This is a genomic window from Nostoc sp. (assembly GCF_036917535.1).
GTDB lineage: Bacteria > Cyanobacteriota > Cyanobacteriia > Cyanobacteriales > Nostocaceae > Nostoc.
This window is the reverse complement of record NZ_JBALDA010000044.1, coordinates 57,672-156,810: the sequence shown is the minus strand read 5'-3', so window position 1 is coordinate 156,810 and position 99,139 is coordinate 57,672. Positions and strand designations below refer to the sequence as shown.

Genomic DNA, 99,139 nt, shown 5'->3' with positions numbered 1-99,139 from the left:
TAATTAGTAATGATGGGCAAAACAATGCTTTGATTAAAACTTATTTTGATGGTTATTCGTCGCAACTGAAACTCAATGGCATCAATCCTAGCCAATTGCAAGCTAGTGATTTTATTTTGAGTACAGGAACAGATTTGAATTTGTAGATTTAAAAAATCCTGATATTACTCTGAGTAGTAGCAATTTTAGTCTGATTGCCTAGTAAGGCTTCGTTAAAATTCCAAATGCTCATATCATAAGCATTTGGAATTTTGCAGATTTGTCAAATATGCAAAGGTAGGAAAAAAGCGTAGGCAAACTGAGTCAAAAGGTAAAAATAAAAACAAATAATGATAAATTTCCATAAACGTATAAGAAGTAAGATTATACTTGATAAAGTAACTATCCGCGCAGCAAAATAATAAAAAGTTATAAATAGTGAATTGTGATTTTTAAAATGAAATCATCAGGGTGTATTAACCCTCTTTTGTTACTCTCGGAAAACAATAATCTCAGCCAAATTCTGAGACTTGGATTTAATCGGGGTTTGAGGCTTTACTTTCTAACAGAAACTAAAATTTATAGACAAAAAGTAGAAATTAAAGCTCCGTAACCGTTTGAGCGATTAGATTCTCCCAAAGTGACAAAAGAGGGATTAAAGTAAAAAATATTGCCTATCCACTAATTACCTTTTTTTATGACACTTTCTCCAAATCAAGTTTATCCCGTTATATGGCACAACGACTCGGTGTCACTAATCGATCAAACGCGCTTACCCAACGAATATACCTTTGTGGAAATTCACCGCAGTGAAGATATGGCGCGGGCGATTAAAACTATGATTGTGCGAGGTGCGCCTGCAATTGGTGTCGCTGCGGCTTATGGAATGTATCTTGGTGCAAGAGAATTTGAGACAAGCGATCGCCACGAATTTTTGCAACACTTAGATAAAGTAGCCGAGATGTTGCGTTCCACTCGTCCGACAGCGGTGAATTTATATTGGGCAATTAGCCGGATGCTGAAAGCCGCTTACGAAACGCTGGGAACGGTAGAAGACATCAAGCAAACCCTGTTTCAAACAGCCCAAGCAATCAATGCTGAAGATTTGCAAACCTGTCAGGCGATCGGCGACAATGGTTTAGCAGTTTTACCGTCTACCCCAGAAAAGCTGACGCTGCTTACTCACTGCAACGCTGGAGCATTAGCTACTGCTGGATATGGCACTGCTTTGGGTGTTGTGCGTTCTGCATGGAGAGAAGGACGTTTAGGACGGCTTTTTGCTGACGAAACCCGTCCTCGCTTACAAGGTGCAAAACTCACCGCTTGGGAATGTGTGCAAGAAGGGATTCCAGTGACATTAATTACTGATAATATGGCAGCCCATTGCATGAAACAGGGTTTGATTCATGCTGTAGTTGTGGGTGCCGATCGCATTGCTGCTAATGGTGACACTGCCAATAAAATTGGTACGTATAGTGTAGCGATCGCAGCTAAAGCCCATAATATACCCTTCTTTGTGGCTGCGCCCCTTTCCACCATTGATTTTGAATTAGCCGATGGCAGCAAAATTCCCATTGAAGAACGCGAACCAGCAGAAATTTATCAAGTTGGTGATACCATTCTCACACCTGCGGGTGTAGATTTTTACAACCCAGCTTTTGATGTCACTCCAGCTGAGTTGATTACAGCCATCATTACAGAGAATGGAGCGATCGCACCAGGGGAGTTGGTGAAATCACGGCTAAAGCAAGTAGTATAAATCATTAAGAGACTTGCAAGAAAATAAAATACCAATCAAGCTGGGATAATAGCTTTTAGCGTACTGGATTAACCTAGATAACTAATGCTGGCATCTTACTAAAAGTTATTTAGGAAATCTCAGAGCATTGAGACTTAGACAAATTGCAGAAATATCTGGAAGTGAGCGATGAGCAAGTATTGTGAGCAGCGGCGTTGTCGATGTTATCACCAGTGACTAGTAATGGTGTAAATTTTTTAAACGTTCATTTGTTAAACAGCAACTGACAGTATACTCTAAAGTTTATTAAGACACATAATACCGTAAAAACACCAAGGTTAAAATTTCTAGCCTGCAATGATCTCTTGGTCGTTGTTTTTAACCTCAAAGCGCAATAGTTTTCGTCCCAGTAGTGTATTGAAGCACTAGTTAATTGCGCGAGTTTACTGCTATCACATCTCAGCAATATTTGCAGAAAACAGAAATTAATTGGAGGTACGTTTGTGAAATTATCTAAACTGTTTAAAATTCTATGTTTCACAACAGCATTTGCGATTTCATCACCATTTACGTTGCTGATTCAAGAAAACAAGGCTCTGGCAGGTGCAGGTACATCTGTCCTTAATACAGGTGAGTTCTTATCCCCTGGTCAATATTTGATTTCACCTAATCAGCAATATACAGCTGAACTGGAAGATGATGGAAACTTTGTTCTTTATGATTCATCTAACTATGTTCTCTGGGAATCAAATACTTTTGACACAGAAGTTAACAACATTGTCATGCAATACGACTGCAATTTAGTCATTTATGATTCTAATGCAATCCCCACCTGGGCAACTTTTACTGCAACTAACTCTAATTGTAGTCTCAATGTTCAAGATGATGGTAACTTAGTAATTTATACAGGTGATAATGTTCCTGTATGGGCAAGTGGAACAAGATTGAGAGATTAAAGATAAGCTGCTTTGCTTAATGCTAAATTGGCTTGTTAGTAAACCACAAATCTTTGAAAACTAACTTAAAGACAGACGTTTCAGCTATCCTAAATTAGGAGTATTCACCATTGATAATAGAGCGTTCCCTTTAAGCAAGCTTTGGGGATCGCCTGAAATCCCAACTAATAGGTTGTTTTTCGGGAAGATGTCGGGAAATCAATGTGATTACGACATTGGAGTGTTTTAACCTAAAGACACAAGAACTTTAGGGATTAAGTGACTCGCTAACGGAAGTGCGATCACTTGCATCTTGTGTTGTTAGGTGTTTCATGACCCTGATGCAAACAATCGCACTAGTACAGCACCGCGTAAATAATTGGACTTTGGATAAAAAAGTCCAATTTCTTGAAAATCACTAAAAATTCCCAGCAAGCGTCTTAAAATGAATTCTCTTGCTAGTCTTCTAAAGAAGACTAGGAAAACCTGAGTTCGGCATAAGCTCAAGCCCTCATTACGTCGTTGCTTAATTTTGGGATCTGTCAACCTGCTTGCGTCGTTTCAGCGAGTTAACGTTGAATAAACCTCTTTAAGCCGAACTGAGGTTAAGAAAGGGTTTGAGTCCACTTGAATGCACTTTATCTATAAGAAAGAGAAATTTATTTTTGGGCAGGCTAGGGAGCTAATTGAAAATGCTGCAATATCTCAGGTTAAGAGGCTTGAAGCTAGCGTGTGAATTCGATTCGCTAGGGCTTAAGTTGACACCAGTGCATTTAATCAAAATGCTGAATAATTGCTTCGGCAAATTCAGAACATTTTAAGGGTTCAACTGGCGGTTCTAACAACCGGGCTAAATCGTAGGTGACTTGACTACTCGCGATCGCATCGCTTAAACCTTTCTTAATTAGGTCTGCGGCTTCTTGCCAACCCAAAAACTCCAGCATCATCACACCAGACAAAATCACTGAACCAGGATTAATCCGATCTAAACCGGCGTGTTTGGGTGCAGTACCGTGGGTAGCTTCAAATATGGCACAAGCATCACCAATATTTGCCCCTGGCCCCATTCCCAATCCCCCAACAATGGCGGCGGTGGCATCAGACAAGTAATCGCCGTTCAAGTTCATCGTCGCCAAAATTGAATACTCATCCGGTCTGGTTTGGATTTGTTGAAAAATACTGTCAGCAATCCGGTCATTCACCAAAACTTTATCTTTCCATTTTCCCTCGCCGTGGGTTGCCCAAATTGAGTTAAGAACAGTTTCAACTTCCTTGACAATTTGCGCTTTCTTCTCCTCAGTGAGACTATCAAACCCAGGATCAATCTCGCGGGCGTTTTCTTCCAAGGAAATATTTAGATTTTTTTCCTTGTTACTCAAAATCCAAGATTCTCGTTCAGTGACAGTACAGGCGCGAAATTCGCTGGTTGCTAGTTCATAACCCCAATCACGGAAAGCGCCTTCGGTGTACTTCATGATGTTGCCCTTATGCACCAAAGTCACCTGTTGCTTGTGTTTGGGCAATAGCAAAGCGTTTTTGATGGCACGTCTGACTAGGCGCTGAGAACCAGTTTTGCTGATGGGTTTGATGCCAATACCAGAATCAAGAGGAATTCGTTTTTTCCCATGTTCTGGGGTGGCAGGGATTAGTTCTTCATTAAGAATTTTAATTAAGCGATCGCCGATTTCGCTACCTTGTCGCCACTCAATGCCTAAATAAATATCTTCCGTATTCTCTCGATAAACAATAACATCTAGCTTTTCGGGATTTTTGTGGGGTGAAGGCGTACCTGCATAGTAACGGCAAGGACGCACACAGGCATACAAGTCAAAAATTTGCCGCAGTGCTACATTTAAAGAACGAATTCCCCCCCCAACGGGAGTAGTCAAAGGCCCTTTAATAGCGACACCATATTCTTCAATTGCTGTGAGAGTATCTTGAGGTAAATATTGATAAGTACCGTATAAATCGCAGGCTTCATCGCCAGCGTATACTTTGAACCAACTAATTTGACGCTGACCCTTGTATGCTTTGGCTACCGCAGCATCTAACACCTTTTGGGTAGCAGGCCAGATATCTATACCTGTACCATCGCCCCGAATAAAGGGGATGATTGGATTTTCTGGTACGATTGGTTCACCATTTTTGAAAGTAATTTTTGCTCCAGTTGCGGGGGGGGTAATCTTGTCGTACATCGTTCACACACTCCTAATCGATACGCTGCTATTCAAAAAATCCTTATGTGGCAGGCTTGTATATTTTGCTATGTCTTTTGTTCACCAAGCCATAAGGCACAGATTTTCCCCCTATTCCCCTTGTACATTATTTGGGGATTAAATGTGGGATTCAGTGAAGCGATCGCAATTTTGTACGATCAAAAATAGTAAACTACTTTTCGCTATCAGTGCTTCACTTTAAAGAATGCCCGATAGCTTACCGCTCTTTCACTGACCGCTAAAACGAGAATGGCATGACAGACCCAATGATTTTATCAGGCCCTGCAAATGACATCGACTCCCTCCGACAACCATTAATCGCTGGGTCTGAAAGAGTCCAACAACAGATAATCCCACAGTTAGCTGAGTTGGGTAATGAGGGATTAGACGTGTTAATGGAATTTTTACTAAAACGACGTGAGAATCCACCGACTTGGGTTGATGGCAAAGCTTACCAAGTCCTTTATAACTCTGATGCACCTCAAGCCAAAGAATTTCTACGATCGTGTTTTCCTGAGGGAATTGTACCTCTAAAATCAGAATGCGGGATTAACTACAATTCTTTGCAACAGCTACTCGCTGCTCAAGACTTCCAAGCCGCCGATCGCGTCACCATCGAAAAAATGTGCGAACTATCAGGGCCAACGGCTGTACAACGAAAATGGTTGTATTTTACTGAAGTAGAAAATACTTCGTCTGTTGACTTACAAACCATTAACAACCTATGGTTAGTCAACTCCGAAGGTAAATTTGGTTTTTCAGTGCAGCGAGAAATCTGGTTGAGTTTAGGTAAAAATTGGGAGAATTTCTGGCCGAAAATTGGCTGGAAAGCGGGTAATAACTGGACGCGATACCCTAACGAGTTTACCTGGGATTTAAGTGCGCCTAAAGGTCATTTGCCTCTTTCTAATCAACTTCGGGGAGTACGAGTTTTTGCTTCTTTACTCTCTCACCCAGCTTGGTCAAAGAATCCAGAAAAATAATTTTGAGCTTACGGACAAATAGACTATGATCAATCCCACCAACAGAGAATTCTACGTCATTATTGAACGGGATGAAGATGGCTACTATGTCGGAGAAGTACCTCAGCTACAAGCCTGTTACAGTCAAGGAGAAACAATTGATGAGTTGATGGCTAACATCAAAGAAGTAATTGAGCTTTGTTTAGAAACAAAAAGTGATGAAAAAATACCAGAATTTATAGGTATTCAAAAGGTAGTACTTTAATGCCAAAACTACCAGTTTTAACAGGTAAAACAGTTATTAACGCCCTTGAGAAAATAGAATTTCAGGCGGTGCGTCAAAAAGGCTCTCATGTACAAATGGAACGTGAAGATGGGCGCTTAGTAACTATTCCTGTTCATGCTGGTAAAACAATAGGTAAAGGATTACTACGCAAAATACTACGCGATGCTGAACTGACCAGGGAAGAGTTTATCGCATTGCTGGAATCATAGAGTTGGGAAGTTTTTTACCAATTCCAAAAGCACAATACCAAATTAGATAATGGCCAACGTTCGTCTAGAAGATATTAAGCGTAGATTCAATAACGTCACTGCTATTGAGGACATTACCTTTGAAATTCCTGATGGCGAGTTTTGGGTTTTAGTCGGGCCATCAGGTTGTGGTAAGTCGACAATTTTGCGAACGATCGCTGGTTTAGAAACTGCTACATCTGGCAAACTTTATATTGGCGATCGCTTGGTAAATAATATCCCAGCCAGACAACGGGATGTGGCAATGGTGTTCCAAAACTACGCTCTCTATCCTCACATGAGTGTGGCGCAAAATATCGGCTTTGGCTTGGAAATGCGGAAGGTTGACCGAAAAATCATTCAAGAGCGGGTGATGAATGTGGCACGTTCGCTTTCTCTGGATCGCTTGCTAGATCGTAAACCCAAACAACTTTCGGGGGGACAGCAACAAAGAGTAGCATTAGGGAGAGCGATCGCTCGTGAACCACAAGTGTTTTTACTTGATGAACCTTTATCTAATTTAGATGCCCAATTGCGCGATGATACCAGGGCAGAATTGAAACAGTTACATCAACAATTAGGTATTACAACTATTTACGTCACCCACGATCAAGTTGAAGCAATGACTTTGGCTGACAAAATTGTCGTCCTAAATCGAGGACGTATTCAACAAATTGGCGAACCCCAAACTATTTATGCAAATCCTGCTAATCAAATGGTGGCAAGTTTTTTAGGCAGTCCGCCAATGAATATTTTGCCTGCAATCTATCAAAATAACGGTTTTGATGTGAGTGGACAGTTATTAGCGATTCCAGCAGTTGTAAATGAAAAATTACAGTTGCGTCAAGGATATAGTCTTGATTTAGGGATTCGTCCAGAGCATATCAAAATCAACACTGACTCAGAACGGGCTAAACCCCCCGCTACCGCTAACAATACTCAAAACTCAGGACTATTATCGGTTGAAGTTAAAGTTGTGGAACCTTTGGGAAGAGAAACTTTGATTCGTGCTGTTTTACCTGGTTCGGCGGTGATGTTGAATATTCAGGTAAGCGGTGATATGCGTCTTCGTCCAGGCGATCGCCTTTCTCTACAGCTCGATTTAAATCAGTTGTTTGTATTCGATCCCAAAACTGGGGACAGAATTTTATAAAGAGTTTCTTAAACTGCCAGAAGTAATCGCTAATTTCTAATTTTTTGTAGCCAAAATCTAAGAAAATGAAAACTGCAATACAGACTGAATAGATTCGCTGCAAAAACTTATATGACTATTAATCGACGACATTTCTTGTTTTTACTTACATCAGGTGCTGGTGCTTTTGCATTAGACGCTTGTGCTTTGGCAGAGAAATCTCCTCAAGGAAACACTGCAATTTCCAACACAACACCAAATACAACAGCAAATACAACACCAAATACACCAGGAGCTATCCAACTACCACCTTTACCTTACGCCTACGAAGCACTGGAACCACACATCGATACCAAAACGATGCAATTTCATCATGATAAACACCACGCAACTTATGTGAAAAACCTGAATGCAGCCTTAGAAAAACATCCAGAACTCAAAGGTAAAAGTGTTGAAGAACTGTTGCAAAAACTTGACAGTGTACCACAAGATATTCGCAAAACAGTACGTAATAATGGCGGTGGTCATGTCAACCACTCAATGTTCTGGCAAATTATGAAGCCGAAAGGTGGGGGAGAACCAACAGGAAATATAGCCTCCGCGATTAATCAAAATTTTGGCTCTTTTGCAGCTTTTAAAAAACAGTTTAACGAAGCTGGTGCTGGTCGTTTTGGTAGCGGTTGGGTTTGGCTAGTGCGTAACAAGGGTGGCAAGTTAGAAGTGGCAACTACAGCTAACCAAGATACTCCCTTAAGTGCAGGTAAATATCCCATTCTGGGTAATGATGTATGGGAACATGCATATTATCTTAATTATCAGAACCGCCGTGCCGATTATTTAGACGCTTGGTGGAATGTGGTTAATTGGGATGAGATTAACAAGCGGTTTGTAGCAGCAAGTAAATTTGCCTGAAACCAGACAACAATTTAGAATTGTAGACGCTTAAAACTGGCAACAGAAACAATATTCTGCTGCCAGTTTTTTAATGTGATTATGTTGCACAATTGTTATTAAAAGTCTGGCTGAGTGTGTGATTATGGCAAACTAAGTATACCGCAAATGTGAGTACAGAGTCAGCAGAAAAACTGCGATCGCTATAAATCTGACCTAACTTGTGTAATGTTTGAGGAGTTTAATGAAACTAGATAAATTACTTGATATCCTATTGCTCACAGGCTCTGTATTACTATTCTTCACAATTCCAGCCCAAAGCCAAGAGGAAAAAAGGAGGGACTTGCGGCAAGTTGGGATTTTAACTAGTACAAGTAAAAATAAGAATCAACCATTACCCTGACTCAGTTCTACACAACAAGTTCAGCCATTTAAAGTAAGCTAAAAAAGGCGAAACTACAAAACGGTCTAAGTCCGAGCATCCAGACATGAGTGCTAGCAGGACAAGAAATGGAGTAGATGTCAAACGTAAGGATTTTAGCATTGTAGTTTGGATGTTGCAAAGATGTGCCTATTTGTTAAAGCCTAGTCAGTGTATGATGAAATCTCAGAAATTTGAACAAACCCGTTCATGTGCAAAATGCGGCAATGAAGAAATGCGATATCTTGATGAACTAACCGCAGCATTTGAAGAAACACGCGCATGGTCTGAATCTTGTGACAAATGTGGTTCCACAGATTTTAGTAGTGGAGGTAGCGTGCTTCCCCCACTATCTCGCCAACAATTAGAAACTTGGGCTATTAACGACAAGCTTCATTTCTCACAACAAGACGAAGATTTGATGCTTGCTAGTCCAAGTAATTTAGAATTACTGCTAGAATTTCTAGATTCTCCTAACACCCATACCTGGCAAAGAAGAACTTTAGTCTCCACGCTCTATGTACTTTGGTTCGATGCTAATCACCCACCGGACGAAAGCTCTCGAAGCAATGCCGAATTTGCCAAAAAAGTTGCTCTTGAAATTGATAAACGCAGATCACTGTTGATTGAATTGGGGGCCGACGAATCCAAAGAATTCGGCGAACCGCTTTGGTATTTAAGCAACTATCTTAAAAGAGAATTTGAAAAACACAAACCCCTTCCACACATAATTGTCGATGGGAGGCTTGATCCCATCGAATAAAAGGGTGTTGCATAATGGCGGTATGAATCATTGAGGAATTGGAACATCCCAAAATTTGAGATAGTGAAGTAACAACCTCTAAAAGGTTTTATTACGCAAAATCGTCTCTCTTTGAATCGGAGAGCGACAGACTTGAACTAAAGTTCAAGGCAGGGAGAGGTTTATCGAACTCACATCCAACTAACCATTTTAGGAGGAAAACATGACAACGATAACCGCAAAACAGAAATTAAAATTTATCCTTCGTCGCTGGGTACAGCGGATTCATTTGGTGACAACTCTGCTCTTTGGTGGGTTTATTTTTCTGGAAATCCTTTCTGGGACGCTGTTGCTGTTCATGCCTGAACTCAAACCTCTGCTACACCCGAAGCTCTACCATGTCACACCCGGTTCTAGCATCTCGGTTGCAGAAGCACTAAAGTATACCCATGCTTGGAACCCTGCGTTCCGGGTTGAGAGTGTAATTACGCCTGTCTTGACGGGAAACGTCTATAGTGTGTCCAGCGCCGAAAGTACTGTGTTTATCGACCCTGGTACGGGTCAAATCAACGGTTTGGCTAATGTGAGTGATATCCTAGATTGGATATTTTCATTACATTACAGCTTTTTCTTACCAGGTAGTAGACCGGGTGGTAGCGATGGGTCTTTGTCCGAAACCTGGGGAAGATTTTCTGTCGGTGTAATTGGTGCGCTGCTTGTTCTCATGCTATTGACAGGGTTAGTGTTGTGGTGGCCGGGAATTAAACGGCGGCTTGCTGCTTTTAGAGTGCGGCGCAATAACAGTTTTGTTTGGAACTACAGCATCCATAAATTGATTGGAGTTATAGTAGCGATTCCTCTTTTGGTCATCACCTTGGTCATGCTGCCTTACAGCTTTGGTGACTACTCACAGCCCGTCCTCAATTTCTTGCATATTCCTGAGATGAATGCTCCCCGGATTATGTCTTCTAGAAATTCCGCACCAAAGGCAAATGGTGAGCAGCTCAGTTTGGATGAATTAGTCAATAAGGCGATCGCAGTAGCTCCAGGCAGTAAATTTATTAGTATTTACACGTATGATAATGAGCGCAAAGCCAACCCCAATCTTCCTGTAGATGCGACCCTAACCACAGGTTATGACGGCGCTTTGGGCACAGGGACCTGGGGTGGAAATGTGAGTGTGCAACTTGATCGTTACAGTGGTGAAGTGCTGAATTTTCAAGATGCTCGTGAGTCTCTTTTCTTGGCTCAGGCAATTCACGGTCAACTCTGGATGGGGATTCACATGGGAACCTGGGGCGGCTGGACAACCCGCATTTTAGAGTTTTTAATCAGTATTGCAGCGCTTTACCTTCCTTGGACTGGCATTCGGCAATGGTGGATTAAGCAAAAGGCACGAAAGACCAGGAAAAAAGATTTTGTTGTATAAAATGCAATCACATCAGACTATTTCTATTTTTCTTTTACCTAGAGTGAAAAAAAAGATAAGCTAGATAAAGATATAGCAACGGACAGGGAGCTTAGGACAGCAATAAAATCACATAGTATCCTGTTGAAGGCGCGTTTCCCACGAACTGTCCTAACGGCTTTGGCGACTGCTATAACTATAAAAAATAGCCGTAGTGCTTATTATTTTAGGGTTTCTGCTTTTCCTAAGGTCATTCCAGTATGAATCACTCTTGTACCTTTTTTCAAAACGCCGAAATATAAACATTCTCTGTACGTAAGGCTAATTCATCCTTTCACTCAGCAACGCCCTCTTTCTCGCACTCTCCACTCAAAGCGGTTTTTGAGAAGGTACACCTATAGCACGGGGAAAATTAAGTGGTGTGTTTCCTACCTTACGCACATAAAGGCAATGACGGATGCTATGACTTAGAGGAGTGGTAAATTTTTCAATTAATTCAATCACCCCACCTAGCTGGTTAACAGCATTTTGCAAAACTGTGGTTTCTTCCTTTGTCCAATTACCACGATAAATTACGGCTAAACCACTTTGTTTGAGTAATGGTAGGGCATATTCTGCACAAACAGAAGCTGTCCCAACAGCGCGGATTAAGGCAATATCGTAAGCTTGTCGGTGCTGGGGTTGCTGACCAATTTCTTCAGTTCTACCAACGAGAGTTTTGGCATTGAGCAGGGCAAGTTCAGTTAAGATTTTTTTGATAAAAGTAATTTTTTTCTGGGTTGAATCCATCAGAGTAATTTTGCAATTAGGTGCAGTAATTATTACTGGAATACCCGGAAAACCTGCACCTGTGCCAATATCAATCACAGATGTAGCTGCTTGAAGAGACGGGATAAATTGCCCCTGTGGCGCAATTCCTCGCAGAGAATCCCACAGATGTTTTTCCCAAAACTCTTGGGGGTCGGTGATCCGAGTTAAATTTAGTTGGCGGTTCCCTTCTAGGATTAATTCATAAAGCCTTTGGAATTGTGCTTGCTGTTGGACAGTTGGTTGCCAATTGAGAGTTTGCTGCCAGATTTCTGCCATCTCAGGCAATAAGTTTGTCATTAGTCATTAGTCATTGGTCATTTGTCATTTGTCATGGGGCATGAAGAAGAGACAAAAGAGATAAGGAAGAGAGTTGTTCAATAATTCCCCCTTGTCCCCCTTGTCCCCCTTATCTCCTTTCTCCCCTGCATCCCCAGTCTCCATTCCCCTTTCATACCGTTGGTAGAGGTTCTTTAACTTTTGATTCTAGTGTCTTTGGGTCTACTGATTCTAGTTCACCGTGGTTGAGTGTCCAGCAACGGTCTGCGATCGCTAACAGATCCCCAGCATCGTGTGTCACAATCAACAATGTCCAATCTTGTTTCAGTTTTGCTAATAAACTTACCAGTTGCCGACGCATTGACCAATCTAAACCAGCTGTGGGTTCATCTAATAACAGTAAATTTGGCTGGCGAATTAATTGCACTGCTAAAGCTAAACGTCGTTGCTGACCACCACTCAAAGCATGGGGAGCAGCAAAAAGCGATAAATGCTCTAATCCCACCTCACTCAGCGCCTGTCTGACTCGTTCTGACCCTAACTCAGGATGTCCTAAACGTAATTCTTCTAAAATCGAACCACCGCAAAAGTGCCTCTCTGGAAACTGAAATACCAACCCGGCTAATTGTTGTAGCTGTTCGGCTATAAGTTCTTGTTCTCGCCAGAAGAGTGCGCCAGTAGTGGGTTCGGCTAGTCCCGACAAAATTTCTAGTAAGGTACTTTTACCGGAACCACTCGGGCCAATAATCAGACCTAGTTGCTGGGGTGCTAACTCTAAATTGATCGATTTGAGAATCGCTGTTGGGCACGCTGTCGGATGATAATTTACATTTCGGAGATAAAGCATTTGTTAAAATTACCAAAAAGTCAGCAAATTACTGATTAGTTACACTGAGGGTGTCTGAAAAATTTGGAAAAAAATTTATAGCGCATTACCTGGATTAACACCTTAATTTAGCAGCAAGAATTATCTACTTTTTCTCCATTGTGGCAGACTAAGCCTTAAATAATGGCTACAGCAAGCCTGGAAACATGGAAAAATTACCAATATATAAGAAAATTTTGGTTGAAGCAGAGGCAAGTTGAAATTAACCATTTTTGCATTCTAAGTAACACATACAACTATTTCAACCGCAATTATTCTGAGAGGATGTTTGGAAAGTCAAAAAAAAGCTCGCATAGCGGTACTGTGTCAGTAGAAACTAATGCAACAGTGTTACGAAAGCAATGTCTAAATCTTACCCAAGCAACCTGACTTTGGAACAATGGGAATTACTATCGAGTTTAATCCCACCAGAAAGTTCAACAGGTCGTCTAGGTTTTGTTAACCTACGTGCAGTCATTAGCGCAATTTTCTATATACTTTGTGCTGGTTGTGCGTGGCGAATACTACCTGACGATTTTCCTAAATGGCAAACGTATATTACTACTTTCGCAAATGGCGGATTGATGGCACATGGGAAAAGATCATAAAAATTAGTAAGCCGACTGCAAGAAGCAATCGGCATAACAAATTCATGATAAATTAGTCGCAATTTAGCCGTGAGTTGCACCTTGAGGAGGACGCGAGACAACTTTTTTAGCTAAACCCAAAGTCTGCAACACTAGAATGCTCCACCAAGTAACATCAATTTCCCACCAAGACAACCCAGATTTCGCCATGTGGGGATAAGTATGATGGTTGTTGTGCCATCCTTCTCCATAAGTGACGAGGGATACCCACCAAAGATTACGAGCGCCATCATTAGCATCAAAGGTGCGATAACCCCATAGGTGTGATGCTGAGTTTACAAACCAGGTTGAATGCCAAAGCAAGACACATCTGAGAAACACTCCGTAGAATACAAAAGACCATCCTCCTAGAGCATAAAGCAGCAGCCCGAAAGGTATTTGCAATAGCAAAAAGTAGCGATCTAGCCAACAATAAAAGGGTTGTCTGGCTAAATCAGGGGCATATTTTTTATAAGTTTCATAATCAAAAAATTCTGGACGTGGGTAAAAAATCCACAATATGTGGCTCCACCAAAATCCTCTTTGAGCAGAATAGGGGTCTAAATTAATATCTTCTGTGTGAGCGTGATGCTGGCGGTGTCCACCTACCCAAAAAATTGGCCCGCCTTGCAAAGCCAACGCTCCAATCAGGGCGATCGCATACTCTAACCACTTCGGAACTTGGAAACTCCGATGGCTCAGTAGTCGGTGATATCCCAGGCAAATACCAATACTCCCGAATAACCAGTGAAGAAACACTAGCAAACCTAATGCTGGCCAGGAGAAAAACCAAGGAGCCAGAAGTGCTAAAGCATGAAATGTAGTAAAAAATACTACATTCGTCCAACTGAGTCGAGGTGAGTTGCCTCTCTCAGGGGCGATCGCCCCAAAATTTGCGGTCATAAAAATTCCTGTTGATGGATGATCAAGTGATTTACTTTTTATTGGGCATAATCCGACTAAGGATTTATCCACTCTCTCACCAGTTAGTTACAGTGAGTCAGCACGGTCTTCTCCCTTGGCGCCAGCCTCTCCCTTTGGGAGAAGGGGAGACGCCAAAGGCGATAGCGCAGCCTCTTCGAGTCATCTCCCAAGGGGAGACACTAAGAGCGAACGAGCATCTGGGGTCTCCCCCATTAGCGACTGGCGTTAGCGCAGCACTAGCGACAAAGGAGCGTCACCCGTAGGGTAGAGTAAAGCAAGTATCACTTACATTTGTTATGCTAGCAGAACTCTGATACCCCTGCAAGTGCCACTTGCATTTATTTATGTCATCTCAACTCATTTCCACTCGTCAACGCTTGATTCAAGCTGCACTTGAGTTGTTTTCTGCTCAGGGAGTTAGCGCTACCACAACCCGCCAAATTGCTGAAAAAGCCGAAGTCAACGAAGTGACTCTATTTCGGAATTTTGGTAATAAGCATGGATTACTTTTAGCTGTACTGGAAGAGTCCGCAGCCTTCAAGGATTTAGGTGAATCGCTGGTGCGGCGGGCAACACCTCCTGGCAATGTTTACCAAGCTCTTAAAGATTATGCAAGTGATAGCTTACATGCATTAGAAAGAGTACCAGAGTTTGTCCGATCTGTGGTAGGTGAAGCCGACCAATTCCCAGCAGAAAATCGCCGCGCACTAGGCAGGGGAGTAACTGAGGCAAACCGTTATGTAGCTCAGTACTTAGCTACTGTAATCCAGCAAGGACACCTAAATACCTATTTACCCGCAGAAAAATTAGCAAGTTTGCTGAATGGGATGATTTTGGGATATGCAGTAATTGAGTTTACCAGCGAATTTCACGAACTTTGGGAAGATCGGAATGATTTTCTCGAAAATTTGGTGGAGTTGTTTTTACATGGAGCCATGTCATCTTCAACAGAATCAGCAATAAACTCTTCACAAGCAGGATTCACCACCACAGAAGTAGCTGATTTGCCAGCTAATTTAGTTCACGAAATTCTGCAACAGTCTAGGAAATTTGGAGTACGAGATTATGCCTTGGCTTACGTATTATTTGGGGCTGGGTTATCCGCTACAGAAATAACTAGCTTAGAGCGATCGCACCAAATCTACGATACTCAAGGGCACTTCCTGCAAATTACAATTCCCGGATTTGTCCGTCAGGTACCTGTGAATCAATGGATTTTGGGCAAACGCTACGGTTCCTTTACTAATAATCCTTTAATCAAATGGCTGAAAAGTCGTAAAGATGCTCAAATAGCCATGTTTCTGAATGATACAGGTACACCCATCTCAGAATCAGAACTTGAGATACGTTGGCAAGTATGGAGTGAAGCACTATTAACTCCCCAAGGACAAACGCCAACCATTGCCCAAGCACAACAAACTTGGCGTGTAGAAATGTTAATGCGGGGGATTACCTTGGAAAACCTGAGTATTTTCACTGCTTGCGATCGCACCCAATTACAACCCTATGTCCGCCGAGCCAAAGAAAAAACCGCCCTAGAGCAAGCGACTCGTTTGGATCATAAGCCAGGATAAGGAGTGGGGAGATTAGCTGTACTCTCATACCATTTCACTAAATTATTGATACAAATTATACCAATTTTAAAAAACAATGCGACAGATACATAGGGACAAACCTTTGTGATGTCTGGCTTTCTTAATTTTGAATTTTGAATTTTGAATTGGTATTACTTCCCCTGCCTGCCATCTGTATCAGTCTTAAAGTGAGACGGTATCAGATGGGGATTGGGTATTGCTCGAACGGTGTGATAATTTCTTGCGTGACTTGCCTCCCGCCTGTACATATTGCAAACTGTCTTTGCCATAATGGGTTGCCACACTCATTAACATCTTTTCAGAGTAGCCGCCCAATTCTTCTTCAATTAGAGAGAGGCGACCTGCCATTTCATCTATGCTAGAGAGTAAAGTGTTGTAGGTTGATAGCTGGGTTTGCAAGTTTTGGATGCGGCTGTCGTAGTCTGTCAAATTTAATCCGTTGCCAAATTCTAGCGTCGGGCTAATTGATCGCATTCCTGCAATTCAACGAAGAGCCTTTTCTAGAGTCGGTGAACTGCGTTTTAGTCGTGCCATAAAATGCGCTCCTGAAGTAAGTTATAGGATTACTGCATGTACTCTAGCCAATGCAACAATAAACTTCTCTGAGAGATAATTCGGAAAAATTAGAGCAAATTAAGATCGACCTAATTATTTTTAGTGGATTGTACTGAGGAATTTATTAAACTTGTCAAAAAAGTAACATTAAATAAGTAACAGATACTTCAACATCGTGTTGAGGTACTTAAAAGTCGTGTTGAGGTACTTAAACATCGTGTTGAGGTACTTAAAAGTCGTGTTGAGGTACTTAAAAGTCGTGTTGAGGTACTTAAAAGTCGTGTTGAGGTACTTAAAAGTCGTGTTGAGGTACTTCAACATCGTCTTGAGGTACTTAAAAGTCGTGTTGAGGTACTTCAACATCGTCTTGAGGTACTTTGAAATCGTATTGAAGTATTAGATGATGAGTTTTCTTGCCTTAACCCGATTTACGGCGAAGGCGATCGCGTGCAGAATGTGTTGAGTAATAGCTATCCTATTAAATAGAGTTTTAGCAAAATTAAGTGTCCAACAACCAACAAGAGCAATGTGAACTATGCCAAAGAGAGATGGAACATTTAACTGTCCATCACTTAGTTCCACGACAAAATACCAAACGTAAAAAACAAGATCCAGGAAAAACAGCAAATATCTGTTCTGCCTGTCATCGTCAGATTCATGCCTTGTTTGACAATAAGCTACTTGCTCATTCCCTCAATACTCTAGAAAAACTCAGTAATGAGCCGCAAATGCAAAAATTTTTGGTGTGGGTAAGAAAACAAGACCCCAGTAAACGAATTTCAGTTCATTGATCAATAATAAAGTGCGATCGCATCACTTGTACCTCAATGTAGATGCGCTCTTGAATTTAAAGTAGGGCGATCGCCTTACGACAAGCCGCACTCCTCAATCCGTAACAAATTTCTTGCGTTCCAGTTCTGAAGGATAATCTACTGGGAAAGTAACTTCCAGTGATAGGTATAATTCATTCTTCCCCATAAACTCAGTAGCAAAGTCAACTTTATATCTCTGTTATTCCTAAATTTTCAGCATAATTTCTATTGAAGTGGCGATCGCCGTTCAACGGCGCTCCAACTTTCTGCTTTGTTCATAAATTACTTTGAAGTATTGCAAGTATTGGAAATCTAGCATTAATAACTCTTATCAACAAGGGGGAAGAGGAATAAGAATCAAGGAACATACGAAAATTTACAATGCACATGATACAGCTACCCTAATGATATGCTCATGCAGTAAATAATTACTGTTAGCATTAGCCATGAACCCTGAAGCAGTTGAGCGCAGCTTTCTCACACCTCTAACTTTTATTCAACGTAATGCTAAAGTCTATAGTCATAAAGTTGCTATTACATATAATCAAAAACGCTTTACTTACAAGGAATTTGCTTTTCGGATAAATTGTCTAGCCTCAGCACTGCATCATGCTGGACTTGAAAAAGGCGATCGCGTTGCTTTTTTTTGTTTCAATACTCCACCCATGTTGGAAGCTCATTTTGCTGTACCTTTAGCAGGTGGTATTCTAGTATCTATTAATACTCGTTTAGCTTCCCAAGAAGTTACTTATATCTTGAATGATTGCGGTGCTAAATTTCTCTTTATTGATACAGAGTTAGCAGATTTAATTCGACCTGTTCAAAATAGTCTAGAAACTGTTAAGCATATAATCAATATCAAAGATGTTGAAGGATTTGAACCTATAGATGAAGAAGATTATGAAGCATTTCTCCAAACTGGTAATCCAACTCCTTTGTCTTGGGTAATTACGGATGAAATGGATACAATTTCTATTAATTACACTAGTGGGACTTCTGGTAAACCCAAAGGTGTAATGTATTCTCATCGCGGTGCATATCTTAACTCTTTAGGAGAAATAATTGAAACAACGCTAACATCTAACTCAGTTTATTTATGGACTCTGCCTATGTTTCACTGCAATGGTTGGTGTTTTACTTGGGCGGTAACTGCTATCGGTGGTACTCATATTTGTTTGCGTAAGTTTAACCCCGGTAATATCTGGAAGTTAATTAAACAACTTGGAGTAACTCATTTAAATGCTGCACCTGTAGTTTTAAGTTCTCTCCTCAATCATCCAGACTGTCCGCAATTATTAGCAAAACCTTTAACTATTACTACAGCAGGTGCACCACCTTCACCTACATTGATTGAAAAACTTACTAACATTGGCGCAAAAATTATTCACGTTTATGGTTTAACAGAAGTTTATGGCCCATATAGTGTTTGTGAATATCAATCAGATTGGAATAATTTAAATATTGAAAAACAAACAAAACTTATGGCACGTCAAGGCGTACCTTATATTAGTGCAGATGGCTTGCGAGTTGTAGATCAAAATATGAATGATGTCCCGGCGGACGGTCAAACAATGGGGGAAGTGGTGATGCGAGGAAATATGGTGATGACAGGCTATTATAATGACCCAGAAGCAACCGAAAAGGTATTTAGAGGAGGATGGTTTCATAGCGGTGATTTAGCAGTAATGCACCCTGACGGTTATATTGAGGTGCGTGACCGCATGAAAGATATCATCATTACAAATGGGGAAAATGTCTCTAGTATTGAAGTTGAACAATGTCTTTACCGCCATGAAGCCGTGTTAGAGTGTGCAGTCATTGGTGTACCTCATTCTAAACGTGGTGAAGTGCCAAAAGCCTTTATTACCCTCAAAGAGAACGCGCAAGTTACAGAACAAAAATTAATTCAATTCTGCCGCAATCAAATTGCTGCTTTTAAATGCCCTATGACCATTGAATTTACTACTCTGCCAAAAACTAGCACTGGTAAAATTCAAAAGTATCTGTTACGGGAAAAAGAATGGATAGGTTATGAAAAGAGGATTTACGGCAGTTAGTTGCAATATGGAAATTAAACTCAACAGCTTCTCCTTTACAGCCGTCAAATACAGTCGCTTCAGTTCTCACAAGTGGAAAACAAATATATTACAGCAGATTGCAAGTAAGTGAGGTACAAAATCCAGGACTGATTTATCAGATATAAAGAGTTTCTACCTCTTCGCTCCTGCCTCCTGCCTTAATTGCGGGATGGGCATCTTGCCCGTCCCTTGTATTTCCGGGCGGGCAGGATGCCCACCCCACAAGAATCATCCCTCGATTTAGCAACGCCGTATAATTCTAAGCGATGTCTACGACGAGCTATGCTTACGCAATCTTTCACATCCGATCATGAACAACATTCCCCAAGTCGGACAACCAGCGCCAGATTTCTCTACTCCTGACCAAAATGGCAATGCAGTCACTCTCGACGACCTCAGCAGTCAGTGGGTTGTCCTCTACTTCTACCCCAAAGATGACACACCTGGCTGTACTACCGAAGCGAAAGATTTCACCGAGTTGTATCAAGACTTCAGCGAACTGGGAGCAAAAATCTTAGGCGTAAGTCCAGATTTAGGTAAGTCTCATTGTAAATTTATCAGCAAACATAACTTGTTAATCACCCTTTTAAGTGACCCAGAACATATTTTGACAGAAACCTACGGTGCTTGGCGCTTAAAAAAATTTATGGGCAAAGAATATATGGGTGTTATTCGCTCAACCTTTTTAATTTCACCTGATAAAATTATTGTCTATGCTTGGCCTAATGTAAAAACGAAAGGTCATGCTCAGGCAGTTTTAACTAAATTACAGGAGTTAGCAGCCACTTAACACAATTGGACTGGATACTAGAAACTGCTAGCGTGATAATTGAAGTAAGGAATTAGACTTTTCGCAAGTTGAAATAAACATGATTCAAGTCATCCAAGCCCAAAATATCACTCTTGCCTACTTCAAGAGGTAAACAAGAGAAATTTAAAACTGATTCACCTATTAAAACTTTTGGTACAGACCACTAGGTGAATACTGAAGCAGTGTCATAATAGTTATATTGCATCTTTTAAATGAATTATGGTTAAATTTATCCAAGCTCAAAATGTCGGGCTTGCCTATTTGGAGGAAAAATTTAGTCTCCAGCTAGCAGAAGATAAGGCATTCTTCACAGAATGGTTTGAAAACTTACCGAAAATTACAGATTTAGAAAAGCAAGATTTAGATAAAGTAAAGCTTCATTTCCTCCGCTTAGTCAAGCATCCTCCTTTGTCAGAAGAAACGGTAAAACTAGTAGTTTTATCTCCTTTACTCGGTTTAGCTGGATTTTATGATGAGCCTTTTTATATAAGAAGCGAGCAATCAATAGAAATTTCTGCGGAAGATCAAGGAGAAATTATTAGAGGTAGAATTGATATTTTAGTTATTCAAGAACAATTATGGTTATTAGTAATTGAATCTAAAAAGTCTAGCTTTTCTCTTTTAGAAGCCGTACCTCAAGCACTTGTTTATATGCTGTCTAATCCTAGTCAAGACAAACCTGCTTTTGGATTAGTAACAAATGGTAGCGATTTTATTTTTTTGAAACTTACCAAAATAAATCAGCCAAAGTATGCTATTTCTGACCAATTTACACTTTTAAAGCGAGAAAGCGAACTGTATCAAGTTCTAAGTGTATTAAAAAAATTGAGTCAAATTTTGAGTTAATAATTATGTCTATTCGTCCAATATATCTTGATTGTCACGCTACTACACCTGTAGATGAACGGGTACTAGCAGCAATGCTTCCTTATTTTATAGAAAAATTTGGCAACCCAGCTAGTATTAGTCATGTTTATGGTTGGGAAGCAGAAGCTGCTGTGAAGCAAACGCGAGAAATTTTAGCAGCAGCAATCAACGCCACACCAGAAGAAATTGTGTTTACGAGTGGGGCAACAGAAGCAAATAATTTAGCTATTAAAGGTGTTGCCGAAGCTTATTTTAAAAAAGGTCAGCATATTATTACTGTTGCCACTGAACATAGTGCAGTAATTGACCCTTGTAATTATTTAAAAAGTCTCGGTTTTGAAATTACTATTCTCCCTGTCCAAAAAGATGGATTGATTGATTTAACTGAGTTAAAAAAAGCTTTCCGTCCTGAGACAATTTTAGTATCGGTGATGGCTGCAAATAATGAAATTGGTGTGTTACAGCCATTGGCAGAAATTGGGGAAATGTGCCATGAACACCAAATCCTATTCCACACCGATGCAGCGCAAGCTATTGGTAAAATTCCCTTGAATGTGCAAGCGATGAAAATTGACTTGATGTCGCTCACAGCACATAAAGTATATGGCCCCAAAGGTATTGGAGCGCTGTACGTCCGCAGGCGCAACCCCAGAGTACAACTAGCTCCCCAGCAGCACGGTGGCGGACACGAGCGGGGGATGCGTTCTGGTACATTATATACACCGCAAATTGTCGGCTTTGGCAAAGCTGTAGAAATCGCTTTGGCTGAACAAGAGACAGAAACCCAACGCCTTACCCAGTTAAGACAAAGATTGTGGGAACAGCTTTCGCAAGTTCAAGGAATTCATTTCAACGGACATCCTCAACAGCGATTGGCGGGAAACTTGAATATCAGTGTTGAGGGAGTGGATGGAGCCGCACTTTTGCTAGGATTGCAGCCAGTAATGGCAGTTTCTTCTGGGTCTGCTTGTTCGTCAGCAACTACTGCACCTTCCCATGTTCTCACAGCGCTTGGATATTCAGAAAAGCTAGCTTATGCCTCAGTACGGTTTGGTATTGGACGGTTTACTACAGAAGAAGAGATTGATATTGTGGCTAAACATGCGATCGCTACCATTCAAAGTTTACAAAATAAACGGTAAGTGTAAAAGCCAGCAATGCCTCTTTTTTGGACAATCGCTTTTCTATAAATGGATATTCTCTATGGGATTACCCATATCAAAAACCTTAAATTCAATTCCTTCTAACTTCAGCCTCAAAGCCTCTAATAATAGGTTTACCCTTTCTTCAATAAAAATGGTTAGGGCATTTTCTGGAAGTGCATCGCCTCTTGACCATTCAAGAATGAGCGTAGGTATAAGATGAGAGCGTAACACTGCCTACTAAACCAGGCTCGTCATATTCTTTGAGATAATGTAATGGATTTTTATCGCTAATTTTCAAATTAGTTATTTGAGACAGATAGGCAATATTCATCAGACTGTCACATTCTATTTGACTAGCAATACCACTCTGTTTAATAAAATTAACTGGAAATATGTGGTGCAAGTTAGGCTTATCTGTAAGTAAGTAATAAACATCGGATAAAACATCTTTATGGGGTTTTGCCCAATCTTGCGGCTTATGGTTTGCATAAAGTGATAGTATCGCTCTGGATAAGCGACCTCTATGACTGTAGAAAGATTTTCTTATTGAATTCTTATCAATATCAAATTGATTGAATGAGTAAGTAGTATTAGCCTTTTGCTGATTAACAAAGTCTATATGTTGCCAGAGATGAGTAGTGTTTGTTAGTAATTCTGCATTATGAAAACTATAATACCAAAAATATTTAGTTAAAAAACTATAATCCGGTTTATCATTACGATAAAAATATGCTGTGACAGTCAGGTATAAATATCGGTAAGGGATTAATCTTGTACCCTTTATATGCAAACAATTATCAAAGAAACCAAAAGTTTCCGCAACTGCTATTTTAAAATCAGACCATACAGCTTCAATATGCTTTGTTTTTAGCTCATTAAGATACTTGTCAGTAATATTTTGTATCCCAGCTTCAGGAAATTCAAGTTTTACTACTACAGCTAGCATCTAAAGCAATGTCCAATTATCAATACTGGCATATTGACTACTAGAAACAGTTTTTTTAAATTTATCAAATAATTCACGAAGATAGAAACCAGAGATATTATTTGTCTTATTTTCGGAACGAAAAGTCTTAGCAACTACAATATCAAAGATATCCAAGGGTTTACCAGCTTGATTAATTCGCTCAAATATTTGACACACTTCTGCAACTTCAATACCTCTTAACTCAATAAAGGAAACTTTGTAATAAGCAAAAACCTCCTGAATTCTCCTCAGTTGTTGTATGTAAGGATGATCGTATTCTCCATTAACACTCGTATAAATGTTTTTTCTATTTCTCTATATTTATTTATAATATCTAGTAAACTGACAATCAATTTATCTTGATAACGTTTTGTTTTCCTAGTATTTGCTTTAAGCTGACCTTCTTTATCATCGATTTCATCCCAAAATAAGAATCTTTTTGTATAGCTTGTGTCATCAATTGCATCAGTATGCTCAATAGTCAAATCTATATATAGTGTTGGATTAAAATTTTCGTTGTTGGCAATCTTGCCCCCATAGATTGATGTTAAGAGAGAAGTTGTTCTTTGTTGTCCATCTAAAATGTATTGGTATTCATTAGAGTGAAAATTGTCAGCAAACTTCAGACCACCTATTTCCCTATGACTTTCTAACTTGGTATTAGTTTTCCAAATTAAAATACTTCCTAAAGGGTAAAACTTATAAATACTATCCCAAAGTTTTTTAACATTCTCTTTTTCCCAGACAACATCTCTTTGAAAAGTGGGAATTTGATATTTATTTGATAGAAGACTTTCCAAATAGAGAGCAATACTCTGAGCGTCCGACCTAATGCGTTCAGTAGATGTAAACATAGAATTAACCTTACCTAACTTTGAGTAAATATCAAGATTGGCGTCTGAATTTCACTGGTTTTAGTAAAATTCCATACAAAGGTAACTGATATTTAATTAAGTGGCAACTCAGATTTTAGCAAACTTCTGAAAACGCTCCTCTATCCCGGCATTGCCCTGTAAGCCGCCTGTGTGTACCAGCAACAAGGAATCGCCTTTACAAAAAAATCCCTGCTTTAGTAAATCCATCACTCCGTAAAACATTTTGGCGGTATATACGTAATCAAGGGGTACGCCATGTTGTTGTGTGAACTGCTGGCTGAACAGTATTAACTCGTCGTTCACCTTTGCATAGCCGCCAAAGTGATAATCACATACCAATTCCCAGGAAGCGGGAGAACTATAAGGTGCAGGCAAATCAGAAGCGAGGTAATTTGTCAACAAAATTTCAATTTCTTGTGCAAGAAATGCCCCATTTTTCAATACGGGAAAAGCGATCGCTTTTTGTCTTTCATGCAACGAAAGCGCAATACCTGCTAGGGTAGTAGCTGTACCGCAGGCTACGCATATATAATTAAATGCGTAGGCGTAGCCAGCCGTAGGCATCGCATTACTAATTATTTCTGTGCAGCCGCGTACACCATTTAAATTACTCCCACCTTCGGGAATGATAAACACCTCGCCGAAACGTTGTCGCAGATATTCCTGTAGCGCTGGTGTGTTGCGCTGTTGATACATCTCGCGGTTCAGATACACAAGCTGCATACCTTGTTGTACAGCAAAACTCAGCGTCGGGTTGAGTGGTAGCCTCTCCTCTCCACGAATTACGCCGATGGTGCGAAAACCGAAAAGATTACCAGCTGCCGCAGTTGCATAGATGTGATTGGAATATGCGCCGCCAAAGGTTAACAGCGTTGTGAAATTTTTCTCCTTGGCCTCCAAAAGATTGTATTTCAGCTTAAACCACTTATTGCCATTAACCCACGGATGCATGAGATCCAGGCGTAGCACACACAGTTCAATACCAGCGTGACGGGCGATTTCGCTGTTGATTTGTTGTAGAGGAGGAGGAAAAAATATTAACGACATGCGTAAACATTCTAACTTAGTATTTACATTTGAAGATATTTCTCTCTTTGTAGGGCTACGGTGTATACACAAATCTTTTAGAGTTGCAATGCCATTGTTTTGAGAGACAATACCATTGTTTTGAGCGACAATGCCATTGTTTCGACTGACAATGCCATTGTTTCACAGGATCTGGAAAACCTCACTTTCATTCCTCTCTCTTCTTAAAACTACGGTGTACACAGAAGTCTTGCCGCAGCCATATCTTTATTAATAAATCTTGCACGAGGAATGTATTGCATTCAAATGAGAAGCACTATAAGTTCTTCTATTTATACTCCTGTAATGCCCCTAACTTCCGAATTTCCGGCCAAATAATAGCTGTAGCAATTACTACTACAATTGTGCCAATTCCACCACCCACAACGGAAATCACCGGGCCAAATAACGCAGCAGTTAAGCCTGATTCAAAGCCTCCTAATTCATTCGAGGCACTAATAAACACGCTATTAATAGCAGCAACCCGACCACGCAAATGATCTGGTGTTCTGATTTGAACTAATGTATGACGAATCACAACGCTAATACTATCTAGTGCGCCACCAAGCGTCAGCATCAACATAGACAGCCAAAAAGAACGAGAAAGTCCAAAGATAATTGTGACAACCCCAAAACCAACCACTGACCATAATAAGGCTGGGCCTGCTTTGCGTAGTGGTGGTAAATATGCCAGGGTAATCGCCATAGTCAAAGCACCGATGGAGTGGGCTGCTTGTAGGTATCCTAATTCCACTGGCCCTACATGTAAAATATCTTTGGCAAAGATGGGTAGCAACGCGATCGCACCACCCAACAATACAGCAAACATATCCAATGTAATCGCTGCTAAAATCAACTGATTCTGCCAGACAAATTTAGCACCGGCTGCAAGTGCTTTGAGTGAGATTGGCTCAGTTGTGCGGATAGCTTTTTGCCCTTTAATCGGTACTGTTAAAATAAAACACAGCAACGCGGCGATCGCTGCTGCTATATACACTCCTGTAGCACTTCCCAACAGCGCAATCCCAAATCCTCCGAAGGCTGGGCCGATGACTGCGGCTAACTGAAAGCTACTACTATTCCAAGTTGCTGCATTGGTAAACGCACTCACAGGTATCAACTGCCACATCAGAGCATCACTTGCTGGTCTGAGGAATGCTCTAGCGACACCTGTTAATACCAAGCAGGCGTAAATTAGAAAAATTGCACCTTTAGTATAAGAAAGCACTGCCAAAGCTAGTGAACAGAGAGCTAGCAGCATCACTGACAGTAACATGATGAGTTTGCGATCGCGGCGATCGGCTACATGTCCGGTAATCAAGGTGAGAGCAATCATTGGCAATACTTGCGCCAATCCTACACCACCTAGAATTATCGCTGAGTTAGTCCGCTCATAAAGTTCCCAGCCGATAGCTACAGTTTGCATTTGCGACCCCACGGACAGTACCAGCCGTCCAATGGTAAATAGCCGATAGTCTCGAAACTTCAAGGCTGCAAAGGGATCGTGCTGTGCAACTTCAGAGTTATGGGGATTTGAGTTCCGTTTTTTCCGTTTTATCGAAGACATTTTTTAGTAGAGTTAAGCCTTCTTCAATATTGGAAATTTGGTCTTCTGTAAGACCTTTCAGCAATTCGCTAATATGAGCGCGAGTCTGATCTTGGGATTGCTTGAGATGGTGCTTTCCATCTTCAGTTAAATTGAGCAGCACCCGCCGCCGCTCTTGAGGATGAGCACAGCGTTTCACAAAGTCGCGTTGTACCAAGCGTTCTATGGTTGCTGATGCCGTGGCAGAGGTGACACCTAAATGCTCTGCTAGATCAGATAATGAAGCACCAGGATTGCGATTGATAAATGCTAGCGATCGCAACTGAGGTATAGATAAAAAGGCGGCACTATGGGCACGCATATCCGCTCGGATAAACCGCATCACTAATGGAATTGTGTCCATTACTCTAGCGGCACATTCTTCGGAAGTTGCACCTTGATTAGGCTTATCCAAGATCATGGGCTTGTTGTTCTCCTAGTTACATGGCCACCCGTGGATAAAGTTTTCCACCAATGATCGCCAAAATTATTAATGTTAATAAGAGAATTGTACAATCCAGACCAAAGCCATAGATGCTAGTGCCGTTTAACAACATGGTGCCGCGTAAGGCATCAACCTCATAAGTTAAGGGATTTAAATGGGAAATGAACTTTAACCAACTGGGCATCAACGAAATCGGATAGATGGCATTGCTCGCAAAAAATAACGGCATGGTTAACAATTGTCCAATACCCGTCATCCTTTCTCGGCTTTTTACCAAACAGCCAATGATTAATGAAAAAATACAAAATGAACCTGCCCCCAGCATGACTATTACTAGTACTTGCAGGATAGCTAAGGGATGAAGATTTAGTTTGACACCCAATAGAAATGTCAATCCGTAAATGAATACTACCTGAGATAAGCATCGCACTCCACATGCCAGGGCTTTGCCCAACACCATTGCCATCCGGGGTGTGGGACTAGCTAAAAATTTATGTACAATCCCTAAATCTCGCTCCCAGATTAGCGTCATTCCACCACTAAAAATTGCCACAAACAAAATACTCTGAGCCAAGATGCCAGCAGAAATGAAGTCTAAATAGTGTAAGTTTCCTGTAGGAATCACGCGAGTGCGGGCAAAAACTTGCCCAAAGATCAGCAGCCATAAGGTTGGTTGCACAGCTCGAACTACTAAATCAGTGGGATCGTGGCGGAGTTTACGTATTTCCAATTCAGCGATCGCCAGGGTTTTCGTAACTAGCTCTTTAATTGCAGAGATTAAATTTACTCGGACAGTAGGTGGTGCTTTAACCCAACCGTTGAGCAGTACGTCTGGTTCTTGCTGTATCACGGTAGTTGACTCCTGATGTTAACTGGTCGCCTGTATAGTGAATAAAGACATCATCCAAAGTTGCATTTGGGTTATCTAAAGAAGCTTTTAAGTCGCTTGGTGTACCTGTGATAACGACTTCACCTTGCTGCATAATCGCCACTCGGTTACACAAGCTGTCTGCTTCTTCTAAAAAGTGGGTTGTTAAAAATATAGTTGTGCCGTAATCAGCACAGAGTTGTAGTACAAGCTGCCATACTTGAGTTCGAGCGATAGGATCTAGTCCGACAGTCGGCTCATCAAGAAACAAAATTTGGGGTTGATGTAGAACTGATATGCCAATTTCCAGCTTGCGGATCATCCCACCAGAGTAGTTTCGTACCAAGCGCTTTGCTGCATCTTGCAAACCCATATATTCTAGAATTTCATAGATGCGGCGATCGCGTCCCTTGGCAGGTATTCCATACAGCTTGGCGAAGATTAACAGGTTTTCGTAACCCGTGAGGCTACCATCAGCAGAGAGCGCCTGGGGTACATAGCCGATAACCCGTCTTACAGGATTAGATTGACGAGCCACGTCATAGCCAGCTAAGGTTGCTTTCCCTCCACTGATAGGTAGCAAAGTTGTCAACATTTTAATAACTGTACTTTTCCCTGCACCATTGGGGCCAAGCAGTCCAAATACTTCGCCTTGTTCTACAGATATGCTCAGGTTATTAACTGCGGTTAACTTCCCAAAACGGCGTGTGAGTCTCTGAGTTTCCAAAATCAACGGTTTTGGTTCGCTAAGAGGTTCTAACCGATTTATTTTTCCCGTCAATATTGTCACAAGTTTGATGCACTATTTTAATTAGGTTAACTAACTATTAGCTTCTCAATATAACTGTCTGAAGTCAATAGACTTCTGGCATAAATTTGAATCAGAGTAAAAAGAAACACAGTAGAGTGGCGGCGAGGTTATTCATAGTCAATTTATGAGTAAAGTTAACAGCTTTCAGTATTTACCATCTTGGCTGATGGCTATAAAGGTTAATTAGGCTGTATTTTTCTGGGTTTTGAGGCTGACAGATGCGTTTTTTACCAGAAAGCCATCATGCATCTATTTCACCAGTTTTTTTCGACGTTTTTCCAGACAAGAATATCTAGAACCTCTCGGCAAAATATTCTGTTATGAAATGTTATACAAAATTTTTCTAGATATCACTAAAGTATGTACGGAAAAAGGTTTGGTTTTCTTTAAAAGAGAGGTAAGTAGAAAGGCACAAATAAAGATAACTATATAAAGAAAGATAAAAAAGGCTAAAACCCTCTTGCCTGCTGCCTTATCTCATCTCAATGACAAATATTTTTGCGACTCTAGTTCTATACGGAAGCATAACGTATAATAACTAGTTATACCACGAGGGTATCTGGTGAGATAGTATTTTGAGGTTATCTGTTGATGTTAAGTGACTGTAAGGTTATTGGTGAGTTAGTCTCTTGAGGGTGGTGCAGCAATTCAAAAGCTTCACTATATTAAGTCTTGAGCAAATCAAAATTTGAAAGAAAGTATGCGAATATTTTTATCAGCTTACACCATTAGAATTGAAAAAAAGAGAAGTAAAAATTATAAGGATAATTATCCACCTAATTACTGTCAGCTAAACTGTTTTAATGGCTATGATGATTTACTTAGTGCCATGTCAATTTTTATTCAAAAATTAACAATTAATAGAAAAAATGATAGCTATAATATTTATATGAAAGCTTCCAATATTCAAGATGAAGGAAGAAGTATCAGTGGACTTATTGAAAGTGGTATCTACGGGATTTCCAGCAATCTACGAGACGTAGATACAGATTCAATAAATTATAAAAAAAAGAAGAGTGATGCTGATGTTTTACCTTTCTATTTCTTGATTTACATTCCCAAAGACACAAATGAAGGAATTCTGCTTTTACAGCGTACAGGTAAATATGGTATTCGCACACACTTTGGTATTTTCCTAGATAAGTATTTTTCTGATAATTTTCCAGGCTTTTCTATCGAGATCAATACTTTAGTACAAGAGGAAATAATTAAGAGAATTCTATACGGAGGCACTATTAAAAAGCTTCGATGTGTTAAGTATCAAGCTCCGCTTGATCGAGTTGATGGACTTGATGAAGGTCATGAAGAAATTCCCTACAACATGGAAATCGTATTATCTGCGAATAAAATTCCTTTCATGGGTAAAATTCAGAACTTTTTTAACTCAAAAGGTAGTATCAAAAGCCTCATAGAACTTCGTGATTTTAACTTTGATTACGACACTGTAAAGGTTGATGTTGATCTTGATGGAAGTATTAGAACCTTTGATTTAGGTTGTCTCCACAAAGCTAGAACTTACTATGATATCTCTGATCAAGTAGTTATAGATTCTGATGATTATCCCACTTTACAAAGTATACAAACAATTACGAAAATTTACCTCAGAGAAGTTATTAATCAAATGTATCCTTAGTAAATACTACAATGTTAACTAAGATTTCTATTTTTAGTATAATTAAAGACCATATTGCGACACTTAAGAGTAGTAAAACAGGGAAGATATACTATCCCGATATCATCTTATTCTTTATTATCCCAGCTATTACTTCTGGTGTAATGATTTATCTAGGAGTTTTTCTAAATGATGGTTTGGTTAATGCTTTAATTACTTCTTTCTCAATATTCTCAGCTTTATTATTTAACTTGCTCCTATTAGTTTATGATATCTCAGGAAAAAATACAGACCAGAACCAAACGACTGATCATGTTGAAATAAAAAAAAATATTCAACGGCGTGAGTTACTTCGGGAAATTTATGTCAATGTATCTTTCTCGATATTAACTTCCACTATAACTGTAGTTATATTACTAACTTACTTCCTAAAGCCTATTAGCTGTAATTTATGGGTGATAAATTTATGCTCATTGCAGTGGCTATTAGCATCAGTATGCTACTACTTTTCTGTTCAATTTCTTTTAACTCTCTTTATGGTTTTGAAACGAATATACAGACTTCTAGCGAAAGCCTTTAATTAAAAAACTAAGTTCAATCTAGAGCTTTACAAGCATCTCAGTATTAATTAAAGCAATTACTTATGGTAGCGCAAAAAGTGATACTTATAACTAAATGTGCCTATGCATAATTGATATAGAGGAGAGATTAATCGCTTATTGTATATTGTAGTTTTGAGAGCGATACCAAGATAGATAGAAAATAGAGATCAAAATAAATGCTAAAAACATTCAGAGCTTGGTTGAAAGGAAGTCATTTAGAGTGGATTGATGATGTACCTTTATTGGAAGATCAACAAATTCCAGTTCATGTTACATTGCTAGAAAATGAATCAGTCATAGATAAACAAGCACGGGGAAGAAGAATGGCCGAGATATTAGAAAAACTTGCTGTGAGTCAAACTTTGACTGATGTTGATCCTGTTATTTGGCAGCAAGAAACTCGTCAAGACCGTTTACTTCCAGGACGATAAAACGTACTGCTTGATAGCAATATTATTATATATTCTGCTCAACCAGAAAACGTCCAATTGAGAGAGTTAATTGCTGAATATGCACCTGCGGTATCAGCACTCAGTTATTTAGAAGTGTTAGGCTATCATTTGCTTAAAGAGGAACAACGCCAGTATTTTGAGGAGTTTTTTCAAGTTGCTCAGGTTCTACCAATCTCTCAAAATGTGTTAAATCAAGCGGTAATTCTGCGACAACAGAAACGAATGACTTTAGGTGATGCAATTATTGCTGGCACTGCTTTGGTGTATGGACTAACTTTGATAACAAGAAATACAGATGATTTCCGTTGGATTCCACAACTGAAATTGTGGAATCTGTTTGAGTCTGATAAACCGAGTTAAGAGAAAAGTGCCTAAGCGTAGCCCGTTGGAGACATCGCACTTAGTAATTTTGAGAGCGATCGCATTAAAATTATCCAAAAATTGAGCGCTTCTTGACAAAAGCCTGATTAGTAATCACAATGTAATTACAATTCAGGACAAGTATTCTCATGGGTACAGCAATTAGAACCCGTATTGTTAAAATTGGGAACTCTCAAGGTATCCGTATTCCTAAACTTCTGCTGGAACAAAGTGGTATTGGTGAAGAGGTGGAAATTGAAATTCAAGACTGCCACCTAATTGTCCGTGCTGCCTCGCAATCGCGTCAGGGGTGGGAGGAAGCATTTGCAATAATGGCGAAGCAACATGATGATGTACTGCTTGATGATGCCGTAACTACAGAATGGGAGCATCTAGAGTGGGAGTGGTAGTCAATAGATTTGATGTGTTTTTAGTTAACCTTGACTCAACTGTTGGCAGTGAGATTCAAAAGACAAGACCCTGTATAGTAATTTCACCAGATGAGATGAACAAATATATTGCTACAGTCATTATTGCTCCGATTACAACTAAAAGACAGTCTTATCCGACTCATGTTGCTTGTCAATTTCAGGGCAAGGATGGGCAAATAGTTCTGGATCAAATTCGTACAGTTGACAAAAATCGATTAGTCAAAAAGTTAGGTCAGGTTGACTCTGACAAACAAAAAGCAGTTTTAGATACCTTAGCTGAAATGTTTGCTGAATAATATGCTTAATAATCCTATACACCAGATGGTTATGAGATTCCATCGCAATGATTCTACCAATTCTCTATAAATACGAATTATATAATATATCTAGTTATCTTCAACATCTGGTTTCCACCAGGCTGTAATTCATATTCAACTTTTTCAATATCTATCTTGTAACCTCTTAAAGTGTAATATTTAACTATTTCATCTAAATGTTGTGAATGTTTCCACATTAAAGTGATAAGGGGAAATATTCGGACTTCTTTAGCAATACGCAACATCTCACCTACTGAATTTAGATGAAAATCGTAATCAAGATGGTCTGAATATAAAAATAATAAATGCGAACAAAGAGCTATATCAAACTCTTGATGATCATAAGCCAAATTTGGCAATTCACCGACTTTGTATCTGTTGCTCTTTTTGCCAGTCTCATAATCAGACAAAAATTCTCGAATAACTTTGACTCGATTTTGCCGCAAATCATCTGGGGATTTATGATAGCTCCATACCCAATTATTTGATGTAGCCTTCATTTGATTAATGATGTTATCTACCACTTCATTAAATCTTTTCAATATTTCATTACTGGAAAATTGGTATAGTGGATCAATAGAAACAACACTTTTACCGTGACGCGTCATTTCTGCATTAAAGCTTGCTGGCCCATCCCCAATCCCAATGATTCTTTTATTTAAATCCGCATTTGTTAAATTGAATATTTTTATATATTCATCCATTGACCTCCCAAAAGGAACTACTTTATCTAAAACCATTGCCATAGAATTTCCCTAGTAAATAAACTGATTAAATAGGATAATAGTAAACTTAAAATGTTTTATGCACTACGAGACGGCAATCATTCAGAAGCACATTAAGTTCTTTTACGACTGTCAAGGGATTTCTACCTCTAAACACAGCAGCGATCGCAGCTTCATAAGGATTTCTACCTGTTTTTTTGACAGCATTTATTGCAGCTTGATTTGATAATCCTCGGACACTAACTAGCCATGCCGCTAACACATGTCCAGTACGTCCAATTCCACCAGAACAGTGTACAACAACTTTCTGATTTTGTTTATCGGCTTCTATTAAGAAAGGAAGTATTTTCTGTGTGAGGGTTTCTAAATCAGATAAATGGAAATCTCTAATTGGTGCCCAACAAACTAGCTGATTCCCAAATTCCTGTTTGTATATGCTTAGAAGATCGGAGTAAGAAGCTAGCTGTTGTTCATCAAGAAGACAGCAAACACCCTTGATATTTTGGCGCTTCATGAATTCTATCCAATCCTGAACATTCTTGTCAGTGTATCCAGGTCGTGCAGCACCAAAGACGATTTGCTCTTTCTCCCAAGCTGGGGCAAACTTGTACATATTTAACTGGCTAGAGTCGAGGTTGTCAAATCTCACCAATGGCGGAAAATAGCGTTCGCAGTCTAAAAATCCCTTTACACCCAATACAAGCTCAAGTTACTAATCAAACACCTAATGCAATGCCTACGTAGGTATACCCCACTATCTTGTTGTAGGTTGAGACTGCGTTGCATCAAACCTACCTGGAGAATAATAAGGTAGATCGAATACTAATAATAAAGTTTTTCAATAAATTTTATATTTTTGTGACTTGCTTTGCTGGCTATACTACCTCTAATGCTTATTTTTAGGACTTTTGCAGCTTACTTAACTAGCTCCAGTTGTTACCTTGACTAATCAATGAGGTTAAGAGAAACTAACTAAATACTGATGTATGTACTTATAATATTAATAAGTTTTGTAAAGATTATGAGATATATGTGTTGAAATATGGAACATTATTTAAAAATGGCAAGTTCGTATCTAAAGTAAAAATGTTCCTATGGCTATATTTATAGCCTTCTGCTAAGGCAGTACAATTCAAGCGTACTTATCCTGGTTGGCCAAAAGAATGGAGACATTAGAGTTCATAATTTATCCAGACGGTCGGGTACAAGAGAAAGTCACTGGCATTGTGGGTGCTTCTTGTGCTGAGGTTACAGCAGCAATAGAGGCACAGTTGGGGCAAGTACTTAATCATGAGCCAACCTCAGAATATTTCGCCGCGAAGGTGCAGCAATCTAATGTGGCGAATACACACACCACTTACAGCGATTGGTAAGTTTTCACAGTAGTTTAGTGTTATTAATTCACAACCACCATGTCACACTTTAGCCAAATTAAGACTCAAATCCGTAACCTTGATTCTTTGAAAGATGCTTTGACAGAATTGGGCGTAGACTGGAAACCCGGCCCACGCGAAGTCCGTGGCTATCGCGGTCAAACCCATCCTGCAGAAGTTAGTATTGAGCAGGAAAATGGCTATGACATCGGTTTTAGATGGAATGGCAAAGAATATGAACTGGTGGCTGACTTGCAATATTGGCAGCAAAACCTATCTGTAGAAGGATTTTTGCGCCAAGTAACACAGCGCTATGCTTATCAAACAGTTGTGAAAGAAACCGCTCGTGTTGGTTTTCAAGTCTCTGAACAACAAAAAAATGAAGATGGTTCAATTCGCCTGGTAGTACAGCGCTGGAGTGCGTAATGGCTGATTTTCTGCCGTCATTGGAAGAACAAGAAGATAACCGTTCCGGTTTGGAACCAGAATTAGGGGGTTTTTTACGGGATGCCCCAGAGCGTTCTGGTTTAGAACCAGAATTGGGTGGTGTATTTCGCCAAAATGGTGTTTATGTTGACGAAATCACCTGTATTGGTTGCAAGCATTGCGCTCATGTTGCGCGTAACACCTTTTATATTGAACCAGATTACGGGCGATCGCGCGTGGTTCGGCAAGATGGGGACGCTGAGGAAATTATCCAAGAAGCAATTGATACTTGTCCGGTTGATTGCATTCATTGGGTTGATTACACTGAACTGAAAAAGTTAGAAGAAGAACGCAAATATCAGGTAATTCCTTTAATAGGTTATCCTGTAGAATATGCAGTTGCTGCTAGCGAATGTCGGCGTAAAAAGCAAAAGTCAAAAACTAAAAAATCCCGTTATTAAGATAAAAACGTTAAATCAATATAATAAAGGACTGGTATATCCAGTCCTTTTGTTTTTCGTTATGTAGTTAATTTCTGATGCAGGGATAATTTGGAATTTGGAATTCCCTGTAAGGACTTTAACAGGTGAGCTTAAGAGCAATGTAGTCAGTAGAAACTGGCACAAGATTTGTACCAGTTTTACAAGTGGCATTAAAAGGATGAGTTTAGTTATTCATCTGGAAAAGTTTGTACCTTGCCATCAGGGCTGAGAACAACTCGAATTCTGACATTTTGTCCATTTTTATTGGCAGAAACAAAAGGTTTACCAACTTCAGGCATCCCAGCGTTATCAACGAACTCTCTTGCTGCCTTATTAAGGGGAAAAATTCGTTCAATTGTGCCGTCAACACCAACTATCAAACTGTACTCTAATGTTTGTCCCAGTCCAGTAGGTGGTTGCCAACGCTTTTTTAGGTATTCTCTAGCTTCTGCTACTTGAGGTGTATCAAATAATGTGCCAGTAGCTACTTCTCTGGATGTAGGAGTTTTACCTGCGTCCCCTAATTGATCGATAAAAGGATTATTCTCCGCAGTCCTAGAGGAGGGAAGTTGTGAAGTAGGTTTCTCTCCAACAGAAGATTGCTGTAATAAACGGATTCTTTCGTCTAGCTGTTGTGAGGTTAGTGGGGAGGGTTGGGTTGGGGTATTGACACGATTATTATTGGGTATGGTGTCAAGAGATGGAGGGAGGACTGGTGAGATATTAGTTGGTAAGCTGCTTGCATTAGAAGATAGTCTGGGTGGCAAATTCCGCAGTTTAGGGATAGTACCTGCTTGAGGACTTGACCCGGTTGGATTCTGTCCCAGATTTGGTAATATGGCAATTTCCTGACCTGGGATTTTGCTGGATGGTGCGATTGCTCGATTACTAGGAAGGGTTGCAGTCTTCCCTTGAGGTACTGTCAATGTATTTGGTGGCTGTGGAGAGAAACTACTAGAACTAGGGGCTGTTAGAGGTGCTTGGGGTAAAGTGGATGTGGAAAGTGGAGGGGTAGAGCCTAGCAAATTATTTGATGGAGAGGTTAGCCCAGGTTCAGGCGTGGGAAAGTTTAATGAGGATGAAGGTTCTAGAGCAGTCTTTACTGTTGCTGAGTCTGATGTTTTGGCTGTCTGCTGCTGCTTTTCTCTAATATTGTTAGCATATTGCCAAGTAACTGGTAAAAAACCTATACCTAATACTAAGACTGCGGCAACAGGTGCCCAAGCAGGAAACCTCAGAGTTGAACTCGTGCTGTTGAGAGTTGGAAGTGCCATGACATCAGTTGAGTATTCATCTAAAGCACTTGCCAAATCGAATAGTTGCAGCAAACTGAGTTGAATTACTGGGCCAGATGAATGGTTGGCAAGAGAACCAAGAAATAGGTTGTGAGTTAAATAGCTGCTTGGTTCTAAGTGGATATTTACCCCTGGAATCTGGGTACTAAAGGCATTTAATGTTTTTGTTGAAGACTTTAATTCCGGCTCATCCAGTGCTGTGCTTGACTGTTGAGTACTGGAGAAACTGACCCAAAAGCTTTCTGGAGACTGCTGGAGGAATTGCTGTACATAGTTGGTGACAGCATCACATAAAGCTTCGAGTTGCTCGCGATCGCCCCGAATTGGAACTCTTTGTTCTTCTGGTAGTCGGGGATCGTCAAAACGTAGCTCAAAACTGAGATGTTTGAGGACAGTTTTCCCCATCCAACGAGACAGAGATGAGCTTTGCGCGAACACTTCTAGTGTGCAAGTCGGTGGTGTGTAGCAACGAATAACAGAATTTGATAGAGGCATGACAGGAACTGCGAAGAAGACTGTATTGGGATTTTGCAAAAATTGAGCAAGTTGCTTGCAAAGAAAAGTTGGAACAGTAGATTTTTCCACTCAGAAATTTGTCAGGTTCCTTTCGTTATGCAAACTGGCGTGCAAGGAGGAAGCATTGCTGATAGTGCATCGCCCAACAGCTAATGACCATCAAAAAGGTTTCCTGACCTAGCAAACTTTCACAAGCGAATTTTGGTTGAAGAATTTCAAATCTAAAATTTAAAATTTTGTTGAACGGTCTATAAGTGCTAGCCAGAGACGGCGATGCCCACCAGGAGCGCTGTAAAAAAGTAAATCTACAAGCAGTTTTAGGGCCAGGTTGGTTAGTAAATCCGTTGAGATTTTCTCGTCCTCTTCCATCCGCTCTTGGTAAGTGTTGCAAAAAGCATCAATATAGTCTCCAAGTAAAGCAGCCTGGTGAGGTTCTCGGTTATTTTCTGCCATTTGTTCTAACAGACCGACAGCGCGGCGAATCAATTCCTGGTGCTGTTTGGCTAAGTAGCAGATGATCAAAACAAGCGATCGCGCTTCTTCGACATCTAGCTTTTTTCGCCCTCCTTGACCTTTGCGTAGAGGATTTGATTGGCGCAATCGCCATAAAGCTACGCGGTCTGGCACTCTTGACTCTAAATTCAGATCGGTTGCCGCCGAAAGCATTGCCTCTGAACCAATCCCAGTTAAGGTTTCTAGCGCCAACAGCACCAAGTCTAATTGGGTTTTGATATTGTCCCATTGAACTGTGTTTGGGGCTGGAAGCTTGATTAAGTCCTCCCACTGGGAATTTGGAGTGGCTGAGTTGGCGGCCGAGTGCATAACTTTTAGCATAGGTGATCGAGCTGATAGAGGATGTTGCTGTTACCCATTTTGAAACCAGACTCTTAAGAATCAAGCTTGGTTTCCCATAAGCTATGAGCCAGAGGCTTCAGCTAGCTTTTTTATGTGGTAAACAGTAGGTATCTTTGTCCTACTCTAGATGAAAATTTATTTTCGACAAAGTAAAAAGTTATCAATTCTAATTAAGGTTTTCCCGACTTTCGCTGTTAGCTCCGTATCAGAGTATAAATAAACTATTGTTTTAAATGCTAACCGCTAACGATCGCTAAGTAATTATGTAGAATACCTCCTAATTTGTTTGCGGTTTTAATTTTTGAAATTTCTTGATATTTATTACTTAGTATTAATGTATACATAATTGCTTTACAAATATTTTACCTGTTTGCTCAAGCCACTTTTTGCTGCTGGACATTATTCCAACTTAGTTTTACTTGTGTGCAGCCTGTTATTTCAGTATCGGCTGGGCAACATCAAGACGATTGACGCCTCCATAAATAAAACTGATGACAAAGTTAAAAATTAGATAAAGTCAGCATTTGGAGATGTTGGGTGATTGATTTATTCCAACTTAGTTGGTACTATAACTCTAACCGCAAACCACGCATATATCAGAACTTATTTATTAAGTTAATGGGTAAAGGTAATACTTTAGATATTTACCAAAACCCACACTGAAGCATGGGTTACAGATCGTTCACCTAGTAAAAATAGCAACGCAATAATATAACAATTATGAAAAAGCATTTTTTTGCCTTTTCACTGATAGCTTGCACTGTCAGTGTCATTCTGCCAACTCAAGCATTCGCGGTTAAGTTATACGCTGCTGGTAGTTTGCGCGATAGTCTTACAGAAGTAGCTGAATCTTTTAACAAAAAATATGGAATTCCAGTAGAAACGCGCTTTGGCCCATCTGGTTTAACACGAGAATTTATAGAACAAGAATTTTCCAAAACAGGAAAATCCGCAGATGTTTTTGCCAGTGCAGATATTGATAATCCTCAGACATTGTTTGAAGAAGGTTTAGGTGAACCTGTAGTGAACTTCACCAGCAACCGCATGACCGCTGTTGTCAGATCGGGACTTGGTATCACATCAGATAATTTGTTGGACTTTTTGCTAAAACCTGAAATTAAGGTGGGAACTTCAACGCCTATAGCAGATCCATCTGGTGACTATGCATGGCAGATATTTGACAAGGCTGATCGGGTTACACCTGGTAATTCTCAAATTTTGAAGAATAAAGCTTTACAGTTAGTAGGTGGTAATCCTAATGCTCCTATAGTTCCTAATGGCGAAAATAGTTTAGTCTATTTTCTCCAAAAAACAAAGCAGGCAGATATATTTTTAGCTTATTACACCAGTGGTAAGACTGCCCAAACAACAGAAGGTGGTGACAATCTACAAATAGTAGAACTACCGGACTATTTAGCAACCAAAGCTGATTATGGATTAACTACACTGAAAAGCGCCGACCCTGATGGGAAAAAATTAGCCGACTATATCTTATCACAAAAAGGGCAAGAAATTTTGGCAAAGTATGGATTTAGCTCACCCTCTACTTCTGTTCCTGAACATCAAGGTGCAAGTGGAATTTTACTGGCTTTAAGTGTAGCTTTAATCTTGCATAAAAAACAAATATTGGTCAAAAAGTAATTAGTAAAATTAGACCACTACAGGTAGAAAACTTACTAATAGAACTTACTTTATAAGCCTACTGTAATTGTTGGTAAAATTCTACAAAACTGTTAAATGGATTACATTTAATAGTTTTTTTGAAGTAATAATTTTAACTACAAGCTCAAATAGGGTTGTAAAGAGTGCTGCGGCGATCGCAAAAAATTTTGTGTGGTGTATTTATCTAGAGCGTGGAATAAATGTTTACTAAACTGCCCAATATAGCCGTTAGCTGGTTAATATTAGTTGTCTCAATTATTTTATCCAATCGAGGGTTTGCCGAGGAACTATTATCTAAAAAAACTTTAACTTCTTCAGGTGAAGTAAACAGTAAAATTTGGAGTTTGAGTGAGGTACAGTCAGCTAAAACTAGCGCTAACTATTTATTAAGAACTCCCAGAAATCAGAATTTCGTTCCCCAAATTAGTCAAGCAACTATAGATGTAGTTTCAGTTACAGATGTTCAGGTGAATACAACTGATAAGGGGATAGAGTTAATTTTAGTTACGGCTAACTCTGTTAAGTTGCAAGTTTCACCAAAAATCGAGGGTAATTTCTATGTTGCAGATATCCCCAATGCGAAATTACAACTTGCGAGTGGAGAAAGTTTTCAACAATTAAAGCCAGCTGCTGGAATTGCTAAAGTGACGGTTGCAAATACTGATACAAATACTCTGCGGGTGACGATAGTAGGGGAAACAAATGCGCCTGCGGTGGAGTTGTTTGATAGTCAGACTGAGGGGTTGGTATTTGAAGTGACGAATACTGTATCCACTGCTATTCAGCCGAGAACTACGCCAGAGCAAAAACCCCAAATAGAACAGAAGCAACCAACAATTGAATTAGAGGTAACTGCACCACCTAATACCTATCGCGTTTCAAATGCAAGTGTAGGGACAAAAACGGACACGCCATTACGAGATGTTCCTGCTACAATTCAAGTCTTCCCTCGCCAAATTATCGAAGATTTAGGCGCACAGAACCAACAAGATGTACTGCGAATAGCTGGTGTTGGGCCTTCCCGCTTTGCATCAAATCTATTTGATATTTTTACAATTCGAGGCTTTCAAGCTAGTACTAACTTACGCAATGGACTCAAAGATATAACATCAGGTTATGCTATTGACAGCGCCAATCTAGAGCGAATTGAGCTTCTGCGCGGGCCAGCTTCAGTGCTATATGGACAACTTGCTCCAGGCGGTATTGTCAATCGAGTCACCAAACAGCCTTTTGAAGACCCGTACTACTTTGGTCAGCTTCGTATTGGTAATTATGAAACAGTTGAACCTTCTATTGACTTCTCTAGTCCATTAAATTCAGAGCGTACTTTGTCGTATCGCTTGAATGCAAAGTACAGAAATACAAATAGCTTTGTTGACTTTTATAATGAGGAACTTTACTTTGTTGCACCTGTTTTGAGTTGGCAACTTGGGAAAAAGACCCGCTTGACAGTAGAAGGGGAGTATCAGAACATTAATAAACCCAATGGCGATCTTGAAGGTTTACCTGTTTTCGGAACTGTCTTAGCAAATGCTAACGGTCAAATTCCTCGTAGTCGTAATTTAGCAGAGCCTTCAGATGACGTCAATCGTGAAGTAGGCCGCATAGCGTATAACTTTGAGCATCGCTTCAATGATAACTGGGTTTTACGTAATGCCTTCCAATATGGTGACAACAAAACTGTAGCGAATCAAGAAACAAAATACTGCTTCTTTGTGGACAACATACACTTTTCAAACAGGTTCTTTGAAAGGATTTGGTGGTGGATTGGGTCTTTTTTATGTGGGCGATCGCTATGGAGATTTGGAAAATACTTATGTCTTACCTTCTTATTTCCGTACCGATGCTTCCCTTTACTACCGACGCAATCAGCTACGGGTGCAACTTAATCTCCAGAATTTGTTTGATATTCTTTATTACGAATCAGCCACAGGTGGTAGTACAGTAGGAGTGAATCCAGGTGCTCCCTTTGAAGCACAGTTGAGCCTGGGCTGGGAGTTTTAAACTGTGAATATACTAGTGCGACTGCTATTAATTGGACTAATTATGTTTCTGGTTGTATTGGGTTACAGCTATAAGTTCCAACAGACATATAATCTGGCAAAAAATCCTGTTAGAGCAACTAATACAGACCACATTGTCAATCACAGCTTGGGTAAGACAATCGTTCCCCTTCATCCACAGCGAGTAGTTATTTTAGATGATTCGTGCTTAGATAATGCCTTGGCTGTTGGAATTATACCAATTGGAGCGCCAAAAATATTTTTTTCTGATTTAAAACCTGATTTAAAAATTGACTCACTGATAGCTAAAAAAATTGTAGATGTTGGTTTCTTACCGACAAATATAGAAAAAATCTTGGCTCTCAAGCCTGATTTAATCTTAGGTTTAGATGTTACCCATCAGGATATTTATCCCTTATTATCACATATTGCACCAACTGTACTAATACACATCAACAGTGTTCAGGATTGGCAGGACAACTTTATACGCGTTGCGACAATCTTGGGTAAAAGCGATCGCGCCCAAAAAGTCATCAGTGATTACAAATTTCGTTTACTATCATTAAAAACTGCTATCGGTGCTAGACTTTCTTCTATTAAAGTCTCACTGATTAATGTTGGTTATGGAGCGCGAATTATCAGAGTACTTCAGTGGGATAAAGATAGTTTTGCGATTAGTGTTTTACAGCAGGTTGGTCTAGCACGAATGGTTTTACCAACTATTAAAGTATCCGATCACTGGTTTAAAATAATTAGCTTGGGGGAATCTAATATTTCAGAAGAAGATATTTTAGAAATTGATGGAGATATTATTCTTGTTGTTTTACCTGGCTCCTCTTTTTCAAAAGCAGTAATTGACACCCACCAGAAAGCTATAAAACAACTGCAAGCTACTCCCTTATGGTCGAAGTTAAAAGCAGTGCAGCAAGGTCATGTTTATCAAGTCGGACTTCACTGGATAGGCAATGGTTCAATTGCTGCTAATCTCGCATTAGATGATCTTTTTAAGTATTTATGTCCAATCAAAAAAGTTTAATTTAAGTAGATCGATGTGAATATTTATCGTTGGAATGAGGCAGGAAGCAGGAAGCAGAAGGCTGGATGAAAAAGGGTTTCAGTATATTTAATTTTTCTTAACATAGTTTGGTTTTTCCACATCGTTCTACTTATCAAAATTGGTTTTATGCTGAATTTCAACACTATTTCTACAGCTTCAATGCAAGCCACACCTTATCGCTGGGCTTTGTTAAAAAACTTATTTTCATGGCAACAGAGTCTGGAATTAGCTGATAACTACCCTTAAGAGGGTTTTAAGCAGCCGTATCATGTTCATATCCAGCCAGTTTTTGACGAAACTCAAGATTCTATAGAACCACCAAAGTTAAGTAATAGCTGGCAGGAGCTTGTTGACGATCTACGGACAACAGCTTATCGAGCCGCTCTTTTTGAACTGACAGGCTTGAACTTAATGAACGATTTGATGTATATTTACCTCTTCCGTTATCAAATAGGAAACTTTAGCCTTCTCCATGTTGATGCTGAACCTATCCGGTTAGTGCAAATATTTTATTTTAATCGAGAATGGAACTCGAACTGGGGAGGTGGTTTACGCATCTTAAAATCTCAACAAGCTGAAGATGTGTATCAGGAAGTTCCACCACTGCTTAATACCTCGGTAGTTTTAATACGTTCAGATAACTCCTGGCATAGTGTTACCCCAGTATCAAAAGAAGCTACTCAGTCTCGACTAACTCTAAAGGTTGCTTTTCTAAAACCAGAGGAGCATTTTGCTTATAAAGACAATACTTAACTAATTCAATACTGTCGCTGTTGTGTGTCAACCCAGTTATATGCTGATATGAGTAGGACAACAAACTGTAGTAAATCAAGAAACAGTCCTCACCGATCTAGAACTCGATAATCGCACACTAGACCGCTCTACTGTCAGTTATACCAGGATTACCTTAGTATTAAATAACCTTTTTATATACTTGCACCTACTAACAAAAATTTAATCTATAAAATAATACAGTTTGGTTAAGGCTGAAAATTGGATAGCTGCTTTTCATAAATGTCAACTAGGTATTGAGAAATTCATGGATTCTATTTCAATTAAATCTGGCTGCTAATTTGCTGTCTTATCCACGCACGAAATGCTTTCATGGTCGCATTTCTGCATTGGTTTTACTCAGTATTAAATATTTGGGAATTACTTGGAAAATTGAGAAGTTTGGGAAAATAGAACTGGTATTTGATTCTATATATTTACCATCAAAAAGCACGTTTATTTCCAGCTTGTTTCCATTCCATCGCCACAGTTCCGGTACTCTCAACGCTTGATAATTATTAAAACGAGTGCGAGAAGTAATATCAATTTCAATAGCCAAATCTGGAGGCGGGTCAGTTTCTAAATTTATTCTATCCTTGCCCCTAATTTTAGCTTCATTTTGAATATAAAAACAATCATCAGGTTCTACTCCAGCATCCATACTTTCTTTATCAAAAGTTGTAGAACCTAAACTCCAAAATTCCAGATCGAGTTCTTCTAATAAAACTTTTAGCAAGTCCCCAATAATAACTTTAGCTACTTCATGCTCTGGCAATGGAGCCATTATTTCCAGCACTCCTTGACTGTAACCTATCCGAGAAGTGCGATTGTCTCCCAATTCTGCTAAAATGCGTTTGTATGCCGACCAGGAGACATCTTTAATCAACAACTGATGACCGGCTCTAACAATTAGTTGATTGAGTTCAAGTAACATTGCAAATTTTCTGCTCTTTATTTTATGTAAGCAACAGTAACACCACTACCGCCATCTGCTTGTTCTGCTAGTTCGTAATTGTTCACTTTAGAATGCTGTTGCAAAAAGGCGTGAACTCCTTGTCGTAGCTTACCAGTACCATACCCGTGAATAATCCAGATTGGGCCTGTAGCTTCCGAGATGGCTTTATCTAAAATGTATTCGGCATCAGCTACCCGTTTACCACGCAAATCGATGGTGTTTTGCGAAGTCCGAATTTCTGGGACACTTTGCGGTGGCGGGGTTACTACTGCTGGGGCTGGTTTGGGTTTGACGACTGGTTCGGCTTTTTGACCATCTAGAGATTCTACGTCTTGCAACTTTACAGTCATCTTCATTAGCCCAAAGCGAACGCTTAACTCGCCATCTTCATCAGGGGCGGCGATCACTTCTGCTATCTGTCCCAATTTAGGAACGCGAATGCGATCGCCTATCTTGGGCATAAACCCAACTTTTGGTTTTGCTGGCGTTGCTGGCTGATATTGCTGGCCAATTTGATTCAAAGCATTGGTTGCTTGCTGCGCTTCTTGAGCTGTGGGCGTACCTTTCTGCAAACGGCGGATTACTTGGGCAATTTCACCTTTTGCTTGGGCGATCGCTTGCTGCACTGCTACTTCCTGTGAAGCCCGTAAACTGCTTTCCCTTTCCTCTAAACTTGCGGCTTTTGCGGATACTTCTTTGTATAAACGTTCCGCTTGCTGCAACAAAACTTGGGCTTCCGCAGCTTTGGTTTCTTGGCGGCGGCGCTGCGCTTCTAAGCCAGCAATCACCTGGTTAACTTCATCTGTGGCTTCTCCAACTTGGGTTTTTGCCTGTTGTACAACTTCTGGTTTTAATCCCAAGCGCAGGGCAATGGTTAGGGCATTAGAACGTCCGGGAATGCCCCACAGGAGACGGTAGGTAGGTGAGAGAGTACTTTCGTCAAATTCTACAGAGGCATTTTCAAACTGATCGTCTTCATATTTCAGGGCTTTTAATTCCCCGAAGTGAGTGGTGGCAATAGTTAGCTGGGCATGGTTGGCGAGATATTGCAACAAAGCGATCGCTAAGGCGCTACCTTCTACTGGATCGGTTCCAGCGCCGACTTCATCAAGTAATATGAGTGCTGAGTTAGGACTAGGAAGTTCCCCCTCTGCTCCTTTGCTCCCATGCTCCTCTGCTTCCCCAGTTCTCAATGCTTCCAAAATCCGACTAATCCGGCGGATGTGTCCAGAGAATGTGGATAAACTCTGCTGTAAGGATTGTTCATCGCCAATATCTGCCAGTACTTTATCAAACCAAGGTATTTCTACTGGTTCGCGGGCGGGGACAAATAAACCCACTTTGGCCATTAATGCTGCTAACCCCAAGGTTTTTAAGGTTACAGTTTTACCGCCAGTATTTGGCCCGGTAATTGTTACTACCCGAATTTGGGGACTAATCAGTAAATCTACAGGAACTACTGCTTGTCCTTGTTCGTGCTGTTGTTGCCACACTAACAGAGGATGTCGTAAGTTCCGCAAGGTAATGATTTCCCTGTCTTCACGCTGGATAAATCGTGGAGGGTTCGCTCCTAGCCAATAACTGTATCGTGATCTAGCGGTTGCCAGATCCAAAGTGGTAGCGATCGCTAACAACCTCTCTAAATCAGGTTTGACTGCGGCTACAAGTTCTGTCAAAATACGGCGAATCGTTTCTTCTTCAGCTTGCTCTCTCCTGATGATCTGCCGCAGTTGGTTGCCCAAGGGTACTATTGAATTCGGTTCTACATACAGGGTGGCACCGCTGGTAGAGGTATCATGGACTATACCGGGGATGGCATCTTTTTGGGGTGCTTTTACAGGGATAACAAAGCGATCGCTCCGTTGTGTGATCAGTTGTTCCTGAACTGCGCCAGATTTTGCCTGTAATATATTTTGCAGCTTTTGAGTAATTTGGCTGCGTAATCGCCGCAAATCTGTGCGAATTTCTCCCAGTTTTTGACTCGCACGGTCAGTTACCTGGGCCCGTTCATCAATACAGCGGTGAATTTCCTGTTCTAGTTCTGGATAAGTCCGCAAATCGGCAACCAAATTAGTCAATATCGGCAAATCTTCTTGATTGTCGATCACACGGCGCAAATTTCTGGCACCAGCGAGGGTGGTGGCGATCGCTAACAGTTCATCTCCTGCCAAAACTCCACTACGTTCTGCCCGTTCTAAGGAATCGCCAATATCTTGAATTCCCTCAAATGACAGTCCTGTGGTCAGGCGAGTTTCCAGTTGGTAGACTTCTTTGGTTTGCTCTAACAACTCTTGGCTTTGGATCTGAGAATCGGGTATTTTCAGATTACGCGCAGCTGTTGCCCCCAGTTTCGTTGCCGCAAAGGTGGCAAGATGCTGGCAGAGGCGATGCCATTCTAATAATTCTAAGGTTTCAGATTGGATCAAGGTTTCAACATCTAATCTGAAATTATGGTAACAATTCTAGCTCTTAGATGGATAAATCTTAAAGGAGAAAATTTTCCTTCAATTCAATCAGCCAGCTAGTCCGTGGCAATAGCCAAGTAATAACTGGCACATTAAACTATTTTTTCTGAGAAAATATGCCATCAAAAACAACAAAGAAACGAATTAGGCAGCAACTATTTCTTGAACCAGAACGTAAGGTTGAACGATGAGAGTATTAAATCGTTTAGTGCGAGCGCCATTCCATTCTCCCACTTGTACTATCGTGGGTTTGGTAATCAATTGTTTATCAATCCACTGTTCCACTGATGGAATGTTATCGCTGGCGATCGCTACTCCAACATCCACCAAGTCTAGCTCAAGGGCCACCAAAATTACTGCATCTCGTTGTACATGAGGAATTAGCCACTCCCACTCTGCCTCATCCAAAATTTCTGTTAATTCCGCTCTTAAATCCGACATTACTTCTCAATGTTTATTTGTAAATGGCTATTTTTACATTATTCACTAGTTCCCAGTTCCTGACAAATGATTAATAATTAAACTTCTGATTTCATTTCATCAATTTCAAATAAAGACACAATTACTCCAGCGATGGGAATAGATATAAAAACACCTAATAATCCTGCGACTTTAGCCCCTACTAGTAAAGCAAAAAATATCACTACAGGATTAAGATTTAGCGCACCTTGCATAATTCTGGGCGCAATCAAGTTATCTTGTATCTGCTGGAGGACAATACAAGCTATTAATACTTTTACTGCTAACCAAAAACTTTGAGACAATACAAATAGAGTAACTGTGCTTACTGCTAATGTCGCGCCTATGCCAGGAATTATATCAACAATTCCGATTATTATTGACAAGATCAAAGCAAAAGGTACTTTTAATAGTAAAAACACTAAGAATGTTGAAATTGTTAAAAATGCGCTTAATAGCAACTGACCTCTAAAAAATCCTAAAAAGGATTTTCTAATTATATTTGTAAATCTATTACGGCGCTGTTTTGGAACTATTTTCAAAATAAAATTCCATAATTTTTCTCCATCTAATAACATGAAAAAAGCCACCACTGCAATCAAAATAAAAGTGACAAAATTCGTCATAAACCCTTGTAAAATAGCTAAACTGTTAACAAGAGTTGATACAGCCTGATTCCGCAATTGTTCTTCAATAAAACTTAAATCTATCTGGAAATTACGGTTTTTTAACAAACCTTCTAGTCCCTCAAATAAAGGTACTAAAGAATTTAAAAATGCAGTTATACTATTAATTAATTGTTGTCCTTGAGATAAAACCGTTAAGCTCACAGTAATTATCACACTGCCGATAATTACAATACTAAGCAAGAAAACGACACCAACAGCTATACCGTGGGGCAAATAACGCCGCAGCCCTTGTACAGGATAACTGAGCAAAAAAGCTAAAATTGCCGCAAATGTAAAAATAACAATGACCGATTCAAAATAAGCTAAAAGTTGTACAATTGCCCAGCCAGAAGCAACTAAAAGCAAAAATCGAACTAATGCCAGATTATTTAGTCGCTCCCAAAAACTCTTGGCTTCAAAGCCGCTCATAATAATTCCTAATACTCGCCAAAGGCGAGAAGCAGATTACGTAATTCATAATTCATAATTCATAATTAAGATATAAAAAGCTAGTTTTTAAGATTAGATCAACCTCATAGCGATCGCTACCTTCCTAAAGCATACATCTGTTGCGTGTCTAACTCATCTTCCTAAATCATGCATTTCGTTAATTACTGTGGCACACTTTTGTGTTAAATTCTCCAATTCCTCTTTATTACTAGAAGAATTAGGAGCATTAATCAAGTTACCAATTCTAACTGTGATCGGAACTACGCGAGGTAAGGACGATCCTTTTTGCAAAATCTTCTCAGTACCCCACACACTCACTGGCAATATTGGGGCTTTTGCTTTCGCCGCCAGCAGCAATGCGCCTCTTTTAGGGTCTGTAATTCGACCATCTGGGGTGCGAGTACCTTGCAAGAAAACACCAACAGCCCAACCATTATCGAGATATTGTAGAGCGGCACGGATGGCATTGCGATCGGTATTTCCCCGACTCACCGGGTAAGCACCATACAATTTAATCGCTTGTGCCAAAATGGGAATATTAAATAACTCTTCCTTAGCCATGTACGCTACTGGACGGCGTACACAATTAGAGACAATTGGCGGGTCGAAGTAACTAGCGTGATTACTCACTACTAGTAACGGCCCTGAGCTGGGGACATTTTCCGCACCATAGATCTGGCCCCGAAAGTAAGCGTGAAGCATGGGGCTGACAACTGACCATTTAAAGGCGTGGTAAAGTGCCAGACTGATCAACGGTTCGCGGTTTTTGTCCACAGAAGATAATGCAAATCAAACTGAACTTAGCATAAGCGATCGCAAGGCCCAGAGCAAACTCCAAAAAGCTGTGGAGATGAATTGCTTCACCCATCTGGGAATACTAAATCCATAAAATATTAGGATTTAGCAGTATGAATACCACTACAGTCAGTATTCCCGGATATCGCATCAGTGAACAACTTTACAATGGTTGCAGAACGCTGGTTCATCGAGGGTATCGAGAGGCTGACTCATTAAGATTTAATCCCAGAAGCAGCACAGAGAACTTATAGGCTATATCAACACAAATTGTTGCAAGCCTAAAGCGAATAAAGCTGGTTTGATGACACAAATTGTCTTTAGGTGAAGGTACAGAATTTTTCATTGAAATTCCACTATAAATTTTTGCTCTTGTTGCTAAACAACTGGATATATCCCTCTTGCATCAGTCTTGGAGAAAGCAATCGCTGCAAGGCTTACGAGACTTTGCTTTCCGAGTTTTGGCTACATTTTTGAATTTCTATTAGAAAATAAAGCCTCAAACCTTGATTGAGTAATAGTTTCAGTTTTCTGCTTCGATTATTGTTTTCTGAGAGTGATGGAAGAGGGATATAGGAATCATATTTGATTTCTGAAAAAGACTGCGAGATAATACGGGTAGAAATATCTGTTTAATAACGAACAATGAAAAATCAGTATATAGAAATGGCGATACCTTCGGTGAGCTTCGCTAACGCAGAATTACAAGAAATAGATATATTCCAAAAACCGCAAGATGCAGGAATGACGCTTTACGTCATTTGACACTATCATGAGATAATCCTGACAAAATTTCTACTAAACGTGTACAACCTGAATATTTTGATTCTGCCAGCAAGAACAGAGTGTAAGTGTCGAGGTTGCACTTTGCTGTGGATGGCTTACTAATAGCTCTGATAGTCCGAACCCTAAATCAACCCAACATTAGGTATTATCTGCCATTTCATTGCCCCTACTGATTAGTGATCGCATCTTAAATTTTGCCCATCAGTTTTAATGCACATATCATTGTCTTTGTCAATGCGTAAGTCCTAGAGACTAGCAATTCCAAAATTCATACATTTAATCAGCAACGCCGAACAAAACTTTTGTCTACAAATAGACTGCATTTGGGAACTTAGCAAAGACAGAAAATGTCAAGCAAAGCTAGAAAAACCGAGATTTGGTGGAATATCCTGAATCCGCCCAGGCCCGATCGCTCGTAATGCTTCTTTGAGTAAAATATCCCCAGTATACAAAGCACGTCCGACAATCACACCAGTCACGCCTTGAGGTTCTAACGCCAACAAACTCAACAAGTCGGTGACAGAACTTACCCCACCAGAAGCAATTATCGGGATGGAAATTGCTGCTGCAAGTTCTCGCAAAGCTTCTAAATTTGGCCCTGTAAGCGTACCATCCCGGTGGATATCTGTGTAAATTATGGCGGCTGCACCCAATTCTTGCATTTGTACAGCCAGTTGAGTTGCTAAAACTTCCGAGGTTTCTAACCAGCCGCGAGTTGCTACTTTGCCGTTACGGGCATCAATACCGATAATAATCTGTTCGGGAAATTCTTGGCAGAGTTGTTGCACTAACTGGGGTTGTTCTACGGCGATAGTGCCGAGAATCGCCCACTGTATGCCTAGATTGAATACCTGTTGCACGCTGGTGCGATCGCGCAATCCTCCACCAATTTCAATGGGTACTGACACTGCTTGAGCGATCGCTTCAATTGCCCCCAGGTTTACTACTTTACCTGCTTTAGCACCGTCTAAATCAACTATATGCAATCTAGTAGCACCTTCATCTACCCACTGTTTGGCAACATCAGCGGGATTTTCGCTAAAAACTTGCGAGCGATCGTAGTCTCCTTGATACAGTCGCACACAATGGCCTTCTAGTAAATCAATCGCTGGAATTACGTCCATCTAACTCTTCCTCATTGCAATCAAAACGTTATCTATCGCTGAATTTACTATTTTTCATTTTTCATTTTTAATTGCCTTACAGCTTGCCCAAAACCCAGCACAAGCAAGATGTTAGAAAGGGTCAAAAATAGTTCTGCACTACCGTGCAACCAATCCACATTGGCTAAAGACTTGCCATAATGCAATACGGCATAAATCCCCGCCGGGATGGTGATGGCAACAAAGACGAGAGTACCGTAAAATCCATACAGCGCTAAACGCGGCATTTGCGGACTGCGGCTGATAAACCACAAGAAACCTAAATAGGGAAACAGTGAAAGTGCAAACAGGGTTTCTTTAGAAATCATTGCTCTGATTTAATAGGTTTTGGTTCAACAGTGTTAACAGACTTGGTAGAACGCCAAATCAAAAAAGCTGCTACCCAAAGCGTAAAATTACCAACTAAGGTCATGGTAGCTTGAAGTGTTACCAACCATTCCAGAGATTCGGCGTTGTCGAAATAATGCCAGGTACAGGCACACATCGCGCTGACTAAAGCTGGTAACATGGCAAGGGATAATCCCCACCAACTGCGGTTATTAGTGAGTTCGCCGTAAGTCCAGATTAACCAAATGGCGATAATCCACTCAATAACGCTAGAAACATGAATAATCCAGGTGGGAATCGAAAGGGCGTGCATAAAAAGTCAAAAGTCAAAAGTCAAAAGTCAAAAGATAAGAGTAATTTAGTTCTCTTGTCTTTCTATAAGATCATCTTCCCATAAGAAAATTTATCTTTAGTTGGGAGGGTAGCGGACACTCCGTCAATTTTATTAGAGAAAAGTTGATAATCTAAAATCTAAAATCCTTTTATTCAAAATCCAAAATGGTCAAGATGCGGGCGTTATTGTCTGGGTATTACGGTAAAGGTAATGGTGGTGACGAAGCTTTGTTGGCAACGCTTTTGCAAATGTTACCATCTCAGGTAACGCCTGTGGTGCTTTCTGGTAATCCAGAGGAAACGCGCGATCGCTACAATGTAGAAACCTACGATCGCATGGCTCCCTTAGCTGTACTACAAGCTTTACGCTCTTGTGATGCCTTGATTTGGGGCGGCGGGAGTCTCATTCAAGATGTTACCAGTACTATCAGCCCATTTTATTATGGGGGACTGATGGCATTAGCGCAGAAAATGGGTTTGAAAACTGTTGCTTGGGCGCAGGGTATTGGCCCGTTAGTGCGTCCGCAAACTCGTTGGTTGGCAAAGCAAACCTTTAGTAATTGTACCAAAATCAGTGTCCGCGATCGCGCCAGTGCGGCTTTATTATCTGATTGGCAAATTCCTTGTATTATAGCTCCTGACCCAGTTTGGGCATTGGAATCTAAACCAGTACCTGGACTTTGGGATTTACCTGCGCCAAGAGTTGCGATAACGTTGCGATCGCATCCCCAACTTACAGAAACACGTCTGGCAAATTTGACTCGTGCTTTGGTTGACTTTCAAAAAGCTACGCAGGCTTTTATTCTACTACTGCCGTTTCAAAAAAGTGAAGATTTAAGTATTGCCGAAGCTATTCAACCACACCTTAAAGATGTTAGCAAAATTTTGTGTTTAGAAGATCCGCAACTTTTGAAAGGTGTATTTCGCGGTGTCGAGATGGCGATTGGGATGCGCCTCCATAGCTTAATTCTGGCTGCATCTGTTGGTTGTCGCTGCTTTGCTCTCAGTTATGACCCGAAAGTAAATCGTCTCATGGAAGACTTGGAAATGCCAGGATGGGATTTAGTTAGTTTACCAGATGACTCCAATTTGATTAGTCTCACCTGGATGGAGCATTACGCTAATGGCGATCCATTATCATCTGAGCAAATACAATCTTTAGTAGATAGGGCATTAATGCACCGCGAGTTATTGAGCGACGCTTTATCTAACAAGTAAGATTAAGCAATCTTTACCAAAGAAAATGCAAAAATTATAAAACTTACGTACATTATGTTGTATATCAACGTAAATACCTGTTTTCAGCTTTTTATTAATGATTATTTTGGCAGGAAGGGAGTAATTGTCAAAATTTTGTAAGGTGATTATGAAAATACTTAAGTATTTATTATCACAATTGTTTTTGGCGATATTATTTAGGAAACGCAAAAATAATTATTGAGATAATTCTAATGATCAGCTTTGGCTTTTGGAACCTGATTATACTAATTTTAGTTACTTGGGTTCTTAAGAATAATTGGCGATTAGATGATGAACAGTTAGCCTGGAAAAATTCTTTATTCTTAAAATCTTCTGTGATTCAACAGTTGATAAAATTTTTTCGTAAACCAATTGTTAACTTTATTATTCAAGCAGTCGTTGTATTAGTCGTTACAAGATTTCTCTGTTATACAGGTTGGCTAATTTATTTCCTAAATCAACCACATCCGCCTTTTTGGGATTTTCAGTGGTATTATGTAGCCAGTAAATTGGCTCATCAGCATTTGAGTCCCTTTAATGTCGAGATTTTTAACCAAACTTTCTGTAGCATAACTAAGGTGTGTGGATCTCTTCCACCGTTTGTCTATCCACCTAATATTATTCCTCTTATCTGGTTTCTCGGTGATTTTTCACTTGATAATGCATTTAAAATCTCGATTGTGATGCATATATTAGCAATTGGTTTGGCCTTATGGGGAGCAAACATCCTGCTGGAGTCGAAGTCACGAGCTTTGAAAAGTATTTGCACAATCTCGGTTGCCTTAATTTATGGCTTAGTTCGCGATTTTCAAGTTGGTAATATTGCTATTTTTATTGTAGTTCTGATCTTATGGATGTTTATCTTGGCTAGAAAAAATCAAGATATTCTAGCAGGAATTTGCTTGGGACTTGCCCTTTGTAAACCAACATTAGCTGTATTATTCGTTTTGTATTTTCTACTTAAAAAACGGTTTTCTCTAGTTTTTGTATCTGTTGTTACAGTCACTTCTCTAGCACTTTTAGGTCTAGTTTTGACGGGCAATTCTTTGACACAATTCCTGTCAGATTCTACTCAGGGATTTTCACTCTGGCTAAAAGATCCATCAGTTAATCCTTATATTTCGATCAGTCGCCTCGATTTGATGGTTGTGGGTCCAAGATTATTCCCTAATAACCCATTCTTTGCCCAGCTTTTGTCAAATATAATTGTTCTGATACTCGTTAGTTGTGTCGGTCGGTATTTGTATCTACAACAATCTTTTACAGCTTGGTCAAAAAAAATCTATTTAGCAGAAATAGTATTAATTTCTTGCTTGAGTATTAGCATCAACTATTCACAGGACACTAGTTCTGTGATGTTAATACCTGCTGCTGTTTTTTTACTAAATGATTTGCTATATCAGATCAGACATTGTAAATTCTCTAGGAAAAGAATGTCTGTTTGGTTAGCAGGAGTTTGCTGTGTTGCAATGCAAACAGCAGTTATTCATGGCTGGCTTATCCACTCTCTAGCAAAGCATTGGAAGGTGAAAGCAGGAGAATTGCCATACTTTATGAAAGTAACTATTTTCGCCCTACCGAGTTATGCTGTTTTAGGAATCACTGTAAGTATTTTAGTTTTAGCAATTAGTTCCCTTCGTCAAAAACAGGTTCTAAAATTTGAATCATTTAATCGGGTGTCAATATAATTCGTAATTGATAATTCATAGTTCGTAGTTGCAATCAGTACTTGTGTACACTCTATTGATTGTTGACCACTGAATCACAAACTTCGGTGCTTGCTCTATAACCAAATAATTACGAATTAATAATTATTTGGTTATATTGATGCTAAACTTTCAAACCAGTTTTACCTTTTACCGCTAACAATTCCTGACCATTGAACTTTTTTCTCTTTTTCCCGACGATAAGAAAAGAAATGCTCTGGAGTTTGGAAAGTACAATAAGGTGCGATCGCAATTTGTTCTGCACTAATTCCCATATTTTCCAGTTGTAAGCTATTCACTCGCCGCACATCCAGCCGTACCTTACCAGGATTAGGATCTTCTCGCAAAGGTGAATTTGGTAGTTCATGCAATGCCGTTACAATTTTTTCTTCGTCATTATGTAATATAATACTAGCCCCAATTTCGGCAGCCACTTCGATAGAGACTTGGTAAACTTCACCAGCGATCGCTGGGCCCATCGCAATTCTCAAATCATCAAGTTTGCTGCCTTGAGATTGTAATCGAGTGATGGCCAAGGGCACAATCTTTTTAGCAGTCCCCCGCCAGCCTGCGTGTAATGCTGCCACCCGTCCAGTTTGCACATCCCCAATTAGCACGGGTGTACAATCTGCGCTAGCTACCCAAACCGCTTGTAGAGGCTGTTCGCTAATTAAACCATCTGCCGATGCGAAATCCTCCTCAACAGAGCTTAAGAAGCCTTCAACTTCTTGGGGGGTGAGAACAGTATTGCCATGAACCTGCTTTAAGCGATAGACTGATGCCTCTGGTTGCAATACTTCTGTGATAACTTGTGGCGATCGCGGCCAAAACTGCTGGGTAAAGAAGCCGTGATGCCAACGTTCCAGAATACTACAAGTTAGATAGGGCAGTCCTTCCCAATTGTGCCAGTGCCAAGTGTGCATCTTTAACCAAGCCTAAACAGAAATCACTTATCAGCCAATCAATGCTAGCTTGAACAACGGAATTTGGGTTAACTGCTGTGGGATTTAATCTGCAAAACTTGGAAACAGCCTTGCAAACAGGGCGTAAGTATATATATTTACCATTTTCCCTTCACTTTTTTGAAAGCGTCTCCTCAACCAACCAAACCCTCTGGAACTTACTCAACCAAGGGGCTATTTCAGGAACAGTAGTAATCGCAACTCAGCAATCTGCTGGACGGGGACAATGGGGCCGCCAGTGGATTTCTCCGGCTGGGGGATTATATGTTTCCGTGGCGATTTCTTTTGACCATAAAATAGAGGCTACTGACAGCTATCAGTTAACTTTTGCCACTGCTTGGGGAATTGCGTCACAATTGCGCCAATACGGTATAGATGTTGGGATAAAATGGCCCAATGATTTAGTTTTAAATGGTCGCAAACTAGGCGGCATTTTGACACAAACCAAAGTAAACAAAGGACAAATCACCCAAGCAGTAATTGGTGTTGGTATTAACTGGACAAACCCAGTACCAGAAACTGGAATCAATCTGGAATCGTGGCAAGCTTCCCAAGATATTAGACCAATTTCTTGTCTGGAAATGTTAACCTCTAGAGTCTTGCTAGGAATAGAATCCGGTATGGAGTGCCTTGAACAAGAAGGAGTAAATATACTCTTGTCTCGCTATTTAGAATTGTTTACAAACATGGGCGATCAGGTGTACATCAATAATCTTTCAGGTACAGTAGTTGGAGTGACTCTTCAAGGAAATTTACGAGTTGATTTAGAAACACATGATACAAAGGAATTAATTACACCGGAAATTTATATTGAACCCGGTACAATCAGTTTGGGGTACCAGAAATCTTCCGTTTAAATTTGAGGTTTGTTCAAAATTTCGCTCTTGGGGCAAGACAAACCACTAGTACCGCAAAGCGGAATTCAAAATTCAAAATTCAAAATTCAAAATTCATACAGCGCAAGCGTTTCATTGATTTTGAATGGTGAGGCAGTCCGGTCTTGGGGGTTTCCCCCATGAGGAACTGCTGAACCCGAAGGGGTGGTTTATTTACGCCGAACTGTACTAGCATCATCTCTTTAGGCTAATTACACACAACTGAGAGAACAAATGACGCAGCGCAATAATTCTGCCGATCATCGTTTGCATTACTTATGGCAGCAAGGTCTAACAAAAAAACGTTTTGCTTCAACGCTACCAGCTCAAAGCCTTTGTTGGCTGAGTAGCGTTAGCCTCCTTAGCGGTGGCTTCGTGTTTGCCCAAACGGAAGCACAAATAGACAACATCGTTCCCACTGTTGAAAGTTCTCAGCCAACAGCCGTTACAAATCCAGTTAACACTTCGGCTTCTCTCCGAGACGCTACGCGAACGCTCAGTGTTAAAAAACAGGCTGTTGCGCCGGAAGCCCCTCAAGCGCAACCGGAATTTTCCCAACGGCGAGCCAGACTCAGACAGAGACTAGGCAAGCCAGAGGTTGCTCAATCAAAAGAGCCAGTTAGGCAGTCTACACCCAAAATCGAAGCTGCCCAACCTGTTGTGATTACCAGACAGTCAAAGCCTAAAGTAGAAACCTCACAGGTTACTCCTATAAAGGTGAGACAGGAAAAACCCAATACCCCTGTCCGTTCTTTACCTGAAAAACTTCCAATAGTTGCTCAACCATCAAATAACTCCAACAGCCCTGTCAGTGCAACGGCGGAGAAAATCAAGGATTATAATAACGCCTATATCGATCCTAATAGTTATGACAGTGGTGCAACAGGTACTTATCAAGCACCAAACTCTGTAATTGTTACAGAACGCTCTAGTGGTTGTCGAGCCATTTTGCCATCAGGGCAAAGTGTGTTAGGCGGCGTTTGCGCCAAAGTACCTCAAAAAAGTGTAGCTAATTCTAATGGTAAACCAGCACCTAATTGGCTTAGAAGAAGTGAAAATGCCCAATTACCAGTAGTTCCACCCGTGCGACAGATTGCCGCTACTGGCAACACCAGTAGATGGCGTGCTCCTCAAAGTGGTTCTAACGGTGTCACCAAGAGCGCACTTCGCCCGAATCGGTTTATCCCGACTCCCAGCGAGTTTAGTCCCACAAGAGTTAGTGTAGCTCCCATTGCACCGAGTGGTGGAACTTTACCGCCACCAATGGCAGATGGCAACATTACACCCCGCCCCAGCAATGTAGCTTATGACTTCTCACTGGCATCAGTATTGCCACAAATCCCCTACATGGGGAGAGTGGCCTATAGTGGTACGGGAATGATGTATCCACTATCTATTCCCGCTCCCATTACTTCTTTGTTTGGTTGGCGAATTCATCCAATCACAGGTACTCAACGCTTCCATGCTGGTACAGACTTGGGTGCGCCTACAGGAACACCAGTTTTGGCAGCTGCTGCGGGTCAAGTGGAAACTGCTAACTGGGTCGGTGGTTATGGTTTAACCGTTATCCTAAATCACAAATCTGCTGAACAAACTCTCTACGGTCACATGTCAGAAATCCTTGTTCAACCTGGTCAATGGGTACAGCCTGGAACTGTCATCGGGCTAGTTGGCAGCACCGGGAATTCCACAGGCCCTCACTTGCACTTTGAAGTTCGTCACCTGACAACAAATGGGTGGGTTGCTACTGACCCAGGCGTGGAATTACAAAGCGCCTTGAGTCAGTTAGTGCGAGGCTTGCAAACCGCCCAGGTAAGCCAGCAACCAGGCAGCTAGAAGAAGCTGAGAGCAGGGGAGCATGGGAGGCGAGGGGGACAAGGGGTAAAAGGGGAAATTATTGAACAAGTCTCTCCCTTATCTCCCCCCTCTTCCTTGTCTACCTTGTCTCTTCTCCATGCCCAATGCCCCATGCCCAATTACAAATACCCGTGTTCTGCTAAGAATGCGGGTGTAATGCCATCTATACTATTTTCATCAGAGGGTGTAGCGTGTGGGTTGCCAGAGTAAAGGAATTTTTCGACGTATTTGCCGAGAATATCCCCTTCTAGATTCACCAAACTGCCAGAAACCAAATAGCGAAGATTTGTCTCGCTGTATGTGACGGGAATTATCGCCACTTTGAATTGAGAGAGTTCTGGCTCATAAGCGGCGACTGTAAGGCTAATGCCATTGACGGCAATGCTACCTTTGGGGACAATGTACCGTGCGATCGCTTCGGATGCAATAAAGGTCATTTCCCAAGAACTAGCCGTTTGTTCGACCACTAGCAATCGACCGATGCCGTCTACATGACCCATCACAAAATGACCGCCAACTTTGCTGCCTACCTTTAGCGACGCTTCTAAATTGACATATCTCTGTTGCGTTTCCTCACCTAAGAGAGTGGTGCGGCGTAGAGTTTCCGGTGAAGCAGTGACAATAAACCCGTCTTTTAAGACTTGTTCCACTGTCAGGCAAACACCATCTACAGCAACACTGTCACCATAAGCTAAATCTTGCATAATTACTTCACCCGACTGGCTTACACAAGTAATTTGCCAAGAATCGCCCCCTAAGGGTTGCATCGTTCCTAATGCTTGGATTAATCCTGTAAACACGGCTTTTTTGTCAAACTAACTCTATTTATTGCCTAATTTTGCCTGGAATCAATTGGTAATTGTCACATAAATCTCGAACATCCAAGTATATTTTCTGACTTTTTTCGCATAGGAATATTAACACATTAGCATCCTTCACAGGGCATACTTGGGTAAGAAGGTTATTGTCTAAGAAGACCAATTTGACTTACTCTGGTTTTCACCACAAGTTCGGAGTTTAATAGAAGCAATTATAGAGAACGAATGCTTATGTTTATTACTGTAACCAAACCGCCTAAAAATTGGTGCTATTTAATACACGGCATCAAAGGCTCTCAAAGCATGGTAGAGGCTTAGGCAATGATTGAAATGAAAGTCGCTGGCATAGCATTAGATGCCATAACTCGCAGCCCGATTGTCCTTTTGAAAGATTCTTCAGATCGGCGGGCTTTGCCAATTTACATTGGTCAGGAACAGGCTAGGGCAATTATGGGCGCACTGGAGAATCAGAAGCCTCCTAGACCCTTAACTCACGACCTGATTGTGAATCTTCTAGAGACTTGGAACATGACTCTAGAAAAGGTGATTATTCATTCCCTGCAAAAAGATACATTTTATGCAGCTTTAATTGTCCAGCAAGGCGAAGTCAAAAAAGAAATTGACGCGCGTCCTAGCGATGCGATCGCTATTGCCCTCCGTACAAATACTCCCATTTGGGTAATGGAAGAAGTGATTGCTGATGCTTCTATCCCTGTTGATCGCGATGCAGATGAAGCCGAACAGCAAGCCTTTCGTGAATTTATTTCCAATCTCCGTCCTGAAGATTTGATCAAGCGCTTTGGTAATGGCGACAGCTAAATTAAAGTTATGAGTTATGAGTTATTTTTTGCTTCAACTCCTAACTTGTAAGCAAAAAAAAGTTAGGAGTTAAGAGTTATGATTTACTTCTTTCAACTCCTAACTTATAATTCCTAACTCCTAACTCTTTATTAAAAATGCAATACCGACGCTTTGGAAAAACGAATCTGCGCCTCTCGGTTTTTTCCTTGGGAACAATGCGCTACCTAGCTGATTTTGAAAATGCTCACCAGACCATCGAACAAGCCTTAGCGTTAGGAATTAATCATCTAGAAACCGCCAGAGGTTACGGCAAAAGCGAAGAGTATCTTGGTAGGGCGTTAAAAGCTGGGTTGTCAGTACCCCGAACTAGGCTTTATGTCACTACCAAAATCTCAGCCACAGCAGATGCTGACACCATGCGTCGGTGCATCGACGAATCCCTAGAACGATTACAACTAGATTATTTAGATTGCTTAGGGGTTCATGGTTTGAACACTTGGCAACATTTGGAGTGGGTGCAAGCTAAAAATGGCTGTATGCAAGCAGTGGAGGAAGCTGTTACTGATGGCCGAGTGCGACACGTTGGTTTTTCCACCCACGGGCCATTAGAGGTAATTCAGGCAACAATCAACACAGATTTATTTGAATTTGTCAATCTGCATTATTACTATTTTTTTCAACGACACGCACCAGCGATTCAACTAGCTGCCGAAAAGGATATGGGTATTTTCATTATTTCCCCTGCTGACAAGGGAGGACGCCTCTACACGCCACCGCAAACTCTAAAAGACCTGTGTTATCCGTATTCACCCTTAGAATTAAATTATCGATTTTTACTTGCCAATCGCCGTATTACTACCTTGAGTATAGGGCCAGCTAACCCAGGTGAATTAATAGAACCTTTGCAAATTGCTGACCATGATGGAGAGTTAACATTAGCAGAAATTTCCGCTTTCCAGCAGTTAGAAAATCACCAAAAACTTGCTTTGAAAACTGATAATTGTAGCCAGTGTTATGCTTGTTTGCCCTGTCCAGAAAATATCAATATTCCAGAGATATTGCGGTTACGTAATCTCGCAGTGGCATACGACATGAAAGACTATGGCCAATATCGTTACGCAATATTTGAAAATGCCGGTCACTGGTTCCCTGGAATGAAAGGCAACCGATGTACGCAATGCGGTGACTGTTTGCCTCGGTGTCCAGAAAAGTTAGATATTCCAGCTTTGTTAAAAGATACTCACCAAAAATTAAGTGGCAAAGCAGGTAGGAGATTGTGGGGATGAAAATATAAACAGGAGTCAGAATATCCGTTAACCTCAGCATGGGATTCACCACCCAGTCGCACACTCGTCATTCCAACTCCTGAGTTCTGAATTCTTTGTTGTTAAAATTATATAAAGATTAAAAAAGTCAGGAAGATCCGCCCAAGCTGGGGTATCTCGCACAAAGTAAAGATGAAAATTAAAAAAAAAGAAATATACTACGCCAATCACTGACGGTTTTCCGTTACAGTGGACGAGCTGTAGGCTTAGTATGGACTACTAGCCGATCGCTTACTATTCTTCTGGCAAGTTTAACTTTAGTGGCTGGTCTTTTACCAGCGGCGATATCCTACATTAGTAAGTTAATTGTTGATGCAGTAGTATTTGCATCTCAAGTTAAATCACAAAACAATGGTTTTGTCAATATTTATCCCTCGCTATTTTATGTAGGATTAGAAGCGATCGCTGTAATTTTACTAGCAGGCGGTCAACGGGGAATTATCATTTGTCAGTCGTTATTGCGGGCGCTAATGGGTCAGCGAGTAAATGTACTCATCTTAGAAAAGGCGCTGACACTGGATCTTAGGCAGTTTGAAGACTCAGAATTTTATGACAAATTGACCAATGCCCGACGAGAAGCATCAGTCCGTCCTCTTTCCCTAGTAAACCGCACCTTTGGATTGGTGCAAAATGCCCTTTCCCTAATCACCTACGGCATTTTGCTAGTACATTTCTCAATTTGGGCAGTGGTGGTACTGATTTTGGCAGCTATGCCTGTATTTATTGCGGAAACAAAGTTTGCTGGAGAAGCCTTTCGCTTATTTAGTTGGCGTGCGCCAGAAACTCGTGAACAAAACTACTTAGAAAATCTACTAGCAAGAGAAGATTTTGTCACAGAAGTCAAACTCTACCAGCTGGGAGAGATGCTGCTAGAACGTTACCGCAACCTGTTTGAGCAACTCTATGGCGAAGACCGCGATTTGACTCTGCGGCGAGGACTTTGGGGATATCTTCTGAGTTTAGTCAGTACTGGGTCTTTTTACCTAGCTTATGCTTGGATTGTGCTGGAAACAGTGCTAGGTAAGATTTCTTTGGGAGATATGACAATGTATCTTACTGTGTTTCGCCAAGGACAATCTACTTTCTCCAATGCCCTCACTTCTATTGGAGGGATGTATGAGGACAATCTATATTTATCAAATCTTTATGATTTTCTGGAAGAAGAAGTACCAAAATCTTGGGGTAAGGCAACCATTGGTTTAAATCCCCAAGATGGTATCCGTTTTGAGAATGTCTCATTTACTTATCCGGGAAGTTCCAAGCCAGCATTGAGAAACATTTCGCTACATCTAAAACCCAGAGAGAAACTGGCAATTGTGGGTGAAAACGGTTCCGGTAAGACTACCTTAATCAAACTACTTACCCGACTCTACACCCCTGACTCTGGGCGAATTTTCTTAGATGGCTTGGACTTGCAAGAATGGGATGTGGATGTGTTGCGGCGTCGCATTGGTGTGATTTTTCAGAACTTTGTCCGCTACCAGTTCACTGTGGGAGAGAATATTGGCGTGGGCGATGTAGAACATCTCGAAAATAAAACACAGTGGCAAACTGCTGCCCAAAAAGGCATGGCCCAATCTTTTATTGACCAATTACCTCAAAGCTTTCAGACTCAACTTGGTCGTTGGTTTAAGGGAGGACAAGAACTTTCTGGAGGACAGTGGCAGAAAATTGCTTTGTCTCGTGCTTTTATGCGATCGCAAGCAGATATCTTGGTGTTAGATGAACCAACATCAGCAATAGATGCCCAAGCTGAGTTTGAGATTTTCAATCATTTTCGCGCTATTACTCAAAATCAGATGGTACTTTTGATTTCTCATCGCTTCTCGACAGTACGAATGGCTAACAAAATTCTAGTTATAGAAAACGGCGAAGTTATAGAACAAGGAACTCACGAAGATTTGTTAAAGCTAGGAGGACGTTATGCCAAGTTGTTTCTGTTACAAGCCGCCGGTTATCAATAGGAAAAAGAGTTAACAGACTTTGTTTTAGATAGCGATGCCTACGGCGGGCTGCGCCTACGCACACTTTGTAGAAAGCACATAATATCTCTATACAACCACGTTAAACTATTCGGTAAACATGGGTGAAATCTCTTTAGTGCCTAAATTATCCATATCGTTAAACATTGTTACCCGATAAAACTATGCAAATAACACAACAGCGATACTATACCCCAGAGGAATATTTAGAGCTAGAAGAAGTTGCTGACTACAAAAGTGAATACATTGATGGGCAAATAATTCCTATGGCGGGTGGGACAATAAATCACAATCGTATAGCTGGTAATTTCTATGCTGTGTTAAACTTCGTGTTCAGACAACAAGAATACGAAGTGTTTAATAGCGATATGCGTCTGTGGATACACGAAAAGCGTATCTATACGTATCCAGATGTGACAGTAATAGTCGGTAAACCAGAATTTTTCAACAATCGTACAGATATTATTACAAATCCCCAAGTTATTGTTGAGGTTTTGTCTAAATCTACTAAAAACTATGATCGCGAAGATAAATTTCAGGCTTATCGAACTATTTCTACCTTTCAAGAATATTTATTAATTGACCAAACTCGGATTCATGTAGATCAATTTTCCAAAACTGGGAAAAAGCAATGGACGCTTCGTGAATATGATGAAGAAGATGAAGCGATCGCACTTGTAACCGTACCATTTGAAATTTATCTACAAGATTTATACAACAAAGTGAAGTTTGAGCCTGTAGAGTCAGAAGGGGAAAGTGCTGATATTGAGGGATTGGGGTAAGGTGCGATTACCCTGCTTGTGGAAGGTATCTTAAAAAGATTTAAGCCACTTTTAACGGTTTCTGAGGAAAAGTAATTGGCTCTGGCAAAGCTTTTCCTTGCTCTTTATACCATTCAATCAGAGACTCAATCACCTCTTGCCCATGTTTAGCGGCTTCTTCATAAGTCTTGCCATGAGTGTGGAATTGCTGCCAAGGGAATTCTGGCAAGTGTACTAAGTAGCAATTATCTTCATCTGACCATTGAATTACCATACTGTAGCGATCGTTCATTCTTCTTCCTCTATTTTTTCTAGTTGCTTCAAAACACGATTAACTTACTGTTCTGTAAGCTTTTTAGAAGCTATATTTAAGTCAGACAGGTTCTAAAATAATATCTGTAATCAAAAAATTTCAGAAGTATCAAAAGTAAAATAAGATGGTTCACAAGATTGCCTTGTTCAATCACAAAGGTGGTGTCAGTAAGACTACAACAACTTTTAACTTAGGTTGGATGCTTGCTTCAAAGGGTAAGAGAGTTATTCTTGTAGATACTGATCCTCAATGTAATCTAACAGGAACAGCTCTAAAAGAAGAAACTGAAGATGACGAAGCAAGGATAGAAAAAATCTATAACACACACTCAAATATCAAAACTGGCTTGGCTCCTGCTTTTGAGTCACAGCCACGTGTTATAGAAGCTGTTGATTGTATTCCGATAGAAGGACAAGAAGGTTTATTTTTATTACCTGGTCATGTAGGCTTTGCTGAATATGAAGTAACATTAGGTATTGCGCAGGAAGTCGGTGGATCAATTCAGACTCTCAAAAACTTGCCAGGTGCTATTTCTGATCTCTTGGAAAAAACTGCTAATAAATTTAATGCTGACTATATTCTGATTGATATGAGTCCAAGTTTAGGAGCAATCAATCAGAACTTACTAATGACAAGTGACTTTTTCTTAGTGCCTACAAATGCTGATTTTATCTCTGTGATGGCAATTGATTCTCTGTCTATAATTTTATCAAAGTGGTGTGCTTGGGCAAGGATGGCAAGTGCAAACTCTATATTGAAGGAAGCTGTTTATCCATTTCCAGAATTTACCTTGAAATTTTTAGGAACTATAGTTCAAAACTATAGAATTCTTCGGGGTAAAGAAACAGCAGCATTTCAAACATGGATACAAAAAATAGAGAATACAGTTACTCATAAATTAGTACCAGTTCTAAAACAAAATAATTTGTTATTACCAAAGTTAGTCTATACTGAGCAGGGTATGAATGATAGTTTTACCCTGACAAAAATTCCTCATTCTAACAACTTAATTGCTCTATCAGTGGGACACAGTACACCTGTTTATGCGCTAACATCTGAACAATTAAACCAGAAAGGCGTAATATTAGAAGCTAATCAAAGAAAGCAAGAGGAATTTAAAACAACTTTTTCTGACTTAGCAGATAAAATTATTGCACTCTCATCCAGTTATGCAGTCAGCGCTTGACCAATTTCGCATTAGTATCCAGCGTGTTCAGGATCTGATTGCTCTTCATACTTCCGTTAAGGCTCAAGCTACTGCTGCTCTGGATCTTTCAGACATTTTACGAGCTGCCCTAGTACTGACTGTTAGTGCCTTGGATTATTATATCCATGAGGTTGTCACATTGGGTATGCTGGAAATTTATCGAGGACAACGTGCTGAACCAGTATCTTCAGCTAATACTGCTCAATCAGCCTTTTCCCGTTTTCAAGTTTCCTTGGGAAGCGCTCGTGAAGATAGAAGAATAGCCATAGATATCGCCTCTTGGATAGAGAGTGACATACAGCAGATTTATGGAGCTAATTTTTTACAGCAGTTTCATACTATTTCTAGTTTAATTCCAGCTATATCAAATAGTATTTTGAATAGATTAAATAATACTTCATGGTTAGAAGACGAGATTCGAGAACGTCTAAGTTATCAAAGCTTTCAGCAGCCTGACAAAATAGCTGATGCAATTAGGCAAATTTCGGATAAAAAATTGTGGGATGAGGTTGCTAGTAAAATGAGTAAACCTCCTAAAGATATTAAGCAACAACTTACTTTAATTGTGGATCGCAGAAACAAAATTGCTCATGAAGCAGATATAGATCCTACCCTCAACATAGGTAATCGCTGGTATATCGACGAATCAATGGTTAGTGATACAGTTAATTTTATTGAGCAGGTTGTAGAGAGTATTCATCAAATTTTGTAGCTTTAGGTAGATTAATGGTAGATATTGTTAACTAATTGAGCAAGATAGACAGAGAATCGTTGTGAAGAGATGAGGACTGCGATCGCACCATCCCCCAATAACTTAGATAAAATCACTATAGTGCTAGTTAACCCTCCCTAAATCTGATAAAAAGCGATCGCTCTTGTAACGGTAGATACTTCTGACAACTTGTAGAAATTCCCTTAGCACAGGTGTCATATCTTCTTCCCGCCACACTATAGCCGTTTCTACTAATGGTGTTTTCTCTTCTAAAGTACGATAAACTACACCAGTTCTCTGAAGATTTTGCAATGAAGACGGTGCGATCGCAATCCCCATTCCCGCTGACACCAATCCGATAATCGTCTGCATCTGAATCGCTTCTTGAGTTACTTTTGGGCTGAAGTTTCCTTGCTGACAAAGATTTACGATTTGGTCGTACAGTCCCGGTCCCAAATGGCGAGGGAACATGATAAAGTTTTCGTTTACTAGCGATCGCACTGAAATTTTTTCTTGTTCAGCTAAGAAATGAGTTTCTGCTAAAGCCACAATTAAAGCTTCTTGCTCAATGCATTTTTGATTGAGTGTGTTGTCTTCCAATGGTGGATGAGCAAACCCTACATGAATGCGGCCTTCCTGGAGCGCTCGTTCTTGCTCATTTGTAGTTAATTCCTGTAAAATCAACTCAACTTCGGGAAACTCTTCTCGAAATTGTCGCAAAATTACAGGAAGCAAATTATAAGTTACCAAACTGGTAAACCCAATGCGTAATTGTCCCTTTTCACCTCTTCCGGTTTTTTGAGTTAGCTCAATTGCTTTTTGGAGTTGAGCTAAAAGCTGATAAGCTTCTTGCAAAAATACTTCCCCTGCTTCCGTTATAGCAGTCGCCAAAGCCGTTAGGACAGTTCGTGGGAAACGCGCCTTCAACAGGATACTATGTGATTTTATTGCTGTCCTAAGCTCCCTGTCCATTGCTATAACTGCACCTGTCGTTTGGTTTTGCGGTGAAACAGTTCTACTCCCAATTGCGCCTCTAGTTGCTGAATTTGCTGGCTTAACGGCGGTTGAGCAATGTGCAATCGTTCGGCGGCTTTACTAAAGTGCAGTTCTTCAGCAACAGCGATAAAGTAGCGCAGATGTCGCAATTCCATTTTTTTGATATTTTATAAGTCTCAATTTTCTATTAATATATATTGGACATCTGAAAACTACCTGCGTATGATACTCATACAAATATTGCAGGAAGTCAGAGCGATGCCAGAAAAGTATACTCCAGGCTATTCAAGTAATGCGACGAATTTCATGGCAAATCGCAGCTTAGATACTCATGGTGCGTTTTTCAAGCCTTATTTACGTCCAGGGATGAAATTGCTAGATTGCGGTTGCGGCCCTGGGGCGATCGCTTTGGGTTTAGCAAAAGCAATTTTCCCTGGTATACTTACGGGTATTGATCGCGAAGTTTCTCAAATCCAGATAGCTGCTGAGAGTGCTTTCGCCCAAAGTGTCAGTAATGCTGAGTTTTTGCAGGGGAATATTTATGCTTTACCCTTCGCAGATAATTCTTTTGATACAATCTTCTCTCATGCACTGTTTGAACATCTCCAAGAACCGGCGCAGGCGTTACGGGAACTGTGGCGAGTTTTGAAATCGGGGGGTATTGTTGGGCTTCGTAGTCCAGATTGGGGCGGGTTTTTGATTGCACCATCTACGCCAGAACTCCAAAAAGCATTTTCTTATTACAAGTGGCTCCAGCAACAAAATGGTGGTAATCCTGATGTAGGCAGAGAGTTACGCGCCTTACTACGGCAAGCTGGATTTACTAATATTAAGACTTCAGCTTCCTATGAGTGTTATGAACCACTGACACTGAGTACCGCCACTGAATATCTAGCACTGCGAATTGAAGCTTCTGCTGAAGTCGACCGAGCTGTGGAAAAAGGATGGACAGATAGCCAATCAATTACAGCGATGAGCCGTGCCTTGCGGGAATGGAGTCAGCATCCAGATGGATTTTTTGCTGCCGCTTGGTGTGAAGTTGTAGGATACAAAATTTAGATTAATCAAAGATTTTTTAGAAAATTTGCGATAAAAAATTTGCGCGTTCTTTCTTCTTTGAGGTTGCGAAAAAATGTGTTAGGGGAGGCTGACTCGACGAGGATACCGCTATCCATTAAAATAGCTTGGTCAGCGTTCGCAGGCAAATCCAACTTCGTATAAATAGCAAAACACTAGTTAACAGCAGCCAAAGACGAGATGTTAAATATACAAGTAAAATAACTAACATTTAAGTGATACTAATTCTATATTCTTCACTAATTAAGAGTTGCTAACAAGCAATTAACGCTTCTTTAATAAAGAACAAAAGACCCCGATCAAATATTATTCACAGCCCAGCATCAAAATGTGTTTTTCCTATCTCCAATGCTCCATGCCCCATTCTTCATCTTCCATTCGTCATTCTCTATTTACCAGAAGTAACCACACTAAACTAAACAACTACCACTAGCAGGTTAAACTAGGTCTGGTAACAGCTGCTCCATCATTCATTTCTTATGAGGCTTTTATGGGAGCTAACCTCAAACAGATTGCCAACTATTTAGACAACCTTGGTTGGGACTACCGTTTTGATGATGATGAAGACCGAATTATAACAGGTGTGGAGGCTGATAACTTAGAAGATTTCCTAATAGTTGTCCAGCTGGATGAAGAGGGAAAATTTTTCCGGGTATTTGCCCCTCAAGTTCTGACAGGAATCCAAGACCATCCTCACAAGGCAGCTATCCTACAGACAATGCTTGCCATTTCCTGGGAAACCAAAATGTTGCAATGGGAGTATGACCCATCCGATGGTGAAATTCGTGCCATTATTGAGTTTCCTTTAGAAGACTCGATTCTTACAGAAAGACAATTTCACCGTTGTCTGAGTGGATTAGTTCAGATTGTGGATGGCATAGCAATCCCTCGCCTGCAAGAAGTGATGGCAACAGGTCTCGATCCGGGGAATATAGAACTTGGGGAAAGACTATTACTCAGTATCCAAGAAGAAGCCCCAGGATTGTTAGATTTACTAGAAAAAGCAATGGAAGCGCGAAAAAAGCGAGGAAGTTTTCCTAGTGAGTGAGACGGATCGTTACTTAAATAGCTATACTCCAAAGTGATACCCTCACTATATACTGAAATTTTCTGGGGCTGGATATTATGACATCCTATGCAACCTCCTCTGCCAAAGCGGAAATGAGCGAACTCCGGCGGTTGAAAGCCTTACTACCACCAGAACTGCAAAGCTGGGTCACGGTTGAAGGCACAACTGAGGTCAATCCACCCCTGGTTCGCTGCGAAGAAATTGGTAAAGACCAGGTAGAAATTCAAATTGATTTGGTGAAATGGGATGCCCTCGCAATGGATCAGCGTAATCTGCTGTTCTGGCATGAGGTTGCTCGCGTTCAAAATGACACAATTCCTAAAGATGGTTGGGAAATGGCAGCACTAGCCATCGGTTTAGGTGGTGCTGTCGGGGAATTGTGGGTACAAGATGGATTGCTGCTGGTGTTAGCTTTGTCGCTTTGTGGCGTGTCAGGCTGGCGACTGTACCAAAAGAATAATGGGGAAAAGCAACTAAGAGAATTGCTCAATGCTGATGAGAAAGCGATCGCTTTAGCAACTCGTTTTGGTTATAGCCTTCCCAATGCTTATAAGAGTCTCGGTAGCGCCTTGAAAACCCTGATTGATAATACTCCTAGTAAGCGCCAACGTTCGAGATACGAAGCAAGACTCTCTGCCCTCAAACGCAGTGCCAATAAGGCAAAAGCTAAATCGAAAACTCCAGATGAGGGCGCACTATAGAAACCAAAAATTAGGTTGGGTGGGTATTTGCTCACCCCCAAAAAACTTAAATCAACGTGAGTTTGACGAACCTCTCTCTGCCTTGAACTTTAGTTCAAGTTTCTCTTTGAGTCAGGGAGGCAAGATTTTACCTAATAAAACCTCTTAGTCCCGCCTTTCTCACAAGCTTTGCGATCGCTTATCTCGTAATCTTTACCCAAAGACGGTTTCGAGCTTTTTGGCGGCTAATAATTTTGCGAGAGTGCGAAACGTATAAATCTAGGTTTTATAAGACTTTGAGATATCTGGCGAGAAATGCAGGTTAGTGGTCTTTTGATTTGGCTCATTAGACTGCCTACTAAGGAGGCTGCTGCCTCCCTAATTAACAGCAACGACCCAATTACCATTTCATCAAATCTTACTTTTTTCTTGACTGCATCTTTATCAAACTAAAATTTTACAACTGATTCAGCATTTTATGCGTCTGGGGGATCACGCGCACGTGCTTGACAAACCCCTTCATTAAAGCTTGCCACGTCAAAACTTGATCGCTCGAAGGCGCAAGTACAGGTACTGGAGAAAATTGTTCTGATACTGCCAAAGGCGTAACAGGTTGTAAAAATACTGAGATATCTGGACTAACCTCTGCCACCAACGAAGCTGAACGTTCCAACTCGGCGGGATCTGTGTTTTGAGACACAATTATCTTGACAAAAACATTTAAATATGAGTCATAACATAACTGGAGAAATTTACTATGTTCTTGCCAATGACTTTCGCCGCTAACACTGGGCAATTTGAAATCCATACCTACAGAGTCTAAGTATGGGATAATCATTGCTAGTTGTTTTGGGCGATGTCCACCAGTTTCTAAGTATATAGGTAGACCAGTTATGGCTCGGACTTGGGGTAGAAACTGCGTTAGAAATGAGGCATGAAGAAGTGGTTCGCCGCCAGTTAAGCTAATGCTATCGTGTAGACAAGGTAGATTTTGTTGTTCCACCCATTCGATTAATATGGGTAATGGAACGGGGTTAGAGTGGATTTCAAAGTCGCGCAATCCAGGCGATCGCTCTATCCGACAAATTGTAGGTGCACTCCAAGTGTGGGCACTATCACAAAAGTGACAGCGCAAATCACACAAAGCAAAACGAATAAATATCTGACGTGTCCCTACATTCAGTCCTTCCCCTTGAATGGCAGAGAAGACCTCAATCAGGCGTGCGGTAGGTGTAACCGTATTTTTAGCAATCATTTGATCAGAGCAACGCGATCGCGCTGCGTCGGCACAACAGCAAGGATGTTTTTTGGCTTCTTGTTCTATTGTGAATCGTCGCTAGCGATCTCCAATCTCAGCCCCGGTAAATAGTAGTTAGTCCTGATTACCATTCCGATATTAGGTTAAGTAATTTTGTAGGACAAAGTAATGTTTGGCATATTACATTATACATGGCAACGAAAGTGCAGAGCTTCATGACTAGCCAACCGACAGAGGCCGATTTTCCAGTTAATTCCCTAAACGACATGGCTATAGTGCAGGTGCCGACGCGGTTGAGCGTGCTGGAGGCTTTAGGCTTTAAGCAAACCTGCCAAGGCTTAATTGAGCCCAATTCACATCCCAAGCAAATCATCATTGACTTTCACAAAACTACTTTTATCGATAGTAGTGGTTTAGGTGCCCTGGTAAGTAATTTTAAATACGCTCAAACTCAGGGGATTACATTAACACTGCGGAATGTAACACCTCAAGTCATGGCAGTTCTAAAACTCACAGGGTTGGATCAGGTTTTTGCTTTAGAGCTTGTAGAGGATAAACCGTTAATAGAACAAGATGACGTAGTAGATAATCGCAAGACAACTTCCCGTAAAGTAGAGCAGTTACCCACTACTCACCCTTCTATGGCATCTTGGATGAAACGGTTCTTAGATATTGTCGGGTCAGTGATTGGTTTATTAATTACAGGAATTTTGTTTATTCCAATTGCGATCGCTATTCAAATTAACGATCCCGGTCCCATTTTCTTTAGTCAAATTCGTTGTGGTTGGATGGGGAAACAGTTTAAGATTTGGAAATTCCGCTCTATGTGTGTGGATGCGGAAGCGAAGAAATCTCAAGTTAAAAACCAAGTGCAAGGTGCTTTTTTCAAGAATGAGAATGACCCCAGAATTACTAAGGTAGGGCGCTTTTTACGGCGAACTAGTCTTGATGAATTACCCCAATTTTGGAACGTCTTCAAAGGAGAGATGAGTTTAGTAGGCACTCGACCACCGACACCCGATGAAGTAGAACGCTATGAAGTACCAGAGTGGCAACGTTTAGATGTAAAACCCGGTATGACTGGCGAATGGCAAGTAAATGGACGTTCTACAGTCCGTAGTTTTGAAGATGTAATTCGTCTGGATTTGCAGTATCAAAAAAATTGGAGTTTAGTGTACGATTTAAAGCTAATTTTCAAAACTATAGCTATTCTGTTTAATAGAAACAGTGGTGCTGTTTAGTTAATTATCCTTATTCACAATTTTTAGGTAACTCGCAACTCTCACGATATTCTTAAATACACCCAAGCCTAAAATAGGCTTGGGTAAATTTTAGGTTTAATTACAGCATTACGCAAGTGTTATCCTCTGCTTAACAAGTAAAAACTAAAAAGTGAATCTCCGCGTAAATGACAATATGCTGGCATGAATTGTGAGAATATTTATTTGACATAAACAATGTTAAAATCGCTGGTTTCACAACCTAAATCTAGGAAACTTTAACTAGCAAAAAACGATAAAATACAAGGGCGATCGCGCATTCTAAATTAAAGGCTAGATAATTGTTTAATATATTCAATAACTTGGTCTTTACTGATTATTCTTTCATTCACCCTTTAATTCTTCCCAGTTCATGCTCGGTATATTGTTTTGTTAAAACTCACCTGTCATTGTTTGATCCTCAATTTCTAATAGAAGATTGCTGAATTGCTTTTCTACTATCAGCACTTTGCTATACAGAGGCGCAAAGAAAAACTCTGCGCCTCTGTATGAGATTATCCCACTGTCTTCTGAATACCAACTACTTCAACTTGTTGCACTTCTGGCAACAAACGCTTCACACCTTGCTTAACAAAGCCCTGCAAAAAACCAATCTGCTGATTTTGCTGAAATACTTTTTGCACAGTTTGCCGCAAATTATTCAAATTTAAACCAGTTCCAGAATCTATCGCTACTTCTTGCTGTTGGAAATACTCAACTAGACTTAATCCTGCTACTCTAGTCAGATAAGCTGCACTTACTCCCTGCACTACGCCACCAGCAATAAAGGTAACAGCATTACTTTTCAGAACAGTACTAATAGCCTTTGTCGAAAGTTCAACTAAACCCAATTTCAGCATTAAACTTCCCATTGTTCCAGCTACAGTTTGTGCCTGTTCTAGGGAAAATTTCTGCTGATAGATATTACCCAAATCCATTACCATTTGAGCATTAATTGCCGCAGTTGCCAGAATATCAAAGGCTGGTACTGGATTAGCAAAGGCAGCGGCAGCAGCTATCCACTGATATTGTTCAATAATTGGGATGGCGCGATCGCGTCTGGTTCCATTCAGCCAATTTTTTGCCTCAGCTTTCAACAATCCGGCTTTCCTCATGGTTGTCACCCAAACTAGCCGTTGTCTTTGCTGTGCCAAAACTTCACCCAACTGCTGCATTAACTGCTGGATATCTGCTGCTGGTTGCTCCATCCACTCTTGCACAGAACCATCAGCCTCATGCTTTCGGACTTTAATGGCAATGGGAGAGGCCGCAGTTGCAACTACATTTCCCTGCATCCGCTGTTTCAATTGACTAAAGATGTAGGCGCTTTCATCGGTTAAATACTGGTCTTGTTTGTTGAAAACTAGCATATTAGGCTGATTTGCTGCCTTTAGCTGCTGTAGGGTTTGAAATTCTGAGTCTGTCAAATCACCATTTGTCAGAAATAGAACAAAATCAGATTTTGCTACTTCTGCCAAAATAGCTGTATCTGAATTTTCACCTGCTTCTCTAAACAAAGGTGGTGTCTCTTGTAGAGACACGAAATTTTGTGTCTCTAGATTTTGCTCTAGCACTCGAATTAAAGTGCTTTTACCCACGGATTTCCCGCCAGTCACAGCTACTTTAATTTTTTGCCTGTCTAATTCCAGCAACAATTGGGCAACTTGTTCTCTGAGTGTCTCTAAGGCTGGATGATTTTCTGCTTCTTGTGCTAGTTGGTTAATTACAGTTTCAGTTTTAGCGATCGCACTTTCCACTGTTGTCCGATCCACGAGCATACCATCTAGCTGTTCTAAACTTTCTTTGGGGCGCTTTTGCTGGAACAACCACAAACCACCACCGACAGCCAAGGCACTCAACAAACCGAACTCGCCCACCTGTACTATAGAATCGTGCCAACTGTCCAACATCCACAGGGAAAAGGAAAGTCCCAATCCTCCCACTAAAATTGGTCGCTGCAACTTCACAACCATGATTCTCCGCGCTTTTTGGATGGCTATTTCTTCCAGAATAGATCAAAATAAAACAAAACCCTGCAATCTTTACTGATTGTAGGGTTTTGTTTTACATTTTATTTGGTGGCGGGAAGTGGATTTGAACCACTGACCTTCGGGTTATGAGCCCGACGAGCTACCAGGCTGCTCTATCCCGCGTCGCTCTTAACTCTTATAGCATAACTTATAGTTAAGAGTTTGGCAACTACAAAAATGATAATTCTCCAATTACTTCTAAACGCTTGTATTTTCCCAAGGTGACAAACTTTTCTGATAGGCTTTCGGCGGCGCTGGGACTAATCCACCCCATTTGCTGGAGTAAGTGAATAGCAACAGCATATTTTGCCCGTTTCGCCCCATCCATGACTTTGATTGCCAATCCCAAACCTTCACCGAGTCTACCAATGCACTGTACTCCTTCGGCACCACTTTTGCTAACTAGTTCTCCTGGAGTTAAGCGCATCAGTTCCGTATCAAATTCTCCATCTCCTGCTACCATAGCGGGGTGATGAGTCATAGCACGGACAATACGCTCCATATCCAAGTTGGTACTAGAGGCTAGCAGTGCATATAAAGATGCCATGTGACCGAGTTGCATCAGATAAGTTGGTGCGCCACAGTCGTCATGAGCGTTGATAAATTCTGCTGCTGGCATTCGCAGCAACTCTGCTACCTTGCCCAAAATTAACTGCTGTATTGGGTGTTTGCGATCCAAGTAGTTATTCAAGGGCCAATGACGTTGCTGACAAACGGCTAACATTCCCGCATGTTTTCCAGAGCAATTGTATTCCAGAGGACTGTGCTTATCTTCAGGAATTGGACACTGGAGTATAGTTGGGTCAAGATCCGCCCGCCAAAGGATGTTAAATACCTGTCGGACTTGATCTATTCTTCCTTTATGGGAACTTGTGATAATTGCTAAATCGCGATCGCTGAGTTGATAGCGTTCCAGTGTACCTGTTGTGGTGACAGCTAGTGCCTGAAATGGTTTGAGGGCTGAACGGATAAATGCAGCAGTTTCAGAATTTCCGGCAACGGTTAGAACCCGTCCTCGTTCGTCGCAGACAACAGCTTGGACTATATGTCTAGATTCAATAATACCTTCCCGCAGCAACCGGACTTCCAGTGCTGTGGCTTGAGTTCGTTTTCCCATTGTCATGGGTTTATATTTATTACCTTTTTTAATTAATTAGTCATTGGTCATTGGTCATTAGTCTTTAGCTAATGACTAATGACCAATAACTCTTTAAAACAAATGCCAAACTATAGTACCAATAACGTACATTCCCGCCAAGCCAGCAAAGGTAAATTGTAACCGCCGCAGAATGGGTTTGATTTCGTATGCAACAATTAAGCGATCGCGGTTGAGAACTTCCTGTGGCTTTGTCCAAGTTTGACCGTCGTACCAGCCGGACTCTTCATAAAATACTGTGGGACTACAAAGGCGATCGCATACGTAGAACCAACCTAAGTACAACCTCACTAGTATAAGCACTAACCCAACACTTGCTCCGGCTGCACCACACAGAATAAAATGTGCAATATACTTGTGAGGGGGAAAACTTGCCGCAGCTATCGGCCCTGCAAAAAGCCAAGATAAACCCCAAATCCAAACGAGTTTCGTGATATACTCGCGCCAATCTAAAGTGGTATCGCGAAACAGCCAGGAAGTTTTTAACTCTTCGTATTCATTGAGCGGTTGTTGGTCTGTAGGAACTGGGCAATTAGAAACCGAAGACCTAATCATGTTGGCTTACCCTCACCCTCATCAGATTCTGGAAGGGAAATACGTTCTGCATGAATCCAGAACGCTTCTAAATTATAAAACTCTCGTTCTTTGGGCATCATGATGTGAACAATCACATCACCATAGTCTTGTAGTACCCAACTCCCCTCGGCTTTTCCTTCTGTCCTTAAGGGACGCCGTTGCAATTCAGTTTCGACTTTTCCTTCAATTGCTTGAGCGATCGCCCTGACCTGTACCTTAGAATAGCCAGTCATCATTACAAAGTAATCAGCCAGGTAAGATACCTCTGCTACTTTGAGCAATAAAATCTCACCTGCTTTGCGCTCTGATGCCGCAATCGCGATCGTTGCAGCTAATTTTTCGCTCGCCTCTTCGGTTTGGCCGTGGCTTATTACCGCACTCTTCGTCAGTGGGACAGATTGCAATGGGAAATTTCCTTGGAAATAATCAGTCATTAAACCTCAGGTGCTTTCTTCCTTTTGAAACAATTGTTGACATTTACTTACAAACAACAAACAATTGATCTGACAAATGTGTCAATAGGTTTTTTTGAATACTAACAAAAAAACAGGTGTCTATGGGCCTAGTTTGATAATTGGCTGTTTAGATTTCGATATCCGCAACAGCTGATTGCTGATAGTTATTGTGCACCGATAAATCAACCAATAGCTTTCCGGCAGGAATTGACAGCGAAAATAATCGCAGATTCATCAAACAGCATAGCAATGTAAAGCTAGTAATTCGCAGTTAACTATATATCTACGTTTTATACTTGTCTGTCTGCGATAAAATTACGATACAACACAGCATACTAATGACTGGTTTAGCATTTTATACGTATATTTTTAAGTGCTATTAATTACCTTTTTGTCAATTGCCCACGGTTGAATGAAGTGAAACCGTAGGATTTTTAGTTCAACAATTATCTATGTTTTATTAGTCAAATTAGTTACCCTCAATATTTTCTGTTACTTAGATATGAGGGCAAATTACAATTTTTACAGATGCAATATAACTTTGCTGCAAAGATTAAACTTCTTGTTTCGTAACTATGCCTGTAGACTGAATTGTTCTACGTTCTGCTGTTAATGAGTAACACAAGGACTCATACTGATTTAAAGCTTGCTCAAAAGCATATTGCTCAACGGCATATTGGCGACTTTTGTAACCTAGAGTTTTGACTTTTTCGGGGTTTTGGTACAAATCTAAAATTGCCATCGCTAAAGCTTGGGGATCTTCTGGAGGAACAATAACTCCGCCGCCACTTTGCCTAATGGCTCTTGCTGCTGTACCATTGTCGGGGACAGAGGCAACTAAGGCCCCTCCACTAGCAAGTAGTACTTGAATTTTTGACGGCATATTGAAGGATACAACATTTTTCTTTTGCACCACTAAACCAATATCCGCAGCTGCTAACATCTGTGGTAAATCTTTGCGGGGTTGAAATGGCAGTAACAACACATTATCTGCGCCGCAGTCTAGACATTTCTGTTGTAATCGCTGTAGACCTTTTGCCTCTCCAACGATCACAAAGACAATATCTGGTATATGGCGCAAGACAGAAGCAGCTTTGACAACGCTTTCTAAGCCTTGGGTTAGGGCAATGTTACCAGAATACAGTACTACAAATTTGCCGTTTAGATTATGTGCTGTGCGAAAAGGGTTATTTTCTTTAGGCAAGGGACGGATAAAATTTACATCAACCCAGTTGGGAATTTGCACAATTTTGTCAGCTTTTACGCCTTTAGATCGCAAATTGTCTACAAACCCATCAGCGATGACGCTAATTTTAGTAGCTGTGCTGTAGGAAAATTTTTCCAATAATGTAAACAACCGGATAAGTAATTTATTTTTTAGTAAACCGACATGGACGGCTGCTTCTGGTAAAATATCTTGTAGATTTAAAATCACAGGACAAGCACGTAACCATCCTAAAAGAGCGACTGGTACACAGCTTGGCAAGGATGGCGATGTTGAGAGAATCACATCTGGGCGCCAACCGATCAGGGCGGGTACAAAGCTAGTGACTACGAAACTAGCATCTAATAACACCCGATCTAATAGGTTGGGTTGTGGACGAATCCAAACGTAACTGCGTTGAATTTGAACGCCATTTTTGGATTCGTTGACATACCATTTGCCCCGATATTCCTGGTAAATTTGCCGCTCGGGGTAGTTGGGCATAGCGGTTACTACACGCACTTCATGCCCACGTTTCACTAGTCCCTCTGCTAATTCAGTCATCAGTGGGGCAATACCAATCGGTTCTGGATAGTAGTTGTAGGAGTAAATTAAAATCCGCATAAAATTTAGTCCGAAGTACCCCGGCTTTTTATTTAATGGCAAATATTTGTCTTAAATATCATTTGGGTTGGAAACCTCTATATTTAATTGTGACTCCAGACTCTTTTGATGTCAGGTATTTTCCTTAAAGATTGAGTAAACTTTGAGATGTAATACTTAGGGAAACTGTAAAATTTTTTTACTATTTAAGCAATCTTAAAATTGTTATTTTTTGATTGGTACTTACGTAGAAACCCTAAGTATATTAATTTTTATCAACCCTTAAAACCAAATTGGGATAGTTAGTATTAATTCTCCCCATAAATTATGGACATAACCTATTTTCCTAAAGTCTGAATATTAATAAGACTTTTTTATCATACTAGTAATTTCATGAGCGATCGCCCTTGTATTTTCTCTTTTTTTGCTGGCTCAGGTTTTCTCGATTTAGGTTTTGAAACCAGCGGTTTTAATATTGTTTACGTCAATGAAATCTTCGCCCCATTCATCGCCGCCTATCGCCATTCACGAGAAGTTCTGAAAATGCGATCGCCTGAATATGGATATCATCACGGTGAAGTAGCAGATGTAACAAAACTTATTGTTGAAAAAGAAGCACAATACCTTCAAGAATTAGTCAAAGACTGCCGCAAATCTCATAATATAATTGGTTTCATCGGCGGGCCTCCCTGTCCTGATTTTTCTATTGGTGGAAAAAATAGAGGAAGTTTAGGAGATAATGGTAAACTCTCCACTTCATATATTGAATTAATTTGCCGCAATCTTCCAGATTTCTTTTTATTTGAGAACGTTAAGGGTTTATGGAAGACAGCAAAACACCGTTTATTTTTTGAATCGCTCAAGCAAAAGTTATATGAAGCAGGCTACATATTAACAGAACGATTAATTAATGCTATCGAATATGGCGTACCTCAAGATAGAGAAAGAATTATTCTAATTGGTTTAAAAAACAATTTTCTTCAGGATATAGGAATAAAATTCGGTACTGAAAAGTTACTAACTGAGAGGTGTTTTCCTTGGAAAAATCATATTTTATATTCTCAAGAAAATGTTTTTGCTTACCCTTGGTGTAAGTGCGAGCCATTCCAAGAAAATTCCATCATCCCTTGTCCTGATGGTATACCTGAAGAACTAACAGTTGAATACTGGTTTAGAAAAAATAATGTGCTTAAGCACCCCAATGCTGAAAACTATTTTCAACCAAGAGCAGGTATCACAAAATTTGTTGCTATTGATGAAGGAGATGATTCTAAAAAGTCTTTCAAACGTCTGCATAGATGGCGTTATTCTCCGACAGCTTGCTATGGAAATAATGAAGTACATTTACATCCTTACAAAGTCCGGCGGATTTCTGTAGCAGAAGCTTTAGCTATCCAATCTTTGCCTGCAAATTTTGTACTTCCAGAAAATATGTCACTTACTAATATGTTTAAAACTATTGGTAATGGTGTACCATATTTGGCATCAAAGGCGTTAGCTAAAACTCTTTTTGACTTCTTAGTAACTAAAGAATATCATTCTGAAAATGAAATTAAACAATTAGAGTTACCATTGATTTTTAGTTAAATTGCGATAGAATTTAGTAATGTTCAATAGCCGCTGCAACTAACGGCACTAAATCTGCTTTTCTAGTATATGAGTATGTACCATCTACCAGATGAAAAGTCTGTTCTAGCGCCACACCATGAGGTGCAATTGCCGTACTAAATATTCTTCTATCAGCAGAGGTTAACTCACTGACAACCATGTAATATTTCCAATTTTGCTGTAATACATAAGCAATAGCTTTAATCATAGCTGCTTCAAACAAAGGCTGATAACGTCTATCTGGACGATTTGAAGTTTTGAGAGAAATAGCTGCTTTAACTTCCTCTATATGTAGTTTTCCCTTCAAAAAATTATAGAGTACTAAATTATCTGGATTTATTGCCTGTTGCTGTAAAAGTGAGTTAATTATGGGCGCAATTCCCTGATTTTCAATAAAAACTATAATATAGTCTGGACTAGGCATAAAAATTTTGTCTTTAAATGGTTTAATTTTTGATAAATGATTATTTACATTAGCAAAATTATCTTTAGTAAATAAGTTTAAAAAATTTGAATATGCTTCATCGATCCTTTCTAATTGAAATTTTGAATTAGGCATAGAAAAAGCTGCAATACACATGCCAGTTTCTTTATTAATATCAAATATAATTTCAGACAATAAGCTGGTTGCTATTAACTCGTTCCATCCTCCTATTGCATTGTTGAGAGCGCCGACTTGGGGATTTTGTGAGTACTTTTCTCTAAAAGCTTTAATTGTTTCGTTTGTAATCCAGTCTAAAATCTCACTAACCGATAAGTTTTGAGCTAATTTAGTCACTATCTCAGAAGATAAATTTCTGTAGATAGCTCTGCTGTTGATGCGAAATTTGCCATTAGATATTTCAGTAAACCATACCGCGTCATTAAGCATTTTCTTGTTTTTTCAGATAAGTAAGGGAAAAATTTTTGGCAAATAAATATTCTTGCCAAGAAGATTTTACCTTCCTAACCTTATTACCACTTAATGTCAACTTAAATACTTAGAGTAATTCCGGGTTATCTATAAAGCCAAAATTTAAGACAAGTCAGCAGCTTGTTTTCAGGATAAACTCGTAATAAATGTGGTTTAATATATATATAAGAAATGTTTTAATTTTTTATAAACTTTAATAATCAATTACTGGCAGAAGACACGATGGCAGCAGACTATCCAGATATTGATATTGCGCCATTTATCGATCACGCACTGTTAACGCCAACGGCTACTCCAGAGCAGGTTGAGCAATGGTGTGAAGAAGCATATAGATTCAACTTTGCGGCGGTCTGTCTGTTCCCCGCTAATGTCAAGCAAGCAGTCGAACTCCTCCACGGTAAAAACCCGAAAGTTTGTACGGTGATAGGCTTTCCTTCTGGTGCAACGACTTCAGCAGTAAAACTGTATGAAGCTCAAGAAGCGGTAGATAGTGGGGCCACTGAGTTGGATATGGTCATGAACTTAGGCTGGTTAAAAGCTGGCAAAACTGAAAAAGTCCACCGAGAGATTGCCGAAATTTGTGAAGAGACTGGGCAAACGGTTAAGGTAATTTTGGAAACTAACCTGTTGACAGATGCAGAGAAAAAAATAGCTGCTGAAATAGCCATGGAGGCAGGAGCAGCATTCTTAAAAACTAGTACAGGTTGGAATGGTGGTGCAACTGTGGCAGATGTGCGACTTTTGCAAGAATTGGCAAAAGAAAGGGTAGGAATTAAAGCTTCAGGTGGTATTCACACTATCAATCAAGCCCTAGACTTAATTGTAGCGGGTGCTACTAGATTAGGCACATCTCGCGGTATGGATTTGATCCGCCAGCGCGATAACTTGGGAAAGAGTGAATAGTCATTTGTCATTTGTCCTAAGCTAATGACCACTAATGACTAGTACAACACGGCCTAAATAAACCACCGATTCCAAATCAATAAAACGCTTATGCTGTATACCTGTTTGACTTTTGACTTCCGCCTTGCGGCACTAGTGACTAATGACTAATGAGTAGAACCTACAAAGCAACTGGTATTAATCTTAAAACCCAGGCGCTAGGAGAATCGGATAAAATAGTGACGATTTTGACACGAGAATTCGGTCTAATTCGAGCCGTGGCTCCAGGGTCGCGTAAGCACAACTCCAGCTTGGGCGGTAGGAGTGGAATGTTCGTTGTGAATGAACTATTGATTGCCAAAGGGCGATCGCTTGATAAAATCACTCAAGCACAGACGTTAAAAACCTATCCTGGTTTAGCTAAAGATTTGGGAAAACTGGCTGCCAGTCAATATTTAGCAGAAATAGTTCTGTGTGAAGCTTTGAGCGAACAACCCCAAGAAGAACTTTATGATTTGTTCAATGAACATCTTCATCGCTTAGAGGCGGTGTCAAGTGCAAATCCATCTGGTGTTTTGGCTCATCTGGCTCATGCTGTATTTCACCTTTTAGCCTTAGCAGGACTGACGCCACAAGTGCAAATCTGCTGTTTATCTCAACGTTCCCTTAAGCCAGACTTCACAGACCCCAACTGGCAGGTAGGATTTAGCATCCCTGCGGGTGGAACAGTTTCTTTAGAAGCTAGGGAACGTTTACGAAAAGAAGGGGAAAAGGAAATAAGGGCAGAGGGGCAGAGGAGCAGGGCAGCAGGGGAGCAGGGGGAAATTAATAACCAATACCCAATGCCCAATGCCCCATCCGCAATGCTCAATGCCCCATTCCCAATGCCCAATGCCCAAACAGTTGTTGTGCATCGGCAAGAAATACCTGTGATTTCTAGTCGTTTGGGTGCTATAGAACTAGCTTTGCTTCAACAGCTGTCACAACCAGAGATAATGCAAATTGATAGTGCTAGAGATCGTAACTGGTTATCTGTTGAGCAGATTTTGCGCCAGTATGCTCAGTATCAATTAGGTCGCCCTATTCGCTCTGCTACCTTGATCGACTCTTACTTTGCTGCCAACCATGATGCAACCGTCTGATTTGGATAAAAAAATCCTGCCTTTGTCACCAAGCCTCGCAAAAAAACAGAATAGGGTATCAGATCCTACAGTCAGGAATCACTTGAGTGCTGTTCCTAAGTGTACACCTAGTCAAATAAATGGCCAAGAAATGTCCCCAAAAGATATTTCTAAAAACGATCAAAATTGCCCAAAAACTGATCTTCCAAGCCAATCAGAAACACAATCTGAGGACAAATCAACCACTGCTGAGGTAGATAGCAATGGCGTTCGTAATGGGCAGAATTTGCCAATAGCCACTATTCCAGAAAAAGAATTACTGAAATTAGATGCCTCTGGTTCAGGTGGAGAAGCTATTGCAGGGAATGTAAAACAGCTAGGATTTTTACCTGTACTAAAAAATCCTAATTTCTTGGCTCTTTGGGGCGGTCAAGTTTTCTCCCAACTAGCAGATAAAGTTTATTTAGTGCTGATGATTGCCTTAATTAATACTCAGTTTCAAGGAAGCAATCAGAGTATTAGTGGTTGGGTATCAGTTTTGATGATGGCTTTTACTATTCCAGCCGTATTGTTTGGTTCTGTTGCTGGTGTGTTTGTTGATCGCTGGTCGAAAAAGGCTGTGCTGGTGGCAACAAATATTTGGCGTGGCATCCTAGTTTTGTCAATTCCTTTCCTGGTGTGGTTGACTCATGACTGGAAACCCATAGGAGTGCTGCCAGTAGGTTTTTTGATCATTCTGGGTGTGACTTTTTTAGTTTCGACTTTGACGCAGTTTTTTGCACCGGCGGAACAGGCGGCAATTCCTTTAATCGTAGAAGAACAGGATTTACTCTCGGCAAATTCGCTTTATACAACAACGATGATGGCATCGGTGATTGTTGGATTTGCTGTAGGAGAACCATTGTTAGCGATCGCCGATGGACTTTGGTTGCAAATTGGTGGTAGTGGTAGTTTGGGCAAAGAACTTTTAGTTGGTGGCAGTTATGCGATCGCTGGACTAATTTTATTCCTTCTGGCAACTAAGGAAAAACACCACAACCCCGATACAGAATTCCCTCACGTATTCTCTGACTTACGGGACGGCTTTGCCTATCTCAAAGCAAATCATCGCGTCCGCAATGCTTTGCTTCAACTGATTATCTTGTTTTCTGTCTTTGCAGCATTAACTGTTCTAGCCGTTCGGATGGCGGAAATCATTCCCAACATGAAAGCTTCCCAGTTCGGTTTTTTACTAGCAGCTGGCGGTGTTGGTATCGCGGGTGGAGCAACAATTCTCGGTCAATTTGGTCAACGCTTTTCCTATACTCAGCTAAGTCTGTGCGGTTGTATGGGTATGGCCGCATCCCTGATTGGTCTGTCAGTATTTACAACTCAACTGTGGCTCGTATTGTTACTGGTGACATTCGTAGGTATCTTTGGGGCGCTAGTGGGAATTCCCATGCAAACTACAATCCAAACAGAAACACCTCCAGAAATGCGTGGTAAAGTCTTTGGCTTGCAGAACAATGTAATTAATATTGCCCTCTCCTTACCTTTAGCATTAGCTGGTGTCGCAGAAACCTTTCTGGGATTACAGGTTGTTTTTTTGGGATTAGCTGCGATCGTCTTTTCAGGAGGTATATTAACCTGGTATAACTCACACAAGTAGTTATCAGCTAACAAGAGTTATTATTCATTACCTTGATGTAATTAATAATTTACTTAAAGCTTTTGTGTTCATGGTAAACTGTTGCCAGTGAAAATTTATCACATACTTGCCGGATATGAATCTGACATTAGTCAGAATAAGTTGTTTAAATATTAGAAATAACAACTTATAACTAAAATGAATAAAGCCATAAATCCACTGGTTTAATCAGCTGACAATAAGCTTTTTAAACTAGTAAAAAGTTGTGGGAATTTTTAATAAATAAAAAAACCAGCAAGTATAGCTAGATAAAATAAAAATCACAAAGGACACACAATTAATAGATTTAACCCGCTTTTCTTACAGCTAAATAAAGAATGCGTATAGCCTGGATTGGAAAAAAATCACCATTTTGCGGCAATGTCACCTACAGTCGAGAAATTACAAATGCCTTGCTAGATAGGGGACATCAAGTTAGCTTTCTTCACTTCGCCCAGGAAGAGTCTGAACCTGATAATTGGCCAAATCTTCGAGAGGTTTCCCTACCTTTCATTTACAAGTCCCAGGTTTACACAATTCCCACTTTTAAAGCCACCAAAGTTTTAACCGATTCACTGCGGGAAATCAAACCAGATTTAGTCCATGCTTCCTTGACGTTATCTCCTCTAGACTTTTTTCTACCGGAAATCTGTGAGGAATTGAGGTTGCCCCTAGTTGCCACTTTTCACACGCCGTTTGCTGGCAAGGGGGCAAAGCTGGTATCTGGAACACAACTTTTGGCTTATCAGCTCTACGCACCTTTTTTAGTTAACTACGATCGCGTGATTGTATTTTCCCAAATTCAGCGAGAATTATTGGCAGGGATGGGCGTAAGGGAAGAAAATATTGCCGTAATTCCCAATGGTGTTGATACCGCCAAGTATTCTCCAGGACTTTCTAAAATCAAAGCAGAATTTAAAGCCGAACGCTTGTTTGTCTATCAGGGTCGCATAGCGCCAGAGAAAAATGTCGAAGCTCTCCTCCGGGCTTGGAAGCAGTCGGCATTGGCGCCTGGTAGTAAGTTGCTAATTGTTGGTGACGGCCCTTTGAAGTCTTCCTTAGAGTCATTTTATGGTTCAGAATACGGCATTATCTGGTTGGGATTTGTCGCTGATGAAGACCGACGCATCGAAATTTTGCGGGGCACAGATGTATTTGTTTTGCCTTCATTGGTAGAGGGTTTATCCCTATCTCTGTTAGAAGGAATGTCATGTGGGTTGGCTTGTTTAGCAACAGATGTGGGTGCAGATGGAGAAGTATTAGAAAAGGGTGCTGGTGTAGTTATTAGCACCAAAACAGCGCGATCGCAATTAAGAACCCTCTTGCCAGTGTTGCAAGACCATCCAGAATTAACAACTTTACTGGGGCAAAAAGCTAGACAGCGTGTATTAGACCGCTATACCCTTAGTAAAAATATTAGTCTACTGGAAGAACTTTATAAAGGAGTTTTAGCACAGCGGCCTCTACCACTAAGTCGTAGAGCGTAAGGAACGCCAGTTGTTACAAAGGATAGCGCAGCGTTAACGAGTCAGACCTACGCACAGTCGCTAACGCTTCTCTACCAGACGCTGGGCGAATGCTATAGAGCGTTGGGAACCTCCCTTTGGGTGACGCTCCTACGTCGCTACCGCTACGCTAACACCAGTCGCTTACGGCGGGAAATCCGCCTACAGCGCTGGATTCACCGCAACGCATTTGCTTCCCTACGTATATTTATTTCAAAAATCAAATACTAGTCCTATATCATCGTTCACATTTGGTTCAGAACTTTTTAGGTGAGATAAATCAAGGTTTACCTCAAGAGCAATGGAAAATTCATTGCATTCGCTTTGCGCCTAATTGTCCATCACAAAGTCCTATAGAAGATATTTGGTTACAAGGGAAAACCTGGGTGAGACGTTTTTGTGCTTTAATTCCAACATTTCTCCATTTAAAATGGATGTTTGAATGGTTTCTCCGAAATACTATGTTTGATTTTCTGTCTCTTCAGATGTACGGAGCTTTTTCAGAAATCAAATACTAGTCCTATAAAACAAATCTAACCAATTTACCTGAATTTTGTCCTTATACCTTAGATAAAATTTTAGATAAAAATTGGTTGCCTTAATCTGTGATTCTTTGCACGAAACATATTCATCTTTTAACTCAGCAACACCATAAAATTAAGTCACTACAATTTATCATATTCTTCTGGTTCTACGTTAGGCACTTTATTCAAAACTTGCTGGAATTTTTCCCAACTACCGCTTTTGGCTTTTTCTTCCAAATAGTCTTTGGTCATCCATGCGGAAACTTGTGCAGATAAGGCAATAGTTGCAAGTTGTTCAATAGAAATATTTTCTCTGGCTGCTAAGGCTTCAATTTGTTTATATAAAGATTCGGGTAGCTGTACATTTAAGTTAGTCATGGAATTTCTCCTACTATTTGCAAGAATTCTTTGGGTGAAACTACCCTCAGTCCGAATTTTTGTGCGGCTTGTAAATCTTTTTGATTGTAAGTGATGATAAAGTCGGCTTGGCATTCAACAGCTAAATCGATGAGAAAATCATCATCAGGATCGCGTGCTACTGGACGCCATAAATAGAAAATGCTACATCTATTAGCGATTCTACAAATAGCTTCAATAACGTTGTCAATATATTCATCGCTTAATCTCAGCTGCTCTTTTTGTTGTTTTAGAATTTCTTCATACTCGAAGACTAAGGTGGTAGAGATATTGAACTGCCAACGCCTATCATTAAGAATTGTTAATAGTTTGTAAGATGCACCACGGTTAGATCGTAAACCAGAAACCAATACATTAGTATCAAGTACAAGTTGGTACGGATTTGTCATTATTTTGCTATTAGTAGCATTTTTGCCGTAGTGACGAGGTTATAGTCTACCTATCGATCAATTAATCTTTGAATTATCTACTAAAGACCATCCTAAACTGGTTGGCTGTTCATAAACCCGCTTTAGAGTATTTACATCTCTGAAAGAAATAGGCGACGGGTTACGAACTTGAGAAAAGTATAAAGCATCAGTTTGTAGCGGACTATGACCCCAAATTCCTAGTGCATGACCGAATTCGTGGCGGGCTGCTGCAATGAGATACTCACCTGTTTGACTAGGGCTTAACAAGATGGTGAAGCGCTGGGATAAAACTTTGTTGCTGGTGTAAAACTTGTAAGTAGTTTGTGCCGATCGCGCACGAGGTATATTACTACCAGGTGAAATTTGTAGAGGCGGCGCTTTTCGCACAATCGTAATATCAGCCATTTCTGGCTGTTCGACTACTGTTAAAGGTAAATAAGTACTCCACTCCTGTACACCTTGCAAGACACTATTAACCCATGCTTGAGCTTGTTTTTCACTGACAGATTTTGGTGGTTCTGCGTAAACTCTAACAGGAAATTGTGACCAAACTAAATAACCTACTTGGGTTGTTGTAACTTGGGAAAAGTAGTCACCACTGTTAGTGCTATCTTGCCACTGTGCAAGTGTGGGCGGTAAGGGGTGGGATTTTAGGGGAGATGATGGAGGGAGAGAGATTATTAAGTCTGAATATGCATATTTTGGTATTATTGTAAACCCATTACTCGACTGGATATTAGTAAAAACGATTAACAGCCCTATGCCAATAAACAAGGCAAGAGCTGTAATTAACCGTCGTGAAATTAAATTTATTAGGGTTTTAAGTATCGAGTTTTGGGTTATTCTTCCCATTTACCTATCCTTATTTAGGCAGCCAACCAGCACTTAAAACTACTGTTAAACCCATAAAAATGACTGTCAATGCCCAAGTAATTCGGTTTAAGGTATTTTCTGCGCTTTTGGTACTACTAAATAGCTGGGCTTGTCCGCCAATGGCTCCAATGCCATCACCTTTGGGGCTATGCAGCAAAACTAAGATAATCAAACCAACGGCGGAAAATGCCCAAATGCCTTGCACGATATTAGTAACTGTCATGGTAGGAATCTCATTTATAACAAGTTATAAAAAACAGAATTCAGAATTTAGAAGTTAGGAGTTTACTAAAAACTCCTAACTCAGTACTTAGCAATCTTTTACAGCCCTACTTGCACGGGAGTGCGAGTACGTTGTAGCTCGTATTCTGCTGTTTTCAGCAGCGATCGCCCGGTCATTTCGGGTGGCTGAGGCAGCTGTAAAATCTCTAGAATTGTAGGGGCAATGTCGGATAGCTTGCCATCGCTTCGCAGTTCGACATTTGTACCATATCCAGGGATTTTGACTTTCTCTCCCTCCACCAAGATGAAGGGGACTGGATTAGTCGTGTGAGCCGTCCAGGGATTACCCCTATCATCTAGCATATACTCAGCGTTGCCGTGATCGGCAGTAATAATTGTTGTACCGCCGGCTTTGATAACGGTTTCTAACAAGCGTCCCAAACAGCGATCAACTGTTTCAATTGCTGTAATGGTAGCGTCGATTTGACCAGTATGCCCTACCATGTCTGGGTTGGCATAGTTAATCACAACTAGGGAATATATACCCTTTTGAATCGCAGCGATCGCTACATTTGTAACTGCTGCTGCTGACATCGCTGGGGCATGATCGTAAGTTGCTACCATTGGGCTGCTTACTAGTTCCCGATCTTCTCCGGGAAAAGGTTCCTCTAGACCCCCATTAAAGAAATAGGTGACGTGAGCGTATTTCTCTGTTTCAGCGGTGCGGAACTGATTCAAACTATAATTGGCTATCACTTCTCCCAGAATATTATTGAGGTTCTGAGGCTCAAAGGCTACAGCCACGGGTAAGTCTGAATCATACTGCGTAAAGGTGACAAAGGACAACGGTGTGATTTGCTGTCTTTCAAAACCGTGAAATGTGGGACTGACCAAAGCCTGAGTCAGTTGTCTGGCGCGATCGGGGCGGAAGTTGAAAAATATCACCCCATCCCCTGGTTGTATTGCGCCGGGAGCAATTCGGATTGGGTTGACAAATTCATCTTTTATCCCCAGGTCGTAAGATGCTTGCAAGACTTCCACAGCCTTGAGACCATTACCAACACTATCTTGTATCATCATGTCGTAGGCGCATTTGACCCGATCCCAGCGGTGATCGCGATCCATCGCGTAGTAGCGACCGCTGAGGGTAACTATGCGCCCAATTCCTATGCGGTCTAGATAATCTTGTAGCAGCGCGATCGCTCTTATACCGTCAGTTGGGGCGGTGTCACGACCATCGGTGATAGCGTGAATACAAACTTCTGGAATTCGCTGGTTTTTGGCTAAGTCAAGTAGTCCGAATAGATGGGTGATATGCGAATGTACCCCTCCCTCAGAACAAAGCCCGACTAGATGCAGCTTGCTATTCCGAGAACGAACTTCCTGGCAAATTTTGACAAGTGCTGGGTTTAAGGCAATAGAACCGTCTTCGACTGCATCGGAGATGCGTACAAGTTCTTGCGGTACCACTCGCCCAGCACCAATGTTCAAATGACCAACTTCCGAGTTGCCCATTTGACCCTCTGGCAACCCTACGGCTTTTCCTGATGTGTGGATGAGGGTATGCGGGTAAGCTGTCCATAAACTGTCCACGATGGGAGTTTTAGCAGCAATAATGGCGTTTCCTCGCGTTTGGTCGCAGTAGCCCCATCCGTCTAAAATGACTAGCACCACAGGAGCAACAGGTGCTTTGGTCATAGTAAAATTGCCCTTTACTTTTTGTAATACCCGAATGATACCACTGCTAATCCACGCCGCAAGTGAATTTTTGCTTATTAATTTCTTTTTATGAATGACTTACAGTGTTTTGAAAGATTTTTAATTTTTAGTAATTTTTATATGATGTTTTTGAGCGCTAATAACAAGTGATTACTTAGTAGTAGCGTTTTCGCACTACTACTAAGGCATTTTCCAATCCCTTATTTCCTTTTCGTGGAAGCTTTAGCAGCTTTAGCAGCTTTTTTCGCTGCTTTTTCGGCTTCTATTGCAGCTAACTTTGCCTGTTCTTTTTCTTCGGCAATTTTCTGGAGATAGTAATGATAATCTCCTAAATAGACGCGGAATTCTCCATCACGAATTTCGACGATTTTATTTGCTACTTGAGAAATAAAGTAGCGGTCATGAGAGACTACAATTGCCGTGCCATCATAGTTTTGTAGCGCCTCTTCCAGCATTTCTTTAGCTGGAATATCTAGGTGGTTTGTCGGCTCATCTAAAATTAGTAAGTTTGCGGGACGTAAGAGCATTTTTGCCAATGCTAGACGAGCTTTTTCTCCTCCACTTAATGCCCCAACTGCCTTAAATACTGTGTCACCAGTAAATAAGAAGCGTCCTAAAAGTGTGCGGACTTCTTGATTATCCCAGTCGGGAACTTCATCATGGATAGTTTCCATGACAGTTTTCTTCAATTCCAAAGCTTCAGCTTGATTTTGCTCAAAGTAACCGGGAATAACGTTATGATCCCCTAATTTAACGCTACCTTCTGTGGGTGGTTCCATACCCATAATTACGCGCAGAAGGGTAGATTTTCCAGCACCGTTGGGGCCAAGGAATGCAATGCGATCGCCTCTTTCAATGAAGAGATTCGTTCCCAAAAACAAAATCTTATCATCATAGATATGAGTTAAGTCTTTAATTTCTACGACCTCGCGTCCGCTGCGGGGTGCAGGCGGAAAACGGAAATGTAGAGTTCTTACCCCAGCAATGGGTGCTTCAATGCGCTCGATTTTTTCGAGTTGCTTTTCCCGACTTTTTGCCTGAGTACTGCGGGTAGCACTGGCGCGAAATCTATCAACAAAGGTTTGCTGTTTCTCTAATTCTTTCTGTTGACGTTCGTAAGCACTAAGTTGTGCTGATTGGTTTTCGGCTTTTTGTGACAAATATGCCGAGTAGTTACCAAGGTAGGTACTGGAAACGCCACGTTCAGTTTCCACAATTTGGGTGCAAAGGCGGTCAAGGAACTCCCGGTCATGGGAGACTATTACCATCGGCGTAACCAGCCCTCTGAGGTAATTTTCCAACCACTCAATGGTTTCTAAATCTAGGTGGTTAGTCGGTTCATCCAGCAGCAACAAGTCCGGTTTTTGCAGGAGGATTTTACCCAAACTCATCCGCATTTGCCAACCACCACTGAAAGCACTGACGAGGCGATCGCCATCTTCTACCCCAAATCCCATTTCTGGTAAAATTTTCCCGATGCGTGCATCTAAGTTGTAGCCATCCAAGGCTTCAAATTTGCGCTGCAAGCGATCCAACTTGTCGATCAGTCGATGCAGTTCCTCTGAGGTAGCCGTTTCCATGTCGCGCTGTACCTGCGCCAGAGATAACTGTACTTCGTTAGCTTCTTTGAAGACAGTCCAAAATTCTTCTTTAACGGTGCGGCTGGGGTCTACTTCAAACTCTTGGTTGAGGTAAGCTATATGTAAGCTATTGGGACGGATAATTTCGCCAGCGGTGGGTTCAATTTCCCCAGAGATGATTTTCAGTTGGGTAGATTTTCCAGCACCGTTGACACCGACTAAGCCAATGCGATCGCCTGGTTTAACTTCCCAGTTGATATCTTTGAGAACTTCGCCTGTGGAATAAATTTTACTTATATGTTCTAGTCGCAGCATTAAGTTTCTCTCAGGTAGGGAGTAGGTGGTTGAGGACGAAGTACTAATACCGCCTCTAATATTAACAAAAATTAACTATAAATTCGTCGCAATTGAGTTTGGAAGCCGCAAACCAAATTTGGCTTGAGCCACGGATAAAATTTACCACATCTATCTCAAGGCTAGCTTTGTGTTACTTGTCCAATTTCTTCGACACTTAAATCTAAGGCTTCTGCTACTTGCTCTACAGTCAACCCTGCTACCAACATTGCTGGGACTGCTTTTAGTTTACCTTTAAGCTCACCTATAACTTCACCTTGTTCAATGCCTTGTTCAATGCCTTGTTCAACACCTTCCTGAAAGGCTTCTTGATAAAATCTGGTTTGCTTTAACTCGCTTAAGCCAAACATTTGCTCCATCTCCTCCCTACTTATGGTGGGAAACTTGTAAGCCAAAATAGTCTCTATAAATTCTAATAATTGCTGCTGTTTTAGTGGTGAGCTTATCTCTAGCTTAGTTCTGTCTACCAACTTTTTTGCTTGGACAATTGCGATATCGTCGGTTGCAATTACTAATTTAGCAGTTGCAATGCCAATTGGAAGCGATGCAGCTTCACCTAATTCATCCAAATAAATGCGTCTGATGCGCCCACTCGTGAAAAACTCACAGTAATGCTTGATATTGCCTATATCTACATTTCTGTTTGGGTATAAAACCACAGCACTCCAGTCATTTAATGGTTGATTCTGACGGAGATATAAACATATTTCTGCAATTAGCCGTGAATAAATTTCCCCATCAGCTTGAAATTGCACTTCAACAAAGTAAATCTGGTTCTCAGTTCCTTGTGTAGGGAGAAATACACCATCGATTCTAAAGGCTGTTTGTTTGATTTCAACTGATGAAAATTGATAAAGGCTAGCTGATTCTGGAGAATTACCAATAAGCTCAAAGAATATATCAGGAAATTCTTGAAACAGCCGATAAAAGATGATGTCTGTTTTCACAAATCTATATCATTTGAATATTTTAATATGCTATTTATATGTTGCTTAATTCTTCAGAACCATCTCGTACTTTCAGCAATTGCTCTTTTGCCATCCCTAATATACGTGATAGAGGTGCTAACAAACTATCATCAAATGCTTCTCCAGCATAAATATTATTCAGTTCTGTGGGAGATAATTTAAAGGTGTCGCAGAATTTTGTAAACTCCTGGTTACTCAAGTCAAGCTCTTTTTGCCTATCATGAAGTAAAACTGCGATCGCTTTAGTTCCATGCTTTGGACGTTCACTAGTTTTTATATATTTTTCCATTAAATAATATGCTTTTCTCGTATCGCCTCCTAGTTTTTTAATTAAATCAGTACAAGCCATTTTTAGTGCTTTTTTTAAAACTTCTTCTTCATTCAGAAACTTAATAATTTCGTTAGCATATTCTGGTTTAAAAAATCCCACCAAATCACCTTTATGATAAACTGGGACATAAGGCTCATTTGATTCAAAATGCCAATCTAACGGTTCGTTGCGTAGAGACATAGATACCCCTCTAAATCATTTAAGATTTCACCATTTTAAAACCATTTATTCTTTAACTGCCAGTGGTAATATTGGGAGCATCTCACTTTTATAAAAATACTATGGGCAATTAGAAATCGCAGCTATACAGACAAAACCCATCTGCGTGGGTTTCAACTTCTTGGAATCCGCGCAGTTGGACTTAGTTTGTGTAGCCGTTATGTATTTCTACCAGAACCTTGAACTCAACCAAAATTAGCGCCTTCCTCGTCACCAAGTAGCTAAAGGGCTGCCAGAGGCTTGTTTAGCGGTGTTATGAGGCTTTTGTTAGATATTCAACCATAATGGGCATACTGTAAATATCAAGTAAGTAAGCATCAAAACAGAGTAAACAGTATGTTGACGATAACGTGGCAAGAAGAAATTGCATCCTTGAAACAAGAGTTGAGGAAGGAAATTAAAAAAATCTCAGTTGATTCTAAAATTAATATACCTAATCATATTTGCATTAATAACTTAAAATCTAAGTTAGAGCGATTAGATGAAATAGAAAAAATTCTTAGTATAGAAAAATATAAAATTGCTTTTATAGGTACTATTGGTCAAGGAAAGACGACAGCTATTTGCCATCTGTTTAACTTGATAAGCGATTTCAATGTTTCCAAAACTATTGCTGGTAGACCTCGAAACGTAACTGAAACTAAAGAGTTGCTATCAACAGGAGCAGGTAGAACTACTATATGTGAAGTAATTCTCAAAGCTGCGGAAAAAACTTACATAGAAATAGAGCCTTATACAGTTGATGAGATGGAAAATCTTATTTTTGAATTCTGCGACTATATTGCAGATAAAGACAATATTCAAGCAGACAAGAAAATAATTATTTCTACAGAAATTGAAAGGGCTATTAGAAATATTACAGAAATGAAGTTACGCTATCCAACAATTAATAATGAAGTAACAAAAATTGACCGAGCTAAGGAAGAATTTGATAAGTTAGGATTAGAAAAATTTAAAAAACTTGCTTTGAATAATGCAAATCTTGAATATAGAAATAATAATAAGATTGAATTTGATAATCAAAAAACTGAGCAAGATTGGATAAAAAATACCTTTGCTGCCATTAACAATGTTGAGTTAAAAGAGTTTGCTATTCCAAGAAAAGTATATCTTTATGTGAGCCATGATGTTTTATCTGGCTCAAACTTGTCTCAGTTTGATTCAATTGTGGATACTAAAGGACTTGATGAGAATCCAATTCGTAAAGACTTGCAGAAATATATTGAAAATCAGGATACTCTCTGCCTTTTTGTAACTCCCTTTAGTGCGGCTCCTGAAGCTAATATCAGTAAATTAATAAGTTATCACCTTACATCTAAATCTAAAGATTTTCATCATAGATTTGTAACTTTGGTATTGCCTCACAAAAATGAACCTGAAAGAGTAATTGGATGTGATGGAGATCGAGATATAGGAATTAAAATCAGAAAAGAAGAGATTCAAGCGACATTCAAGCGTTTAAACCTAGATTTTTTCCTGGAAAACATTTTGTTCTATGATTCTTTGAGGTACTACCGTGATGATATAGTCAAGCTAAATACTGACATTTATAACGAAGAAGATGTACAGGCAGATAAAGATGATTTTCTAAAAGCTGTAGCCAGTGTAGTAAAACGCAGACAGAATATTTTATTGGATGAAATAAAAAATATCCAAGAAAGTTTTACGAGAATAAAAAATGGTGATGCTTTGACAGGATCAGAAATCAAAGCAATTGAAAATGCCATTCACAATATAAAAGATTTACGCTATTTAAATAGAAGAGTGCCTAGTTTTGTTTATAAAGATTTTGTTGATAAATATATTGAATATTATCGTACTGTTTATCGAGCATGGAACACTAAACATGCTATACATAGAAACTTTGGTTATTATGATCCAAGGAATATAGATATATATTACGATATGAGGATTGTTGCTGAGGGAAGAAATGAAGATGAAATGTTGAAAAAATTTACCAAACAAGCTAAACAGGAATTAGAAAATATCCTTAATGAGCTTACTTTTGCAAATGAATCATTAAAAACACTTATCCCTGAATTAGTCATGCAATTTAACTCATTTTATGATAGTTTTATAAGTGAAGTAGGTGTAAAAATTCAAGATGAAGCTATAAGAAAATTATCACCTAAAAGCGAAGATTCTGAGTTTTGGACGGCTTTAATTAAGGAAAAGGGTAAGGTACAGCTTCCTGGTGAAAACTATACAAAGAACGTATGTCAGACCTTGAAGCACGAACTTGAAACTGAGCAAAGCTTAAATATATTTTTAGAGATTAAAGCAGGACAGTATTGGGCAGAATTAGTTACTAAAATCTTAAGCTTTTTTGGAGAAAAATAGACAGATAGCAATTTAAAATTGCATGGAAAATATTAAGGGATGTAAGGAGATTGCATCCCTATAACCAGTTTATAAATAAACCTGACTATCTATGAGTAGCTTAAGTGAAGAAATATCTAGAAAACTAAATATATATAAAAGAAACTATGCAGAATATACAAAGTGTTTAATTAGAGGTAGTGAAATTGTTCTTAATGGACGACCAGAAGAAAAAGTTAGGCAATTGTTTATCTACTTTTTGGTAAACCAAAGTAAATTATTTCCAAATGAAATTGATATAAGAGTGGAATCTGATTATCATGATATAGAATTATGTAAAACTGTAAAAAATGACTATTTTAAACCATATTGTCCTCCTCTAATGATTGTGGAAGTGAAGCGAGAAGAAGAAAACTTGCGGAATCATGAGAAGCAGATTGAAAGATACCTAAAAAAATCTTGTTCAGAAATTGGAATTTTATATAATTACCATGAAATTATTGCATATACAAAAAAAGACGGCGTATTTACGAGTAATCATCTCAATAGTCTTGAAGATATACCACCTTTAATCTTGCAAAGTTCTAATAAATTAGATGAAAATATACTAGAATTTGAAAAAGCTATAAATGGAAGTTTTGATAGCTTTATTTATCTTGTTAATAAATATGGAAAATATAAACTTAACAGAATAGTTTTCAGACTGAAACATAAGCAGTTACCTGTAGTAGGCTCTTTCTTTAAGTTTCAAGATAACAAGCTGTACTATAATATATATGTTCAAAATGTTCAAAAACAGCAAAGCTGTGATTTCCAAGATTTTAAAAAGCTAGTTTCTATTATTTATTAATAAATATAACGTGTCTCAAAATAAAAAATGAGCGTCAGAAATATGGTAGGAATTATCCTTCCCAGTCTTGACGAGTATCGCACAGAAAATTGTCTGCGATCGCATCATCAAATAAATAGGGGCAATCCTCTGGAAAAGTTCGTAATGGTAAGTTAGTTTGTCATAGTGCCAAATCGACTCCCGCTTCAAAACCATCTAATAAGGCTTCTTCGATTCGAGACTTTAAGCTAGGGTTCTGTTGCAAATGTCTTTGAATGGCGCGACGCTGTTCTCGAATTGTTATATGAAGTACGAATGTGCCTATTACCATTATCCTAGTGAAATGGAAGATGCACTCGACGCGATATTAGAAAACCACCTGTGTGTTAAAAACAACAAAGCAACAAGTGGTTTTCCAGTAATATTAACAGCAAAAATTAGTTAGCGGCAGAAGTCGCTAGTTCCGCGAGACGTTCTTGCTGGTCTAGAGATATGCAAGATTGGATCAGTGTCTCTAAATCACCTTCCAAAACAGGGTTAAGAGAATAATTCTGACCTAAGCGGTGATCGGTAGCGCGGTTATCTTTATAATTATAGGTGCGAATTTTTTCCGATCGCGATCCTGTACCAACCTGCGATCGCCGCATGGAAGTTACAGCTTCTTGTTGTTCGCTTAACTTGATTTCATACAACTTCGCCCGCAGAATTTGCATCGCCCGTTCTTTGTTTTGCAACTGGCTGCGTTCTTCTGTACAGAAAATGCGTATCCCCGTTGGTTTGTGCATCAAGTCAACGGCTGTTTCCACCTTATTAACGTTTTGTCCACCAGCACCACCAGAACGAGCTGTAGTCATTTCAATATCTTTCGGATCAATGTGAATTTCCACATCATCCACCTCTGGCATAATCGCCACGGTAGCTGTGGAAGTATGAACCCGTCCCCCAGATTCAGTTGCCGGCACGCGCTGCACACGATGTACTCCAGCTTCAAACTTTAACTGGCTGTAAACGTCATTACCTTTAATTTCGAGAATGACTTCTTTCCAACCACCCATTTCTCCACGAGATTCGCTCACTAGAGAAACTTTCCAACCTTGACTTTGGGCATAGCGGGTGTACATCTGCATCAAATCGCCAGCCCAAATACTTGCTTCATCGCCACCAGTACCTGCGCGAATTTCCAACATGATATTCTTTTCATCATTAGGGTCGCGTGGTAGCAGTAAGACCTTCAAGCGAGACTCTAAATGTTCTATTTTTTCTTCAAGTTCTTTTACTTCCAGTGCTGCCATTTCTTGCAACTCTGGGTCACTCGCAGATTCTTTGTAAACTTCACGCGCTCCAATTAAGTCTTCTTGGGCTGCTTTCCAAATTTCATAAGTATTAACTACCTCTTCCAAAGAAGAACGAGACTTAGCAATTTGTTGATACTCATCAGGATTGCTAGCGGTATCGGGGTCGCCAAGACGACGTGTTAATTCATTAAAGGTTTGTTCAACAG

The 99,139-nt window shown here is 40.3% G+C and carries 93 protein-coding genes, 1 tRNA gene and 6 pseudogenes (1 of these 100 running past the window's edge); 53 read left to right on the top strand and 47 right to left on the bottom strand.

The genetic code is table 11. From position 1 onward, the window contains the following. Nucleotides 1-676: 676 nt before the first annotated feature. Both mtnA and V7K56_RS15365 read left to right on the top strand, forming a co-directional pair. Nucleotides 677-1,738, top strand: a complete 1,062-nt coding sequence (mtnA, locus tag V7K56_RS15370; RefSeq protein ID WP_334911743.1) for an S-methyl-5-thioribose-1-phosphate isomerase — start codon at nt 677-679, stop codon at nt 1,736-1,738. A gap of 482 nt (nt 1,739-2,220) precedes the next feature. Further along, nucleotides 2,221-2,673, top strand: coding sequence for a hypothetical protein (locus tag V7K56_RS15365; RefSeq protein WP_334911742.1), 453 nt, complete (start codon nt 2,221-2,223; stop codon nt 2,671-2,673). Between the two features lie 752 nt (nt 2,674-3,425). Here the strand turns inward: V7K56_RS15365 and V7K56_RS15360 are convergent. Beyond that, nucleotides 3,426-4,847, bottom strand: coding sequence for an NADP-dependent isocitrate dehydrogenase (locus V7K56_RS15360; RefSeq protein ID WP_334911741.1), 1,422 nt, complete (start codon nt 4,845-4,847; stop codon nt 3,426-3,428). A 275-nt stretch (nt 4,848-5,122) separates the two neighbouring features. Here V7K56_RS15360 and V7K56_RS15355 point away from each other — a divergent pair, with 275 nt between their 5' ends. The 7 genes from V7K56_RS15355 (at nt 5,123) to V7K56_RS15325 (ending at nt 10,958) form a co-directional block, all read left to right on the top strand. After that, entirely contained in the window at nt 5,123-5,851 is a 729-nt protein-coding gene (locus V7K56_RS15355) for a GUN4 domain-containing protein (protein ID WP_334911740.1), read from the top strand. Between the two features lie 25 nt (nt 5,852-5,876). Next, nucleotides 5,877-6,095: a type II toxin-antitoxin system HicB family antitoxin gene (locus tag V7K56_RS15350; RefSeq protein WP_334911739.1), complete on the top strand. Its 219-nt coding sequence runs from the start codon at nt 5,877-5,879 to the stop codon at nt 6,093-6,095. After that, nucleotides 6,095-6,325, top strand: coding sequence for a type II toxin-antitoxin system HicA family toxin (locus V7K56_RS15345; RefSeq protein ID WP_334911738.1), 231 nt, complete (start codon nt 6,095-6,097; stop codon nt 6,323-6,325). The genes V7K56_RS15350 and V7K56_RS15345 overlap by 1 nt, the downstream gene beginning before the upstream one ends. A 49-nt stretch (nt 6,326-6,374) precedes the next feature. Continuing rightward, complete coding sequence (locus V7K56_RS15340; protein WP_334911737.1) at nt 6,375-7,496, top strand: ABC transporter ATP-binding protein; 1,122 nt, start codon at nt 6,375-6,377, stop codon at nt 7,494-7,496. A 111-nt stretch (nt 7,497-7,607) separates the two neighbouring features. Then, nucleotides 7,608-8,387, top strand: a complete 780-nt coding sequence (locus V7K56_RS15335) for a superoxide dismutase (RefSeq protein ID WP_334911736.1) — start codon at nt 7,608-7,610, stop codon at nt 8,385-8,387. Nucleotides 8,388-8,854: 467 nt separating this feature from the next. After that, entirely contained in the window at nt 8,855-9,550 is a 696-nt protein-coding gene (locus V7K56_RS15330) for a hypothetical protein (protein ID WP_334911735.1), read from the top strand. Nucleotides 9,551-9,752: 202 nt separating this feature from the next. After that, nucleotides 9,753-10,958: a PepSY-associated TM helix domain-containing protein gene (locus V7K56_RS15325; protein WP_334911734.1), complete on the top strand. Its 1,206-nt coding sequence runs from the start codon at nt 9,753-9,755 to the stop codon at nt 10,956-10,958. A 348-nt stretch (nt 10,959-11,306) separates the two neighbouring features. Here the strand turns inward: V7K56_RS15325 and rsmG are convergent, their stop codons facing one another. Further along, nucleotides 11,307-12,044, bottom strand: a complete 738-nt coding sequence (rsmG, locus tag V7K56_RS15320; protein ID WP_334911733.1) for a 16S rRNA (guanine(527)-N(7))-methyltransferase RsmG — start codon at nt 12,042-12,044, stop codon at nt 11,307-11,309. A 151-nt stretch (nt 12,045-12,195) separates the two neighbouring features. After that, nucleotides 12,196-12,870 carry an ABC transporter ATP-binding protein gene (locus V7K56_RS15315; protein ID WP_334911732.1) on the bottom strand — a complete coding sequence of 225 codons (675 nt, stop codon included), beginning with the start codon at nt 12,868-12,870 and terminating at the stop codon, nt 12,196-12,198. A gap of 380 nt (nt 12,871-13,250) precedes the next feature. On the opposite strand from V7K56_RS15315, the gene V7K56_RS15310 reads away from it, so the two are divergent. Then, on the top strand, nt 13,251-13,496 hold the full coding sequence (locus V7K56_RS15310; protein ID WP_442940053.1) for a transposase: 246 nt from the start codon (nt 13,251-13,253) through the stop codon (nt 13,494-13,496). A gap of 63 nt (nt 13,497-13,559) precedes the next feature. Here V7K56_RS15310 and V7K56_RS15305 read toward each other — a convergent pair whose 3' ends face one another. Next, complete coding sequence (locus V7K56_RS15305; protein ID WP_334911731.1) at nt 13,560-14,417, bottom strand: acyl-CoA desaturase; 858 nt, start codon at nt 14,415-14,417, stop codon at nt 13,560-13,562. 365 nt (nt 14,418-14,782) lie between these two features. Here V7K56_RS15305 and V7K56_RS15300 point away from each other — a divergent pair, with 365 nt between their 5' ends. Then, on the top strand, nt 14,783-16,012 hold the full coding sequence (locus V7K56_RS15300) for a TetR family transcriptional regulator (RefSeq protein ID WP_334911730.1): 1,230 nt from the start codon (nt 14,783-14,785) through the stop codon (nt 16,010-16,012). Nucleotides 16,013-16,195: 183 nt separating this feature from the next. On the opposite strand, the gene V7K56_RS15295 is transcribed toward V7K56_RS15300, so the two are convergent. After that, complete coding sequence (locus V7K56_RS15295; RefSeq protein ID WP_334911729.1) at nt 16,196-16,507, bottom strand: hypothetical protein; 312 nt, start codon at nt 16,505-16,507, stop codon at nt 16,196-16,198. A 584-nt stretch (nt 16,508-17,091) separates the two neighbouring features. On the opposite strand from V7K56_RS15295, the gene V7K56_RS15290 reads away from it, so the two are divergent. The 5 genes from V7K56_RS15290 to V7K56_RS15270 all read left to right on the top strand — a co-directional run bounded on the left by V7K56_RS15290 (nt 17,092) and on the right by V7K56_RS15270 (nt 22,298). After that, nucleotides 17,092-17,379: an HNH endonuclease gene (locus V7K56_RS15290; RefSeq protein WP_334911728.1), complete on the top strand. Its 288-nt coding sequence runs from the start codon at nt 17,092-17,094 to the stop codon at nt 17,377-17,379. Between the two features lie 467 nt (nt 17,380-17,846). Beyond that, nucleotides 17,847-19,457: an acyl--CoA ligase family protein gene (locus tag V7K56_RS15285; RefSeq protein WP_334911727.1), complete on the top strand. Its 1,611-nt coding sequence runs from the start codon at nt 17,847-17,849 to the stop codon at nt 19,455-19,457. A 331-nt stretch (nt 19,458-19,788) separates the two neighbouring features. Then, complete coding sequence (gene bcp, locus V7K56_RS15280) at nt 19,789-20,268, top strand: thioredoxin-dependent thiol peroxidase (RefSeq protein WP_334911726.1); 480 nt, start codon at nt 19,789-19,791, stop codon at nt 20,266-20,268. Nucleotides 20,269-20,508: 240 nt separating this feature from the next. Further along, nucleotides 20,509-21,135, top strand: coding sequence for a type I restriction endonuclease (locus V7K56_RS15275; protein WP_334911725.1), 627 nt, complete (start codon nt 20,509-20,511; stop codon nt 21,133-21,135). A gap of 5 nt (nt 21,136-21,140) precedes the next feature. Further along, nucleotides 21,141-22,298, top strand: coding sequence for a cysteine desulfurase family protein (locus tag V7K56_RS15270; protein ID WP_334911724.1), 1,158 nt, complete (start codon nt 21,141-21,143; stop codon nt 22,296-22,298). Between the two features lie 196 nt (nt 22,299-22,494). Here V7K56_RS15270 and V7K56_RS15265 read toward each other — a convergent pair whose 3' ends face one another. The 7 genes from V7K56_RS15265 to V7K56_RS15235 form a co-directional block, all read right to left on the bottom strand. Then, the gene (locus tag V7K56_RS15265; protein WP_334911723.1) at nt 22,495-23,247 is read right to left on the bottom strand and encodes a hypothetical protein; all 753 of its coding nucleotides are present in this window, start codon (nt 23,245-23,247) and stop codon (nt 22,495-22,497) included. Nucleotides 23,248-23,516: 269 nt separating this feature from the next. Then, the gene (locus V7K56_RS15260; RefSeq protein ID WP_334911722.1) at nt 23,517-24,122 is read right to left on the bottom strand and encodes a DUF262 domain-containing protein; all 606 of its coding nucleotides are present in this window, start codon (nt 24,120-24,122) and stop codon (nt 23,517-23,519) included. Nucleotides 24,123-24,230: 108 nt separating this feature from the next. Further along, on the bottom strand, nt 24,231-25,190 hold the full coding sequence (locus tag V7K56_RS15255; protein WP_334911721.1) for a 1-aminocyclopropane-1-carboxylate deaminase/D-cysteine desulfhydrase: 960 nt from the start codon (nt 25,188-25,190) through the stop codon (nt 24,231-24,233). A 307-nt stretch (nt 25,191-25,497) separates the two neighbouring features. Beyond that, nucleotides 25,498-26,775, bottom strand: coding sequence for an MFS transporter (locus V7K56_RS15250; RefSeq protein ID WP_334911720.1), 1,278 nt, complete (start codon nt 26,773-26,775; stop codon nt 25,498-25,500). Continuing rightward, nucleotides 26,732-27,214 (bottom strand): MarR family winged helix-turn-helix transcriptional regulator, encoded by a 483-nt coding sequence (locus V7K56_RS15245; protein WP_334911719.1) that lies wholly within the window; start codon nt 27,212-27,214, stop codon nt 26,732-26,734. Before V7K56_RS15245 ends, V7K56_RS15250 begins: the two co-directional genes overlap by 44 nt. Before the next feature lie 19 nt (nt 27,215-27,233). Continuing rightward, nucleotides 27,234-28,088 (bottom strand): ABC transporter permease, encoded by an 855-nt coding sequence (locus V7K56_RS15240; RefSeq protein WP_334911718.1) that lies wholly within the window; start codon nt 28,086-28,088, stop codon nt 27,234-27,236. Beyond that, nucleotides 28,045-28,896, bottom strand: a complete 852-nt coding sequence (locus V7K56_RS15235; protein ID WP_334911717.1) for an ABC transporter ATP-binding protein — start codon at nt 28,894-28,896, stop codon at nt 28,045-28,047. The genes V7K56_RS15240 and V7K56_RS15235 overlap by 44 nt, the downstream gene beginning before the upstream one ends. A 709-nt stretch (nt 28,897-29,605) precedes the next feature. On the opposite strand from V7K56_RS15235, the gene V7K56_RS15230 reads away from it, so the two are divergent. The 5 genes from V7K56_RS15230 (at nt 29,606) to V7K56_RS15210 (ending at nt 32,670) form a co-directional block, all read left to right on the top strand. Then, complete coding sequence (locus V7K56_RS15230) at nt 29,606-30,550, top strand: hypothetical protein (protein ID WP_334911716.1); 945 nt, start codon at nt 29,606-29,608, stop codon at nt 30,548-30,550. A gap of 757 nt (nt 30,551-31,307) precedes the next feature. After that, nucleotides 31,308-31,562, top strand: coding sequence for a hypothetical protein (locus V7K56_RS15225; RefSeq protein ID WP_334911715.1), 255 nt, complete (start codon nt 31,308-31,310; stop codon nt 31,560-31,562). A 6-nt stretch (nt 31,563-31,568) separates the two neighbouring features. Further along, complete coding sequence (locus tag V7K56_RS15220; protein ID WP_334911747.1) at nt 31,569-31,943, top strand: type II toxin-antitoxin system VapC family toxin; 375 nt, start codon at nt 31,569-31,571, stop codon at nt 31,941-31,943. A gap of 149 nt (nt 31,944-32,092) precedes the next feature. After that, on the top strand, nt 32,093-32,353 hold the full coding sequence (locus V7K56_RS15215; protein WP_334911714.1) for an AbrB/MazE/SpoVT family DNA-binding domain-containing protein: 261 nt from the start codon (nt 32,093-32,095) through the stop codon (nt 32,351-32,353). After that, nucleotides 32,326-32,670, top strand: coding sequence for a type II toxin-antitoxin system PemK/MazF family toxin (locus tag V7K56_RS15210; RefSeq protein WP_334911713.1), 345 nt, complete (start codon nt 32,326-32,328; stop codon nt 32,668-32,670). The genes V7K56_RS15215 and V7K56_RS15210 overlap by 28 nt, the downstream gene beginning before the upstream one ends. 77 nt (nt 32,671-32,747) lie before the next feature. Here V7K56_RS15210 and V7K56_RS15205 read toward each other — a convergent pair whose 3' ends face one another. Both V7K56_RS15205 and V7K56_RS15200 read right to left on the bottom strand, forming a co-directional pair. Next, on the bottom strand, nt 32,748-33,437 hold the full coding sequence (locus V7K56_RS15205; protein WP_334911712.1) for an SAM-dependent methyltransferase: 690 nt from the start codon (nt 33,435-33,437) through the stop codon (nt 32,748-32,750). A 46-nt stretch (nt 33,438-33,483) separates the two neighbouring features. Continuing rightward, nucleotides 33,484-34,029, bottom strand: a complete 546-nt coding sequence (locus V7K56_RS15200) for a protein-tyrosine phosphatase family protein (protein WP_334911711.1) — start codon at nt 34,027-34,029, stop codon at nt 33,484-33,486. Between the two features lie 550 nt (nt 34,030-34,579). Between V7K56_RS15200 and V7K56_RS15195 the strand changes: the two genes are divergently transcribed. Genes V7K56_RS15195 through V7K56_RS15185 form a run of 3 tightly spaced genes read left to right on the top strand, consistent with a single transcriptional unit; the run spans nt 34,580 to nt 35,676 of the window. Next, a complete protein-coding gene (locus V7K56_RS15195; protein ID WP_012406943.1) occupies nt 34,580-34,789 on the top strand; it encodes a DUF2997 domain-containing protein in 210 nt (69 codons plus the stop codon). 39 nt (nt 34,790-34,828) lie between these two features. After that, nucleotides 34,829-35,215, top strand: a complete 387-nt coding sequence (locus tag V7K56_RS15190) for a DUF1257 domain-containing protein (protein WP_334911710.1) — start codon at nt 34,829-34,831, stop codon at nt 35,213-35,215. Further along, the gene (locus V7K56_RS15185) at nt 35,215-35,676 is read left to right on the top strand and encodes a ferredoxin (RefSeq protein WP_334911709.1); all 462 of its coding nucleotides are present in this window, start codon (nt 35,215-35,217) and stop codon (nt 35,674-35,676) included. The genes V7K56_RS15190 and V7K56_RS15185 overlap by 1 nt, the downstream gene beginning before the upstream one ends. Nucleotides 35,677-35,885: 209 nt before the next feature. Here the strand turns inward: V7K56_RS15185 and V7K56_RS15180 are convergent, their stop codons facing one another. Both V7K56_RS15180 and V7K56_RS15175 read right to left on the bottom strand, forming a co-directional pair. Further along, complete coding sequence (locus tag V7K56_RS15180; RefSeq protein ID WP_334911708.1) at nt 35,886-37,487, bottom strand: DUF4335 domain-containing protein; 1,602 nt, start codon at nt 37,485-37,487, stop codon at nt 35,886-35,888. Nucleotides 37,488-37,736: 249 nt separating this feature from the next. Continuing rightward, nucleotides 37,737-38,342 (bottom strand): DUF3038 domain-containing protein, encoded by a 606-nt coding sequence (locus V7K56_RS15175; protein ID WP_012406938.1) that lies wholly within the window; start codon nt 38,340-38,342, stop codon nt 37,737-37,739. Between the two features lie 741 nt (nt 38,343-39,083). Here V7K56_RS15175 and V7K56_RS15170 point away from each other — a divergent pair. From V7K56_RS15170 to V7K56_RS15145, 6 genes and pseudogenes are all read left to right on the top strand, one after another. Further along, entirely contained in the window at nt 39,084-40,004 is a 921-nt protein-coding gene (locus V7K56_RS15170) for a molybdate ABC transporter substrate-binding protein (protein ID WP_334911707.1), read from the top strand. 221 nt (nt 40,005-40,225) lie between these two features. Then, nucleotides 40,226-41,218 (top strand): annotated as a pseudogene (locus V7K56_RS15165) (TonB-dependent receptor plug domain-containing protein); the annotation flags it as partial. A 520-nt stretch (nt 41,219-41,738) separates the two neighbouring features. Beyond that, a pseudogene (locus V7K56_RS15160) lies at nt 41,739-41,867 on the top strand (TonB-dependent siderophore receptor); the annotation flags it as partial. Between the two features lie 36 nt (nt 41,868-41,903). After that, nucleotides 41,904-42,029 (top strand): hypothetical protein, encoded by a 126-nt coding sequence (locus tag V7K56_RS15155; RefSeq protein WP_334911748.1) that lies wholly within the window; start codon nt 41,904-41,906, stop codon nt 42,027-42,029. Nucleotides 42,030-42,032: 3 nt separating this feature from the next. Then, nucleotides 42,033-43,064: an iron-siderophore ABC transporter substrate-binding protein gene (locus tag V7K56_RS15150; protein WP_334911706.1), complete on the top strand. Its 1,032-nt coding sequence runs from the start codon at nt 42,033-42,035 to the stop codon at nt 43,062-43,064. A 432-nt stretch (nt 43,065-43,496) separates the two neighbouring features. Further along, the gene (locus V7K56_RS15145; RefSeq protein WP_334911705.1) at nt 43,497-43,838 is read left to right on the top strand and encodes a 2OG-Fe(II) oxygenase family protein; all 342 of its coding nucleotides are present in this window, start codon (nt 43,497-43,499) and stop codon (nt 43,836-43,838) included. 302 nt (nt 43,839-44,140) lie between these two features. Here V7K56_RS15145 and V7K56_RS15140 read toward each other — a convergent pair. The 5 genes and pseudogenes from V7K56_RS15140 to V7K56_RS15120 form a co-directional block, all read right to left on the bottom strand. Then, nucleotides 44,141-44,790 (bottom strand): annotated as a pseudogene (locus V7K56_RS15140) (Uma2 family endonuclease). A gap of 17 nt (nt 44,791-44,807) precedes the next feature. Then, the gene (locus V7K56_RS15135; protein ID WP_334911703.1) at nt 44,808-47,237 is read right to left on the bottom strand and encodes an endonuclease MutS2; all 2,430 of its coding nucleotides are present in this window, start codon (nt 47,235-47,237) and stop codon (nt 44,808-44,810) included. 183 nt (nt 47,238-47,420) lie between these two features. Further along, a complete protein-coding gene (locus V7K56_RS15130) occupies nt 47,421-47,717 on the bottom strand; it encodes a DUF2288 domain-containing protein (protein ID WP_334911702.1) in 297 nt (98 codons plus the stop codon). A gap of 77 nt (nt 47,718-47,794) precedes the next feature. Beyond that, on the bottom strand, nt 47,795-48,832 hold the full coding sequence (locus tag V7K56_RS15125; RefSeq protein WP_334911701.1) for an AI-2E family transporter: 1,038 nt from the start codon (nt 48,830-48,832) through the stop codon (nt 47,795-47,797). Nucleotides 48,833-48,985: 153 nt separating this feature from the next. Then, a complete protein-coding gene (locus tag V7K56_RS15120; RefSeq protein WP_334911700.1) occupies nt 48,986-49,627 on the bottom strand; it encodes a lysophospholipid acyltransferase family protein in 642 nt (213 codons plus the stop codon). 134 nt (nt 49,628-49,761) lie between these two features. On the opposite strand from V7K56_RS15120, the gene V7K56_RS15115 reads away from it, so the two are divergent. Continuing rightward, a complete protein-coding gene (locus tag V7K56_RS15115; RefSeq protein WP_334911699.1) occupies nt 49,762-49,902 on the top strand; it encodes a hypothetical protein in 141 nt (46 codons plus the stop codon). Between the two features lie 509 nt (nt 49,903-50,411). Here the strand turns inward: V7K56_RS15115 and V7K56_RS15110 are convergent. The 4 genes and pseudogenes from V7K56_RS15110 to V7K56_RS15095 all read right to left on the bottom strand — a co-directional run. Continuing rightward, nucleotides 50,412-50,546, bottom strand: a pseudogene (locus V7K56_RS15110) (IS701 family transposase); the annotation flags it as partial. Between the two features lie 238 nt (nt 50,547-50,784). Continuing rightward, a complete protein-coding gene (gene hisA / locus V7K56_RS15105; RefSeq protein WP_334911698.1) occupies nt 50,785-51,558 on the bottom strand; it encodes a 1-(5-phosphoribosyl)-5-[(5-phosphoribosylamino)methylideneamino]imidazole-4-carboxamide isomerase in 774 nt (257 codons plus the stop codon). A 47-nt stretch (nt 51,559-51,605) separates the two neighbouring features. Then, complete coding sequence (locus tag V7K56_RS15100) at nt 51,606-51,905, bottom strand: DUF3593 domain-containing protein (RefSeq protein WP_334911697.1); 300 nt, start codon at nt 51,903-51,905, stop codon at nt 51,606-51,608. After that, complete coding sequence (locus V7K56_RS15095; RefSeq protein ID WP_334911696.1) at nt 51,902-52,237, bottom strand: DUF2499 domain-containing protein; 336 nt, start codon at nt 52,235-52,237, stop codon at nt 51,902-51,904. Before V7K56_RS15095 ends, V7K56_RS15100 begins: the two co-directional genes overlap by 4 nt. A 194-nt stretch (nt 52,238-52,431) precedes the next feature. Between V7K56_RS15095 and csaB the strand changes: the two genes are divergently transcribed. Beyond that, nucleotides 52,432-53,475: a polysaccharide pyruvyl transferase CsaB gene (gene csaB, locus V7K56_RS15090; RefSeq protein WP_334911746.1), complete on the top strand. Its 1,044-nt coding sequence runs from the start codon at nt 52,432-52,434 to the stop codon at nt 53,473-53,475. Between the two features lie 356 nt (nt 53,476-53,831). Continuing rightward, nucleotides 53,832-55,184, top strand: a complete 1,353-nt coding sequence (locus V7K56_RS15085) for a glycosyltransferase family 87 protein (RefSeq protein ID WP_334911695.1) — start codon at nt 53,832-53,834, stop codon at nt 55,182-55,184. A 161-nt stretch (nt 55,185-55,345) separates the two neighbouring features. On the opposite strand, the gene pgeF is transcribed toward V7K56_RS15085, so the two are convergent. Next, the gene (gene pgeF / locus V7K56_RS15080) at nt 55,346-56,125 is read right to left on the bottom strand and encodes a peptidoglycan editing factor PgeF (RefSeq protein WP_334911694.1); all 780 of its coding nucleotides are present in this window, start codon (nt 56,123-56,125) and stop codon (nt 55,346-55,348) included. Nucleotides 56,126-56,202: 77 nt separating this feature from the next. Here pgeF and V7K56_RS15075 point away from each other — a divergent pair, with 77 nt between their 5' ends. Next, the gene (locus V7K56_RS15075) at nt 56,203-57,021 is read left to right on the top strand and encodes a biotin--[acetyl-CoA-carboxylase] ligase (protein ID WP_334911693.1); all 819 of its coding nucleotides are present in this window, start codon (nt 56,203-56,205) and stop codon (nt 57,019-57,021) included. A gap of 252 nt (nt 57,022-57,273) precedes the next feature. After that, nucleotides 57,274-58,875: a M23 family metallopeptidase gene (locus V7K56_RS15070; protein WP_334911692.1), complete on the top strand. Its 1,602-nt coding sequence runs from the start codon at nt 57,274-57,276 to the stop codon at nt 58,873-58,875. Nucleotides 58,876-59,015: 140 nt separating this feature from the next. On the opposite strand, the gene V7K56_RS15065 is transcribed toward V7K56_RS15070, so the two are convergent. Continuing rightward, nucleotides 59,016-59,696: a riboflavin synthase gene (locus V7K56_RS15065; protein WP_334911691.1), complete on the bottom strand. Its 681-nt coding sequence runs from the start codon at nt 59,694-59,696 to the stop codon at nt 59,016-59,018. A gap of 339 nt (nt 59,697-60,035) precedes the next feature. On the opposite strand from V7K56_RS15065, the gene V7K56_RS15060 reads away from it, so the two are divergent. From V7K56_RS15060 to V7K56_RS15045, 4 genes are all read left to right on the top strand, one after another. Beyond that, nucleotides 60,036-60,533: a bifunctional nuclease family protein gene (locus V7K56_RS15060; RefSeq protein ID WP_012406891.1), complete on the top strand. Its 498-nt coding sequence runs from the start codon at nt 60,036-60,038 to the stop codon at nt 60,531-60,533. Nucleotides 60,534-60,670: 137 nt separating this feature from the next. Beyond that, on the top strand, nt 60,671-61,801 hold the full coding sequence (locus V7K56_RS15055; RefSeq protein WP_334911690.1) for an aldo/keto reductase: 1,131 nt from the start codon (nt 60,671-60,673) through the stop codon (nt 61,799-61,801). A 194-nt stretch (nt 61,802-61,995) separates the two neighbouring features. Then, entirely contained in the window at nt 61,996-63,804 is a 1,809-nt protein-coding gene (locus V7K56_RS15050) for an ABC transporter ATP-binding protein (RefSeq protein WP_334911745.1), read from the top strand. Between the two features lie 182 nt (nt 63,805-63,986). Next, entirely contained in the window at nt 63,987-64,604 is a 618-nt protein-coding gene (locus tag V7K56_RS15045) for a Uma2 family endonuclease (RefSeq protein WP_334911689.1), read from the top strand. 40 nt (nt 64,605-64,644) lie between these two features. Here the strand turns inward: V7K56_RS15045 and V7K56_RS15040 are convergent, their stop codons facing one another. After that, on the bottom strand, nt 64,645-64,875 hold the full coding sequence (locus tag V7K56_RS15040; RefSeq protein WP_334911688.1) for a type II toxin-antitoxin system HicB family antitoxin: 231 nt from the start codon (nt 64,873-64,875) through the stop codon (nt 64,645-64,647). Between the two features lie 145 nt (nt 64,876-65,020). Between V7K56_RS15040 and V7K56_RS15035 the strand changes: the two genes are divergently transcribed. Together V7K56_RS15035 and V7K56_RS15030 are read left to right on the top strand one after the other, a co-directional pair. Further along, entirely contained in the window at nt 65,021-66,082 is a 1,062-nt protein-coding gene (locus tag V7K56_RS15035; RefSeq protein ID WP_334911687.1) for a ParA family protein, read from the top strand. Further along, nucleotides 66,066-66,815 carry a HEPN domain-containing protein gene (locus tag V7K56_RS15030; RefSeq protein WP_334911686.1) on the top strand — a complete coding sequence of 250 codons (750 nt, stop codon included), beginning with the start codon at nt 66,066-66,068 and terminating at the stop codon, nt 66,813-66,815. Before V7K56_RS15035 ends, V7K56_RS15030 begins: the two co-directional genes overlap by 17 nt. 123 nt (nt 66,816-66,938) lie before the next feature. On the opposite strand, the pseudogene V7K56_RS15025 reads toward V7K56_RS15030, so the two are convergent. Then, a pseudogene (locus tag V7K56_RS15025) lies at nt 66,939-67,966 on the bottom strand (LysR family transcriptional regulator). A 103-nt stretch (nt 67,967-68,069) separates the two neighbouring features. Here V7K56_RS15025 and V7K56_RS15020 point away from each other — a divergent pair. The 3 genes from V7K56_RS15020 to V7K56_RS15010 all read left to right on the top strand — a co-directional run bounded on the left by V7K56_RS15020 (nt 68,070) and on the right by V7K56_RS15010 (nt 70,658). Next, on the top strand, nt 68,070-68,870 hold the full coding sequence (locus V7K56_RS15020; RefSeq protein ID WP_334911685.1) for a methyltransferase domain-containing protein: 801 nt from the start codon (nt 68,070-68,072) through the stop codon (nt 68,868-68,870). A gap of 508 nt (nt 68,871-69,378) precedes the next feature. Then, nucleotides 69,379-69,936 (top strand): hypothetical protein, encoded by a 558-nt coding sequence (locus V7K56_RS15015; protein WP_334911684.1) that lies wholly within the window; start codon nt 69,379-69,381, stop codon nt 69,934-69,936. A 77-nt stretch (nt 69,937-70,013) separates the two neighbouring features. Continuing rightward, nucleotides 70,014-70,658 (top strand): DUF3318 domain-containing protein, encoded by a 645-nt coding sequence (locus V7K56_RS15010; protein ID WP_292749575.1) that lies wholly within the window; start codon nt 70,014-70,016, stop codon nt 70,656-70,658. 436 nt (nt 70,659-71,094) lie between these two features. On the opposite strand, the gene V7K56_RS15005 is transcribed toward V7K56_RS15010, so the two are convergent. Further along, nucleotides 71,095-71,892: a 7-carboxy-7-deazaguanine synthase QueE gene (locus tag V7K56_RS15005; RefSeq protein ID WP_334911683.1), complete on the bottom strand. Its 798-nt coding sequence runs from the start codon at nt 71,890-71,892 to the stop codon at nt 71,095-71,097. Nucleotides 71,893-72,086: 194 nt separating this feature from the next. Here V7K56_RS15005 and V7K56_RS15000 point away from each other — a divergent pair, with 194 nt between their 5' ends. Further along, a complete protein-coding gene (locus V7K56_RS15000; protein WP_334911682.1) occupies nt 72,087-73,136 on the top strand; it encodes a sugar transferase in 1,050 nt (349 codons plus the stop codon). A gap of 533 nt (nt 73,137-73,669) precedes the next feature. Here V7K56_RS15000 and V7K56_RS14995 read toward each other — a convergent pair. The 6 genes from V7K56_RS14995 to V7K56_RS14970 form a co-directional block, all read right to left on the bottom strand. Next, nucleotides 73,670-75,127: a YcjF family protein gene (locus V7K56_RS14995; RefSeq protein ID WP_334911681.1), complete on the bottom strand. Its 1,458-nt coding sequence runs from the start codon at nt 75,125-75,127 to the stop codon at nt 73,670-73,672. A 103-nt stretch (nt 75,128-75,230) separates the two neighbouring features. Beyond that, nucleotides 75,231-75,307 (bottom strand) — tRNA-Met (locus V7K56_RS14990). A gap of 46 nt (nt 75,308-75,353) precedes the next feature. Further along, nucleotides 75,354-76,307, bottom strand: coding sequence for an asparaginase (locus V7K56_RS14985; protein ID WP_334911680.1), 954 nt, complete (start codon nt 76,305-76,307; stop codon nt 75,354-75,356). An 87-nt stretch (nt 76,308-76,394) separates the two neighbouring features. Then, nucleotides 76,395-76,895 (bottom strand): CGLD27 family protein, encoded by a 501-nt coding sequence (locus V7K56_RS14980; protein WP_334911679.1) that lies wholly within the window; start codon nt 76,893-76,895, stop codon nt 76,395-76,397. Then, the gene (gene rsfS, locus V7K56_RS14975; RefSeq protein ID WP_334911678.1) at nt 76,892-77,350 is read right to left on the bottom strand and encodes a ribosome silencing factor; all 459 of its coding nucleotides are present in this window, start codon (nt 77,348-77,350) and stop codon (nt 76,892-76,894) included. Before rsfS ends, V7K56_RS14980 begins: the two co-directional genes overlap by 4 nt. A 574-nt stretch (nt 77,351-77,924) precedes the next feature. After that, entirely contained in the window at nt 77,925-79,199 is a 1,275-nt protein-coding gene (locus tag V7K56_RS14970; protein ID WP_334911677.1) for a glycosyltransferase family 4 protein, read from the bottom strand. A 372-nt stretch (nt 79,200-79,571) separates the two neighbouring features. Between V7K56_RS14970 and V7K56_RS14965 the strand changes: the two genes are divergently transcribed. Further along, nucleotides 79,572-80,765, top strand: a complete 1,194-nt coding sequence (locus V7K56_RS14965) for a DNA cytosine methyltransferase (protein WP_334911676.1) — start codon at nt 79,572-79,574, stop codon at nt 80,763-80,765. A gap of 13 nt (nt 80,766-80,778) precedes the next feature. On the opposite strand, the gene V7K56_RS14960 is transcribed toward V7K56_RS14965, so the two are convergent. Next, nucleotides 80,779-81,657: a Cfr10I/Bse634I family restriction endonuclease gene (locus V7K56_RS14960; protein WP_334911675.1), complete on the bottom strand. Its 879-nt coding sequence runs from the start codon at nt 81,655-81,657 to the stop codon at nt 80,779-80,781. 264 nt (nt 81,658-81,921) lie between these two features. Between V7K56_RS14960 and deoC the strand changes: the two genes are divergently transcribed. The 5 genes and pseudogenes from deoC to V7K56_RS14935 form a co-directional block, all read left to right on the top strand. Beyond that, entirely contained in the window at nt 81,922-82,602 is a 681-nt protein-coding gene (deoC, locus tag V7K56_RS14955; protein WP_334911674.1) for a deoxyribose-phosphate aldolase, read from the top strand. Nucleotides 82,603-82,751: 149 nt separating this feature from the next. After that, a complete protein-coding gene (gene recO, locus V7K56_RS14950; RefSeq protein WP_334911673.1) occupies nt 82,752-83,723 on the top strand; it encodes a DNA repair protein RecO in 972 nt (323 codons plus the stop codon). Next, nucleotides 83,710-85,350, top strand: coding sequence for an MFS transporter (locus V7K56_RS14945; protein ID WP_334911744.1), 1,641 nt, complete (start codon nt 83,710-83,712; stop codon nt 85,348-85,350). The genes recO and V7K56_RS14945 overlap by 14 nt, the downstream gene beginning before the upstream one ends. Nucleotides 85,351-85,706: 356 nt before the next feature. Continuing rightward, complete coding sequence (locus V7K56_RS14940; protein ID WP_334911672.1) at nt 85,707-86,855, top strand: glycosyltransferase family 4 protein; 1,149 nt, start codon at nt 85,707-85,709, stop codon at nt 86,853-86,855. Nucleotides 86,856-87,109: 254 nt separating this feature from the next. After that, nucleotides 87,110-87,391, top strand: a pseudogene (locus tag V7K56_RS14935) (IS630 family transposase); the annotation flags it as partial. 147 nt (nt 87,392-87,538) lie between these two features. Here V7K56_RS14935 and V7K56_RS14930 read toward each other — a convergent pair. The 8 genes from V7K56_RS14930 to V7K56_RS14895 form a co-directional block, all read right to left on the bottom strand. Next, nucleotides 87,539-87,775, bottom strand: a complete 237-nt coding sequence (locus V7K56_RS14930) for a hypothetical protein (protein ID WP_118167601.1) — start codon at nt 87,773-87,775, stop codon at nt 87,539-87,541. Continuing rightward, nucleotides 87,772-88,203, bottom strand: a complete 432-nt coding sequence (locus V7K56_RS14925; protein ID WP_334911671.1) for a putative toxin-antitoxin system toxin component, PIN family — start codon at nt 88,201-88,203, stop codon at nt 87,772-87,774. Before V7K56_RS14925 ends, V7K56_RS14930 begins: the two co-directional genes overlap by 4 nt. Before the next feature lie 57 nt (nt 88,204-88,260). Further along, nucleotides 88,261-89,076, bottom strand: coding sequence for a peptidase (locus tag V7K56_RS14920; protein ID WP_334911670.1), 816 nt, complete (start codon nt 89,074-89,076; stop codon nt 88,261-88,263). Nucleotides 89,077-89,086: 10 nt separating this feature from the next. Continuing rightward, complete coding sequence (gene secG / locus V7K56_RS14915) at nt 89,087-89,320, bottom strand: preprotein translocase subunit SecG (protein WP_334911669.1); 234 nt, start codon at nt 89,318-89,320, stop codon at nt 89,087-89,089. Between the two features lie 98 nt (nt 89,321-89,418). Continuing rightward, nucleotides 89,419-91,017: a 2,3-bisphosphoglycerate-independent phosphoglycerate mutase gene (gene gpmI / locus V7K56_RS14910; RefSeq protein WP_334911668.1), complete on the bottom strand. Its 1,599-nt coding sequence runs from the start codon at nt 91,015-91,017 to the stop codon at nt 89,419-89,421. A 221-nt stretch (nt 91,018-91,238) separates the two neighbouring features. After that, entirely contained in the window at nt 91,239-92,933 is a 1,695-nt protein-coding gene (locus tag V7K56_RS14905; RefSeq protein WP_334911667.1) for an ABC-F family ATP-binding cassette domain-containing protein, read from the bottom strand. A gap of 161 nt (nt 92,934-93,094) precedes the next feature. Further along, nucleotides 93,095-93,919, bottom strand: coding sequence for an Rpn family recombination-promoting nuclease/putative transposase (locus V7K56_RS14900; RefSeq protein ID WP_334911666.1), 825 nt, complete (start codon nt 93,917-93,919; stop codon nt 93,095-93,097). A gap of 34 nt (nt 93,920-93,953) precedes the next feature. Beyond that, on the bottom strand, nt 93,954-94,451 hold the full coding sequence (locus V7K56_RS14895; RefSeq protein WP_334911665.1) for a hypothetical protein: 498 nt from the start codon (nt 94,449-94,451) through the stop codon (nt 93,954-93,956). 375 nt (nt 94,452-94,826) lie between these two features. Between V7K56_RS14895 and V7K56_RS14890 the strand changes: the two genes are divergently transcribed. Beyond that, the gene (locus V7K56_RS14890) at nt 94,827-96,830 is read left to right on the top strand and encodes a hypothetical protein (protein WP_334911664.1); all 2,004 of its coding nucleotides are present in this window, start codon (nt 94,827-94,829) and stop codon (nt 96,828-96,830) included. A 91-nt stretch (nt 96,831-96,921) separates the two neighbouring features. After that, on the top strand, nt 96,922-97,659 hold the full coding sequence (locus tag V7K56_RS14885; RefSeq protein ID WP_334911663.1) for a type I restriction enzyme HsdR N-terminal domain-containing protein: 738 nt from the start codon (nt 96,922-96,924) through the stop codon (nt 97,657-97,659). Between the two features lie 160 nt (nt 97,660-97,819). Here V7K56_RS14885 and V7K56_RS14880 read toward each other — a convergent pair whose 3' ends face one another. Further along, nucleotides 97,820-97,969 (bottom strand): DUF29 family protein, encoded by a 150-nt coding sequence (locus V7K56_RS14880; protein ID WP_334911662.1) that lies wholly within the window; start codon nt 97,967-97,969, stop codon nt 97,820-97,822. Nucleotides 97,970-98,075: 106 nt separating this feature from the next. After that, on the bottom strand, nt 98,076-99,139 hold the 3' portion of the coding sequence (gene prfA, locus V7K56_RS14875; RefSeq protein WP_334911661.1) for a peptide chain release factor 1. 34 nt of this gene lie beyond the right edge of the window; 1,064 of the gene's 1,098 nt are visible here — the last part of the coding sequence; its start codon lies beyond the right edge, outside the window; the stop codon is at nt 98,076-98,078.

Coding starts and splice junctions, on each gene's coding strand:
- V7K56_RS15145 (WP_334911705.1), top strand. CDS start 43,497: ATGAACGATTTGATGTATATTTACCTCTTCCGTTATCAAATAGGAAAC.
- rsfS (WP_334911678.1), bottom strand. CDS start 77,350: ATGACTGATTATTTCCAAGGAAATTTCCCATTGCAATCTGTCCCACTG.
- gpmI (WP_334911668.1), bottom strand. CDS start 91,017: ATGACCAAAGCACCTGTTGCTCCTGTGGTGCTAGTCATTTTAGACGGA.
- V7K56_RS14970 (WP_334911677.1), bottom strand. CDS start 79,199: ATGCGGATTTTAATTTACTCCTACAACTACTATCCAGAACCGATTGGT.
- V7K56_RS14960 (WP_334911675.1), bottom strand. CDS start 81,657: ATGCTTAATGACGCGGTATGGTTTACTGAAATATCTAATGGCAAATTT.
- V7K56_RS15225 (WP_334911715.1), top strand. CDS start 31,308: ATGCTAAAAACATTCAGAGCTTGGTTGAAAGGAAGTCATTTAGAGTGG.
- V7K56_RS14880 (WP_334911662.1), bottom strand. CDS start 97,969: ATGGTAATAGGCACATTCGTACTTCATATAACAATTCGAGAACAGCGT.
- V7K56_RS15335 (WP_334911736.1), top strand. CDS start 7,608: ATGACTATTAATCGACGACATTTCTTGTTTTTACTTACATCAGGTGCT.
- V7K56_RS15055 (WP_334911690.1), top strand. CDS start 60,671: ATGCAATACCGACGCTTTGGAAAAACGAATCTGCGCCTCTCGGTTTTT.
- V7K56_RS15300 (WP_334911730.1), top strand. CDS start 14,783: ATGTCATCTCAACTCATTTCCACTCGTCAACGCTTGATTCAAGCTGCA.
- V7K56_RS15270 (WP_334911724.1), top strand. CDS start 21,141: ATGTCTATTCGTCCAATATATCTTGATTGTCACGCTACTACACCTGTA.
- V7K56_RS15260 (WP_334911722.1), bottom strand. CDS start 24,122: ATGTTTACATCTACTGAACGCATTAGGTCGGACGCTCAGAGTATTGCT.
- rsmG (WP_334911733.1), bottom strand. CDS start 12,044: ATGACAAACTTATTGCCTGAGATGGCAGAAATCTGGCAGCAAACTCTC.
- V7K56_RS15045 (WP_334911689.1), top strand. CDS start 63,987: ATGCAAATAACACAACAGCGATACTATACCCCAGAGGAATATTTAGAG.
- V7K56_RS15205 (WP_334911712.1), bottom strand. CDS start 33,437: ATGGCAATGGTTTTAGATAAAGTAGTTCCTTTTGGGAGGTCAATGGAT.
- V7K56_RS15020 (WP_334911685.1), top strand. CDS start 68,070: ATGCCAGAAAAGTATACTCCAGGCTATTCAAGTAATGCGACGAATTTC.
- V7K56_RS14930 (WP_118167601.1), bottom strand. CDS start 87,775: ATGACTAACTTAAATGTACAGCTACCCGAATCTTTATATAAACAAATT.
- hisA (WP_334911698.1), bottom strand. CDS start 51,558: ATGGACGTAATTCCAGCGATTGATTTACTAGAAGGCCATTGTGTGCGA.
- deoC (WP_334911674.1), top strand. CDS start 81,922: ATGGCAGCAGACTATCCAGATATTGATATTGCGCCATTTATCGATCAC.
- V7K56_RS15030 (WP_334911686.1), top strand. CDS start 66,066: ATGCAGTCAGCGCTTGACCAATTTCGCATTAGTATCCAGCGTGTTCAG.
- V7K56_RS15285 (WP_334911727.1), top strand. CDS start 17,847: ATGAACCCTGAAGCAGTTGAGCGCAGCTTTCTCACACCTCTAACTTTT.
- V7K56_RS15035 (WP_334911687.1), top strand. CDS start 65,021: ATGGTTCACAAGATTGCCTTGTTCAATCACAAAGGTGGTGTCAGTAAG.
- V7K56_RS14965 (WP_334911676.1), top strand. CDS start 79,572: ATGAGCGATCGCCCTTGTATTTTCTCTTTTTTTGCTGGCTCAGGTTTT.
- V7K56_RS15195 (WP_012406943.1), top strand. CDS start 34,580: ATGGAGACATTAGAGTTCATAATTTATCCAGACGGTCGGGTACAAGAG.
- V7K56_RS14995 (WP_334911681.1), bottom strand. CDS start 75,127: ATGGTTGTGAAGTTGCAGCGACCAATTTTAGTGGGAGGATTGGGACTT.
- V7K56_RS15255 (WP_334911721.1), bottom strand. CDS start 25,190: ATGTCGTTAATATTTTTTCCTCCTCCTCTACAACAAATCAACAGCGAA.
- V7K56_RS15355 (WP_334911740.1), top strand. CDS start 5,123: ATGACAGACCCAATGATTTTATCAGGCCCTGCAAATGACATCGACTCC.
- V7K56_RS15305 (WP_334911731.1), bottom strand. CDS start 14,417: ATGACCGCAAATTTTGGGGCGATCGCCCCTGAGAGAGGCAACTCACCT.
- V7K56_RS15200 (WP_334911711.1), bottom strand. CDS start 34,029: ATGTACAAGTTTGCCCCAGCTTGGGAGAAAGAGCAAATCGTCTTTGGT.
- V7K56_RS15340 (WP_334911737.1), top strand. CDS start 6,375: ATGGCCAACGTTCGTCTAGAAGATATTAAGCGTAGATTCAATAACGTC.
- V7K56_RS15180 (WP_334911708.1), bottom strand. CDS start 37,487: ATGCCTCTATCAAATTCTGTTATTCGTTGCTACACACCACCGACTTGC.
- V7K56_RS15005 (WP_334911683.1), bottom strand. CDS start 71,892: ATGATTGCTAAAAATACGGTTACACCTACCGCACGCCTGATTGAGGTC.
- V7K56_RS15265 (WP_334911723.1), bottom strand. CDS start 23,247: ATGCTAGCTGTAGTAGTAAAACTTGAATTTCCTGAAGCTGGGATACAA.
- V7K56_RS14925 (WP_334911671.1), bottom strand. CDS start 88,203: ATGACAAATCCGTACCAACTTGTACTTGATACTAATGTATTGGTTTCT.
- recO (WP_334911673.1), top strand. CDS start 82,752: ATGAGTAGAACCTACAAAGCAACTGGTATTAATCTTAAAACCCAGGCG.
- V7K56_RS15250 (WP_334911720.1), bottom strand. CDS start 26,775: ATGTCTTCGATAAAACGGAAAAAACGGAACTCAAATCCCCATAACTCT.
- V7K56_RS15040 (WP_334911688.1), bottom strand. CDS start 64,875: ATGAACGATCGCTACAGTATGGTAATTCAATGGTCAGATGAAGATAAT.
- V7K56_RS14945 (WP_334911744.1), top strand. CDS start 83,710: ATGCAACCGTCTGATTTGGATAAAAAAATCCTGCCTTTGTCACCAAGC.
- V7K56_RS15190 (WP_334911710.1), top strand. CDS start 34,829: ATGTCACACTTTAGCCAAATTAAGACTCAAATCCGTAACCTTGATTCT.
- V7K56_RS15275 (WP_334911725.1), top strand. CDS start 20,509: ATGGTTAAATTTATCCAAGCTCAAAATGTCGGGCTTGCCTATTTGGAG.
- V7K56_RS15115 (WP_334911699.1), top strand. CDS start 49,762: ATGAATACCACTACAGTCAGTATTCCCGGATATCGCATCAGTGAACAA.
- V7K56_RS15100 (WP_334911697.1), bottom strand. CDS start 51,905: ATGATTTCTAAAGAAACCCTGTTTGCACTTTCACTGTTTCCCTATTTA.
- V7K56_RS15130 (WP_334911702.1), bottom strand. CDS start 47,717: ATGTCGGATTTAAGAGCGGAATTAACAGAAATTTTGGATGAGGCAGAG.
- V7K56_RS15310 (WP_442940053.1), top strand. CDS start 13,251: ATGTCTAAATCTTACCCAAGCAACCTGACTTTGGAACAATGGGAATTA.
- V7K56_RS15010 (WP_292749575.1), top strand. CDS start 70,014: ATGACATCCTATGCAACCTCCTCTGCCAAAGCGGAAATGAGCGAACTC.
- V7K56_RS14890 (WP_334911664.1), top strand. CDS start 94,827: ATGTTGACGATAACGTGGCAAGAAGAAATTGCATCCTTGAAACAAGAG.
- V7K56_RS15060 (WP_012406891.1), top strand. CDS start 60,036: ATGATTGAAATGAAAGTCGCTGGCATAGCATTAGATGCCATAACTCGC.
- secG (WP_334911669.1), bottom strand. CDS start 89,320: ATGACAGTTACTAATATCGTGCAAGGCATTTGGGCATTTTCCGCCGTT.
- V7K56_RS14905 (WP_334911667.1), bottom strand. CDS start 92,933: ATGCTGCGACTAGAACATATAAGTAAAATTTATTCCACAGGCGAAGTT.
- V7K56_RS14885 (WP_334911663.1), top strand. CDS start 96,922: ATGAGTAGCTTAAGTGAAGAAATATCTAGAAAACTAAATATATATAAA.
- V7K56_RS15175 (WP_012406938.1), bottom strand. CDS start 38,342: ATGCTAAAAGTTATGCACTCGGCCGCCAACTCAGCCACTCCAAATTCC.
- V7K56_RS15245 (WP_334911719.1), bottom strand. CDS start 27,214: ATGATCTTGGATAAGCCTAATCAAGGTGCAACTTCCGAAGAATGTGCC.
- V7K56_RS14985 (WP_334911680.1), bottom strand. CDS start 76,307: ATGACAATGGGAAAACGAACTCAAGCCACAGCACTGGAAGTCCGGTTG.
- V7K56_RS15325 (WP_334911734.1), top strand. CDS start 9,753: ATGACAACGATAACCGCAAAACAGAAATTAAAATTTATCCTTCGTCGC.
- csaB (WP_334911746.1), top strand. CDS start 52,432: ATGCGGGCGTTATTGTCTGGGTATTACGGTAAAGGTAATGGTGGTGAC.
- V7K56_RS14940 (WP_334911672.1), top strand. CDS start 85,707: ATGCGTATAGCCTGGATTGGAAAAAAATCACCATTTTGCGGCAATGTC.
- V7K56_RS15125 (WP_334911701.1), bottom strand. CDS start 48,832: ATGAGCGGCTTTGAAGCCAAGAGTTTTTGGGAGCGACTAAATAATCTG.
- bcp (WP_334911726.1), top strand. CDS start 19,789: ATGAACAACATTCCCCAAGTCGGACAACCAGCGCCAGATTTCTCTACT.
- V7K56_RS15215 (WP_334911714.1), top strand. CDS start 32,093: ATGGGTACAGCAATTAGAACCCGTATTGTTAAAATTGGGAACTCTCAA.
- V7K56_RS15095 (WP_334911696.1), bottom strand. CDS start 52,237: ATGCACGCCCTTTCGATTCCCACCTGGATTATTCATGTTTCTAGCGTT.
- pgeF (WP_334911694.1), bottom strand. CDS start 56,125: ATGCACACTTGGCACTGGCACAATTGGGAAGGACTGCCCTATCTAACT.
- V7K56_RS15210 (WP_334911713.1), top strand. CDS start 32,326: ATGGGAGCATCTAGAGTGGGAGTGGTAGTCAATAGATTTGATGTGTTT.
- V7K56_RS14895 (WP_334911665.1), bottom strand. CDS start 94,451: ATGTCTCTACGCAACGAACCGTTAGATTGGCATTTTGAATCAAATGAG.
- V7K56_RS14920 (WP_334911670.1), bottom strand. CDS start 89,076: ATGGGAAGAATAACCCAAAACTCGATACTTAAAACCCTAATAAATTTA.
- V7K56_RS15360 (WP_334911741.1), bottom strand. CDS start 4,847: ATGTACGACAAGATTACCCCCCCCGCAACTGGAGCAAAAATTACTTTC.
- V7K56_RS15015 (WP_334911684.1), top strand. CDS start 69,379: ATGGGAGCTAACCTCAAACAGATTGCCAACTATTTAGACAACCTTGGT.
- V7K56_RS15330 (WP_334911735.1), top strand. CDS start 8,855: ATGAGTGCTAGCAGGACAAGAAATGGAGTAGATGTCAAACGTAAGGAT.
- V7K56_RS15070 (WP_334911692.1), top strand. CDS start 57,274: ATGACGCAGCGCAATAATTCTGCCGATCATCGTTTGCATTACTTATGG.
- V7K56_RS15295 (WP_334911729.1), bottom strand. CDS start 16,507: ATGCGATCAATTAGCCCGACGCTAGAATTTGGCAACGGATTAAATTTG.
- V7K56_RS15345 (WP_334911738.1), top strand. CDS start 6,095: ATGCCAAAACTACCAGTTTTAACAGGTAAAACAGTTATTAACGCCCTT.
- V7K56_RS15185 (WP_334911709.1), top strand. CDS start 35,215: ATGGCTGATTTTCTGCCGTCATTGGAAGAACAAGAAGATAACCGTTCC.
- V7K56_RS15315 (WP_334911732.1), bottom strand. CDS start 12,870: ATGCTTTATCTCCGAAATGTAAATTATCATCCGACAGCGTGCCCAACA.
- V7K56_RS15350 (WP_334911739.1), top strand. CDS start 5,877: ATGATCAATCCCACCAACAGAGAATTCTACGTCATTATTGAACGGGAT.
- mtnA (WP_334911743.1), top strand. CDS start 677: ATGACACTTTCTCCAAATCAAGTTTATCCCGTTATATGGCACAACGAC.
- V7K56_RS14980 (WP_334911679.1), bottom strand. CDS start 76,895: ATGATTAGGTCTTCGGTTTCTAATTGCCCAGTTCCTACAGACCAACAA.
- V7K56_RS15000 (WP_334911682.1), top strand. CDS start 72,087: ATGGCAACGAAAGTGCAGAGCTTCATGACTAGCCAACCGACAGAGGCC.
- V7K56_RS15170 (WP_334911707.1), top strand. CDS start 39,084: ATGAAAAAGCATTTTTTTGCCTTTTCACTGATAGCTTGCACTGTCAGT.